This window comes from Streptomyces sp. NPDC002057, assembly GCF_040296665.1.
In the GTDB taxonomy this organism is placed as follows: Bacteria; Actinomycetota; Actinomycetes; order Streptomycetales; family Streptomycetaceae; genus Streptomyces.
This window is the reverse complement of the sequence record NZ_JBEOXR010000035.1, coordinates 1-81,602: the sequence shown is the minus strand read 5'-3', so window position 1 is coordinate 81,602 and position 81,602 is coordinate 1. Positions and strand designations below refer to the sequence as shown.

The 81,602-nt window shown below is 72.2% G+C and carries 75 protein-coding genes and 2 riboswitches; of the genes, 49 read left to right on the top strand and 26 right to left on the bottom strand.

The window, feature by feature from the left end; genetic code table 11:
* Positions 1-128: 128 nt before the first annotated feature.
* Positions 129-530: a response regulator transcription factor gene (locus tag ABT129_RS25045; protein ID WP_351905640.1), complete on the bottom strand. Its 402-nt coding sequence runs from the start codon at positions 528-530 to the stop codon at positions 129-131.
* A 202-nt stretch (positions 531-732) separates the two neighbouring features.
* On the opposite strand from ABT129_RS25045, the gene ctaE reads away from it, so the two are divergent.
* The 6 genes from ctaE (at position 733) to ABT129_RS25015 (ending at position 7,965) form a co-directional block, all read left to right on the top strand.
* Positions 733-1,353 (top strand): aa3-type cytochrome oxidase subunit III, encoded by a 621-nt coding sequence (gene ctaE, locus ABT129_RS25040; RefSeq protein WP_351905637.1) that lies wholly within the window; start codon positions 733-735, stop codon positions 1,351-1,353.
* A 74-nt stretch (positions 1,354-1,427) separates the two neighbouring features.
* Entirely contained in the window at positions 1,428-2,237 is an 810-nt protein-coding gene (gene qcrC, locus ABT129_RS25035) for a cytochrome bc1 complex diheme cytochrome c subunit (protein WP_351905634.1), read from the top strand.
* Entirely contained in the window at positions 2,234-3,286 is a 1,053-nt protein-coding gene (gene qcrA, locus ABT129_RS25030) for a cytochrome bc1 complex Rieske iron-sulfur subunit (protein ID WP_351905631.1), read from the top strand. The genes qcrC and qcrA overlap by 4 nt, the downstream gene beginning before the upstream one ends.
* A complete protein-coding gene (qcrB, locus tag ABT129_RS25025) occupies positions 3,283-4,905 on the top strand; it encodes a cytochrome bc1 complex cytochrome b subunit (RefSeq protein ID WP_351905628.1) in 1,623 nt (540 codons plus the stop codon). Before qcrA ends, qcrB begins: the two co-directional genes overlap by 4 nt.
* A gap of 130 nt (positions 4,906-5,035) precedes the next feature.
* Positions 5,036-6,100 (top strand): anthranilate phosphoribosyltransferase, encoded by a 1,065-nt coding sequence (gene trpD, locus ABT129_RS25020; protein WP_351905625.1) that lies wholly within the window; start codon positions 5,036-5,038, stop codon positions 6,098-6,100.
* An 89-nt stretch (positions 6,101-6,189) separates the two neighbouring features.
* A riboswitch (SAM riboswitch) is annotated at positions 6,190-6,306 on the top strand.
* A 219-nt stretch (positions 6,307-6,525) separates the two neighbouring features.
* A complete protein-coding gene (locus ABT129_RS25015; protein ID WP_351905622.1) occupies positions 6,526-7,965 on the top strand; it encodes an aminotransferase class V-fold PLP-dependent enzyme in 1,440 nt (479 codons plus the stop codon).
* Between the two features lie 71 nt (positions 7,966-8,036).
* On the opposite strand, the gene ABT129_RS25010 is transcribed toward ABT129_RS25015, so the two are convergent.
* On the bottom strand, positions 8,037-8,318 hold the full coding sequence (locus ABT129_RS25010) for an Lrp/AsnC family transcriptional regulator (RefSeq protein WP_189830680.1): 282 nt from the start codon (positions 8,316-8,318) through the stop codon (positions 8,037-8,039).
* Positions 8,315-9,049 carry a rhomboid family intramembrane serine protease gene (locus ABT129_RS25005; RefSeq protein WP_351905619.1) on the bottom strand — a complete coding sequence of 245 codons (735 nt, stop codon included), beginning with the start codon at positions 9,047-9,049 and terminating at the stop codon, positions 8,315-8,317. Before ABT129_RS25005 ends, ABT129_RS25010 begins: the two co-directional genes overlap by 4 nt.
* Before the next feature lie 158 nt (positions 9,050-9,207).
* Here ABT129_RS25005 and ABT129_RS25000 point away from each other — a divergent pair, with 158 nt between their 5' ends.
* From ABT129_RS25000 to ABT129_RS24980, 5 genes are all read left to right on the top strand, one after another.
* On the top strand, positions 9,208-9,450 hold the full coding sequence (locus ABT129_RS25000; RefSeq protein ID WP_055644001.1) for a hypothetical protein: 243 nt from the start codon (positions 9,208-9,210) through the stop codon (positions 9,448-9,450).
* 33 nt (positions 9,451-9,483) lie between these two features.
* Positions 9,484-10,848 (top strand): NYN domain-containing protein, encoded by a 1,365-nt coding sequence (locus ABT129_RS24995; protein WP_351905616.1) that lies wholly within the window; start codon positions 9,484-9,486, stop codon positions 10,846-10,848.
* Between the two features lie 257 nt (positions 10,849-11,105).
* Complete coding sequence (locus ABT129_RS24990; RefSeq protein ID WP_351905613.1) at positions 11,106-12,155, top strand: C40 family peptidase; 1,050 nt, start codon at positions 11,106-11,108, stop codon at positions 12,153-12,155.
* A 191-nt stretch (positions 12,156-12,346) separates the two neighbouring features.
* Entirely contained in the window at positions 12,347-13,360 is a 1,014-nt protein-coding gene (locus tag ABT129_RS24985) for a C40 family peptidase (RefSeq protein WP_351905610.1), read from the top strand.
* Between the two features lie 48 nt (positions 13,361-13,408).
* Complete coding sequence (locus tag ABT129_RS24980; RefSeq protein ID WP_351905607.1) at positions 13,409-14,635, top strand: hypothetical protein; 1,227 nt, start codon at positions 13,409-13,411, stop codon at positions 14,633-14,635.
* Positions 14,636-14,817: 182 nt separating this feature from the next.
* Here ABT129_RS24980 and ABT129_RS24975 read toward each other — a convergent pair whose 3' ends face one another.
* Positions 14,818-16,092 (bottom strand): glycosyltransferase 87 family protein, encoded by a 1,275-nt coding sequence (locus tag ABT129_RS24975; protein WP_351905605.1) that lies wholly within the window; start codon positions 16,090-16,092, stop codon positions 14,818-14,820.
* 88 nt (positions 16,093-16,180) lie between these two features.
* Between ABT129_RS24975 and ABT129_RS24970 the strand changes: the two genes are divergently transcribed.
* Positions 16,181-17,323 carry a glycosyltransferase family 4 protein gene (locus ABT129_RS24970; protein WP_351905603.1) on the top strand — a complete coding sequence of 381 codons (1,143 nt, stop codon included), beginning with the start codon at positions 16,181-16,183 and terminating at the stop codon, positions 17,321-17,323.
* Between the two features lie 79 nt (positions 17,324-17,402).
* On the opposite strand, the gene ABT129_RS24965 is transcribed toward ABT129_RS24970, so the two are convergent.
* Positions 17,403-19,199 carry an AMP-dependent synthetase/ligase gene (locus tag ABT129_RS24965; protein ID WP_351905601.1) on the bottom strand — a complete coding sequence of 599 codons (1,797 nt, stop codon included), beginning with the start codon at positions 19,197-19,199 and terminating at the stop codon, positions 17,403-17,405.
* A gap of 256 nt (positions 19,200-19,455) precedes the next feature.
* Here ABT129_RS24965 and ABT129_RS24960 point away from each other — a divergent pair, with 256 nt between their 5' ends.
* From ABT129_RS24960 to ABT129_RS24935, 6 genes are all read left to right on the top strand, one after another.
* Complete coding sequence (locus ABT129_RS24960; protein ID WP_351905599.1) at positions 19,456-20,223, top strand: metallophosphoesterase family protein; 768 nt, start codon at positions 19,456-19,458, stop codon at positions 20,221-20,223.
* A gap of 90 nt (positions 20,224-20,313) precedes the next feature.
* A complete protein-coding gene (locus ABT129_RS24955) occupies positions 20,314-20,754 on the top strand; it encodes an SRPBCC family protein (RefSeq protein WP_351905596.1) in 441 nt (146 codons plus the stop codon).
* 297 nt (positions 20,755-21,051) lie between these two features.
* Positions 21,052-22,182 (top strand): ArsA family ATPase, encoded by a 1,131-nt coding sequence (locus ABT129_RS24950; protein ID WP_351905593.1) that lies wholly within the window; start codon positions 21,052-21,054, stop codon positions 22,180-22,182.
* Positions 22,183-22,225: 43 nt separating this feature from the next.
* The gene (locus ABT129_RS24945; protein WP_351905590.1) at positions 22,226-22,747 is read left to right on the top strand and encodes a DUF5304 domain-containing protein; all 522 of its coding nucleotides are present in this window, start codon (positions 22,226-22,228) and stop codon (positions 22,745-22,747) included.
* Between the two features lie 66 nt (positions 22,748-22,813).
* On the top strand, positions 22,814-23,755 hold the full coding sequence (locus ABT129_RS24940; protein WP_351905587.1) for an ROK family glucokinase: 942 nt from the start codon (positions 22,814-22,816) through the stop codon (positions 23,753-23,755).
* 86 nt (positions 23,756-23,841) lie between these two features.
* Positions 23,842-24,585, top strand: a complete 744-nt coding sequence (locus ABT129_RS24935; RefSeq protein WP_351905584.1) for an endonuclease/exonuclease/phosphatase family protein — start codon at positions 23,842-23,844, stop codon at positions 24,583-24,585.
* A 7-nt stretch (positions 24,586-24,592) separates the two neighbouring features.
* On the opposite strand, the gene ABT129_RS24930 is transcribed toward ABT129_RS24935, so the two are convergent.
* Positions 24,593-25,288 (bottom strand): hypothetical protein, encoded by a 696-nt coding sequence (locus tag ABT129_RS24930; RefSeq protein ID WP_351905581.1) that lies wholly within the window; start codon positions 25,286-25,288, stop codon positions 24,593-24,595.
* Entirely contained in the window at positions 25,281-26,063 is a 783-nt protein-coding gene (locus ABT129_RS24925) for an alpha/beta hydrolase (RefSeq protein WP_351905578.1), read from the bottom strand. Before ABT129_RS24925 ends, ABT129_RS24930 begins: the two co-directional genes overlap by 8 nt.
* 192 nt (positions 26,064-26,255) lie before the next feature.
* Between ABT129_RS24925 and ABT129_RS24920 the strand changes: the two genes are divergently transcribed.
* From ABT129_RS24920 to ABT129_RS24905, 4 genes are all read left to right on the top strand, one after another.
* On the top strand, positions 26,256-26,987 hold the full coding sequence (locus tag ABT129_RS24920) for a lysophospholipid acyltransferase family protein (RefSeq protein WP_502981896.1): 732 nt from the start codon (positions 26,256-26,258) through the stop codon (positions 26,985-26,987).
* A gap of 33 nt (positions 26,988-27,020) precedes the next feature.
* Positions 27,021-28,235 (top strand): MacS family sensor histidine kinase, encoded by a 1,215-nt coding sequence (macS, locus tag ABT129_RS24915; protein WP_351905572.1) that lies wholly within the window; start codon positions 27,021-27,023, stop codon positions 28,233-28,235.
* A complete protein-coding gene (locus ABT129_RS24910) occupies positions 28,232-28,918 on the top strand; it encodes a response regulator (protein ID WP_351905569.1) in 687 nt (228 codons plus the stop codon). Before macS ends, ABT129_RS24910 begins: the two co-directional genes overlap by 4 nt.
* Positions 28,919-29,054: 136 nt before the next feature.
* Complete coding sequence (locus tag ABT129_RS24905; RefSeq protein ID WP_351905566.1) at positions 29,055-30,053, top strand: 2-hydroxyacid dehydrogenase; 999 nt, start codon at positions 29,055-29,057, stop codon at positions 30,051-30,053.
* A gap of 54 nt (positions 30,054-30,107) precedes the next feature.
* Here the strand turns inward: ABT129_RS24905 and ABT129_RS24900 are convergent, their stop codons facing one another.
* The 3 genes from ABT129_RS24900 to ABT129_RS24890 all read right to left on the bottom strand — a co-directional run bounded on the left by ABT129_RS24900 (position 30,108) and on the right by ABT129_RS24890 (position 35,024).
* Positions 30,108-31,985, bottom strand: a complete 1,878-nt coding sequence (locus ABT129_RS24900; protein WP_351905564.1) for an anthranilate synthase family protein — start codon at positions 31,983-31,985, stop codon at positions 30,108-30,110.
* Positions 31,986-32,083: 98 nt separating this feature from the next.
* Positions 32,084-32,143, bottom strand: coding sequence for a trp operon leader peptide (locus ABT129_RS24895; protein ID WP_351905646.1), 60 nt, complete (start codon positions 32,141-32,143; stop codon positions 32,084-32,086).
* A 91-nt stretch (positions 32,144-32,234) separates the two neighbouring features.
* The gene (locus tag ABT129_RS24890; RefSeq protein ID WP_351905561.1) at positions 32,235-35,024 is read right to left on the bottom strand and encodes an N-acetylmuramoyl-L-alanine amidase; all 2,790 of its coding nucleotides are present in this window, start codon (positions 35,022-35,024) and stop codon (positions 32,235-32,237) included.
* Between the two features lie 155 nt (positions 35,025-35,179).
* Here ABT129_RS24890 and ABT129_RS24885 point away from each other — a divergent pair, with 155 nt between their 5' ends.
* The gene (locus ABT129_RS24885) at positions 35,180-36,532 is read left to right on the top strand and encodes a class II 3-deoxy-7-phosphoheptulonate synthase (protein WP_351905558.1); all 1,353 of its coding nucleotides are present in this window, start codon (positions 35,180-35,182) and stop codon (positions 36,530-36,532) included.
* Positions 36,533-36,664: 132 nt separating this feature from the next.
* Entirely contained in the window at positions 36,665-36,904 is a 240-nt protein-coding gene (locus ABT129_RS24880; RefSeq protein ID WP_351905555.1) for a (2Fe-2S)-binding protein, read from the top strand.
* 28 nt (positions 36,905-36,932) lie between these two features.
* Here the strand turns inward: ABT129_RS24880 and bfr are convergent, their stop codons facing one another.
* A complete protein-coding gene (bfr, locus tag ABT129_RS24875; protein WP_073806778.1) occupies positions 36,933-37,409 on the bottom strand; it encodes a bacterioferritin in 477 nt (158 codons plus the stop codon).
* Between the two features lie 178 nt (positions 37,410-37,587).
* Between bfr and ABT129_RS24870 the strand changes: the two genes are divergently transcribed.
* A complete protein-coding gene (locus tag ABT129_RS24870; RefSeq protein ID WP_351905552.1) occupies positions 37,588-38,232 on the top strand; it encodes a sulfite oxidase-like oxidoreductase in 645 nt (214 codons plus the stop codon).
* Positions 38,233-38,260: 28 nt separating this feature from the next.
* Here ABT129_RS24870 and ABT129_RS24865 read toward each other — a convergent pair whose 3' ends face one another.
* The 6 genes from ABT129_RS24865 to thiO form a co-directional block, all read right to left on the bottom strand.
* Positions 38,261-38,827 carry a DUF4396 domain-containing protein gene (locus ABT129_RS24865; protein ID WP_351905549.1) on the bottom strand — a complete coding sequence of 189 codons (567 nt, stop codon included), beginning with the start codon at positions 38,825-38,827 and terminating at the stop codon, positions 38,261-38,263.
* A gap of 101 nt (positions 38,828-38,928) precedes the next feature.
* Positions 38,929-39,780, bottom strand: a complete 852-nt coding sequence (locus ABT129_RS24860) for a deoxyribonuclease IV (protein WP_351905546.1) — start codon at positions 39,778-39,780, stop codon at positions 38,929-38,931.
* Positions 39,781-39,786: 6 nt separating this feature from the next.
* The gene (gene pknB, locus ABT129_RS24855; RefSeq protein ID WP_351905544.1) at positions 39,787-41,697 is read right to left on the bottom strand and encodes a Stk1 family PASTA domain-containing Ser/Thr kinase; all 1,911 of its coding nucleotides are present in this window, start codon (positions 41,695-41,697) and stop codon (positions 39,787-39,789) included.
* 507 nt (positions 41,698-42,204) lie between these two features.
* Positions 42,205-42,999, bottom strand: a complete 795-nt coding sequence (locus tag ABT129_RS24850) for a thiazole synthase (protein ID WP_351905541.1) — start codon at positions 42,997-42,999, stop codon at positions 42,205-42,207.
* A 5-nt stretch (positions 43,000-43,004) separates the two neighbouring features.
* On the bottom strand, positions 43,005-43,205 hold the full coding sequence (gene thiS / locus ABT129_RS24845; RefSeq protein ID WP_351905538.1) for a sulfur carrier protein ThiS: 201 nt from the start codon (positions 43,203-43,205) through the stop codon (positions 43,005-43,007).
* Entirely contained in the window at positions 43,202-44,356 is a 1,155-nt protein-coding gene (gene thiO / locus ABT129_RS24840; protein ID WP_351905535.1) for a glycine oxidase ThiO, read from the bottom strand. Before thiO ends, thiS begins: the two co-directional genes overlap by 4 nt.
* Positions 44,354-44,467, bottom strand: a riboswitch (TPP riboswitch). Its footprint overlaps the gene before it by 3 nt.
* 82 nt (positions 44,468-44,549) lie before the next feature.
* On the opposite strand from thiO, the gene ABT129_RS24835 reads away from it, so the two are divergent.
* The 5 genes from ABT129_RS24835 to ABT129_RS24815 all read left to right on the top strand — a co-directional run bounded on the left by ABT129_RS24835 (position 44,550) and on the right by ABT129_RS24815 (position 49,103).
* Positions 44,550-45,773 carry an NAD(P)/FAD-dependent oxidoreductase gene (locus ABT129_RS24835; protein ID WP_351905532.1) on the top strand — a complete coding sequence of 408 codons (1,224 nt, stop codon included), beginning with the start codon at positions 44,550-44,552 and terminating at the stop codon, positions 45,771-45,773.
* Positions 45,774-45,829: 56 nt separating this feature from the next.
* Entirely contained in the window at positions 45,830-46,195 is a 366-nt protein-coding gene (locus tag ABT129_RS24830) for an Rv2175c family DNA-binding protein (protein WP_351905529.1), read from the top strand.
* Positions 46,196-46,470: 275 nt separating this feature from the next.
* Positions 46,471-47,130 (top strand): thiamine phosphate synthase, encoded by a 660-nt coding sequence (thiE, locus tag ABT129_RS24825; protein WP_351905526.1) that lies wholly within the window; start codon positions 46,471-46,473, stop codon positions 47,128-47,130.
* Between the two features lie 137 nt (positions 47,131-47,267).
* Positions 47,268-48,185, top strand: coding sequence for a methylenetetrahydrofolate reductase [NAD(P)H] (metF, locus tag ABT129_RS24820; protein WP_351905523.1), 918 nt, complete (start codon positions 47,268-47,270; stop codon positions 48,183-48,185).
* Between the two features lie 54 nt (positions 48,186-48,239).
* Positions 48,240-49,103, top strand: coding sequence for a hypothetical protein (locus ABT129_RS24815; protein WP_351905520.1), 864 nt, complete (start codon positions 48,240-48,242; stop codon positions 49,101-49,103).
* 60 nt (positions 49,104-49,163) lie between these two features.
* Here ABT129_RS24815 and ABT129_RS24810 read toward each other — a convergent pair whose 3' ends face one another.
* From ABT129_RS24810 to ABT129_RS24790, 5 genes are all read right to left on the bottom strand, one after another.
* Complete coding sequence (locus ABT129_RS24810; protein ID WP_351905517.1) at positions 49,164-50,597, bottom strand: phytoene desaturase family protein; 1,434 nt, start codon at positions 50,595-50,597, stop codon at positions 49,164-49,166.
* A gap of 78 nt (positions 50,598-50,675) precedes the next feature.
* Positions 50,676-51,323 carry a DUF4126 domain-containing protein gene (locus ABT129_RS24805; RefSeq protein ID WP_351905514.1) on the bottom strand — a complete coding sequence of 216 codons (648 nt, stop codon included), beginning with the start codon at positions 51,321-51,323 and terminating at the stop codon, positions 50,676-50,678.
* Positions 51,324-51,644: 321 nt separating this feature from the next.
* Positions 51,645-52,253 carry a TetR/AcrR family transcriptional regulator gene (locus ABT129_RS24800; RefSeq protein WP_351905511.1) on the bottom strand — a complete coding sequence of 203 codons (609 nt, stop codon included), beginning with the start codon at positions 52,251-52,253 and terminating at the stop codon, positions 51,645-51,647.
* Between the two features lie 43 nt (positions 52,254-52,296).
* Entirely contained in the window at positions 52,297-54,384 is a 2,088-nt protein-coding gene (locus ABT129_RS24795) for a YhgE/Pip family protein (protein WP_351905508.1), read from the bottom strand.
* Positions 54,356-55,324 carry an ATP-binding cassette domain-containing protein gene (locus ABT129_RS24790; RefSeq protein WP_502981894.1) on the bottom strand — a complete coding sequence of 323 codons (969 nt, stop codon included), beginning with the start codon at positions 55,322-55,324 and terminating at the stop codon, positions 54,356-54,358. The genes ABT129_RS24795 and ABT129_RS24790 overlap by 29 nt, the downstream gene beginning before the upstream one ends.
* A gap of 164 nt (positions 55,325-55,488) precedes the next feature.
* On the opposite strand from ABT129_RS24790, the gene ABT129_RS24785 reads away from it, so the two are divergent.
* From ABT129_RS24785 to ABT129_RS24775, 3 genes are all read left to right on the top strand, one after another.
* Positions 55,489-56,007 (top strand): SAV_6107 family HEPN domain-containing protein, encoded by a 519-nt coding sequence (locus ABT129_RS24785; protein WP_351905502.1) that lies wholly within the window; start codon positions 55,489-55,491, stop codon positions 56,005-56,007.
* A 66-nt stretch (positions 56,008-56,073) separates the two neighbouring features.
* On the top strand, positions 56,074-56,862 hold the full coding sequence (locus ABT129_RS24780; RefSeq protein ID WP_351905499.1) for a class I SAM-dependent methyltransferase: 789 nt from the start codon (positions 56,074-56,076) through the stop codon (positions 56,860-56,862).
* A 271-nt stretch (positions 56,863-57,133) separates the two neighbouring features.
* On the top strand, positions 57,134-57,538 hold the full coding sequence (locus tag ABT129_RS24775) for an SCO2097 family morphological protein (protein WP_189830634.1): 405 nt from the start codon (positions 57,134-57,136) through the stop codon (positions 57,536-57,538).
* Positions 57,539-57,751: 213 nt separating this feature from the next.
* Here ABT129_RS24775 and ABT129_RS24770 read toward each other — a convergent pair whose 3' ends face one another.
* The 4 genes from ABT129_RS24770 to ABT129_RS24755 form a co-directional block, all read right to left on the bottom strand.
* Positions 57,752-60,181 (bottom strand): transglutaminase TgpA family protein, encoded by a 2,430-nt coding sequence (locus ABT129_RS24770; protein WP_351905496.1) that lies wholly within the window; start codon positions 60,179-60,181, stop codon positions 57,752-57,754.
* Positions 60,178-61,533, bottom strand: a complete 1,356-nt coding sequence (locus tag ABT129_RS24765) for a DUF58 domain-containing protein (protein WP_351905493.1) — start codon at positions 61,531-61,533, stop codon at positions 60,178-60,180. The genes ABT129_RS24770 and ABT129_RS24765 overlap by 4 nt, the downstream gene beginning before the upstream one ends.
* On the bottom strand, positions 61,533-62,549 hold the full coding sequence (locus ABT129_RS24760; RefSeq protein ID WP_351905490.1) for an AAA family ATPase: 1,017 nt from the start codon (positions 62,547-62,549) through the stop codon (positions 61,533-61,535). The genes ABT129_RS24765 and ABT129_RS24760 overlap by 1 nt, the downstream gene beginning before the upstream one ends.
* Positions 62,550-62,745: 196 nt before the next feature.
* On the bottom strand, positions 62,746-63,291 hold the full coding sequence (locus tag ABT129_RS24755) for a beta-class carbonic anhydrase (RefSeq protein WP_351905487.1): 546 nt from the start codon (positions 63,289-63,291) through the stop codon (positions 62,746-62,748).
* A 327-nt stretch (positions 63,292-63,618) separates the two neighbouring features.
* Between ABT129_RS24755 and rsmH the strand changes: the two genes are divergently transcribed.
* The 16 genes from rsmH (at position 63,619) to ABT129_RS24675 (ending at position 81,454) form a co-directional block, all read left to right on the top strand.
* Positions 63,619-64,575, top strand: a complete 957-nt coding sequence (rsmH, locus tag ABT129_RS24750) for a 16S rRNA (cytosine(1402)-N(4))-methyltransferase RsmH (protein WP_351905484.1) — start codon at positions 63,619-63,621, stop codon at positions 64,573-64,575.
* On the top strand, positions 64,572-65,279 hold the full coding sequence (gene ftsL, locus ABT129_RS24745; RefSeq protein WP_502981893.1) for a cell division protein FtsL: 708 nt from the start codon (positions 64,572-64,574) through the stop codon (positions 65,277-65,279). The genes rsmH and ftsL overlap by 4 nt, the downstream gene beginning before the upstream one ends.
* Before the next feature lie 7 nt (positions 65,280-65,286).
* A complete protein-coding gene (locus ABT129_RS24740) occupies positions 65,287-67,260 on the top strand; it encodes a peptidoglycan D,D-transpeptidase FtsI family protein (protein WP_351905481.1) in 1,974 nt (657 codons plus the stop codon).
* 16 nt (positions 67,261-67,276) lie between these two features.
* Entirely contained in the window at positions 67,277-68,965 is a 1,689-nt protein-coding gene (locus ABT129_RS24735; RefSeq protein ID WP_502981892.1) for a UDP-N-acetylmuramoyl-L-alanyl-D-glutamate--2,6-diaminopimelate ligase, read from the top strand.
* Between the two features lie 4 nt (positions 68,966-68,969).
* Positions 68,970-70,394, top strand: a complete 1,425-nt coding sequence (locus tag ABT129_RS24730) for a UDP-N-acetylmuramoyl-tripeptide--D-alanyl-D-alanine ligase (protein ID WP_351905475.1) — start codon at positions 68,970-68,972, stop codon at positions 70,392-70,394.
* The gene (mraY, locus tag ABT129_RS24725) at positions 70,391-71,461 is read left to right on the top strand and encodes a phospho-N-acetylmuramoyl-pentapeptide-transferase (RefSeq protein ID WP_351905472.1); all 1,071 of its coding nucleotides are present in this window, start codon (positions 70,391-70,393) and stop codon (positions 71,459-71,461) included. The genes ABT129_RS24730 and mraY overlap by 4 nt, the downstream gene beginning before the upstream one ends.
* Entirely contained in the window at positions 71,443-72,882 is a 1,440-nt protein-coding gene (murD, locus tag ABT129_RS24720) for a UDP-N-acetylmuramoyl-L-alanine--D-glutamate ligase (protein WP_351905469.1), read from the top strand. Before mraY ends, murD begins: the two co-directional genes overlap by 19 nt.
* A 55-nt stretch (positions 72,883-72,937) precedes the next feature.
* Positions 72,938-74,278 (top strand): putative lipid II flippase FtsW, encoded by a 1,341-nt coding sequence (ftsW, locus tag ABT129_RS24715; protein WP_351905466.1) that lies wholly within the window; start codon positions 72,938-72,940, stop codon positions 74,276-74,278.
* Between the two features lie 6 nt (positions 74,279-74,284).
* Positions 74,285-75,379 carry an undecaprenyldiphospho-muramoylpentapeptide beta-N-acetylglucosaminyltransferase gene (gene murG, locus ABT129_RS24710; protein WP_024757246.1) on the top strand — a complete coding sequence of 365 codons (1,095 nt, stop codon included), beginning with the start codon at positions 74,285-74,287 and terminating at the stop codon, positions 75,377-75,379.
* Positions 75,380-75,407: 28 nt separating this feature from the next.
* Entirely contained in the window at positions 75,408-76,211 is an 804-nt protein-coding gene (locus ABT129_RS24705; RefSeq protein WP_351905462.1) for a cell division protein FtsQ/DivIB, read from the top strand.
* Positions 76,212-76,489: 278 nt separating this feature from the next.
* Positions 76,490-77,704, top strand: a complete 1,215-nt coding sequence (gene ftsZ / locus ABT129_RS24700; RefSeq protein WP_351905459.1) for a cell division protein FtsZ — start codon at positions 76,490-76,492, stop codon at positions 77,702-77,704.
* A complete protein-coding gene (gene pgeF / locus ABT129_RS24695) occupies positions 77,701-78,429 on the top strand; it encodes a peptidoglycan editing factor PgeF (RefSeq protein ID WP_351905456.1) in 729 nt (242 codons plus the stop codon). Before ftsZ ends, pgeF begins: the two co-directional genes overlap by 4 nt.
* A gap of 8 nt (positions 78,430-78,437) precedes the next feature.
* The gene (locus ABT129_RS24690) at positions 78,438-79,157 is read left to right on the top strand and encodes a YggS family pyridoxal phosphate-dependent enzyme (RefSeq protein WP_351905453.1); all 720 of its coding nucleotides are present in this window, start codon (positions 78,438-78,440) and stop codon (positions 79,155-79,157) included.
* Positions 79,158-79,296: 139 nt separating this feature from the next.
* A complete protein-coding gene (locus tag ABT129_RS24685; RefSeq protein ID WP_351905450.1) occupies positions 79,297-79,917 on the top strand; it encodes a cell division protein SepF in 621 nt (206 codons plus the stop codon).
* Between the two features lie 81 nt (positions 79,918-79,998).
* Positions 79,999-80,289, top strand: coding sequence for a YggT family protein (locus tag ABT129_RS24680; RefSeq protein WP_017238790.1), 291 nt, complete (start codon positions 79,999-80,001; stop codon positions 80,287-80,289).
* A gap of 55 nt (positions 80,290-80,344) precedes the next feature.
* A complete protein-coding gene (locus tag ABT129_RS24675; protein ID WP_351905446.1) occupies positions 80,345-81,454 on the top strand; it encodes a DivIVA domain-containing protein in 1,110 nt (369 codons plus the stop codon).
* Positions 81,455-81,602: the final 148 nt, after the last annotated feature.

Genomic DNA, 81,602 nt, shown 5'->3' with positions numbered 1-81,602 from the left:
CCCGTGGCCCCCCCGGAGACGGCCCCCCACCGGCCGCTCGCCCTCTACGGCCCCGTCCCCCCGGGAGGCGCCGCGCCGGGCACACCGGGCCCGGCGCGCCCCTTCGGCTCACCCGCCGCGCCCGGCGGCTACGCGTCGATCGACAGGCGCGAGCGCAGCAGGGCGGCCAGGGACGCCGCGAACTCGACCGGTTCCACCGGAAGGGTGACCGCGGCGTCCGCGCGGCTCCAGGTGGCCAGCCAGGCGTCCTGCGGGCGCCCGATGAGCAGGAGGACGGGCGGGCAGTGGAAGACCTCGTCCTTGAGCTGCCGGCAGACGCCCATGCCGCCGGCGGGCACCGCCTCGCCGTCCAGGACGCACACGTCCACGCCGCCCTCCTCCAGGCGCTTCAGCACCGCGGGAAGCGTCGCGCACTCCACGAACTCCACCGGGGGGACGTCCGACGCGGGCCTGCGCCCGGCCGCCAGCCGTACCTGCTCGCGGGTGTTCGCGTCGTCGCTGTAGACCAGGACCGTGGCACTCGACTGCATCGTTCCTCCGGCTGGGAAGGCGGGTGGGTCGTCGTCGACCGATGCGCGGATGCTACTCCGGTCCACACTCCGTCAACACCCGTTCAACATCTGTTCGAAGGGTGCTCAGAGGCCCTCGCACTGGGCCGTTCGGGCTGGACACACCCCTCTGACACTCCGAACGGCACCCCCCGGAGTGAGGGCGGGATAAGCGACCGACATAATGTCGGTCGTGGCGACAGTAACGACAGTAGAAACAGGGCACGCGCACCCGTCGGTCAATCGACCGAACCTCACCAGCGTCGGAACCATCATCTGGTTGAGCTCCGAGCTGATGTTCTTCGCGGCCCTCTTCGCGATGTACTTCACCCTGCGATCGGTGACGGGTCCCGACTATTGGAAGGCTCAGGCAGAACATCTGGCCTTCCCGTTCTCGGCGACCAACACCACGATCCTGGTGCTCTCCTCCCTCACCTGCCAGCTCGGCGTATTCGCCGCAGAGCGGGGCGACGTGAAGAAGCTCCGGACGTGGTTCATCATCACGTTCGTGATGGGTTCGATCTTCATCGGCGGCCAGGTCTTCGAGTACACCGAACTGGTCAAGGACGCGGGCATGTCGCTCTCGTCCGGGCCCTACGGCTCTGTGTTCTACCTGACCACCGGCTTCCACGGCCTGCACGTGACGGGCGGACTCATCGCCTTCCTGCTGGTCCTGGGCCGGACGTACGCCGCCAAGAGGTTCACTCATGAGCAGGCAACCGCCGCCATCGTCGTGTCCTACTACTGGCACTTCGTCGATGTCGTCTGGATCGGCCTCTTCGCCACGATCTACATGATCAAGTAATCGGTCCCGCCCACGCGGCGGACCGAGACATCCAGCAAGCATCGACGCAGAAGATCCTGACACCGGGGTAATCCGTGAAAAAGCTCTCCGCACGACGACGCCATCCGCTGGCGGCGGTCGTCGTCCTACTTCTCGCGCTGGCGGCCACTGGGGGGCTGTACGCCGCGTTCGCGCCGGCGGGCACCGCGAAGGCAGATGAAACCGCCCAGTCCCTCGCCATCGAGGAGGGCAAGAAGCTCTACTCCGTCGGCTGCGCCAGCTGCCACGGAACCGGCGGTCAGGGCACCACTGACGGCCCCTCCCTCGTCGGCGTCGGCTCGGCCTCCGTCGACTTCCAGGTCGGCACGGGCCGGATGCCGGCCCAGCAGCCGGGCGCCCAGGTCCCGAAGAAGAAGGTCATCTACTCGCAGGCTGAGATCGATCAGCTCGCGGCGTACGTCGCCTCTCTCGGTGCCGGCCCGATCACGCCGACCGAGAGCCAGTACAACCCTGCAGGTGCCGACCAGGCCAAGGGTGGCGAGCTCTTCCGCACCAACTGTGCGCAGTGCCACAACTTCACCGGTGAGGGTGGCGCGCTGACCTACGGCAAGTACGCCCCGAGCCTCGAAGGCGTGAGCCCGAAGCACCTCTACGAGGCCATGCAGACCGGCCCGCAGAACATGCCCTCCTTCCCGGACACGACCATGCCGGAGAAGGAGAAGAAGGACATCATCGCGTACGTCCAGGCCGTCAACGGCGAGAAGGCCGACAACCCGGGCGGTCTCTCGCTCGGTGGCCTCGGCCCCGTCAGCGAGGGCTTGTTCGCCTGGGTCTTCGGCCTGGGCGGGCTGATCGCAGTTGCCATCTGGGTCGCGGCCCACACCGCTAAGGCCAAGAAGTCATGAGTAGCCAAGAGATTCCAGAAGAGACCCTGCCGGCAGGGCAGGACACCGCGCACGGCGCGGTGAAGGTCGCCGACGACCCGTTCGCCGACCCGGGCCTCCCGCCCCACAAGCCCCGCATCCAGGACATCGACGAGCGTGCCGCCCGTCGTTCCGAGCGCGCGGTCGCCTTCATGTTCACGCTGTCGATGCTGGCCACCGTCGGCTTCATCGCCTCGTACGTGATCTTCCCGGTCGACAAGATCGTGTACATCTGGCCCTTCGGCCGGGTGTCCGCGCTCAACTTCGCGCTCGGCTGGACCCTCGGCCTCGCCCTCTTCTTCATCGGCGCGGGCGCGGTCCACTGGGCCCGCACCCTGATGTCCGACGTCGAGATCGCGGACGAGCGTCACCCGATCCAGGCCGACGCGGAGACCAAGGCGAAGGTCATGTCGGACTTCGCGGCCGGTGCCGCCGAGTCGGGCATGGGCCGCCGCAAGCTCATCCGCAACACGATGTTCGGCGCGCTGTCGCTCGTACCGCTCTCCGGCATCGTCCTGCTGCGTGACATGGGCCCGCTGCCCGAGAAGAAGCTCCGGACCACCATGTGGGCCAAGGGTCTTCAGCTCATCAACATGAACACGCACGAGCCGCTGCGTCCCGAGGACGTCGCGGTCGGTTCGCTGACCTTCGCGATGCCCGAGGGCCTCTCGGAGCACGACCACCACTTCCAGACCGAGATCGCCAAGGCCGCCCTGATGATCGTCCGGATCCAGCCGGAGGACATCAAGGACAAGCGCGAGCTCGAGTGGTCGCACGAGGGAATCGTCGCCTTCTCGAAGATCTGCACCCACGTGGGCTGCCCGATCTCCCTGTACGAGCAGCAGACGCACCACGTCCTCTGCCCGTGCCACCAGTCCACCTTCGACCTCTCCGACGGCGCCCGCGTCATCTTCGGCCCGGCCGGTCACGCCCTCCCGCAGCTGCGGATCGGCGTGAACGACAAGGGCTTCCTGGAGGCGCTCGGCGACTTCGACGAGCCCGTCGGTCCTTCCTTCTGGGAGCGCGGATGAGCACCGTGACCGATACGAAGAAAGCGCCCGCCGGTGAGCGGGTCGCCGACTGGGCCGACGGTCGCCTGGGGATCTACACGCTGGCCAAGGCCAACATGCGGAAGATCTTCCCGGACCACTGGTCCTTCATGCTGGGCGAGATCTGCCTCTACAGCTTCCTCATCATCATCCTGACGGGCGTCTATCTGACGATGTTCTTCCACCCGTCGATGAACGAGGTGGAGTACGTCGGACCGTACGTCCCGCTCCAGGGACAGCTGATGTCCGAGGCGTTCAACTCGACGATGCACATCTCGTTCGAGGTGCGCGGTGGTCTGCTCATCCGGCAGATCCACCACTGGGCTGCGCTGATCTTCCTCGCCGGCATGTTCGTGCACATGATGCGCGTGTTCTTCACGGGCGCGTTCCGCAAGCCGCGTGAGATCAACTGGCTGTTCGGCTTCCTGCTGTTCTTCCTGGGCATGTTCACCGGTTTCACCGGCTACTCGCTCCCGGACGACCTGCTCTCCGGCACCGGTGTCCGCTTCATGCAGGGCGCGATCCTGTCCGTGCCGGTCATCGGCACGTACCTGTCGATGTTCCTGTTCGGCGGGGAGTTCCCCGGCGGCGACTTCGTGGCCCGGTTCTACTCGGCCCACGTCCTGCTGCTGCCCGGCATCATGCTCGGCCTCGTGGTGGCCCACCTCATCCTGGTGTTCTTCCACAAGCACACGCAGTTCGCCGGCCCCGGCCGCACGAACAAGAACGTCGTGGGCATGCCGCTGCTGCCGGTCTACATGGCCAAGGCCGGAGGCTTCTTCTTCCTGGTCTTCGGTGTCATCGCGATCATCGCGGCGATCGCCTCGATCAACCCGATCTGGGCCCTCGGCCCGTACCGCCCGGACCAGGTGTCCACCGGCGCCCAGCCCGACTGGTACATGGGCTTCGCCGAGGGTCTGATCCGCGTGATGCCGGGCTGGGAGATCAACCTCTGGGGCCACACGCTGGTCCTCGGTGTGATGATCCCGCTGGCGATCTTCCCGGCGGTCCTCGCGGCGATCGCGGTCTACCCGTTCATCGAGTCGTGGATCACCGGCGACAAGCGCGAGCACCACATCGCGCAGCGCCCGCGCAACGCTCCGACGCGCACCGGCTTCGGTGTCGCCTGGATCACCGCGTACATGATCATGCTCGTGGGTGGTGGAAACGACCTCTGGGCGACCCACTTCCACCTGTCGCTCAACTCGATCACCTGGTTCGTCCGGATCTTCTTCTTCGCCGGACCGGTCATCGCGTTCATCGTCACCAAGCGGATCTGCCTCGGCCTCCAGCGCCGCGACAAGGACAAGGTGCTGCACGGACGCGAGTCCGGCATCATCAAGCGCCTGCCGCACGGTGAGTTCGTCGAGATCCACGAGCCGCTGAGCCAGGGCGAGCTGCACCGCCTCACCGCGCACGAGCAGTACGAGGCGGCGGCGCTCCCGCCGGCCGTCGACGAGAACGGCGTGGAGCGGAAGATCGGGCGCATGGAGAAGCTCCGGGTCAAGCTCAACAAGGGCTACTACGGCGACGACAACCAGGTCGCCAAGCCCACGGTCGAGGAGTACAAGGAGATCCAGAGCGGCCACGGCCACCACTGATCACCTGAACTCCTGACCTGAACGAGTCGCCACGGCGAGAGCCCCGTCCATTCGATGGACGGGGCTCTTTGCCGTCCCCGGGGCTCGATAGGGTGGAGCCGTATCCGTCACGGACTGACCAGGAGCTGCCATGAGCGCTGCGACCCCCGCTGGAGGACCTACGTCGGCGGGCCGCTCCTGGCCCGTCGTCCTGGAAGGTCTGCTGACCGGCCGCGACCAGAGCGCCGAGGACACGGCCTGGGCGATGGACCGCATCCTGCGCGGCGAGGCCACCGACGCCCAGATCGCCGGCTTCGCGGTCGCCCTGCGCGCCAAGGGCGAGACCGTCGACGAGATCACCGGACTCGTCCGCACCATGTACGAGCACGCCAACACGATCGAGGTGCCCGGCGCCACCGTCGACATCGTGGGCACCGGCGGCGACGGCGCCAAGACCGTCAACATCTCCACGATGTCCGCGATCGTCGTCGCCGGCACCGGCGCCAAGGTCGTCAAGCACGGCAACCGGGCCGCGTCCTCCGCCTCCGGCGCCTCCGACGTCCTGGAGAAGCTCGGCGTCAACCTGGAGCTGACCCCCCGGCGGGTCGCCGAGGTCGCCGAGGAGGCCGGGATCACCTTCTGCTTCGCGGTGAAGTTCCACCCGGCGCTGCGGCACGTCGCCGCGGCCCGCAAGGAGCTCGGCATCCGGACCACCTTCAACTTCCTCGGTCCGCTCACCAACCCGGCCCGGGTCCGGGCCCAGGCCACCGGCGTCACCGACGCCCGGATGGCCCCGATCATGGCCGGGGTGCTCGCCGAGCGCGGCTCCTCCGCGCTCGTCTTCCGCGGCGACGACGGCCTCGACGAGCTGACCACCACCGCCACCTCGCGGGTCTGGGTGGTCCGCGACGGCTCGGTGCGGGAGGAGGCCTTCGACCCCCGGGACGTCGGCATCGACCTCGTGCCGGTGGAGGCGCTGCGCGGCGCGGACGCCTCGTACAACGCCGACGTGGCCCGGCGGCTGCTCGCGGGGGAGACCGGTCCGGTACGGGACGCGGTGCTGCTCAACTCGGCGGCGGCGCTGACCGCGCTCGCGCCGGGGGAGGGCACCCTGGTGGAGCAGATCCGCGCCGGCATCGAGAGGGCCGCGGAGGCGATCGACTCCGGCGGGGCCCGCCGGGCCCTGGACCGCTGGATCGGCGTCAGCAACGCCTGACCCTCCGGCACGAGACGCCCGTGTGACCCCGGTCCAGTATGCGGACCGGGGTCTTGCGCTTCGGCGATCATGTGGCAGGATTCTCTACAGGTCACGAGTGACAGCGTTTTGGCCCCGGCTTGCTGTCCGGCAACCCTCCGTCCGTGGCGGGGTGCCCCGGGTGATGACCAGGCCGTAGGCAGCGAGGTCTACGGCAAGCGCGGACCCCTCGAACACCAGGGGTCCTGGTCTCTCGAGGAGCTTTTTCCGTGAGCAAGCGAATGCGATAGGGCGAATCCGCCCCACCCTTCACCCTCGGATCAGGGTCGCTTCCGCGTACCTTCGCGCGCCCCCGTGTCTTCCGAGGCATCACCCGTACCCCGCCGAGCCCGGCCGCGTACGGGATCACCGAAGCCATTCCGCACCGCCCGCCGGGAGATACCGCCATGTCCGCACGCCCGAACGCCGCCACCGCCGTCGCCACCGTCGACACCGCCACCGTCGCAGGGACCGCGACCGCCGAGTGCGCGACCGCCGAGTCCGCCGATCCCTGCTGCGCCGCGCCGCTGCCCGTCCTCGGCCGGGACGTCACCGTGCCGCTCGTCACCGGCGGCGAGGTGACCTACGCGGCGCTCGACTACGCGGCCAGCGCACCGGCCCTGCAGCGGGTGTGGGACGACGTCGCCGCGTACGCCCCCTACTACGGCAGCGTCCACCGCGGCGCCGGATACCTCTCCCAGCTCTCCACCGACCTCTTCGAGAACAGCCGCGTCACCGTCGCCGAGTTCCTCGACTGCCGCCCCGGCGACCAGGTCGTCTTCACCCGCTCCACCACCGACTCGCTCAACCTGCTCGCCGCCACCCTCCCCGAGGACTGCCAGGTCTTCGTCTTCGAGACCGAGCACCACGCCTCGCTGCTGCCCTGGCGCGACGCCCGCGTCACCTACCTCAACGCGCCCCGCACCCCGGAGCAGGCCGTCGCCACCCTGGAGCGCGCCCTCGCCGACCGCGACCCCTACGGCCCCGCCCTCGTCTGCGTCACCGGCGCCTCCAACGTCACCGGTGAGCTGTGGCCGGTGAAGGAGCTCGCCGCCGCCGCGCACGCCCACGGCGCCCGGATCGTGCTCGACGCCGCCCAGCTCGCGCCCCACCACCCGGTCTCCGTCCAGGAGCTCGACGTGGACTGGATCGCCTTCTCCGGGCACAAGCTGTACGCGCCCTTCGGCTCCGGCGTCCTCGCGGGCCGCTCCGACTGGCTCCAGGACTCCGAGCCCTACCTCGCGGGCGGCGGCGCCTCCCGCAAGGTGGCGCGTCGGGCCGACGGTGGTGTGGACGTGGAGTGGCACACCACCGCGGCCCGGCACGAGGCCGGCTCCCCGAACGTCATCGGCGTGTACTCCATCGCCTCCGCCTGCAAGGCGCTCACCGAGGCCGGCTTCGACCAGCTGGTCGCCCGTGAGCGGCACCTGATCGACACGGTGCGCGCCGGCCTCGCCGAGGTGCCCGAGGTCAGGGTGCTGTCGCTGTTCGGCGACGACGCCCCCCGGGTCGGCGTCATCTCCTTCGTCGTGGAGGGCTGGAACAGCTCCCACTTCGCCGCCGCGCTCTCCGCCGAGTACGGCATCGGCGTCCGCGACGGTCTCTTCTGCGCCCACCCGCTGGTCCGCACGCTGCTCGGCAGCGACCCGCAGGACCCGGGCGAGTGCGGCGCCCCCGAGGCGGCCCCGGGGGAGCGTTCGCTCAACGCCATCCGGGTGAGCTTCGGCGCCGGTACGCCCGACGAGCACGTGGAGCGTTTCGTCGGCGCCGTGAAGGAGCTCGTCCGGGACGGCGCGCAGTGGAAGTACCGCACCGAGGACGGCCGCTGCGTCCCCGACCGCGGCTGAGCACTCACTCGTACGGGTGAAGGGGGCCTCCCGATCGGGAGGCCCCCTTCACCGTGTCCGCGTACGGGGTCTCAGGACTCCAGACCGATGGCGAAGGCCGCCTCCAGATCGTGCTGGGAGTACGTGCGGAAGGCGACGTGCGTGTCCGTGGCCTCGACGCCCGGGATCTTGCTGATGCTGCCGGGGATCACGTCCGCCAGGTCGTCGTGCCGGGGCACGCGGACCATGGCGATGAGGTCGTAGGTCCCGGTCACCGAGAAGACCTCGCTGACGCTGTCGAGCGAGGCGATCGACTCGGCGATCTCGGGGATGCGGTCCACGCTGGTCTTGATGAGCACGATCGCGGTGATCACGGCTGGCTTTCTCCCTCGGTCGCCGCGGTTTGGGCTTTCACTCTATCCCCACCGCGGTAGCGCCCCCAGGCGTAGAGGAAGCCGACGGAGAAGCCCACCACGTGGGCCAGATAGGCCACGCCCGGCCCGGCGCCCGCCGCCCGGGCGGCCAGCCACTGGAGCACGAACCAGAAGACCAGCACGATCCAGGCGGGGAAGCGCAGCGGCAGGAAGAAGAGGAAGGGGAAGAGACTGGTGACGCGGGAGCGCGGGAAGAGGAAGAGAAAGGCCCCGAGCACCCCGGAGATCGCCCCCGACGCCCCGACCAGGGTCTGCTCGCTGTTGGCGTGCGCCGCCGCGTACCCGAGCAGCGCGAGGTATCCGGTGCCCAGGTAGAAGAGGGCGAACGCGACCGGACCCATGCGCTCCTCGGCCATCGCCCCGAAGACGTACAGGAACAGCATGTTTCCCAGCAGGTGGAGCCAGCTGCCGTGGACGAAGAGCGCGCTGAGCGGGGTGAGCAGGGCGCGGGGCTCGCCGCTCATCAGCTCGGCGGGGACCACGCCCCAGCGGCGGAAGTACACGCCCTGCGCCGCGAGGAGCTCGTCCCCGGTGCCGTGTGCCGGGTTGAGGCCGGAGACCGGACTGATCGCGAAGAGCAGGCAGCAGGCGGCGATCAGTCCGTACGTCACCGTGGGTCCGCTACGGGTGCCCCGCAAGGCTCCGAGGGCCGCACCTCGCCAGTCGATCATGGACAGATCATGGCGTACCGGGGCCGAAGTGGACAGAGTGCCTCGCCGTGCCTCCGGGTACCGGCGAGGCCGTAGGGTAACGGTCAGTACAACCGCAGTTCGACGGCGCACCGCGGCTCCCGCACCTGGTACCACGCAACAGGAAGAAGGACGGCACGATGACGACGGTTCCCCTGCCGACCGACGAGACCCGCTGGCGCTGCACTCTCTGCGGCAACCTGACCCGTTTCGACGTGACGCGATCCTCCAAGGTCGTCGAGTACGTCCATCTGGACCTCGCGGGAGACCCGACGGTCGAGGAGCGGCAGGTGGTCAGTGAGACCATCGAGTCGGTCCGCTGCCGCTGGTGCAACGCGGTGGATCAGATCGAACTGGTGGACAGGCCGGGCGCCGCCTCCTGAGGGACGGCGCGGAAGACATTGGGGTGACGGATCGTGGAGCAGCCCGCGCACGGTGGAGAGCCGACCGGCGCGGCAGGTGACGCTGCCGAGGCGCTCGACCACCCACTGCCGGAAGGCGTACGGCGGCGGGTCGTCGCGCTGGTCGCCGACGCCTTCGGCGGGCTGACCGTCGCCGAGCTGCCCGGACCCCTGCGGCAGTACGCCCGGTTCACCGCGAGCCGGCGGGCCAAGTTCGCCGGCAACGCGATGGCGGCCGCCCTGGAGAGCGACCCGCTCTTCCGGCAGCGGATCGGCGAACGGTTCAAACTGAACCAGCCCGAACTCGCCGGAGCCGTCGAGACCGGCACCCCGCCCGCCGCCGCCGACCCCGTGGACGTGGCGGCTGCCGCCTACGTGCTGCGCCCGCCCGGCTGGGTCAAGCTGGTGGCCGCCGCGGGCGAGGAGGCCCAGCGCGTCGACGCCGAGCGGGCCGACGAGGCGGGCCGGCGCGAACTGGAGCGGCTGCGCGAGGAGCTCGCCGCCGCCCGGGACCGCTCCCGGAGCGAGAACGAGCAGTTGCGCCACGACCTCGAAGCGGCCCGGAAGGAAGCGGAATCGCTTCACCGCAAGCTGCGCAGCGCCCAGAGCGACGTGAAGCGCGGCGAGGCCGCGCTCCGCCGCGTCCAGGGCGAGATCGAGACCGCGCGGGCGGAGTCGGCGGCCCAGGTGTCGGCCGCGGAGAGCGAGAGCAGGCGGCTCAAGGCCCGGCTCGGCGAGGTGGAGTCGGCCCTGGAGGCGAGCCGCAGGTCCGCCCGCGAGGGGCGCTCGGTGGAGGACATGCGGCTGCGGCTGCTCCTCGACACCGTCCTCGACGCCGCCCAGGGGCTGCGCCGCGAACTCGCGCTGCCGCCCGTCTCGGTGCACCCGGCGGACACCGTGGACGCGGTGGAGCCGGGGCGGATGTCGCCGAAGGACATCGCGGCGCGGGCGCTCTCCGAGACCGACCCGGCGCTGCTCGACCAGTTGCTGGCCCTGCCGCAGGCGCATCTGGTCGTCGACGGCTACAACGTCACCAAGACCGGCTATCCGACGATGCCGTTGGAGAAGCAGCGGCTGCGCCTGCTGGGCAGCCTGTCGGCCCTCGCGGCCCGCTCGGGCGCCGAGGTCACCTGTGTCTTCGACGGGGCGGAGCTGGCGGCCCCGGTGCTGCTCGCGCCGCCGCGCGGGGTGCGGGTGCTGTTCTCCAAGCCGGGCGTGACGGCGGACGAGTTGATCCGTCAGCTGGTGCGGGCGGAGCCGCCGGGCCGGCCGGTGGTGGTGGTCTCCACCGACCGCGAGGTCGCCGACGGGGTGGCGAAGGCGGGTGCGCGTCCGGTGGCGTCCGCCTTGTTGCTGAAGCGGCTTTCGCGGCTCTCGTGACGCATCGCAACTCCTGGGCGGTATGCCCGAATTCTGGACGGCGGACCGTCAAGTGCTCATCACTGCCCGTGCGATGCATGTAAATAAAGTGGCGTGTGAGCGATATTTTTGCCGGTGGGATTTGAACTGATCACAACTTGGTCACTAGGGTCGGGCTTCGAACCTTCGCGCGGTTGATCACCCATCCGGGGTGGCGGCGGAGGAACCGCCTGCCCCTGACCGGTTGGGCGGCTCTGAGGAAGAAGGAGCTCGCCTTCGTGGCGTCCCACCGTCGACCCAAGCAGCCGAGCCGTACCCGCGTGACCGTGTTCACCGCGGCCGCGGCCGCCGCCGTCGCCCTCTCCGCCCAGAGCGGTGCCCAGGCGGCCCCCGCCAAGCCCAAGATCGACGAGGTCAAGTCGAAGGTCGACGAGCTCCACCACGAGGCCGAGGAGGCCACGGAGCAGGCGAACCTCGCCGACGAGCGCAGGGGCAAGCTGCAGAAGGAGGTCGGCCAGCTCCAGGACAAGGTGGCCCGCGGCCAGCAGGAGCTCAACGCCCTGCGCGACCAGATCGGTTCGGTGGCCAGCGCCCAGTACCGCTCCGGCGGCATCGACCCCGCGCTCCAGCTCTTCCTCTCCGCCGACCCGGACACCTACCTCGACAAGGCGTCCGCGATCGACCAGCTGAGCGCCCAGCAGGCCGACGTCCTCACCTCGATCCAGGCGAAGCAGCGCACGCTCGCGCAGCAGCGCACCGAGGCCACCACGAAGCTGGCCGACCTCGAGGACGTCCGCAAGACCCTCGGCGCCAAGAAGAAGCTCTACCAGGGCAAGCTCGCCGAGGCCCAGAAGCTCCTCAACACGCTGACCGCGGCCGAGAAGGCCAAGATGGCGGCGGAGGAGCGGGCGAAGGAGCAGCGGGCCAGCCGTGACGCCGGCGAGCGCCTGGACCTGGGCAAGGAGGTCCCCGCGAACGGCTTCGGCGCCGCCGCGCTCGCGGCCGCCGACACCCGGGTCGGCATGCCGTACGCCTCCGGCCACGAGGGCCCCTCGTCGTTCGACTGCTCGGGTCTGACCCAGTGGGCCTACGGCAAGGCCGGCGTCGACCTGAGCCGCGTCACCTACACCCAGCAGAACGACGGCACGAAGATCGGCCGCAGCCAGCTCAAGCCGGGCGACCTGGTCTTCTTCAACGGCCTGTCGCACGTGGGTCTGTACGCGGGCAACAACACGATCCTGCACGCCCCCAAGCCGGGCGCCAACGTCCGCTACGAGTCCATGAACTACATGGGCACCTTCCAGTTCGGTGTCCGTATCGGCGGCTGACGCCGACCCGCCGCGGTATGCCGCCCGAACGGGTGGTTCGCCGCGACGCGAGCTGACCTGACGCCCCGCCGGTGACCTGTGATCTCCGGCGGGGCGTCACTTTGTGTGTCCGGCGGCTTCGTTGGACGCGGAGTGATCAGCGGCTACTGTCTGCCGCGCCAGTCTGCGTCGAGCTGAACGGAGCGCGATTAGTGGCGTCGCACCGCCGACCCGCCAGGGTCACCGTCCTCACCGCCGCCGCGGCCACCGCGGCGGCGTCCCTCGGGGCCGTCCCCGCGAGCGCCGACCCCGGGGCCGGACCCGCGGCCACCCGCGCCACGGTCGACCGCCTCTTCGAGGAGGCCGAGAAGGCCACGGAGGGCTTCAACCGGGCGGACGAGAAGGCGGACGCGCTGCGCCGTACGGTCTCCCGGGCCCAGGACGGCCTCGCCCGCGGCCAGGAGCGCATCAACCGCATGCGCGGCGCGCTCGGCTCGGTCGCCGGCGCCCAGTACCGCTCCGGCGGCATCGACCCCGCCCTCGCCCTGCTGCTCTCCTCCGACCCGGACAGCTACCTCGACCGGGCCACCGCCCTCGACCGGGCCACCGCCCGTCAGGGCGCCGCGCTCGGCGAGCTCCTCCGGGAGCAGCGACGGCTGAACCAGAAGCGGTCCGAGGCCCGTACGGCCCTGGTCGAGCTGGAGCGCAGCCGGGCCGAGGTCGCCCGCCACAAGCGCACCGTCGAACGCAAGCTCGCCGAGGCCCGCCGGGTGCTCGCGAGCCTCACCGTCGAGGAGCGCGCCGACTTCGACCGGGCCTCCCGCTCCGGCGGCCGCGCGGAGGAGCTGCCACCGCCCGCGGCCGACCTCGGGCCGACCTCCTCGCGGGCCGCCGCCGCGGTGATCGCCGCCCGCGGCGCGATCGGGAAGCCGTACGTGTGGGGGGCGACCGGCCCCTCCGCGTTCGACTGTTCGGGGCTGATGGTCTGGTCGTACCGGCAGGCCGGGATCAGCCTGCCGCGCACCTCCTCGGCGCAGCGGTACGCGGGCCGTCAGGTGCCGCTGGCCCAGGCGCAGCCCGGGGACCTCGTCACGTACCGCGGGGACGCCAGCCACGTCGGCATCTACGCGGGCGGCGGGCAGGTCATCCACGCCCCCTACCCGGGCGCCCGGGTCCGCTACGACCCGGTGAACATGATGTCGCACGCGACCGTGACCAGGGTCTGAGCCGCCACCGGGAGCCGGTCCCGCCGCCGCGACCGTACGATCGGAGGCGTGGCAGGTCAGGGGAGTGGAGCGCGGCGGTCGGCGACGGCCTGTCTGCTCGCCCTGCTGCTCGCGCTCACGGGGCTCGTCGGCTGCGGCGCGGGGACCGGGCCCGCCGACACCACCTCCCGGGAGATACAGACGCTCCTCGACCGGCACGCACGGGCGCTCCTCGACCGTGACCAGCCCGGCTACCTGGCCGCCGTCGACCCCGCGTACGCGCCGACGGCCCTCACCGTCTTCCGGCGGCTCGCGACGGTGCCCATCGACGGCTGGACCTACCGGCTCACCGGTGTCGACCGCACCGGTGGCGACCGGGTCACCGCCCGCGCCGACCTCGGTTACCGGCTCCGGGGGCACGACAGGCGGCCCGCCACAGGCGCCCGCGTCCTCGACCTGACCGAACGGGACGGACGCTGGTACGTGACCGGTGACCGTCCGGCGGAGGGCGCGCCGCGCCACCTGTGGGAGCAGGGCGACGTCGCGACCGTGGCCGGGGCCCGCTCGCTCGTCCTGGGCGTCGGCCAGACGCCCGAGCGGCTCCGGGAGATCGCCGCCGCCGCCGACCGGGCGGTCCCCGTCGTGTCGGCCGCCTGGCCCGCCGCCTGGGCCCGTGAGGTGGTCGTCCTCGTCCCCGGGTCGCTGCGGGGCATGGGGGAGCTGCTCGGGGCGCCGGGGAGCTCGTACCGGGGGATCGCCGCCGTCACCACCGGGGAGACCCGGGGCGGCGCCGACGCCCCCGCGGACCGGGTGATCGTCAACCCCGAGGCGTACGGGGTCCTCGGCTCGTTCGGCCGGCAGCTCGTCCTCACCCACGAGACCGTGCACGTCGCCACCCGCGCCGCCACCACCCCGTCGACCCCGGTCTGGCTCTCCGAGGGCTTCGCCGACCTGGTCGCCTACCGGGACTCCGGCCGCACCCCCGCCCAGGCCGCCCCCGAGCTGCGCCGGGCGGTCCTGGCGGGCGAGCTGCCCGCCCGGCTGCCGGAGGACTCCGACTTCGCCTTCGGGGGCGACGCGGAGGCCCTGGCCCGGGCGTACGAGGGCGGCTGGCTGGCCTGTGAGCTGATCGCGGACCGCTGGGGCGAGGCGAAGCTGACGGAGTTCTACCGGGCGGTGGGCGCACACCCGTCGCGGGAGGGTGCGGTGGAGAAGGCGCTCCAGGAGGTGCTCGGCACCACGCCGGAGGAGTTCACCGCCGCCTGGCGGACCTCGCTGCGGGAGCGGCTCGGCTAGGGGACCTGGGGGAGCGGGCACATCGCCCGGATGACCGTCGTGGGCGTCCTCGTCCGGCCGCCGCTCGCCCGCGGCCTCTCAGATCCGGGACCGCCCGGCCTCTGTCCGGCCACGGCCCTCGCCACGGCCGCCCGGTGCGCGGCCCCCGGCCCGCCGCACCGCCGTACGACCCGGGCCGCCGCTCAGCGCGAGCCGGACAGGGCCTTCTCGCGCTCCGGCTGGGTCGCCTGGGCGGGCACGACCGCGGAGCCGGCGAAGCGGGGCTCCGTCACCGTCTGGCGCCACAGGATGCGGCAGGCGATGAGCGTCGCGGCGATCAGAAGACCGTTCCGCGTGAAGAGCACCGCCATGCCCAGCGGATCGCTCCGCGTCACGTGCGAGAACCAGACCGGGAACTCGAACTGCGTCACCGCCGTCGCCCACACGATCAGGTGCACCGGGCGCTGCATCCGGCTCGACCGGAACGCGAGACACACCGCTCCCAGACCGACCAGCCACAGCATGTACTGCGGGGAGAGCACCCGGCTCGTCGCCGTGAAGAGCAGCACCGCCACGAAGGCCGCGTCCGCCACCGTCGAGGAGGTGAAGCGGCGCGCCTTGAACCGCCAGAGCAGCAGCCAGCCGAAGGCGACGAAGGTGAGCGCCATCGCGGCCGTCGACACCGTGGAGACGTACGGGCCGAGGAACTCGATCGAGCCGTAGTTCATCCGCGCCTCGCCGTCCCAGCCGAAGTGCCGGGCCACGTGGAAGACCATCGAGCCCAGCGACTCGACCTCCGTGCCGCGGTCGCGCTGGAAGGAGAGGAAGGCGAGCGCGCCCGGCATCCACAGCACGCAGAACAGCAGCACCGCGGCCGCCGCGCCCACCGCCGTCGGCCAGGAGCGGAAGGTCGCCCGGCCCTTCGGGGTGCCCGCGAGCAGCAGCACCGGCCACACCTTCAGGACCGCGCCGAACCCGGCCAGGGCGCCCAGGACGCGCGGACTCCGGCCCGCCGCGAGCAGCGCCGCCATCGCGACGGCGGTCACCATCACGTCGTAGCGGGCGTACGCCGTCGGACCCAGCAGCGGGACGCCCGCGATCCATATCCAGGCGCCGCGCATCGAACGGCCCGCCCGGCGGCCCGTGTGCAGCAGCAGCCCGAAGACCAGCGCGTCACAGAGGAAGGCGAGGACGAAGAAGGCGGCCGAGTAGCCGAGGAAGGGCAGCAGCCCGGGGGCGAGGATCGCGAACGCGGCGGCCGGCGGGTACTGCCAGGTCACGTCGTCCAGCGGATACGTGCCGGTCCGCAGGACCTCGTACCAGCCCTGGTAGATCTCCTCGATGTCGAACGTGATGTCCGGGCCGGGGATCACCACGACCTTGAAGACGCACAGCAACAGGAGGACCCGGGTCAGGGCCCAGAGGGCGACCGGAAGTCTCTGACCCGTGCGGAACCACTTCCCCACTGCGCCCGTCATCACTGGCTCGTCCTTGTCCTGTCGGCCCGCTCGCGCGGGAGAGTGGTGGTGCTGGGCGGTGGGTGCGCTCGCGGTAGATTCGGCCACGATGCACAAGACCCTGATCGTAACCAACGACTTCCCGCCGCGTCCCGGCGGAATCCAGGCCTTCCTGCACAACATGGCGCTCCGCCTCGATCCCGAACGGATCGTGGTCTACGCCTCCACCTGGAAGCGCAGCCGCGAAGGGATCGAGGCGACGGCCGCGTTCGACGCCGAACAGCCTTTCACGGTCGTCCGGGATCGCACCACCATGCTGCTGCCCACACCTCGGGTCACTTCCCGCGCCACCGCGCTCCTGCGCGAGCACGGATGCGAGTCCGTGTGGTTCGGAGCGGCCGCGCCGCTCGGCCTGATGGCCCCCGCCCTGCGGAAGGCCGGAGCCCGGCGGCTCGTCGCCACCACGCACGGTCACGAGGCGGGCTGGGCCCAGCTGCCCGCCTCCCGCCAGCTGCTGCGGCGGATCGGCGAGGGCACGGACACGATCACCTACCTCGGCGAGTACACCCGCTCCCGGATCGCCGCCGCCCTCACGCCCGCCGCCGCGGGCCGGATGGTCCAGCTCCCGCCCGGCGTCGACGAGAAGACCTTCCACCCCGGCTCGGGCGGCGCCGAGGTCCGCGCCCGCCTCGGGCTCAGCGACCGCCCCGTCGTGGTCTGCGTCTCCCGGCTCGTCCCCCGCAAGGGCCAGGACACCCTGATCCGGGCGATGCCGCAGATCCTGCGCCGGGTCCCGGACGCGGTCCTCCTGATCGTCGGCGGCGGACCGTACGAGAAGGACCTGCACCGGCTCGCCGCCGAGACCGGCGTGGCCGGATCCGTACGCTTCACCGGCGCCGTCCCCTGGTCCGAGCTGCCCGCCCACTACGGGGCCGGCGACGTCTTCGCCATGCCCTGCCGCACCCGCCGCGGCGGCCTCGACGTCGAGGGCCTCGGCATCGTCTACCTGGAGGCCTCCGCCACCGGCCTGCCCGTCGTCGCCGGCGACTCCGGCGGCGCCCCCGACGCCGTCCTGGACGGCGAGACCGGCTGGGTGGTCCGCGGCGAATCCCCCGAGGACACCGCGGACCGCGTCACCACCCTCCTCCTCGACCCCGAGCTCCGCGCCCGCATGGGCGAGCGCGGCCGCGCCTGGGTGGAGGAGAGATGGCGCTGGGACCTGCTCGCGGAGCGGCTCAGGGAGCTGCTGTAGCGCCGAGCGGCGTACGCGAGAGGCCGGAGGCCCGGGGTCTGTCACCCCGGGCCTCCGGCCTCTGTGCGCGTCCTGCCGGTCAGGCGCTGTAGATCGCCTCGATCTCGTCCGCGAAGTCCTTCGCCACCACGTTCCGCTTCAGCTTCAGGGACGGGGTGATGTGACCCGCCTCCTCCGTGAACTGGGCCGGCAGGATGCGGAACTTGCGGACCGACTCCGCCTTGGAGACCGCCGCGTTGCCGTCGTCGATGGCGCGCTGCACCTCCGCCACCAGGTCCGCGTCGTCGCGCAGGGTGACCGCCGTCGAGCCGGCCGGCTTGCCGTGCTCGGAGGCCCAGCGGCCGAGGAACTCCTCGTCGATGGTGACGAGCGCGCCCACGAACGGACGCCCGTCGCCGACCACCATGCACTCCGCGACCAGCGCGTGCGCCCGGATCCGGTCCTCGATGACCGCCGGGGCGACGTTCTTGCCGCCCGCCGTCACCAGGATCTCCTTCTTCCGTCCGGTGATCGCGAGGTAGCCGTCCTCGTCGAGGGTGCCGATGTCGCCCGTGTGGAACCAGCCGTCCGCCAGCGCCTCGGCCGTCGCCGCCTCGTTGTTCCAGTACCCGGAGAAGATGTGCTCGCCGTGCAGCAGCACCTCGCCGTCGTCGGCGATCCGCACCACCGAACCCGGCAGCGGCTGACCGACCGTGCCGATCTTCTGCCGGTCCCAGGGGTTGAACGTCGTCGCCGCGCAGGACTCCGTCAGGCCGTACCCCTCCAGGACGGTGAAGCCGATGCCCCGGAAGAAGTGGCCGAGCCGCTCGCCCAGCGGCGCGCCGCCCGAGATCGCGTACTCGCCGCGACCGCCGAGCACCGCCCGCAGCTTGCTGTAGACCAGCTTGTCGAAGATCCGGTGCTTCAGCTTGAGGCCGAAGGACGGACCCTGCGGGGTGCCGATCGCCCGGCTGTACGCGATCGCCGTGTGCGCGGCCTTGTCGAAGATCTTGCCCTTGCCGTCGGCCTGGGCCTTGGCGCGCGCCGAGTTGTAGACCTTCTCGAAGACCCGGGGCACGCCCAGGATCAGCGTCGGCCGGAACGAGGCCAGCTCGTCCGTGAGGTTCTTGATGTCCGGGACGCAGCCCAGCCGGATCGGCGCCATCACGGCCGCGACCTCGACGAGGCGCCCGAAGACGTGCGCGGCGGGCAGGAACAGCAGCACCGAACACTCACCGGTGCGGAACAGCGGCTTCAGCCGCTCCACCGCGTTGCCGCACTCGGCGAAGAACGCCCGGTGGGTCAGGACACAGCCCTTGGGGCGGCCCGTGGTGCCCGAGGTGTAGACGATCGTCGCCGGGTCGTCCGCGTTCGCCGCGGACATGCGCGCGTCCAGCAGCTCGTCGGAGACGTCCGCGCCCGTCGCGGTGAGCCGCGCGACCGCGTCGTCCTCGATCTGCCAGACGCCCTTGAGCTGCGGAAGCTGCTCCCGCACGGACTCCACCGACTCCTGGTGCGCCCCGCTCTCGACGAGCGCCAGGGCCGCGCCCGAGTCGCCGAGGATCCACTGGATCTGCTCCGGCGAGCTCGTCTCGTACACCGGGACGGTCACGCCGCCCGCGCTCCAGATCGCGAAGTCGAGGAGCACCCACTCGTACCGCGTACGGGACAGCAGCGCGACCCGGTCACCCGGCTCGACGCCCGCGGCGATCAGGCCTTTGGCCGCCCCGCGGACCTCCGCGAGGAACTCCGTGGCGGTCACGTCGGTCCACACGCCGTCGACCTTGCGGCCCATCACGGCGACGTCTGGGTGCTGGGAGGCGTTGCGGCGGATGAGATCCGTCAGATTGCCGTCCGCGGGGACCTCGTACAGGGCCGGAAGGCTGAACTCGCGCAAGACTGCTGCTCCTCATCGGGCGCCGGCGCCACGGCTCTGTGTGATGCACCGGTGTAGTCCAAGAACTGGCAGGTGCTCCGTGGGGGTGAGCACGACTGGACTGCCCGGACGTTACCCATCAGTACATGGTTCCCGATAGGGGGTCCCGGCCAGATGTTCCGTGCGTCACACATGTATGGCGGTGCACTGCGCACAGTAATCCACAGGTTTGCCGACTCGGAAGTAACCGCAGGTGACACCCCCTAAGGTGGGGCCCATGCGAGTCCATGTGGTCAGTGACGTGCACGGCAACGCCGGAGACCTCGCCAGGGCGGGGGACGGGGCCGACGCCCTCATATGCCTGGGGGACCTGGTCCTCTTCCTCGACTACGCCGACCACAGCCGCGGGATCTTCCCCGACCTCTTCGGCGTCGAGAACGCCGACCGGCTCGTGGAGCTGCGCACCGCCCGCCGCTTCGACGAGGCCCGTGAGCTGGGCCGCCGGCTCTGGGCCGGGCTCGACGTCGACCGCGAGACCGCGATCGAGGCCGCGGTCCGCCGCCAGTACGCCGAACTCTTCGCCGCCTTCCCCACCCCCACGTACGCCACCTACGGGAACGTCGACATCCCCCGGTTCTGGCCCGACTTCGCCCGGCCCGGGACGACCGTCCTCGACGGCGAGCGGATCGAGCTGGGCGGGCTCGTCTTCGGCTTCGTCGGCGGCGGCCTGCGCACCCCGATGCGCACCCCGTACGAGATCTCCGACGAGGAGTACGCGGCCAAGGTCGAGGCCCTCGGCGAGGTCGACGTCCTCTGCTCCCACATCCCGCCGGAGGTGCCGGAGCTGACCTACGACACCGTCGCCCGCCGCTTCGAGCGCGGCAGCCGGGCCCTGCTCGACGCCCTCCGGCGCACCCGCCCCCGGTACGCGCTCTTCGGCCACGTCCACCAGCCGCTGGCCCGGCGGATGCGGATCGCCTCGACCGAGTGCGTCAACGTCGGTCACTTCGCCTCGACGGGCAGGCCCTTCGCGCTGGAGTGGTGACCGGCCGCGTGCCGCGGCGCGATAGCCTTCCCGTCGGCACGTCTGTGCCCCTTGACTTCCGCCGGACCGCACAGTGGAGGAGCCACCACGATGGCCGAACACACCAGCTCGAGCATCACGATCGAGGCGGCACCGGCCGACGTCATGGGCGTGATCGCCGACTTCGCCCGCTACCCCGAGTGGACGGGCGAGGTGAAGGAGGCCGAGGTCCTGGAGACCGACGGCTCCGGCCGCGCGGAGAAGGTCCGGCTGCTCCTCGACGCCGGAGCGATCAAGGACGACCACACCCTCGCCTACACCTGGACCGGCGCCGACGAGGTCAGCTGGACCCTGGTCAAGTCGCAGATGCTCCGCTCCCTGGACGGCTCCTACCGGCTCGCCGCGCTCGGCGGCGACCGCACCGAGGTCACCTACCAGCTGACCGTGGACGTCAAGATCCCCATGCTCGGCATGATCAAGCGCAAGGCCGAGAAGGTCATCATCGACCGCGCCCTCGCGGGACTGAAGAAGCGCGTCGAATCCGGCGCCTGAGCCCCCGCGGACGCCGGTGACGTCCTCCCGCGCGAGCGCCGGGAGGGCGAGGCCGGAGAGCGCGGACGACGTCCTCCCGCCTGAGCCCCCCGCGGACGCCGGAAGACGTCCTCCCGCACGAGCCCCCCGCGGACGCCGGTGACGTCCTCCCGCGGGAGCCCCCCGAGGAGGCCGGAGACGGCCTCCCGCGGGAGCCCCCCCGAGGAGGCCGGAGACGGCCTCCCGCACGAGCCCCCCGAGGACGCCGGAGACGGCCTCCCGCACGGGTCCCGGAAGGGCGCGGGTAACGTCCTCCGCATGCGGATCATCCTTGTCACCGGCGCCGGCGGCGCCGGGCGCACCACCGTCGCCGCCGCGACCGCCCTCGCCGAGGCGCGGGCGGGGCGCCGGGTCCTCCTCGTCTCCGAGGACGCCGATCCGCTCCTCGACGGCGACGGCCTGCGCGTGCTGCGCCCCCGGCCGGCCGCCGACTTCCGCCGCGAGTTCCTCGCCCTCCAGGCCCGCTCCGGCACCGCCCTCGACCTGCTCGGCGCCGCGCCCTTCGAGGACGCCGAACTCACCGAACTCCCCGGCAGCCGCCAGTTCGCCCTGCTCCGCTCCCTGCGCGACGCCGCCACCGGCGACCACGACCTCGCCGTCGTCGACCTGCCGCCGCTCGCCGAGGCCCTCGCCGTCCTCGCCCTGCCCGAGCAGCTCCGCCGCTACCTGCGCCGCCTCCTGCCCGCCGAACGGCAGGCCGCCCGCGCCCTGCGCCCGATGCTCGCCCAGCTCGCCGGGGTCCCCATGCCCGCGCAGTGGCTGTACGAGACCACCGCGCGCTGGGAGGCCGAGCTGGCCGCCGTCCAGGCCGTCGTCGACGCCCCCACCACCGGCGTCCTCCTCGTCCTGGAACCCGGCCCCGCCGCCCTCCGGACCCTGCGCACGGCCCGCCTCGGCCTCGCCCTCCAGGGCCTCGCCCTCGACGCCGTCGTCGCCAACCGGCTCCTGCCCGCCGACTCCGAGGACCCCTGGCTCGCCGGGCTCACCGCCCAGCAGCACCGGCACCTCGCGGAGCTCCGTACCGCCGTCGGCGCCGTCGACGAGCTCCCGCACCTCGGCCGGGACCCGCGCGGGCCCGAGGACCTCGCGCTCCTCGCCCCCGGGCTCCCCGCGGCCGTCCCCGCCCCCGTACCCGCGTGGACCGTCGAGGACCGGCGCGAGGAGGACGGCGTCCTGGTCTGGCACATCGGTCTCCCCGGGGCCGTCAAGGAGGAGCTGTCCCTCGTCCGCAGGGGTGACGAACTGCTCCTCACCGTCGGCGGCTTCCGCCGCAACGTGCCCCTGCCGGGCGCCCTGCGCCGCTGCACCGTCACCGGCGCCGCCCTCGTGGACGGCGACCTCCGGGTGCGCTTCACCCCCGACCCCGGACTCTGGCCCCGCACCCCGTGAGGGGGCGTGTACCGTCGAAGTACCAGCCACTGAGGAGTACGCCATGAGCGATTCGGATGCCTGGGCCAAGGCGTGCGCCGAGGACCTGGAGGCGGAGAAGGCCCGTCGCCGGGCCCAGCGCGGGGCGGAGCCCGGCTCCGCCGCCGAGGAGTTCCGCAAGCTCTTCGAAGCCGTCGCCGACAAGGTCTCCGGCGGTCTCGGGAACCCCCTGCTCGCCGGCCAGGCCGCACAGACCGTGCAGCAGCTCGTCAACCAGGCGAAGGCCGTCGTCGAGCCCGTCGTCGAGCGCAACCCGCAGGTCTTCGACCACCTCGCCGCCGCCGGGAACGAGCTCCTCGCCGCCTACCGCTCCGCCGTCGAGGCCCACGAGAGCCGCTGGACCCGCGGCGAGAAGGTGCCGTCGGACGACCCGCGCGACCCGCGCCGCGAGGCGGACGGCCCGAGCGGCGACGACGGCGCGCCCGGCGCCGGGACCGACGGCGAGCACGGCCGCGGGGACGACCCCGGGGACGACCGCCGGGACGACGAAGGGCCGGGAACCGGCCAGCACATCGACCTCGACTGATCGGGACGCGCGTCCCCCTCGGGTACGGTGGGCGCTAGCGGGGCTCGACCGAAAACTGAGGGACACATGGGACTCACCATCGGCGTCGACATCGGCGGCACGAAGATCGCGGCCGGCGTGGTCGACGAGGAGGGCAACATCCTCGACACGCACAAGGTGCCCACCCCGCCGACCCCCGAGGGCATCGTCGACGCGATCAGCGCCGCCGTGTCCGAGGCCGGCAAGGGCCACACGATCGAGGCCGTCGGCATCGGAGCCGCGGGCTACGTCGACGACAAGCGTGCCACCGTCCTCTTCGCGCCGAACATCGACTGGCGGCACGAGCCGCTCAAGGACAAGGTCGAGCAGCGGGTCGGCCTGCCCGTCGTCGTCGAGAACGACGCCAACGCGGCGGCCTGGGGCGAGTACCGGTTCGGCGCCGGCCAGGGCCACGAGGACGTCATCTGCATCACCCTCGGCACCGGCCTCGGCGGCGGCATCATCATCGGCAACAAGCTGCGCCGCGGACGCTTCGGCGTGGCCGCCGAGTTCGGCCACATCCGGGTCGTCCCGGACGGTCTGCTGTGCGGCTGCGGAAGCCAGGGCTGCTGGGAGCAGTACGCCTCCGGGCGCGCCCTCGTCCGCTACGCCAGGCAGCGCGCCAACGCCACCCCGGAGCGCGCGGAGGTCCTGCTGGGCCTCGGCGACGGCACCCCCGAGGGCATCGAGGGCAAGCACGTCAGCCAGGCCGCCCGCGCCGGCGACCCGGTGGCCGTCGACTCCTTCCGGGAGCTGGCCCGTTGGGCCGGTGCCGGTCTCGCCGACCTGGCCTCGCTCTTCGACCCCTCGGCGTTCATCGTCGGCGGCGGCGTCTCGGACGAGGGCGACCTCGTCCTCGACCCGATCCGCAAGTCCTTCCGGCGCTGGCTGATCGGCGGCCAGTGGCGGCCGCACGCGCAGGTCCTCGCGGCCCAGCTCGGCAACAAGGCCGGCCTGGTCGGCGCCGCGGACCTCGCCCGTCAGGGCTGAGCGTTCCCACGAGGGCCCGAGCCATCCGGCGACCGCCCGTCGCGTCCCCCGCGGACGCGGCGGGCGGTTGTCGTACGTTACGTGTCATGGCGATCAGTGAGCTGCCCAACTCCCGCACCGAGGCGGACGGTTCGGCCGTCCTCCGGGTCCTCAGCTACAACGTGCGCTCGATGCGCGACGACGAGGACGCCCTCGCCCGGGTGATCCGGGCCTGCGCCCCGGACCTCGTCTTCGTCCAGGAGGCCCCGCGCTTCTTCCGCTGGCGCAAACACGCCGCCCGGCTCGCCGCCAAGAGCGAGCTCGTCGTCCTGAGCGGCGGGGCCACCGCGGCGGGACCGATGCTGCTCTGCTCCCTGCGGGCCACCGTGGAACGCACCGAGGACGTCCTGCTGCCGCTCACCCCGGGCCTGCACCGGCGCGGTCTCGCGACCGCCGTGGTCCGCTTCGGCGCCGCCCGGGTCGGTCTGATCAGCTGCCATCTGAGCCTGCGGAAGGACGAGCGGTACGCCCAGGCCGGCATGGTCCTCGACCGGGTCGCCGCCCTGGGCACCCCGTACACCCTGGTCGCGGGAGACCTCAACGAACGGCCCGACGGCCCCGCCTTCCGCCGCCTCGCGAAGGAGCTCCGGGACGGCTGGGAGGTCAGCCCCTGGGGAGGCGCGCACACCTCCACCCCCGCCGACCCGCACCAGCGGATCGACGCGATCCTCGCCACCCCGGGCGTCGAGTTCCTCGGCTGCGGGGTGCCGACGGACCTCGACCCCGCGGATCTGCGGGCCGCCACCGATCACCTTCCGGTGCTCGCGGCGGTCCGCGTCCCCGCGTCGTAGAGAGGGCTCAGACGACCGCGCCGCGGCCCGGGTCGTCGAAGCCGTCATCGTCGTCGTCGTGCTTCATGCGCCCCACCAGGGTCGCGAAGCCGCCCAGGAAGCCGCCGACGCAGAGCGTCGTCAGCCACCAGGTCATGTCCCAGCGGAGCAGGACGGCGAGGAGCATCAGCACCGGGCCGCCGATCACGGCGAGCCAGGCGAACCTGGTCGTCACGTCCGCATCGGGCAGCGGCGGCGGCTCCGGCGGGACGAAGTGGCCCTCCTCGGAGCCACCGGGGGTGTCCTCCGGCTCGGCCGGCGAGTAGTCCCGGGGGCCGGCGGGGCGGACGCCGGGCGCGAAGACGACGGAGCTGCCGAGCGCGGGCCGCTCGGGACCGTCCTCGGCCTCTCCCTCGGCCTCTCGCTCCGCCCCGGGCTCCTCGGAGGCCTCCGCCGGGGTCTCCCCGGTCGTCGGCCTCGGCTTCCAGAGCGCGCCCTTGCCGTCGGCCGGCCTCGCCCTGACCGGCCGGATCTCACCGGCGTCCCCGTCCTCGTCGCCGTCGGCCTCGGGCTCCGGCAGGGACAGGTTCTGCACGGTCCGGTACGGCTTCGCCCCCGGCGGGTCCACGGGCTCCTCGCCGTACCCGGCGACGATCGCGGCCCAGGCCGCCTCCTCGTCGATGGGCTGCGGCTCCCGTTCGCCGCCGTCCTGCTGCTCAGCCACCGCTCCTGCTCCCCTGTTCGTCGACCGGAACCGGGGCGAGACGCTCGACGAAAGCCAGGCTCTCGTCGAAGATCCGCTCCGCGTCATGGTCCAACGTCGCGACGTGGTAGCTCTGTTCCAGCAGGATCTCCTTGACGTCGGTCGAGGAGATGCGGGAGAGGATCCGGGCCGAGTCGACGGGCGGCACGACATGGTCCTGGGGGCTGTGGAGCAGCACGACCGGCTGCGTCACCTGGGGCAGCTCCGCGTCCACGGTCCGGAAGAACCGGCGCAGCGAGTGCGCGGCGTGCAGCGGCACCCGGTCGTAGCCGACCTCGGTCACGCCCTCCTTGGCGATGTCGCTGGCGATGCCCTTGGTCGAGGGGACCAGATGACGGGCGACCGGCAGCGCGTGCGCGGCGAGGCCGTGCACCTTGTTGCCCGGGTTGACCAGGACGATGCCCCTCACGGCGTCGCCGTGCTGGGCGGCGAGCCGCAGCGTCAGCGCCCCGCCCATGGAGAGACCGAAGACGAAGACGGTCCCGCACCGCTCCAGGAGCTCGCGCAGGGCCCGGTCCACCTCCGCGTACCAGTCGTGCCAGGTGGTGAGCTGCATGTCCTCCCAGCGGGTGCCGTGACCGGGCAGCAGCGGCAGCGACACCGTGAGCCCGCGCGCGGCGAGGTACTCGGCCCACGGGCGCATCGACTGGGGGGAACCGGTGAATCCGTGACAGAGAAGGACGCCGACCTCTCCGCCCTCGTGGCGGTACGGCTCGGCTCCGGGAAGGACCGGCACCGGGGTCTCCTGTTCGGTTTGCGTCCTCGGCGTCTTCGGGGTGCGCCGAGAGCGACGGAGAATGGGGAAGGACCTTCACGGTACGCGACCGGACCGACACCGACCAGGGCCGTAGCGGGGGCCGTGCGTCGGTACGGGATAAAGTCGATCGCGACGGCACACGGAAGGCATGGCGAGTTGATCTACGGCGCAATGAAGTTCTCCCTCGGAGGGTCCCTGAAGATTGCCTTCCGGCCCTGGGTGGAGGGTCTGGAGAACATTCCCGCCGACGGGCCCGCGATCCTGGCGAGCAACCACCTGTCGTTCTCCGACTCCTTCTTCCTGCCCGCTGTTCTGGACCGCAAGGTCACCTTCATCGCCAAGGCGGAGTACTTCACCTCGCCGGGCGTGAAGGGCAAGCTCACCGCCGCCTTCTTCAAGGGCGTCGGTCAGCTGCCGGTGGACCGTTCGGGTGCCCGCGGCGCGGGCGAGGCGGCGATCAAGGCCGGTATCGACGTGATCGAGAAGGGCGGGCTCTTCGGGATCTACCCCGAGGGCACCCGCTCGCCCGACGGCCGTCTCTACCGGGGCAAGCCCGGCGGTCTGGCCCGGGTGGCGCTGGCCACCGGCGCGCCGGTGATCCCGGTCGCCATGATCGACACCGAGAAGATCCAGCCGCCCGGCAAGGTCGTCCCCAAGCTGATGCGCCCGGGGATCCGGATCGGCAAGCCGCTGGACTTCACCCGCTACCAGGGCATGGAGGGGGACCGCTTCATCCTCCGCTCGGTGACCGACGAGGTCATGTACGAGATCATGAAGCTGTCCGGCCAGGAGTACGTCGACATCTACGCGACGGCCGCCAAGCGGCAGCTCGCGGACGCGGAGAAGGCGGCCAAGGAGGCCGTCAAGGCCGAGATCGCGGCCCGGGAAGAGTCCGGCGCGTAGTCGTCCCGCGAGGGACGTCGGGGGGTGGGGGAGATGGCCAAGCGCGAGCGTGTCGTGCGCATGTCGGTCGAGCAGCCGCTGTGGCGTGCGCTGACCGGCTACCGCGTCCTGACGATGATCTACGCGGTCCTGCTGTTCGCCTTCAGCAGGGACCGCTACGAGCGGCCCTGGATCGCCGTCGTCTACCTGGCGGTGATGTGCGTCTGGACCCTCGCGACCCTCCCCAAGGTCGCGAACGCCGCCAGCTGCACCAAGCGCTTCCTCGGCGCCGACCTCACCGTCGCCCTCGTCGGCATCCTCCTCACCCCGCTCGCCGACGCCCACGCCCAGACGGTCGACGGCCCCACCCTGCCGTCGATATGGACCGCCGGGTCCGTCCTCGCGTACGCGATCAAGGGCGGCTGGCGCTGGGCCGGAGTCGCCTCCTCCCTCGTCGCCGTCGCCAACCTCGTCGAACGAGGCCACCCCAGCCGGGACACCCTCCACAACGTCCTGCTCGTCTGGGTCGCCTCCATCGCCATCGGATACGTCGTCGAGGTGGCCCGCGCCTCCGAACGCACCCTCGCCCGCGCCCTGGAGATCGAGGCCGCCACCCGGGAGCGGGAGCGGCTCGCCCGCGACATCCACGACAGCGTCCTCCAGGTCCTCGCGATGGTGCAGCGGCGCGGCACCGCGCTCGGCGGCGAGGCCGCCGAACTCGGCCGGATGGCGGGGGAGCAGGAGGTCGCCCTCCGCACGCTCGTGGCCGGCGGCCTCAGCCGCCCCAGCCTGGTCTCCGAGGACGAGTCCGAGGGGGCCGTCGTCCGGGTCGTCGACGAGGACGACGAGCGCGACGACGACACGCCCGTCGACCTGCGCCTGCTGCTCGCCCCGCGCGCCGGGGCGCTGGTCACCCTCTCCGAGCCCGGCGCGCCCGTCCTGCTGGCCCCGCCGGCCGCCCGCGAGCTGGCCGCCGCCGTCGGCGCCGCCCTGGACAATGTGCGGGTGCACGCGGGCGAGGACGCCCGCGCCTGGATCCTCGTCGAGGACTGGACGGACGAGGTGATCGTCACCGTCCGGGACGACGGACCCGGCATCCCCGAGGGCCGCCTCGCGCAGGCGGAGGGCGAGGGCCGGATGGGCGTCGCCCTCTCCATCCGGGGGAGACTGCGGGACCTGGGCGGCTCGGCCGAGCTGATCTCGGTCCCGGGCCAGGGCACGGAAGTCGAGTTGAAGGTTCCACGGGGGAAGGCAGAACAGGAAAGATGAGCGAGCAGCGGACCGGGACGGACCGGATCAGAGTGATGGTCGTCGACGACCATCCGATGTGGCGGGACGCGGTCGCCCGCGACCTGGCCGAGGCGGGGCTCGACGTGGTCGCCACCGCCGGTGACGGCGAGCAGGCCGTGCGCCGCGCCCTCGCGGTCACGCCCGACGTCCTCGTCCTCGACCTCAACCTGCCGGTGAAGCCGGGTGTCCAGGTGTGCAAGGAACTCGTCGGAGGCCGCCCCGAGCTGCGGGTCCTCGTCCTCTCGGCGAGCGGCGAGCACGCCGACGTCCTGGAGGCGGTCAAGTCCGGCGCCACCGGCTACCTCCTCAAGTCGGCCAGCACGGAGGAGCTGATCGACGCCGTGCGGCGGACGGCGGTCGGCGACCCCGTCTTCACCCCCGGCCTCGCCGGCCTGGTCCTCGGCGAGTACCGCCGCCTCGCCTCCGAGCCCGCCCCCACGGCCGGCGCCGACGAGCCGAAGGCCCCGCAGCTCACCGAGCGCGAGACCGAGGTCCTGCGGCTCGTCGCCAAGGGGCTCAGCTACAAGCAGATCGCCGAACGCCTGGTGATCTCGCACCGCACGGTGCAGAACCACGTCCAGAACACCCTCGGCAAGCTCCAGCTGCACAACCGGGTCGAACTCGTCCGGTACGCCATCGAGCGGGGTCTCGACGACGCCTGAGCCGCGGTCCCGAGGCGTGCCGGTGCGGCCGGTGTGCCGGGCACGGTGACGTGATGGGCCGTATATTCGCGATGATCGCGCGTATACGGCCCATCGCCGTTCCTATCCGGACCATCGCTGTCATGAGGGGTATCTCGTGGAAATCCTGGCATTCGGCGTACAGGCGGACGAGAGGCCCATGATCGAGAAGGCCTTCGAGGGGCACCACGACGTCCGCTGTCTCGGCGTCTTCCTCAGCGAGGACACCGCCCCCATCGCCGCCGGCTACGAGATCGTCTCCACCAGCGTCAACGCCAACCTCAACCACCGGGTCCTGCAGACCCTCGCCGCCGGCGGGACCCAGATGATCGCCCAGCGCTCCACGGGCTTCAACAACATCGACCTGGAGGTCGCCGAACGGCTCGGCCTCACCGTCGCCCGGGTCTCGTACTACTCGCCGTACTCCGTCGCCGAGTTCGCCTGGACCCTCGCGACCGCCGTCAACCGCCGGATCGTCCGCGCCTCCAACCGCACCCGCGACTTCGACTTCCGCCTCGACGGACTGATGGGCCGTGACCTGCGGGGCCGTACCGTCGGCGTGCTCGGCACCGGCAAGATCGGCGAGGCCTTCACCCGGATCGCCCACGGCTTCGGGATGCGCCTGCTCGGCTGGGACGTCGCCGAGAACCCCGCCTGCGTCGAACTCGGCATGGAGTACGTCGAGAAGGAACGGCTCTTCGCCGAGGCCGACCTCATCAGCCTGCACGTGCCGCTGCTCCCGGCCACCCACCACATCATCGACGCCGCCGCCCTCAAGAGCATGAAGGACGACGTCATCCTGGTGAACTCCAGCCGCGGCGGGCTCATCGACACCGAGGCGCTGGTCGTCGAACTCCGCTCCGGGCGTTTCGCCGGCGTCGGCCTCGACGTGTACGAGGCGGAGGCCGGGCTCTTCTTCCTCGACAAGTCCTTGGAGGTCGTCGAGGACGACACGCTCGCCCGCCTGGTCACCTTCCCGAACGTGGTGGTCACCTCCCACCAGGCGTACTACACCGTGGACGCGGTCGGCCAGATCATCGACACCACCGTCCAGAACGTCCTCGACTACACCGCGGGGCGCCGCGGCGAGAACGTCCTGGTGCCCAGGACCGGTTGATCCCTCCGCCGGGGCGGGGCCCGGCGGAGGGACCGGCCGGAAGGTCCGGACCCTTCAGACCAGCACGCCGGCGAGGAGCGAGGCCGTCAGTGCGGCGCCGTCCGTCGTCAGCACCGACTCGGGGTGGAACTGCACCCCCGCGAAGCCCGGCCCGCGCAGCGCGTGCACCTCACCGGTCTCCGCGTCCCGGCTCACCTCGATCCGGTGCAGCGCCAGCTCCGTCGCCGTCCGGTCGTCGCAGCGGGCGGTGAAGCTGTTGTAGAAGCCGACCGTCCGCTCCTGCCCGAAGAGGTCGATCCGCAGCTGGGCCCCCTGGAACGGCGTCCGCTTGCGGACGATCTCCAGACCCAGCTCGGCGGCGATCAGCTCGTGCCCCAGGCAGACGCCGAGCAGGCCGTGGCGGTGGTCCCGCACCAGCTCGGCCGTCAGACCGCGCAGGAAGCGCATCTTCGGGTCGGCGGCGTCCGAGGGGTTCCCGGGGCCGGGGCCGAGGACGACCGGCCCCTCGTGGGAGAGCGCCAGCTCGCGCAGCCCCGGCTCGTCGTAGCGGAGCACCGACACGTCCAGGCCCGAGGAGCGCAGGACGTGCGCCAGCATCGCCGTGAAGGTGTCCTCGGCGTCGACCACCAGCGCGTGGCCCGACAGCTCGGCCGAACGGACCTGCATCCTCAGCCAGAACGGCGCGAGGTCCGCCCGCCGCGCGTCCAGGGCGGCCCGTACCCGGGGGTCGTCGGCGAGGCGCACGGGGCCCGGCGCCGACCCTCCGGACGGCCGGCCGTCCCGTACCCCGAGCGCGGTGAGCACCCCGGCCGCCTTGGCGTGGGTCTCGGCGACCTCGCCCGCCGGGTCCGAGTGCCGTACGAGGGTGGCGCCGACCGGGACCCGCAGGCGCCCGTCGGAGGCGATGTCGGCGGTACGGATCAGGATGGGGGAGTCCAGGGTCTGGGCGCCGTTCTCGTCGGTACCCAGGAGGGCGAGGGCCCCCGCGTAGTAGCCGCGCCCGCCCGCCTCGTGACGCTCGATCACCCGGCAGGCGTTCTGCACGGGCGAGCCGGTCACGGTCGCCGCGAACATCGTCTCCTTCAGGACCTCCCGCACGTCCAGGCTCGAACGGCCCCGCAACTCGTACTCGGTGTGCGCGAGATGGGCCATCTCCTTCAGGCGCGGCCCGACCACCACGCCGCCCATGTCGCCGACCGTGCACATCATCTTGAGCTCCTCGTCGACCACCATCGACAGCTCCTCCGTCTCCTTGCGGTCGGCGAGGAAGGCGAGCAGACCCTCGGCGGTCGGGGCGGCCCCGGCCGGGTAGCGGTACGTGCCGCTGATCGGGTTCATGACGACGGTGCCTCCCGACATCCGCACGTGCACCTCCGGGCTCGCCCCGACGAGCGTCCGGTCGCCCGTGTGCACGACGAAGGTCCAGTACGCCCCCCGCTCACCGGCCAGCAGCCGCCGGAACAGGGCGAGCGCGTCGGCGCGCCCGAAGCCGGGGATCTCCCCGGTGAACGTGCGCCGGATGACGAAGTTCGCGCCCTCGCCCGAGCCGATCTCCTCGTCGATGACCCGCCGCACGATCCCCGCGTACTCCTCGTCGGAGACGTCGAACCCGCCGCCCTCGACGGTCACGTCGTGCGCCGGGAGCCGCTCGAGGGCCTCGGCCAGCGGCAGCTCGTACGCCTCCTCGGCGGCCAGCACGGCGAGCGGGGTGCCGTCGTCGCGCACGTCGAAGCCGCGCTCCCGGATCTGCCGGAAGGGCACGAGGGCGAGCGTCGGCAGCGGGCCCACGGGCAGCTCCGCGAGGCGCTCCGCCTGGTGGACCGGGCCGATCAGCACCTCGACGGTGTCGTGATCACGGCCGGGGGTGCGGCGGCGGAGCAGGGCGAAGGGCGGGGCGGCGGGGTCGAGGAGACGGGCGAGGTCCAGGTTCATGGGATCCGTCGTTCCTTCCGTTGACGAGGGGAGAGGAACGGCCCGGGCACGAGAAAGGCCGCCCCTCGGGGCGGCCGGTGCGTGTGTCGGTGTACGCGCTATCGGTGGGCCGCCGGATGAGCGGTCCACCACCAGTTCTGGATCTGAGGCGCGAACATGCGAGCACTGTAACCCAGCGGGGACGGGAACGGGGCCCGGTCCGCACCGTGGACGGCGCGGACCGGGCCCCGAGGCCCTGGGGCGACCCGATCAGAAGATCAGGTTGTAGCCCTGCCACCCCGGACCGACCTGCACGCGTCCGGCGTACGGGGAGGTCGCGGAGCCGGTGCCCTTGTACAGCCACATCACACCGGAGCCGTCACGGGCCACGAAGTCGACCTTGCCGTCGCCGGTGAGGTCGCTGGGGCCGACGACGCTGTTGTAGATCTGCCAGCCGCTGCCCACCTTGACGCGCGCGGCGTACGGGGAGGTGGCGCTGCCGGTGCCCTTGTACAGCCAGAGCGTGCCGGTGGCGTCCCGGCCGATCAGGTCGGCCTTGCCGTCGGAGGTCAGGTCGCCGGTGCTGACGATGTTGTTGTAGATCTGCCAGCCGTTGCCGACCTTCACCCGGGCGGCGAACGGCGCGGCCGGGGTGCCCGTGCCCTTGTAGAGCCAGATGTTCCCGGACTTCTCGCGGGCGATCAGGTCCGGCCTGCCGTCCCCGGTCAGGTCGCGGACGCCGATGATCTGGTCGTAGACGTTCCAGCCGCCACCGGTCCGCAGCCGCGCCTTGAAGGGCGCCGCCGGGTTGCCGCTGGCCTGGTAGTACCAGAGGACACCGGAGGCGTCCCGGGCCACGGCGTCACCGACGGCGTCGGCGCGGAGCGCGGTCATCGGGGTGATGGCGGTGTAGGCGTTCCAGCCGCCCCCGACCCGGTACCGGGACAGGAAGGCGCCCTTGCCGTCGCCCTGGTACTGCCAGAGGACACCGGAGGTGTCACGGGCGAGGAGGTTGTAGCGGTTGTTCGTGGCGACGGGGGTGGCGGGCGCCTCCTCCACGACGTCGGCCGCCTTCACCCACGCCATGCGGTGGTTGTAGCGGATGGGGATGTACGTGTCGGTGCCCACGACGTTCGTCTGGGCGGTGCCGAAGTAGTCGTCTCCCTTGACCGCCGGACCGGCCTTCACGTAGGCGGCGCCACTGCCGAAGGCGTACTTCGACAGGTAGTTGGGGTCGTCCGTCGGAGCGGTGACCCCGCCCGTGCCGGGGTAGGCCGAAGCCTCGGGGAAGGCACGTCCGTAGATCCGCGGGGTCACTCCGGCCTTGGCCTTCAGGACCCGAGGCGAGGTTCCCTTGACGGGCGCCGTGTACTGGCCGCCGGGGTTGTGGAACCAGGCCTTCTGCCCGCCGTACCAGATCTGGGTCCAGTCGCCCTGCACGCCGGCGACCACGTAGGCGCCACCCGCGCGGACCTTGTTGCCCCAGTTCGGACCGTCGCTCCACAGGACGTTCGGGATGTACGCGTCCTTGATCGGCGTATCGGTCGAGGGCGTGGTGTACAGGTAGCCGAAGTTGGCCGGCTGCGCGGTGACGGTGCTGCCGCCGTAGGTGATCTTGGGCTGGTTCGCCGAGGTGTACGGCGGGACGACGCTGACCAGCTCGCCGACCTTGAGCAGACCGCCGGCGCCACCGGCGCCCGTCGGGGCGCCCATCAGGGACATGTAGTGGTTCCAGTCCCAGAAGGGGCCGGCGTCCCAGTGCATGCCCGAGACCTTGGCGTCGATGTGCCCCGGCACCTCGTCGTGGCCGATGATGTGCTCGCGGTCCAGCGGGATGCCGTACTCGCCCGCGAGGAACTTCACCAGGGCGGCGGAGGACTCGTACTGCGGCTCGGTGTACCACTTGCCGGCCTTGATGGCGTAGCCCTCGTGCTCCACGCCGATGGCATGCATGTTGTCGGACCAGTTGCCCGCGTGCCACGCGATGTTCTTGTTCTCGACCATCTGGGTGACCAGACCGTCGTTGGCGCGGATCAGGTAGTGGGCGCTGCCCTTGGCCGTCGGGCTCTGGAAGGCCGCGATGGTGCCTTCGTAGCTGCCCTCGGTGTCGTGGACGACGATCCGGCGGATGTCCAGGTCCGTGCCCTTGGCGCGGTTGGCGACGGTGTAGTTCCGCTGCCCGGTGCTCGGGACCTCGGCCGGGCGGAAGTCGCAGACCAGGCCGGTCGGCGGGCACTGGGGCGTCGGGACCTCCCTGGTGTCGGCGAAGGAGGCCGCCAGCGGCACGTTGGAGGGCTTGACGGGCTCCGCGGAGGGGTCCGCCGGGAGCGCGACCGACTCGCCGTCCGTGGTCAGCGCGCGCTCACCCGTCTTGATCGACTCGAAGACGCGCTTCGCGAAGAGGTCGGCGCCCTTCCTGTCCGGCGACTGGCTGTAGCGCGCCACGGCCGGGTACCAGTCGGCCGGGTCGGCGGACAGCTCGGCGCCGGCCTGCTTCTGGTAGTCGGCGAGCAGCGCGGCACCGGCGCGGATCGACGCGGCGGTGTCGTCCTTGACGGCATCCGCCGAGCTGTCGATCAGCTCGGCCGCCGCGTCCAGGGTGTGCAGCCGCGGGTCGTCGGTGTCGACGGTCTCCCTCGGAAGCGCCTTCAGCGCCTTCTCGGCGTCGAAGGTCTTCTCGATCTCGGCCTTGCCGCTCGCGTTGAGGTGCGCGAGGCGCTCCTTGACGTCGTGCTGCTCGACGTCCTCCGCGTCCACGTCCGTGAGACCCATCACGTTGTACGCGCCGGTCGTGCTCGGCAGCCCGTCGTGCGACTCCCACCGCGTCTGGCGGTACGACACCGCCATCAGCACACTCTGCGGCACATCGAACTCGCGCGCCGCGTTTGCGAACTGTGACTGGAGGGAAGGGTCCCCAGCAGCCTTGGCGTCGCCCGTCGTGCCGAGGAGGCCCGGCGAGGCGACCGCGATGGTGCCGATCGTGGCGGTGGCGACGACGGCCGCCGCCGCTCCGTACAAGATTCGTTTCTTCTTGCGGTCCCTGCGGTGCCTCTGGGTCACGCCCACCCCTGTGGTTCGACTGTGTACTTGTTGAAACGGGCCAGAGGGTAACACCACTCGATGGAGTGAAGATCACCAGTAGACATTTCGGGCGCGCGTCTCAGCCACTGGGCAGGGGGACAGGAGCGGACGAAGAACCCCGTAATGTTGTGGGTGTGACCGTGAACGCTGATACCCACGCCGTCGCCAAGGCGACCTGGCGAGACCTGCCCGCGGCGCAGCAGCCCGAGTACCCCGATGCCGAGGCTCTGCGCGATGTGATCGCGGACCTCGAGTCGTATCCTCCGCTCGTCTTCGCCGGCGAGTGCGACCAGCTGCGTGCCCGGATGGGAGCCGTCGCCCGTGGCGAGGCGTTCCTCCTCCAGGGCGGCGACTGCGCCGAGGCCTTCGACGCCGTGTCCGCCGACCACATCAGGGCCAAGCTCAAGACGCTGCTCCAGATGAGCGCCGTCCTCACCTACGCGGCCTCCGTGCCCGTGGTGAAGGTCGGCCGCATCGCCGGCCAGTACTCGAAGCCCCGCTCCAAGGGGACCGAGACCCGGGACGGAGTGACCCTGCCCACGTACCGGGGCGACTCGGTCAACGGCTTCGGCTTCGACGAGAAGTCCCGCATCCCGGACCCCGAGCGCCTGAAGCGGATGTACAACGCCTCCGCCTCCACGCTCAACCTGGTGCGCGCCTTCACCACCGGTGGCTACGCCGACCTGCGCCAGGTGCACGCCTGGAACCAGGACTTCGTGAAGTCGTCCCCCTCGGGCCAGCGCTACGAGGCGCTCGCCCGCGAGATCGACAACGCGCTGAACTTCATGAAGGCCTGCGGCACCGACCCCGCCGAGTTCAAGGCCGTCGAGTTCTACGCCTCCCACGAGGCCCTGCTGCTCGACTACGAGGGCGCCCTCACCCGTACGGACTCGCGCACCGGCAAGCTGTACGACACCTCCGGCCACATGGTCTGGATCGGTGAGCGCACCCGCCAGCTCGACCACGCCCACATCGAGTTCGCGGCGCGCATCGCGAACCCGATCGGCATCAAGCTGGGCCCGACCACCTCGGTGGACGAGGCGCTCACCTACATCGACCGTCTCGACCCGGACCGCGAGCCGGGCCGGCTGACCTTCATCGTCCGCATGGGCGCCGACAAGGTCCGCGACAAGCTCCCCGAGCTGGTCGAGAAGGTCACCGCCTCCGGTGCGGTCGTCGCCTGGGTCACCGACCCGATGCACGGCAACACCTTCGAGGCCGCCTCCGGCCACAAGACGCGCCGCTTCGACGACGTGCTCGACGAGGTCAAGGGCTTCTTCGAGGTCCACAAGGCGCTGGGCACCCACCCGGGCGGCATCCACGTCGAGCTCACCGGTGACGACGTCACCGAGTGCGTGGGCGGCGGCGACGAGATCTTCGTCGACGACCTGCACCAGCGCTACGAGACGGCCTGCGACCCGCGTCTCAACCGCAGCCAGTCCCTGGACCTGGCGTTCCTGGTCGCGGAGATGTACCGCGATCAGTAAGTAGGTACCTACGACGATGGGGCGCGGATCCATGTGATCCGCGCCCCATCGTCGTATCCAGGGCTTTTACGGTCCCTCGCCGCCGGGTAAGGTTAGGTTAGCCTTATCGATCACGGCGGGAGGTGAACCGCGTTGTACGTCTGCTCATGCTTCGGTGTCACGGAGAAGCAGGTCAAGCAGCATGCCGACGCGGGCGCGTGCACGCCCCGCCAGATCGCCTCGGCCTGCAAGGCCGGCACGGACTGCGGTTCCTGCGTCCGTCGCATTCAGGCCATCCTCGGTCGCGGCAACTGCCCGCGACGCGACCTCCTCGACCAGGGCGTGCCCGCCCTGACCTCCGAGCCCGTCGCGGAGCTCGGGGAAGCCGCCTAGCCGGGTCCGCCCGGCCCGGGGAGGTCGTTCAGCTCGGCTGCTCGATGAGCGTCGAGATGTAGAGCGCCTCACCCAGGGACTCGATCAGCTCCAGCTGCGTGTCCAGGTAGTCGATGTGGTGCTCCTCGTCGGCCAGGATCTCCTCGAAGAGATTGGCGGACGTGACGTCCCCCTTGGCCCGCATGACCTCGATCCCGCGCTTCAGGCGGTCGATGGCCTCCACCTCGACCTGGCGGTCCGCCTGGAACATCTCGGTGAGGGTCTGACCGACCCGCACGTGGAAGAGACGCTGGTAGTTGGGCAGGCCGTCGAGCATCAGGATGCGCTCGGTCAGCTTGTCCGCGTGCTTCATCTCATCGATGGACTCTTCGCGGGTGTATTTGGCGAGCTTCGTCCACCCCTTGTTGTCCTGGATGCGGTAGTGCAGCCAGTACTGGTTGATGGCCGTCAGCTCGCCGGTCAGCTGCTCGTTGAGGAACTCGAGGACCTCGGGGTCGCCCTGCATCGCAGAGGCTCCTTCCACGTTACGTGTCTACGCCGTCACTGGGCAGGATGGCCGCATCCTCGCACCCCGAATGGGGGTCGTCCAGTAAGTGCAGGCTTAGTGGGAGTTGCCCCGATCCCCTGATGGGGGGACGTCTTCTGGTCATGACCACCCCTTGCCGTCTGTCACCATGGATGGCATGGGTCAGCCGGAGAGCGGAGTACACCGGGAAGCGGGGCAGCCGGATCGTTCGCCGGACCTTCCGCCGGGCCAGCGGCTCCAGCGCGGCTGGCCGGTCACCCACTACGGGCCCGTCCCCAAGTTCAAGCCGGACCGCTGGGAGTTCCGTGTCTTCGGGGCGACGGCCGACGGTGACAAGCGCTGCTGGAACCACGAGGACTTCTCCGCCCTCCCCTTCTCCACGGTCGTGGCCGATCTGCACTGCGTCACGAAGTTCAGCATGCTCGGGGCCGAATGGGGTGGCGTTCCCGCCCGTACGGTCCTCGACCTCGCCCCGCCCGCGCCGACGGTGACCCATGTGATGGTCTGGGCCGAGTACGGCTACAGCGCCAACATGCGGCTCGCCGACTTCGCCGACGACCGCACGATCTTCGCCACGCACAAGGACGGGGAACTGCTCACCGCCGAGCACGGCTTCCCGCTGCGCCTGGTCGTCCCGCACCTGTACGCCTGGAAGGGGCCCAAGTGGGTCCGGGGCGTGGAGTACATGGCCGCCGACCGCCGGGGTTTCTGGGAGGAGCGCGGCTACCACAACCTCGGCGACCCCTGGACGGAGCAGCGCTACTCGTACCAGGAGGAGCCGGGCGACGGCCCGGAGCTGTAGCGCCGCGCCGGACCGGTGTCCGCGCCGGTCAGTGGTGGTACTGGTGGACCACCGCGTGTCCCTTGCCGCGGCCGATCATCCACTTGTTGACCGGTGTGGTGATGACGAAGGCGGCGGCCAGCGCGATGGCGAGCACGATCCAGAAGAACGGCTCGTCGAGGTGTGCGTCCATGGCGCCCGGCCAGAGGGCGATGATGCCGTTGTCGATGATCTCCATGACCGCGATGGAGAGGGTGTCGGCGGCGAGCGCCACCTTGAAAGCTGTCTTGAAATCGACGCCGGCGGACAGGATGCCGCGCAACGTGAGCGCGTAACCGAAGAAGAACGCCAGGACGATCGCGAGGATCATCGTCTGCGTGTTGCCCCAGCCGAGGGCGGTGCCGATGACCATGCCGAGGACCTCGCCGATGGCGCAGCCGGTGAGGCAGTGCAGCGTGGCCCTGGCCGCCATGGACCAGGAGACCTTGCCGGGGGTGTGGTGCCCGTCGCCGTGGCCCTCGTGGCCCGTAGGGGCGGCGTGCTCGACGTGAGCGGTGGGGTCCGGGTGATTCCTGTGGTCCGTGTGGTCGTGGTGGGAGTGCGCTTCGTGCTGCATGAGGTGCCCCCAACGTCGGGTAGCGGTTCCTGCCGATACAGGAACCGTATACCCCCCTGGGGTATTCCTCAACGGGAATCCCGAGGGCCGCGCCGGACGCGTCAGGGGCGCAGCTTCTTCAGCAGCTCCACGTCCGCCACGTGCCCCTCCTTGCCGCCCGGGGTCTCGATGACCAGCGGCACCCCGTCCGTCTCGGGGTGGCGCAGCAGCGCCCGGAAGGCGTCCTCGCCGATGTGACCGGCGCCGATGTTCGCGTGCCGGTCCTTGTGGGCGCCCACGACGTCCTTCGAGTCGTTGGCGTGGATCAGCTTCAGCCGGCCCTCCCCGACCGTCGCGACCAGCTCGTCGAGGGTCCGCACCGCCCCGCCCGGCTCCGCGAGGTCATGGCCCGCCGCGAAGATGTGGCAGGTGTCGAGGCAGATCCCGAGCTTCGGATGGTGGTCCAGCGCGTCGAAGTACGGCCCGAAGTCCTCCGCGCGCGAACAGAGCGAGAAGCCCTGGCCGGCCGTCGACTCCAGGAGCAGGTACGGATCGTCCTCGTGCGTCAGCTCGTCGAGGAGCGGCAGCACCCGCTCCCGCACCTGGGCGAGCGCCACCTCGCGCGGACGGCCGCCGGTCGCCGAGCCGGTGTGCACCACCACGCCCTTCGCGCCGATCTCCCGGCCCCGCCGCAGCGAGTGCCGCATCGACTCCACCGACCTCTCCGCGGTGGCCTCGGTGTGCGAGCCGAAGTTGATCAGGTACGGGGCGTGGACCCAGGCCGAGATCGACTCCTCCGCGCACTCGGCGCGGAACCGTTCGTCCTGGGCGGGGTTGCCGACCGGGGTGGCCCAGCCGCGCGGGTTGGCGACGAAGACCTGCACGGTCTCGGCGCCGAGCTCACGGGCGTAGCCGAGGCCGGTCGTTGCGAGGCCACCGGCCACGGGGACATGGCCGCCGACGGGGTTGCGCATCAGTCTCTACAGTCCCTTGATCGTGATCGTGACGGTGGAGCCCTCGGGGGCGGTGGAGCCGCCCTCCGCGGACTGGCCCGCGACCGTGTCGCCGAGGTAGGGGAAGGACTTCTTCACCTCGACCTCGAAGCCCGCGTCCTCCAGGGCCGTCCGGGCGTCGTCGGTCGTCTCGCCCGTGACGTCCGGGACCTCGACGAGCCGGGGGCCCTTGGAGACGGTGAGGGTGATCGTGTCGCCCTCGGCGGCCCGGCTGCCCTCGGCGAGGGACTGGGCGGCGACGGACCCGGCGTCCTCGGCGGAGTGGATCCGCTCCGGGGCGACCACCACCTTGAGCCCGGCGTCCTGGAGCGTCGCCGTGGCTCCGGCCACGGTCTCGCCGGTCACGTCGGGCACGTCGACGGGCGAGCCCTTGCTCACCACCAGCGCGACGGCCGAGTCGGGGGCGCGCTCCGTGCCGGGCTCGGGGTCGGAGCTGATCACCGAGCCCTGCGGGATCGCCTCGCTGAACGCGGTGGTGATCACCCCGGCCGCGAGCCCCTGCTGCTCCAGGGTGCGCCTGGCCTCGGCGAGCGGCTTGTTCTTGAGGTTCGGGACCTTCACGATCTCCGGACCCCGGGAGAGGGTCAGGGTCACCGTGCCGTTACCCCGGAGGCGCTCGCCGGGGGCCGGGTCGGCGGCCATGACGGTGCCGCGCTCGTACACGTCGCTGAACGCGCGCTCCGTCGTGCCGACGTCGAGCCCGGCGTCCCTGATCCGCTGCGTGGCCGCCGCCTCGGACTGGCCGAGCACGGCGGGGACCCGGGTGAACTGGCCGGAATTGATGTACCAGACACCGGCGCCGAGACCGAGGGCGAGCAGGACGCCGAGGACGAGGAGGAGGGGGCCGCGCGGGGGCAGACGGCGGCCGGCCGGGGGAGGCTCCGGGGCCGGCAGCCGGTTCGTGTGCAGCACCTGCTGGTCGTCATGGGCCACCGCCGCCGGTACGGCGCGGGCGATCACGCTGGTCCGGTCGTCGGCGGTGTCCCGCGCCCCGGTGCCGCTCGCCCGCGGGGGCATCGCGTCCAGCTGCTCGTCACCGAGCGCGGCGCGGGCCTCCCGGAGGACGGCGAGCAGGGCGACGGCGTCGTACGGGCGGACCTCGGGGTTGCGGGCGGTGGCGGCCGCGACCAGCTCGTCCAGCTCCAGGGCGAGCCCGGGGACGGCGGCCGACGGGGCGGGCACGTCCGTGTTCAGGTGCTGGTAGAGGACCTGGGCGGGGGTGTCGCCGGCGTGCGGCTTGCCGCCGGTGAGCATCTCGTACAGGACGACACCGCAGGCGTACACGTCGGCGCGGGTGTCGGCGGTGCCGAGTTCGATCTGTTCCGGCGCCAGGTACGAGACGGTCCCCAGGACCGAGCCGGTCGTCGCGGTCGCCGAACCCACGGCCCGCACGAGGCCGAAATCGGCCACCTTCACCCGGCCGTCGTCCCCTATCAGGACGTTCTCCGGCTTCATGTCCCGGTGCACGAACCCGGCCCGGTGCGCGGCGCCGAGGGCGGCGAGCACGGGCTCCAGGATGTCCAGCGCGGCCCGGGGCGCGAGGGCGCCGCGCTCGCGCAGGACGTCACGGAGGGTGCAGCCGGCGACGTACTCCATCGCCAGGTAGACGTACGCGCCCTCGGCGCCCTGGTCGAAGACGCCGACGACGTTGGGGTGCGAGAGGCGGGCGACGGACTTCGCCTCGCGGATGAACCGCTCGACGAACGCGGCGTCCGTCGCGAGGGCCGGGTGCATCACCTTGAGCGCGAGGATCCGGTCCAGGCGGGTGTCGACGGCCCGGTAGACCGTGGCCATCCCGCCGACGGCGATGCGCGCGTCGACGCGGTAGCGGCCGTCGAGCAGCCGCCCGACGAGGGGGTCCTGAAGGGTCGTGTCCACGGCGACGAGTCTACGAGCCGTGGGGGTGGGTGCCGCGCGGGCGGCGGGGTCTGCAGCGCACCTGTGACGAGCACCGCACGATGCCGCCGGACCCTGCGGCGGCGCGCCGCCCGCGGCGTCCCGGCGGGCCGGGCCCCGCTGCCCCACCGGCTCGGGCCGGGCCCCGCTGCCCCACCGGCTCGGGCCGCGTCCGCGCCTGGCCGCTGGTGTGGGCTGCGCCCGCGCGCTCTCCCCCCCCGTGTGGGCAATCGTCCCGCTGGGGCGGGACGGGTGGGCACACGGGACGGCGCGCTCGGCGGCGCCTCCGCCCCTTGTGCCTCGACCCGCACCAGACGTGCACCGAACCACGGGGTGCGGGTCGGGGCGCGGAAGCCTGGGCCCGGCAAGGGGCGCCGTTCCGTTGTGCCCACCCGTTCCGCCCCAGCGGAACGAATGCCCACAACGGGGGGCCCAACCCCGCCGGCCCACCGGGGCGCGGCCCGGTGGGGTGGGCGTCGCCGCGTGGGGTCAGAAGGCTGGGCGTTCCGGGTCCAGGTGGGGGCGGCCTTCGTGGGGGGACGACGCTTCCGCGAAGTGGCGGCGGGGGATGCGCCCCGCCCGGAAGGCGAGGCGCCCCGCCTCCACCGCGTGCCGCATCGCCGACGCCATCAGCACCGGCTCCTGCGCCCGCGTGACCGCCGACGCCAGCATCACCGCCGCGCACCCCAGCTCCATCGCGAGCGCCGCGTCCGACGCGGTGCCCGCGCCCGCGTCGAGGATCACCGGGACCCCCGCCCGTTCGGTGATGAGCTGGAAGTTGTGCGGGTTGCGGATGCCGAGGCCGGAGCCGATGGGGGAGCCGAGCGGCATGATCGCCGCGCAGCCCACGTCCTCCAGCTTCCGGGCGAGGACCGGGTCGTCGTTGGTGTAGGGGAGGACGGTGAAGCCGTCGTCGACCAGGGTCTCGGCCGCGGCGAGGAGTTCCTCCCCGTCGGGCAGGAGGGTCCGCTCGTCGGCGACGACCTCCAGCTTGATCCAGTCGGTGCCGAGCGCCTCGCGGGCGAGCCGGGCGGTGAGGACCGCCTCGCCGGCCGTGAAGCAGCCCGCCGTGTTGGGCAGGACCCGGATGCCGAGCCGTTCGAGGACGGAGAGCACCGAGCCCTGGACGGTCGGGTCCAGGCGCCGCATGGCGACCGTCGTCAGCTCCGTACCGCTGGCGATCAGGGAGCGTTCCAGGACGTCGAGGCTGGGTGCCCCTCCGGTGCCCATGACGAGGCGCGAGGAGAACTCCGTACCGCCGAGGGTGAACACGTCGTCGGACATCGCGCTCAACCCCCCTGCACCGCGGTGAGGACCTCCACCCGGTCCCCTTCGCCGAGCAGCGTGGAGGTCCACTCGCCGCGCGGGACGACGGTCTCGTTGAGGGCGGCGGCGACCCCGGAGCGGGCCGAGGTCAGGGTCGCCACGAGGGCGTCGAGGGAGACGGGGCCGGAGAGCACGCGGGCCTCTCCGTTCACGGACACGTTCATGCGGGCTGCTCCTGACGTGCGGGGGAGAAACGGCGGGGGGTGAAGGGGCGTGCCTCGTCGGGGAGGACGCCGGTGGTGAGCACCTCGGCCATGACGTCGCCGGTGACGGGGGTGAGCAGGACCCCGTTGCGGTAGTGGCCGGTGGCCAGGTGCAGGCCGGGCAGGGCGGTGGGGCCGAGCAGCGGCGCGTTGTCGGGGGAGGCGGGGCGCAGGCCGGCCAGGGTCTCGGTGAGGGGCAGCTCGGTGATGCCGGGGACGAGTTCGTGGGCGTCGCGGAGCAGCTCGTACACCCCGCCCGCCGTGACCGTGGTGTCCCAGCCCAGCTCCTCGCTGGTGGCGCCGACGACGAGTTCGCCGTTCGCGCGGGGCACCAGGTAGACGTGGCTGCCGCGGACGACGGCCCGGACCGTCCGGGAGAGGAAGGGGGCGTACGGGGCCGGTACCCGCAGGCGCAGCACCTGGCCCTTGACCGGGCGCACCGGCGGAAGCACCTCGTCCGGCACGCCCGCGAGGCGGCCGCTGAGGCTGCCCGCGGCGAGGACGACCTGGTCGGCCGTCAGCTCCTCGCCCCCGGCGAGCACGGCGCCGCGCGCCCGGTCCCGTACCACCGTCAGGCTCTGCGCGAGGGTGCGGTGGAAGACCACCCCGGCCCGTTCGCAGGCGGTGAGGAGCGCGGCGGCGAGCCGGCGGGGGTCGACCTGGTGGTCGCCGTCGACCCGCAGCCCCCCGCGGACGCCCGGCGCGAGCATCGGTTCGAGGCGGCGGCACTCGCGGCCGCTGAGCCACTCCGAGGTGAGCCCGCTGCGGGTCTGCAGGGCGTGCAGTTCGCGCAGGTGGGCTCGGTCGTCGGCGTCGAGGGCCACGGCGAGGGTGCCGCAGGCGCGGTAGCCGACGTCGTGACCGGTGGACTCCTCCAGTTCGGCGACGAAGGCGGGATAGCGCGCGGCGGAGGCGAGGTTGAGCCCGAGCAGGGTCTCCTCGCCGTAGTGGAGTTCGGTGACGGCGGCGAGCATGCCGGCCGCGACCCGTGCGGCGCCGCCGCCCGGGTCCGGGTCGACGACGGCGGTGCGCAGGCCGCGTCGCGCGGCCCGCCAGGCCGTGACCAGGCCGATGATGCCGCCCCCGACCACGAGGACATCGGAAGAACGCATGGGCGTCCAGCCCCTCCCTTCGCCGGCATGACCCGGATCAGGTTCGTACGGTCGGAGGCCGTCCCAGCCTCCCTCTCAGCCCGGTGCGTCCGGGCTCCCGCGAGTGCTTTACGCCCGCCAGACTAGCTTCCGCCTCCGGGGGGCCACAGACCCCTCCCTTCCTGACGGTTCGTCAGATGCGTAAGGTGGTCGGGTGAGCGAGCAGAAGCAGGCACAGCAGCATGTCGTGATCGTCGGCGCCGGGATGGCGGGCGTGCAGACCGCCGTCGCCCTGCGCGAACAGGGCTTCACCGGCCCCGTGACCCTCATCGGGGCCGAGCCCCACCAGCCCTACGACCGGCCCCCGCTCTCCAAGGCCGTCCTCCTCGGCAAGGCCGAGGGCTCCGCCTTCGACATCGACTTCGAGGGCCTCGACATCGAGCTCCGCCTCGGCCTCGACGTCACCGGCCTGCGCGCCGCCGACCACGAGATCGACACCGAGAGCGGCCCCGTCCGGTACGACGTCCTGGTCGTCGCCACCGGCGCCCACCCGGTCCTGCTGCCCGGCACCGAAGGGGTCCCCGGGGTCCACCTCCTGCGGACCCTCGACGACGCCGTCCGCCTCGGCCCCGTCCTGGAGAACCGCCACGACGTCGTGGTCGTCGGCGCCGGCTGGATCGGCGCCGAGTTCGCCACCGCGGCCCGCTCGGCCGGCTGCGCCGTCACCGTCGTCGAGGCCGCCGACCGCCCCCTCGCCGGAGCGCTGCCCGCCGAGGTCACCACCCCCATGGCCGAGTGGTACGGGGAGAACGGCGCCGAACTCCTCACCCACGCGCGCGTGGACACCGTCGAGCCCGGAGCGCCCGGCCGGGTGGTCCTCGCCGACGGCCGCGAACTGCCCGCCGACGCCGTCGTCGTCGGCATCGGCGCCCACCCCGCCACCGGCTGGCTCGCCGGCTCCGGCATCGCCCTCGACCCCAGCGGCGCCGTCACCGCCGACGAGCGGCTGCGCACCTCCCTGCCCGATGTGTACGCGGTCGGCGACTGCGCCTCCTTCCCCTCCGCCCGCTACGGGCACCGCCTCCTCGTCCACCACTGGGACAACGCCCTCCAGGGCCCCCGCACCGTCGCCGCGACGATCACCGGGGCCGAGTCGGGTCCGTACGACCCCGTGCCGTACTTCTGGTCCGAGCAGTTCGGCCGCTTCGTCCAGTACGCCGGTCACCACGCGGACGCCGATCGGCTGCTGTGGCGCGGCGACCCGGCGGAGCCGACCTGGTCCGTGCTCTGGCTGCGCGCCGGGGTGCCGGTCGCCCTGCTCGCCGTCGGCCGCCCCCGCGACCTGGCCCAGGGCCGCAGGCTCATCGAGAACGCCACCGCCGTCGACCCCGTGCGCGCGGCGGACCCCTCCGTCCCCCTGAAGGCGGCGGCCGTCTAGCGGGTGTCCCGGGGGCCCGACTACCGACTGTCGGTCCGGGATGGCAGGCTTGTCCCGTGACCGAGATTGACGTGAAGATCGATGCGCTCGTCCCCGCCTGGCTCTACGTGCCCGACATCGCGGAGATGCTCGACATCGAGGTGACGCGCGTGCGACAGCTGATCAGGGATGGTCAGCTCATCGCCGTGCGCCGTGGAGAGAACAACGCCCTGCAGATCCCCGCCGCCTTCATCCAGGGCGACAAGATCGTCAAGGGCCTCGTCGGGCTCCTGACCGTGCTGCGGGACGACGGCTTCAACGACGAGGAGATCCTGGAGTGGCTCTTCACTCCGGACGAGAGCCTGCCGGGCACGCCCGCGCAGGCGCTCAACGAGAACCGCGGCACGGAGGTGAAGCGCCGCGCCCAGGCGCTCGCCCTCTGACGCGCCGCTCTCCGACGCGGCGCCCTCCGGCGCGGCCCGCCCCGGAGCGGCCCGTCCGAGGCGGCCCGCCCGGCGGGCCCTGACCGACGCGGCCCCATCCGGCGCGCCACCGAAGACACCACCGGCGGGAGACGCGGCGACCGGCCCCCGAGGGCCCGGCCGCCGCGGCCCCGCGCCACCGGCGGGGGACTCTCCCCGCGCCACCGACCGGGGGACTCTCCCCCGTGCCACCGACGGGGGACACCCCCCGCGCGACCGACCGGGGGGACCCACCCATGCCCACGCCTCGTGAGCTGCTCGCCGACGCCCGGCTCTACCTGTGCACCGACGCCCGGAAGCGCCAGGGCGACCTGCCCGACTTCCTCGACGCCGTGCTCTCCTCCGGCGTCGACATCGTGCAGCTCCGCGACAAGGGCATGGAGGCCGGCGAGGAGCTGGAGCACCTCGCGGTCTTCGCCGAGGCCGCCCGCCGGCACGGCAGGCTCCTCGCGGTGAACGACCGGGCCGACGTCGCCCACGCCATCGGCTCCGACGTGCTGCACCTGGGTCAGGGCGACCTGCCCGTGCCCGCCGCCCGCGCGATCCTCGGCGGCCGTGACGACGTGCTGATCGGCCGGTCCTGCCACGCCGAGACCGAGGCGGCCGCGGCCGCCGTCGAACCGGGCGTCGACTACTTCTGCACCGGGCCCTGCTGGCCCACCCCCACCAAGCCCGGCCGGTACGCCCCCGGGCTCGACCTCGTGCGGTACGCGGCCGGCCTGGCCCAGGACCGGCCCTGGTTCGCCATCGGCGGCATCGACGAGACGAATCTGGACGAGGTCCTGGACGCCGGAGCGCGCCGGATCGTCGTCGTCCGGGCCATCACCGAGGCCGCCGACCCGGCCGCCGCGACGGCCGCCCTCGCCAAGCGGGTCAGGGAGCGCGCGGGGGCGTAGGGGGTGTCGTGCCGCCCGGCGGGCCCGGGAGACGTCCGGAGGATCCTCCGGCGAACCGCCCGGCCGCCTGTCCGAAAAGGTGTCCATCACTCGGACAGCGTGTACGCCGCCCGCCGTACCCCGTCTAACCTGCCCGTATGGCCCTTGGTACCGCTTCCGTCCGTTCGGACCGCGCCCGCACGGTCCGCGAGATCCTCGCCTCCGGCGGCACGTCGTACTCGTTCGAGTTCTACGCGCCCCGGACCGAGAAGGGCGAGCAGGTCCTCTGGAACGCCATGCGCCGGGTCGAGGCGGTCGGCCCCAGCTTCGTCTCCGTGACCTACGGCGCCGGCGGGACCACCCGCGGCGGCACCGTCAAGGCCACCCAGAAGATCGCGGCCGACAGCACGCTCACCCCGGTCGCCCACCTGACGGCCGTCGACCACTCCGTCGCCGAACTGCGCAACATCCTCGGCCAGTACGCCGACGCCGGAATCCGCAACATGCTCGCCGTCCGCGGCGACCCGCCGGGCGACCCGCTGGGGGAGTGGGTCGAGCACCCGGAGGGCGTGAAGTACGCCGCCGACCTCGTCCGGCTGATCAAGGAGTCCGGCGACTTCTGCGTCGGCGTCGCCGCCTTCCCGGAGATGCACCCCCGCTCCACCGACTGGGACACGGACATCCGGCACTTCGTGGACAAGTGCCGCGCGGGCGCCGACTACGCCATCACCCAGATGTTCTTCGACCCGGAGAACTATCTGCGGCTGCGCGACAGCGTCGCGAAGACCGGCTGCGAGACCCCGATCATCCCCGAGGTCATGCCCGTCGTGAACGTGCGGACCCTCGACCGGCTGCCCCAGCTGAGCAACGCCGCCTTCCCCGCGGATGTGAAAGAGCGCATCCTCGCCGTCAAGGACGATCCCGCCGCTGTACGCTCCATCGGTATCGAGTTCGCGACGGAGTTCTGCGCGCGGCTGCTCTCCGAGGGTGTCCCCGGACTGCACTTCATCACGCTGAACAGCTCCACCGCGACGCTCGAGATCTACGAGAATCTCGGACTGCACCAGCAGTCGTGACCGGTCGTACCCGCCCCGACCCGCGGCGGTGACCGTGGAGAGGGGCGGCGGGGCATGGGGTGGACGGTCCTCTACATCGCGTTCGGCGTGGTCGCACTGTGGCTGCTGGGGGAGGTGCTCCTCCAGTACAAGGCGCGACTGCGCTGGCGGGTGCTCGCCTTCTGCGGCTTCCTCGGCGTGGTCGTCGGCGTCCTGCTGCCCTCGGTGGCGGTGATCATCGCCGGGGCGGTCGCCTTCGCCGTCGGCCAGACCTATGTGACGCTCTCGTTCCGCCGCGGCTTCTCCACCGGCTGGGCGATCGGCGGCAGTCCGGGCGCGAGCCGTCGCCGCCGGTCCGGTGGCGCGGCGCAGGCCGGACCCACGCTGGAGGTCACCGAGCTCTCCTACGACGGCGGGGACACCTCGTACGCCGCCGCGGAGGGCTCCGGTGAGCCGTCCGCCGCGGAGACCACCGATGTCTACGAGCCGCTGCCGATGCCCGACGAGACCGGCCAGTACGGCGTCTACAACCTGGGCCAGAACGCCGGCCACGACCCCGGCCACGGCGCGGCCCAGACCCCCGGCACCGGCTACGAGACGGGCTACGGGACGGGATACGAGCCGCAGTACGACCCGCAGTACGACCCCTACGCGCCCGCGTACGACCAGCAGCAGCCGGCCTACGAATACGGCCAGGCCGCCGGGCAGCAGCAGTACGCCGCCTACTCCGACCCGTACATCGGCCCGGGCACGGACGGTCAGCAGTACGGCTCGTACTACGGCGATTCCTCCGCGCCCTCGTACACCTACGACACGCCGCCCGGCGGGGTCTGGGTCCCGCAGCAGCGCGACACCGACGAGCCCCCGCAGCAGCCGCAGGCCCCGAGCCCGTACGGCTACGAGCCGCACCCGGACGACCAGCAGCAGTACCGGTACTGAGTGACCGCGGGGGCCCCGGCGAGTCCGGTGCCCCCCACCCCCCTCGGGGCGAGGCCCCGCCTACTGGGAGCCGCGGAACTCCGCGCCCTCCACGATGAATCCCGCCACCAGCGCGCCCGACATCCCCGCGTGGGCGAGCCCGCCGCCCGGGTGCGACCAGCCGCCCGCGAACCAGAGACCCGGCAGCGGCGAGCGGTTGTCGGCCGGAAGCAGCGCGCCGGCCGCCCCGGCCAGCGCGGGCCCCGGCACCTCGGCGACGCCGGTGTCCCGCCGGACGTCCTCCGGCGTGCGGACGTGCTGCCACAGCAGCCGCTCCCGCAGCTCCGGGACCACCCGCCCGGCCGCCTCGACCATCCTCTCCGCGAACGACCGCCAGTCCTGCTCCGGAGCCGTACGGACGGTCGACGTCACCGTCACCGCCTCGTGGTCCGGGTCCGGGCGCAGCGCCGGGTCGTCCGGACGCAGCACGGTCACCGTCGGCCGCTCGCCCTCCGCGTGCACGACCGCACGGTGGACCGCGTCCGCCTCCCGGGCCCCGCGCAGGGCCAGACAGACCGTCACCCGGCTGGTGCCGAGGGGCTGGAAGCGCGGCAGGTCGTCACCGCGCTCCCACGCGACGACATGGTCGCGGTAGAGCGCGGGCACCGGGGCCCCGGCGACGACGTGGTCGGCCTCGACCGTCCCGCCGTCGGCCAGCCGGACCCCCACCGCTCGGCCGTCCTTCTCCAGGACGTCCTCCACGGGCGTGTCGAAGACGAACGCGACACGCCGCTTCAGGCACCGCTCGTACACCGCGTCGGCGAGCGCCCGAAGGCCCCCTCCCACGTACCAGCTGCCGAAGGTCTGCTCCATGTACGGCAGGACGGCGGCCGAGGCCGGGGCGGTGGCCGGGTCGAAGCCGTAGGACCACGCGTACGCGTCGAGCAGCGCGGCGAGCCGGGGGTCGCGCAGTTCCCGGGCCCCGACCTGCGCGAGCGTCGTGGTGGGCCGCCGCAGCAGGCCCGGCTTCAGGGCCGGGTACGGCTCACGGGCCACCGGCGCCGGGTCGGCCGGCAGCGGCTCCTCCAGAAGCGGGCGGCGCGTGCGGTCCCAGGCCTCGCGGGCCCGCACCAGGAAGTCGCCCCAGCGCGCCCCCGCGCCCGCGCCGAGCGCCGCGTCCAGGGCGGCGACCGTGCCGGCCCGGGAGGCGTTGGGCAGGTCCACGCGGGTGCCGTCGGCGAAGACATGACGGCTCGCCGGGTCGACCTGCGTCAGCGCGACGCACTCCTCCAGGGGTTCCCTGCCGGTCTTGACGAACAGGTCCCGGTAGACGGCGGGCAGGTGCAGCAGCCCCGGGCCCGTGTCGAAGGCGAAGCCGTCCCGCTCGAAGCGGCCGACCGCGCCGCCGTACGTCGGCCCCCGCTCGTACACCGTCACCTGGTGGCCCGCCACGGCCAGTCGGGCCGCCGCCGCCATGGCGCCGAGTCCCGCGCCGATCACCACAATCCGTGCCATGCCGGCGACTTTATCCGGCGCGCCGGACACCGCCGGAGGCCCGGTGGGGTCTCCCGGCGGGGCGGGCGGCGGGCGGGGTCAGAAGTGCTCCGACCCGTCGTCGGACGGCGGTCGTGCCCGGGTGCGGGCCTCCACGTCGGCGAGGCGTCTCTCCTCGCGGTGCTGGGCCCTGCGGCGCAGGAAGCGCCGGATCCTCTTGGCGAGGAAGACCAGTATCGCCAGGCCGAGGGCGAGCAGGACGGCCGCGATGACCGCCGCCGCCACCGGATGGAAGAGCGCGAAGGTGACGATCGCCGCCACCCCGAGGTCCTCGGCCAGGCTCAGGGCGACGTTGGAGAACGGCTCCGGCGAGGTGTTGACCGCCATCCTCGTCCCCGCCTTGACGAAGTGGCTCAGCAGGGCCGTCGAGCCGCCGACCGCACCCGCCGCGAGCTCGGGGATCGAACCGTTCTGCCCTGCCAGCAGGGCGCCGACCACGGCCCCCGCGATCGGCCGGATCACGGTGTGGACGGAGTCCCACATCGAGTCGACGTACGGGATCTTGTCCGCCACCGCCTCGCACAGGAAGAGCACGCCCGCGACGACGAGGACATCGGTGCGCTGCAAGGACTCGGGCACCTCGTCGGTGAGCCCGGTCGCGCCGAAGACGCCGAACAGCAGGACCACCGCGTACGCGTTGATCCCGCTCGCCCAGCCGCTGGTGAACACCAGGGGGAGTACGGACACGCCCGCGATCGTAACCACGTCTGAGTATCCGTACCTAGGGGGCGAGATGAGTAGGTACGCGGATGGGCGCGGGACCGCCGGGACGGAAGAGTGGGGTCCACGGAAGGGGCGCGGCCCCGGGTACCGCCGGCACGGGGCTGCGGAACCGGGGTCGCGCGTCTGACGTGACGGGGCACGGGGGTGTCACGGGGGAGTACGAGGAAGGCCGGTACGACGGGGCTCGGGGGGAACGAGCCGCGCCGGACCGGCCTTCTCGCCGTTCCGCCGTCCTGATCCTGGTCGGTCAGGCCGGTTCCGTGCCTGTCCGCCTGCTTCCGGGCCCTAGCAGCCGCCCACCCGGCCGTGCAGCAGCCGCGAGAGCGCCGCGTGCACGTCGTCGAGCGACCGCTCGCTCTGGAAGGCCTGCCAGTCGAGGGCCGCCACGAGCACCATCCCGACCAGCGCCGCCGCCGTCAGCTGGACGTCGATCTCCTCGCTCAGCTCACCGGCCGCGACCCCTTCGCGCAGCACCCCCTCGACCACCGCGACGGCCTCCTGGCGGACCACCAGGAGCGTCGAGTTCCAGGCCCGGTTGGTGCGCCAGAGCTCGGCCACGTACAGCTGGGTGAAGGCCGGGTAGCGGTCGATGAAGACGAGGCCCGCCCGGATCATCGCGTCGAGCGCGTCGATCCGGCTGCCGCCGCGCTCGGCGGTCTCCTGCTCCGCCGCCCGCAGCGAGGCCGTCAGGAGCGACACCCCGTGGCGCAGCAGCTCCTCGAAGAGCTCGGTCTTGCTCTTGAAGTTGTAGTAGACCGTGCCCTTGGCCACGCCGGCCCGCTCGGCGATCTCGTCCACCGTCGTCGCGGAGAAGCCCTGCTCCGCGATGAGGGTGACGGCCGCCTCGTAGAGCTTCGCGCGGGTGGCCTGGCGTCGGGTGCTGCTGCTGTCCATGGGATCGATTCTCACAGGTGTCGCGGGTGTCACCGGCCCCGTCTCACAGGGTCAGTTCGGGGTGGAGCCGGTCGAGCGTCCAGACCTGCCGCTTGCGGGCGGAGACGGCGGTCAGGGCCAGGGCGCCCAGGGTGAACGCGGTCAGCACCGCGCAGGCCTGCCAGACGGGCCCGATCCCGCCGCCCGTGATCAGCCGGCGCAGCGCCTCGACCACGTAGCTCATCGGCAGGAAGGGGTGCACGGCGTTGAAGAAGCCCGGACTGGTCTGTACGGGGTACGTGCCGCCCGCCGAGGTCAGCTGGAGCATCAGGACCGCGAGGACCAGGATCCGGCCGGCCGCGCCGAAGCGGGCGTTGAGCCACTGGATGATCGCGGAGAAGCAGCAGGTGACCAGGGCGAGGAAGCCGACCGTGCCGGCGGCCCGGTCCATCTGGAGGCCGAGGCCCCAGTGCAGGACCGACATGAGGGCGGCGACCTGGAGGACGCCGATCGCCGCCACCGGGAGCCAGCCCGCGAGGGCGATCCGCCAGGCGGAGCCGCCGGCGGCGAGGGCGCGCCGGTTGAGCGGCTGGATGATCATGTAGGCGACCATCGCGCCGACCCAGAGGGAGAGCGGGATGAAGTACGGGGCGAAGCCGGTGCCGTAGTTCGGCGCCTTGTGCAGCGACTGGGAGGCCAGCTGCACCGGGTCGGCCATGACCTCCGTACGCCGGTCGCGGTCCTGCCGGTCGTAGTCGGGGATCTGCTCGACCCCGTCGTGCAGACCGCCGGCCAGCTGCCCGGAGCCGTCGGCCAGCTTGAACAGACCGCCGTCGAGGTCGCCCGCGCCCTTCTTGAGCTTGCCGACGCCCGTGTCCAGGTTCACCGAACCGGTCTTCGCGTCGGTGAGGCCCGTGTGCAGCCGGTCCGCGCCCGCCGCGACCTTCTTCGCGCCCGCGTTGAGCTCGTTGATCTTCCGGATGGCGTCCTCGACGTCCTCGTCGAGGTGCGGGGCCCGGGTGGCCAGCTCGTCGGCCTGCTTGGTGAGCTTGACGAGCCGCGCGTCCAGGGTCTTGAGGTCGGCGGTGCTGCCGCTGGTCAGCTCGTGCACGTCGTCCGCGATGGTGGCCACGTCGTCGGCCGTGACCGAGGCCTCCTTGAGCTTGGCGCAGATCGCTGCGTCGGCGTCCGGCTTCAGCTCGCACTGCTCGCGGTGGATCGTCGCCAGGCCGTCGTCGGCCTTGTGCGCGGCGCTGCGGACCAGCGGGGCGCGCCGCACCAGGTCGTCGAGGTTGTGGCGGACGGCGGTGGCGGAGTCCGAGACGAGACGGGCGGTGTCGCGGATCGACTTGCCGTTGTTCGCCAGATAGGGGCGGACCTTGTCGGCGGTGCCGTTCACCTTGTCGGCGAGGGTCTGCGTGCCGTTCGCGACCTTGCGGGAGCCGCTCTCCAGGTCCTTGGCGCCCTTGTCGAGCTTCTTCAGGCCGGTGGCCAGGTCGCCGCTGCCGGTCTTGGCGTCCTTGAGGCCGTCGGCCAGGTTCTTGGAGCCCTTCTTCGCCTTGTCCACGCCCTGCTTGAGGTCGTCCGCGCCCTTGGCCGCCTTCGCGGTGGCGTCGTGGATGTCGGAGAAGGAGATGAAGATCTTGTCGAGGAAGCTCCGCGAGGACTTGGTGGAGGCCGCGGTGCGGACCTCGGAGAAGACCGTCCGGGATATCTGGCCGACGATGTAGTTGTTGGCGTCGTTCGTCCGCACCCGCAGGGCGCCGGTCTCGGGGGAGTCGCCGGAGCTGGAGGCGATGCGCGAGCTGAAGTCGCCGGGCATGGTCAGGGACAGGTAGTACGTGCCGTCCTCGACGCCCTTGCGCGCCTCGGCGTCGCTCACCCGGTGCCAGGCGAAGGTGTTGCTCTCCAGGAGCCCCTTCGTGAGGTCGTCACCGGCGTTGATCTTCTTGCCGTCGGCGGTGGCACCCCGGTCCTCGTTGACGAGGGCGACGGGGATCTTGTCGAGCCTGCTGTACGGGTCCCAGAAGGAGTACAGGTACAGGGCGCCGTACAGCAGGGGCAGCAGCAGGATCGCGACGAGCGCGGCGCGCGGCAGCTTTCCCCTGCCGAAGCGCTTCAGCTCAAGCGCGGCCAGTTTCGGCGAGCGCATCGGCCGCCCCCTCCTCGGTCGTGTCTTCGGTTGACCGCGGCGCGGGCTCGGGCGCCGGGCCGGGCTTCGGGTCGGGCTTCGAGTCGGACCCCGACTTCGGTCCGGACTTCGGCTTCGGGTCGGACCCGGACCCGGACCCGGACCCGGACGTGGGTTCCGGCGCGGGCTTCGGGTCGGGCTCGGGTTCCGGCTCGGGTGTGGCGTCGGCTTCCGGCGTCGGCTCCGCCGTGCCGTCGACCGTGGTGATCCGCAGGGCGTCACCGGGGGCCTCGGCGCAGACGGCGAGGACGGTCGTCCCGGAGTCCGCCACCGAGCGCAGCAGCGCCCAGGCCTCGGCCCGGTCGGCGTCCGAGAGCTTGAGGTCCGTGTCGTCCACGGCCAGCAGCCGGGGACGGCCGATCAGGGCCAGGGCGATCGAGAGCCGGAGCGCCTCGAGGCGTTCCAGATCCCGTACGGAGGTCCGCCCGGCCTTCGGCAGCGTGTCGAGGTCCAGTCCCGCGGCCGCCAGGGCCTCGTCGATCCGGGCCCTCTTCGCCGCGGCGCGCTCGGACGGGCGCCGCAGGAGGGCCCGTACGGCACCGTCGTAACGGCGCTGGAGCAGGGCCCGCTCGTTCAGGTGCTCGGCGACCGTGAAGGCGGGGTCCAGTTCGCTGACGCCGGGAACCTGCCCGAGGGCGCTGATCCGGCGCACCCCGGCCATCTTCCGGGGCAGGGGGAGGCCACCGACCTCGGCGGTGCCCTCCTTGGCCTTCATCCGGCCGGTGAGCGCGAGCAGCAGACAGGTGCGGCCCGAGCCCGACGGCCCCTCGATCGCCACCAGCGAGCCCGGCCCGGCCCGGAAGGACACCTCCCGGAAGGCCCAGCCGCGCGGCCCCTTCAGTCCGAAGCCGTCCGCGACCACGGCGGCGCCGTGCGGCCCGTCCTCGGCTTCCGCTCCCACGGACCCCACCCCCATTCCCCTTTTTAAACTGACTGGTCAGTCCAAAAGTTACCCCTGAGAAGGGTTCCCAGGCAAAACCCCAGGTCAACCGGATTGTCAGTGGGGTCCGTCACGATGGACACATACGGCCACTACGCCGTCACGCGACGACAGGAGGACTCGTCATGGCAAGCCCTTCCGCAGCAGCCGCGCCCCGCCGCCGTCCCGCACCCACGCAGACCGGACCCGCGTCCGACATCCACCCCGTCCCGCGCCGCGCCACCGCCCCGCCCGCCGCCCTCGACCTCCTCGCCAAGGCCCGCGCCGGTCTCGTCGAGGCCGCCGCGCTCGACCTCCCCCACGAGCGGTACGCCGCCGCCCACCTCGCCGCCCTGCGGGCCGCGGCCGCCGTGCTCGCCGCCCGGGCCAGGCCCGAGACCGGCCCCCGGCGCCGGCAGCGGATACGGAGCGCCTGGGAGCTCCTCGCCGAGCTGGCCCCCGAGCTGACCGAGTGGAGCGCCCTCTTCGCCTCCGGCGCCGAGCGCAGGGCCCGCGCCGAGGCCGGTATCGCCGGCGCGGCGACCCGGCGCGAGGCCGACGACCTGCTCAGGGACTCCGCCTACTTCCTCCGCCTGGTCGAGCGGCTGCTCGTCCTCCAGCCGGTCCTGCCCCGCCAGCCCGGGGCGGACGAGGCCGGAGGATGATCCGAAAGGCGGGTCCCAGGCCATAGGGTGGGGGCGTCCGTACCCGTCACCGAGGAGTCAACAGCCGTGCCGGACCCTTCCCCTGTCTTCGGTCGAGAGGCGACCTCGCGCCCGTCGCGCGCCTCCCTGCGTACCGCCGTCGTCTGGGACGTCCTCAAGGACGCCCTCGACCGCCGGGTCGAGGCCTCCGGGAAGGACGGCCTCGACGTCCTCGACACGGGCGGCGGCTCCGGGAACTTCGCGGTCCCCGTCGCCCGCCTCGGCCACCGGGTCACCGTCGTCGACCCCAGCCCCAACGCGCTCTTCGCGCTGGAGCGCCGGGCCGCCGAGGCCGGCGTCGCCGACCTCGTCACCGGTGTCCAGGGCGACATCAGCGGTCTCTTCGACGTCGTCGGGCGCGAGGGGTACGACGCCGTGCTCTGCCACGGCGTCCTGGAGTACGTCGACGACCCCGCCGAGGGCGTACGGAACGCGGTCGCCGCGCTCCGGCCCGCCGGCAGCCTCAGCCTGCTCGCCGCCGGAGTCGGCGGCGCCGTCCTCGCCCGCGCCCTCGCCGGACACTTCACCGAGGCCCGGACCGCGCTCTCCGACCCGGCCGGCCGCTGGGGCGCGGGCGACCCCGTACCCCGGCGCTTCACCGCCGAACAGCTCACCGAGCTGGCCGACGGGGCCGGACTCGACGTCGGCGCCGTGCACGGAGTCCGGGTCTTCGCCGACCTCGTCCCCGGCGTCCTCGTCGACACCGAGCCCGGCGCGGCGGAGGCCCTTCTCAAGCTGGAGGCGGCCGCCGCCGAGCTGCCCTCCTTCCACGCCATCGCCACCCAGCTGCACGTTCTGGGCGAGAAGCGAGCCTGAGCAGGACCGCCACCCGTTCGGCGGTGCGGGCGGCGCGCTCCACGGAGTACGTCACAGCCCGCCCGGTAACCGGCTCCGCCCCGTATGATCGGGGGACAGCATCCGGCATGACGGAGGAGGGGCTGGGGAATCAACGCCTCAGCAACCGATCCGCATGGCGGCCCGGCTTGGCTATTCGGCATTGAGGGCGGGTTTCACGGGGGCGATTCCCTGCCTATCCTGAAAGGGCCGCAAACCGGTCGCCCCCGCGACCGACGACTAGGAGGACTCCGTGCCGCTCTCGGAGCACGAGCAGCGAATGCTCGAGCAGATGGAGCGAGCGCTGTACGCCGAAGATCCCAAGTTCGCGACAGCGCTCGAGGGAAGCGGACTGCGTACGTACACCCGGCGACGGGTCTACCAGGCAGTCGCCGGCTTCCTGGTGGGTATCGCGCTCCTCATGGCCGGAATGGTCGCACAGCAGATCTGGATCAGCGTGGTGGGATTCCTCGTCATGCTGGGCTGCGCGGTCCTGGCGGTCACCGGATGGCGCAAGGCGCCGAAGCCGGGTGAGCAGCAGGCCAGTGGTGGAACGGCGGCCGGTGGCCGTCAGACCCGGCAGCGACGCTCCATGATGAACCGCATCGAAGAGCGGTGGCAGCGCCGCCGCGACGAACAGCAGGGCGGCGGCCACTGACGGCCCCCTGAGCGGAGGCCCCGCACCCTCTTACCCGACCGAGCCCCGTGGCCGCGCGTCCGCGCGATGCCCCACGGGGCTCGGTCGTCCGCGTGCGGCGCCCCCTTGGGTCGCGGGACGCCGCCCCGCCGGGCCGGCGCACCCCGCTCCGTGGTGGCCACGACAGCGAGTGGCCCCGCACCCCACCACGGGGTGCGGGGCCGCTCGCCGCTGTCAGGTTGTTTCGCGCGGTGTGCGGCGGAACGGCGCCGTCGCACGGGTGAGCAGGGCCTGGCGGCGGGTCGACCACTCCGTCGTCGTCTCCGCGAGGCGCGCCGCCGCCGCCCAGCGCAGACGGGCCGCCGAGCGGGGCGCCAGGGCCGCCCGGAGACGGGTCCGGCGGTCGGCCGCCGTGTGGAAGCCGGCCCGCACCCGGGCGGCCTCCTCCGCGAGGCCCGCGACAGGACGGGGCGAAGGCGCGTACAGCACCTCCTCCACCGCCCGTGCCACCCGGTGGACCGCGTCCGCCGCGTCGCCGCCCAGCTCACCCAGGCGCACGATCCGCGCCGCCGTCCTCCTCGGCGTACTCGACTCGTCCGGTTCGACCCCGTAGTCCCAGGCCGTGTCGTTGATCTCCTGCCAGACGGCGAGCGTCCGCGCCGCCGTCTCCTCGGGGCCGCGCGTCCCGCCCGGGCCCAGCCGCCGTGCCCGGACCCGGGTCCGCCAGAGCAGGGGGAGGAAGGGGAGGGCGAGGACGACCAGCGCCCCGAGCGTCACCAGGACCGCCGTCAGGGGGTCCGGACCCGAACCGTCCGACTCCGCGCCGGCGACCGCCTCGTCCGGACCGCAGTCACCGAGCCTCCGCATCTGGGGCGTGCAGCTCTCCGAGGCGCTCGGCGCGGCGGACGGCTGCGCCGACGCGCTCTGCTGGGGCCGGGCGGGGTCGCTGGCCGTACCCGAGGGCGTGGTGTCCCGGGTGTACGCGGGGGTGGAACCCCGCGAGGGCGTCGGCTCGAACCGGGTCCACCCCGCACCCTCGAAGTACAGCTCGGGCCAGGCGTGCGCGTCCCGGATGCCGACCGAGACGGAGCCGTCGGTCTGCGTCGTGCCGGGCATGAAGCCGACGGCCACCCGGGCCGGGATGCCGAGCGAGCGGGCCATCGCCGCCATCGTGAAGGAGAAGTGGACGCAGAAGCCCCTCTTGTCCTTCAGGAAGCGGGAGATCGCCTGCACCCCGGTGCCGGACTCCACCTTGACGTCGTAGCTGAAGCCGCCGTCCCGGGCGAACCAGTCCTGGAGCTTCACCGCCTGCTCGTAGGAGCCGCGCGCGTCCTTGGTGATCTCGCGCGCGGTCTCCTTCACCTCGGCGGGCAGCGACACCGGGTACCGGGTGTACTCGCGGCGCAGCTTGGCCGGCGGCGGTCCGGCCGCGGCGAGCTGGTCGGCCGTCGGCTGTACGTCCAGGCTGGAGACCTGGTAGCGGGCGCCACCGGTGGTCTGCTTGTCGTCGCCGACGAGCATCCGGCCGGCCGGCTCGTACCGCCAGCGTCCGCCGATGTCGACCCGGCCGGCCGGGTACGGCATCGGCAGCCACTTCTGCTCGTACGACTCGGAGGCGACGAAGTTGCTGGTCACCTCGGTGACCTTGACGTCCTGGGAGAGCCCCTCCGGCCAGGGCAGCCGCTTGGGCACGTCCTCGATCGGGCGGACCGAGGACTTCCACGAGGTGCCGTCGAACTGGTCGAGCGCGACGAGCCGCAGGTACAGGCCGGAGGTGTCGCGGGCGTTGGTCCGGTAGCGCAGGACCTCCCGGTCCTCCGGCTGGCGCAGGTTGTCCTGGAGGGAGACCAGCGGGTTCACGGCCGAGATGGTGCCGCCCCTGCCGGCGCCCCCGGTTCCCTCGCCGTCGCCGCCACCGCCGAGGAGTCCGCCGGTGAAGCCGGGCAGCGCCAGCGGCACCACCATCGCGACGCCCATGGCCACGGCGCCGATCCGGCGGCCGGTGCGGGCCGGGGCGAAGGCGTTGCCCCCGGCGCCGGCGGCCGAGCTGGGCCGGCCGGGGCGCGGGGCGCCGCCGAAGACCCGGCCCCAGGCGGAGAGCCGGTCGCGGCTCTCGGCGAGGAGCAGCAGCAGATAGCCGGTGGCGGCGAGGAGGAACCAGAGCCAGCCCGCGCCGCCGCCGGAGAGACCGGCCGCCACCGAGTACAGGGCGAGCAGCGGAAGACCCGCCGGGGCCGCCTTGCGGAAGGTGACCGCCAGGGTGTCCACCAGCAGGCCGATCGCGACCACGCCGCCGACCAGCATGAGCCGGATGCCCTCGGTGTCGGGGGCGGGGACCGCGTACCGTCCGACGTCCTCGGCGCCGGCCCGGAACAGGTCGGCGGCGTGCGTCAGGGCCTGCGGTCCCGGCAGGAACCAGAGGATCGCCTGTTCCCTGGCGAAGATCGCGGTCAGCGCGACCAGGGCGACCACGACCTGCGCGAGCAGGGTCAGCGGCCTGGCCAGCGGTGCCCGGCGGGCCAGCGTGCCCACCCCGCTCACCAGGGCGAGGACGAAGGCAGCTGTGAGGATCCACGTCGCCGGCTTCACCAGGGGGAGCAGCGCTCCGGCCGCCGTCAGGGTGGCGCCCCAGGCGGCCAGCGTCAGCCGTGCGCGCCCGCTCATGACCATCCTCCGTAGGTTTCGGCCGCGGACTCCGCGCGCACGCCGGCCGCCTGTTGCCACAGGTCGGCGAGCCGCGCCCCGGGAGGTACGGCCAGTGCCGTCCAGCCCGCCTCGCGCAGCTGCTGTATCCGGTCCTCGACGGCCCCGGTGGCGGTGCCGCCGGTCAGCCAGCTCTCGGAGTCCAGGACGAAGGCGACGGCCGCTCCGGCGCGGCCGCGCATCCGGGCGGCGAGGGCCGCCTGCTCCTCGTCGAGGTCCCCGAGGAAGGCGATGAGGAGCCCTTCGTCGCCGCCGCGCAGAATGTCGGAGGCGCGGGAGAGGCTGCCGCCCTCGGAGTGGTCGACGACCGCGAGGGTGTCCATCATCAGCCCGGCCGATTCGGCCGAGTCCTGGGCCGAGGCCGCGAAGCCCTCGGAGCCCTCGCCGGGCACCGAGCTGCCGGTGTCGGTGACGAGCCGGACGGCGTAGCCGCGCTCCAGCATGTGGACCAGGGAGGAGGCGGCCCCCGAGACCGCCCACTCGAAGGCGGCGTCCGGGCCGACGCCCTGGTAGGCGATGCCGCGGGTGTCCAGGAGGACGGTGCAGCGGGCGCGTTGCGGCTGCTCCTCGCGGCGGACCATCAGTTCGCCGTAGCGCGCGGTGGAGCGCCAGTGCACCCGGCGCAGGTCGTCGCCGTGGCGGTAGGCGCGCGGAATGATGTCGTCGTCGCCGGCGAGGGCGAGCGAGCGCTGCCGCCCCTCGCCGTGCCCCGAGGCCTCGCCGGAGAGCTTCACCGGCGGCAGGGCCTCGGTCCTGGGCACCACGGTCAGGGTGTCGTAGGCGCTGAAGGAGCGGGTCAGCTCGCACATTCCGAAGGGGTCGTTGAGCCGCAGCTGGAGCGGGCCGAGCGGGAAGCGGCCGCGCAGGTCGGAGCGGACCCGGTAGGACACCTCGCGCCGCCCGCCCGCCTCGACCCGGTCGAGGACGAAGCGGGGGCGGGGGCCCAGCATGTACGGCACGTGGTCCTGGAGCATGAGCAGCCCGGTGGGGAGCTTGGAGACGTTCTCCATCCGCAGCTGGACCCGGGCCTCGGAGCCCGCCTCCACCCGCTGGGGGGTGAGCAGGCGGGAGGTCGCGACCCGGTAGCGGGTGCGGTGCAGCACGAGGACGCAGATCAGCGGCAGGGTGGCGAGCAGCAGGCCGACCCGGAGCAGGTCGGCCTGGCCGAGGACGTACGCGCACGCGGCGGCGGCCACCCCGGCGGCGAGGAAGGAGCGGCCACGGGTGGTGAGACCGCCGAGGGCGGCCCGCAGACCGCCCCGGTCGTCCTCGTCGTCACCCCGCTGTCCGTCGGGCACGGCAGCGGCTCCCATCACAGCCGCCGGGCGCCGGGCTGCTGGCCGTAGAGCGGTCCGGCGGGCGGGGCCGCGGCCGGGACGGGGGTGCGCTGCAGGATGTCCTGGACGACCTGCTCGGCGGTGCGCCGGTTCAGCTGGGCCTGCGCCGTCGGCAGCAGCCGGTGCGCGAGGACCGGCGCGGCGAGGGCCTGGAGGTCGTCGGGCAGCACGTACTCGCGGCCGCTGAGCGCGGCGGAGGCCTTGGCGGCCCGCAGCAGGTGGAGCGTGGCCCGCGGGGAGGCGCCGAGCCGCAGATCGGCGTGGGTGCGGGTGGCGGCGACGATGTCGACCGCGTACCGGCGCACGGCCTCGGCGACGTGGACCGCGCGCACCGCCTCGATCAGCTTCAGGATGTCGTGGGCGTGGGCGACCGGCTGGAGGTCGTCCAGCGGGGAGACCGAGCCGTGCACGTCGAGCATCTGCAGCTCGGCCTCGGCGCTCGGGTAGCCGATGGAGACGCGGGCCATGAAGCGGTCGCGCTGGGCCTCGGGCAGCGGGTAGGTGCCCTCCATCTCGACCGGGTTCTGCGTGGCGACCACCATGAACGGGCTGGGCAGCTCGTAGGTCTGGCCGTCGACGGTGACCTGGTGCTCCTCCATGGACTCCAGGAGCGCGGACTGGGTCTTCGGCGAGGCGCGGTTGATCTCGTCGCCGATCACGATCTGCGCGAAGATCGCGCCCGGCTTGAACTCGAAGTCCCGGCGCTGCTGGTCGAAGATGGACACGCCCGTGACGTCCGAGGGCAGCAGGTCGGGCGTGAACTGGATGCGGCGCACCGAGCAGTCGATGGACCGGGCCAGGGTCTTGGCCAGCATCGTCTTGCCGACGCCGGGGACATCCTCGATGAGGAGATGTCCCTCGGCGAGCAGCACGGTCAGCGAAAGCCGTACGACCTCGGGCTTGCCCTCGATCACGCTCTCCACCGATCTGCGGACCCGCTCCACAGTGGTGGTCAGATCAGTGAGGCTCGCTCGATCGTCATAGGTCGTCACCCGGCCCTCCTCGGCCTTCAGGAACACACGGACACCTGCCCCCGGTGGAAACGTCGGGGGGTGTCACGAGCATTCTTGTTCGCATGGCCGGGTCGTGTCACTTGCCCGCGGACATGCGCGAAGGAAATGCCGGACTTCGGGCGGTACGCCCGGCGGATCGCGGGGGCGATCGCCGGGCGTCCACGGTCGACCGGGGCTATTCGGCCGCCGGGTCGATCTCGCGCAGCAGACCCGTCTTCACGTCGAAGACGAAGCCCCGGACGTCGTCGGAGTGCAGCAGGAAGGGGGACGTCCGCACCCGCTGCATCGACTGCCGCACGTCCTGGTCCACGTCACGGAAGGCCTCGACCGCCCAGGCCGGACGCTGGCCGACCTCGTCCTCCAGCTCGTGCCGGAAGTCCTCGGTCAGCGACTCGAGACCGCAGGTCGTGTGGTGCACCAGCATCACGCTGCGGGTGCCGAGGGCGCGCTGGCTGATGGTCAGCGAGCGGATGACGTCGTCGGTGACCACACCGCCCGCGTTGCGGATGGTGTGACAGTCGCCGAGTTCGAGGCCGAGGGCGGCGTGGAGGTCCAGGCGGGCGTCCATGCAGGCGACGACGGCGACGCGCAGCACGGGGCGCGCGTCCATGCCCGGGTCGGTGAAGCGGGAGGCGTAGCGCTCGTTCGCCTCGACGAGACGGTCGGTGACCGTGCCGCCGGTGCGTATGGCGTCGGCAGGGGAGTGCGCGGAGGTCGACATGGTTCTGACGTTAATGGCCACAGCCCCTCCGGGCCCGCTGTGAGAGGGGACAAAGAACGCCATTGAGCCTTGTTGTGAGGTAACCCACAGGTCCCGGCGGCGCCGCTCCGAACGGGTGAGCCGTCCGGAATGTCCGGCCGGGTCGCCGGCGCCGTGCGACGCGCCAGCCGGTTGATTGACCGGCGGGTCCCGTGGACTAAAGTGACGCGAAGTTCACGGAGACAACGAGCGATTTCCGCGGTTTCTCCCCCGTGTGTGTGCGGCGGTACCTACGGCTCGGCCTCCTTCCGCTCGCCGGTACCTCCGCGCCGGATCTGAGAGGGCGCATTGAGCAACGACCGACACGTCCCGGTCATGCTCCAGCGGTGCCTGGACATGTTGGCCCCCGCCCTGGAGCGCCCCGGCGCGGTCGTCGTCGACTGCACCCTGGGCCTCGGCGGCCACAGCGAGGCACTCCTGAAGCGGTTCCCCGAGGCGCGGCTCGTCGCCCTCGACCGCGACAAGGAGGCCCTGCGGCTCTCCGGTGAGCGGCTCGCCCCGTACGGGGAGCGCGCCACCCTCGTCCACGCCGTGTACGACGAGCTTCCCGAGGTCCTCGACCGGCTCGGCCTGCCCACCGTGGACGGCGTCCTCTTCGACCTGGGCGTCTCCTCCATGCAGCTGGACGAGGCCGACCGCGGCTTCGCCTACGCCCAGGACGCCCCGCTCGACATGCGCATGGACCAGACGACCGGCATCAGCGCGGCCGAGGTCCTCAACACCTACCCGCCCGGCGAGCTGGTCCGCATCCTCCGCGCGTACGGCGAGGAGAAGCAGGCCAAGCGGATCGTCTCCGCGGTCGTGCGCGAGCGCGAGAAGGAGCCGTTCAGCAACAGCGCCCGGCTCGTCGAACTCATCCGCGACTCCCTGCCGCAGGCCGCCAAGCGGACCGGCGGCAACCCGGCCAAGCGCACCTTCCAGGCCCTGCGCATCGAGGTCAACGGCGAGCTGACCGTCCTGGAGCGGGCGATCCCGGCGGCCGTGAAGGCCCTCGGCGTCGGCGCCCGGATCGCGGTCCTCTCGTACCACTCGCTGGAGGACCGGCTGGTCAAGCAGGTCTTCGCGGCCGGCGCGGCGACCACCGCCCCGCCCGGCCTGCCGGTCGTCCCCGAGAAGTACCAGCCCCGCCTGAAGCTCCTCACCCGGGGCGCCGAGCTGCCCACCGAGGAGGAGGTCGCCGAGAACCGGCGCGCCGCCCCGGCCCGGCTCCGGGGCGCCGAGCGGATCCGGGAAGACGTCCTGTGAGCACGGCGAAGGGGCCGCTCAAAGGGCGGGCCGCGCGGCTCGGACGGCTCATGCCGTCGGGGCCCAGCTCGGCCGCCCGCACCCCCTTCGTCCTGCTGGTCGTCGTCCTGCTCGGCGGCGGCCTGATCAGCCTGCTCCTGCTGAACTCGGCCCTCAACCAGGGGTCCTTCAAGCTCAACGAGCTCAAGGACAGGACCACCGAGCTCACCGACGAGGAGCAGGCGCTCCAGCGGGACGTGGACGACTACGCGGCCCCCGACGCCCTCGAGCGGCGGGCCCGTGAACTCGGCATGGTCCCGGGCGGCAGCCCGGCGTTCCTCGGCCGGGACGGCAAGGTGCTCGGCGAGCCCTCGGAGGCGGTCGCGCCGCCGAAGCCGAGCCCGACCCCCAAGCCGGCGAAGCCGACGCCGAAGCCCCCGCCGAACGCCGATGCCTCCGGCGGAGCGGGTGCCGCGCGGACGAGCGCCGGCACGGACCCCGGTACCTCCGGCGCCCCCGGCACCGCCACGTTCGACAGCCCCACGACCAACGGCGCGAGCCCCGCGAGCACCACCTCGGTCCCGGCGGACACGGGAACACGCGGGGCGGACACCGGCGCGGCTCAGGCGGACACCGGCCCGCCCGGCGCGAGTCCCACCGGCCTCGGCCCCGCACGGACCGCGCCCGCGGCCGCCTCCGCTACCGACCCCCTCCCCGGCAGGTGACCGAGCAGTGCCCCCCCAGGAGCCCCCGCGCCGCCGCGTCCCCGGCCCCGCGCGTCCCCGGCCGGCCTCCGCCGGAGCCCGCCCGTCCCGGCCCGCCCCGCGCCCGGCGGCGAAGCGGCCCGCGCCCCGGCCCCCGGCCCGCCGGCCGCGCACCATCCGGCTCGGCAGCCCCCGGCCCCGGCTGCGCCTGGTCTCCCTGGGGCTGACCCTGGTCATGCTGGCCTTCGTGGTGCGACTGCTCCAGGTCCAGGCCGTCGACGCCAGCGCGTACGCGGCCAAGGCCGACAAGTACCGCTTCCAGGAGTACACGCTCTCCGCCGAGCGGGGTGAGATCACCGACCGCAACGGCATCGCGCTCGCCGCCAGCGTCGACGCGTACGACATCACCGCCGACCCCAAGCTCTTCACCCCCGAGGAGTCCAAGGTCCCCGACGCGCCCGAGCAGGCCGCGGCCCTCCTCGCCCCCCTCCTCGGCAAGCAGCCCGCGGAGCTCGCGAAGAAGCTCCGTACCCCCAAGTCCCGCTACACCCTCCTGGCCCGCAAGCAGACCCCGCAGGTCTGGAACCAGATCAAGGACCTCAGGAAGGTCTACGGGCAGAAGGCGCAGACCTCCGAGGGCGGCAACGGCGTCAACCTGCTCGGCGGCATCCTCAGCGAGCCCAGCACCAAGCGCGTGTACCCGAACGGCGAACTCGCCGCCGGGATACTGGGGTACGTCAACGCCGAGGGCAAGGGCGCCGGCGGCGTGGAGTCCATGCTCGACCCGGAGCTCGCCGGCAAGGACGGCAAGATCCGCTTCACCCAGTCCGGCGGCCGCCAGGTGCCCACCGCGGGCTCCCAGGGCACCCCCGCCGTCCCCGGCTCCGACATCGAGCTGACCATCGACCGGGACATCCAGTGGGCCGCCCAGCAGGCCATCACCGAGCAGGTGCGGAAGTCCAAGGCCGACCGGGGCTACGTGATCGTGCAGAACACGAAGACCGGCGAGGTCCTCGCCATGGCCAACGCCCCCGGCTTCGACCCCAACGACCTCTCCGCCGCCAACGCCGCCGCCATGGGCAACGCGGCCCTCCAGGACGCCTACGAGCCCGGCTCCACCAGCAAGGTCATGTCCATGGCCGCCGTCCTGGAGGAGGGCAAGGCGGCCCCCGACACCCACGTCACCGTCCCCAACCGGCTCCACCGCGGCGACCGGCTCTTCAAGGACGACATCGACCACCCGACCTGGTACCTGACCCTCAACGGCGTCCTCGCCAAGTCCAGCAACATCGGCACCATCCTCGCCACCGGCCAGCTCGGCGCCACCCAGGCCGAGTCCAACCGGATCCTCCACACCTACCTGCGCAAGTTCGGCATCGGCGCCCCCACCGGCCTGGACTACCCGGGCGAGACCGCCGGCATCCTCGCCAAGCCCCAGGACTGGTCGACCTCGCAGCAGTACACGATCCCCTTCGGCCAGGGCCTCTCCGTCAACGCCATGCAGGCCGCCTCCGTGTACTCGACCATCGCCAACGGAGGCGTACGCGTCGAGCCGACCCTGGTCCGCGGCACCAAGGGACCCGACGGCCGCTTCAACCCGGCCGCCGAGCCCAAGGAGTCCCGGGTCGTCAGCGAGAAGACCGCCAAGACCCTCGCCCGGATGCTGGAGTCCGTCGTCGACGACAGGGAGGGCACCGGCAACAAGGCCGCCATCCCCGGCTACCGCGTCGCCGGCAAGACCGGCACCGCCAACCGCGTCGACCCCGAACTCGGCCGCTACAAGGGCTACACCGCCTCCTTCGCCGGATTCGCCCCGGCGGACGACCCGCAGGTCACCGTCTACTGCGCCATCCAGAACCCCACCAAGGGCAGCTACTTCGGCGGCCAGATCTGCGGACCCATCTACAAGAAGGTCATGGAGTTCGCCCTCAAGACCCTCCACGTCGCCCCCACGGGCAGCGAGCCGGCCCGACTGCCGGTCATCTTCGACCCCACCCCGTGACCCTCCGGGAGCACCAGTGACAACGATCACCCCCCACTCCGGGAACCGGAAATCGAACTCCGGCGAGGCCCCGGGCTCTTTTGGCCCCCCACAGGGTGCGCCCGGTACGCTCACCGCCGTGCCACACGCTGATCAGTACCGAACCGCCCCGCCCCGGCCGCAGCAGGCCCGCCCGACACCCCTGGGCGACCTGGCCGCACAGCTGGGGGTCGACACCCCGCAGGCCGCCGAGATCTCGGGCATCACCCACGACTCGCGGGCCGTGCGCCCCGGCGACGTCTACGCGGCCCTGCCCGGCGCGCGCGCCCACGGAGCCGACTTCGTCGCCCAGGCCGCCGGACTCGGCGCCGCCGCGATCCTCACCGACCCGGCGGGCGCCGAGCGCGCCGCCGCGACCGGCCTGCCGGTCCTGGTCGTCGAGAACCCGCGCGGCCGGATGGGCGAACTCGCCGCCGAGATCTACGGCCGACCCGGCGCCGACCTCCTCCAGATCGGCATCACCGGTACCTCCGGCAAGACCACCACCGCCTACCTCGTCGAAGGCGGACTGCGCGGCTCCGGGCACCACACCGGACTCGTCGGCACCGTCGAGATGCGGATCGGCGACGAACGCATCAAGTCGGAGCGGACCACCCCCGAGGCCACCGACCTCCAGGCGCTCTTCGCCGTCATGCGCGAACGCGGCGTCGACGCGGTCGCCATGGAGGTCTCCAGCCACGCCCTCGTGCTCGGCCGGGTCGACGGCTGCGTCTTCGACGTCGCCGTCTTCAACAACCTCAGCCCGGAGCACATGGAGTTCCACTCCGACATGGACGACTACTACCGGGCGAAGGCCGGGCTCTTCACGCCCGAGCGCAGCCGCCTGGGCGTGGTCAACCTCGACGACGCGTACGGCCGCAGGCTCGCCGGGGAGGCGACCGTCCCGGTCGTCACCTTCTCCGCCGAGGGCCGCGCCGACGCCGACTGGCGCGCCGAGGACCTCGTCCTCGGCTCCCACGACTCGACGTTCACCGCCGTCGGCCCCGGGGGCGAGCGGATCGCCGCCACCGCCCCGCTGCCCGGCCCGTTCAACGTCGCCAACACCCTCGCCGCGATCGCCACCCTCGCCACCGCGGGCATCGACCCGAAGAGCGCCGCCGAGGGCATCGCCGCCGTCCCCGGCGTACCGGGCCGACTGGAGCGGGTCGAGGCCGGCCAGCCGTACCTCGCCGTCGTCGACTACGCGCACAAGACCGACGCCGTCGAATCCGTCCTGCGCTCCCTGCGCGAGGTCACCGAGGGCAGGCTCCACGTGGTCATCGGCTGCGGCGGCGACCGGGACACCACCAAGCGCGGCCCGATGGGCGCCGCCGCGGCCCGGCTCGCCGACACCGCCGTCCTGACCTCCGACAACCCCCGCTCCGAGGACCCGCTCGCGATCCTCACCGCCATGCTCACGGGCGCCGCCGAGGTGCCCGCGGAGGAACGCGGCGAGGTACTCGTCCTCGCCGACCGCGCCGCGGCCGTCGCCGCCGCCGTGGCCCGCGCCAGGCCGGGCGACACCGTCCTCGTCGCGGGCAAGGGCCACGAGCAGGGCCAGGAGATCGCCGGAGTGGTACGCCCCTTCGACGACCGCCAGGTCCTGCGCGAGGCCATCGCCGACCGCTTGCACACCCAGGCCTCCGCGCCGAGCGGAACCGACAGCCACCAGAACAGTCAGGGATGAAGCAGTGATCGCCCTCTCCCTCGCCGAGATCGCCGAAATCGTCGGCGGGCAGGCGCACGACATACCGGATCCGGCCGCCCGGATCACCGGGCCCGTCGTCATCGACTCCCGCGAGGTGCGGGCCGGCAGCCTCTTCGCGGCCTTCGCCGGTGAGCACGTCGACGGCCACGACTACGCGGAGCGCGCCGTCGCCGCGGGTGCGGTGGCGGTCCTCGCCGCCCGCCCCGTCGGCGTCCCCGCCCTCGTGGTCGACGACGTCCAGACCGCGCTCGGTGCCCTCGCCCGCGCGGTCGTCGAACGGCTCGGCACCGATGTCGTCGCCCTCACCGGCTCCGCCGGCAAGACGTCCACGAAGGACCTGATCGCCCAGGTCCTCGACCGGCACGCCCCCACGGTGTGGACCCCGGGCTCCCTCAACAACGAGATCGGCCTGCCGCTCACGGCGCTCCGCGCGAGCGACGAGACCCGGCACCTGGTCCTGGAGATGGGCGCCCGCGGCATCGGCCACATCCGCTACCTGGCCGGCCTCACCCCGCCCCGTATCGGACTCGTCCTCAACGTGGGCACCGCCCACATCGGCGAGTTCGGCGGCCGGGAGCAGATCGCCCAGGCCAAGGGCGAGCTCGTCGAGGCGCTGCCGTCGGCCGAGGAGGGCGGGGTGGCGGTCCTCAACGCCGACGACCCGCTCGTCCGCGCGATGGCGAGCCGCACCAAGGCCCGCGTGATCCTCTTCGGCGAAGCGGACGAAGCGGCCGTACGGGCCGAGAACGTCCACCTCACCGAGGGTGGACGGCCCTCTTTCCGCCTTCACACACCCACCGGGTGCAGCGACGTGACCTTGCGCCTGTACGGTGAGCACCACGTGTCGAACGCGCTCGCAGCGGCCGCCGTCGCGCACGAGCTGGGCATGCCTGTCGAAGAGATCGCCACCGCGCTCTCCGAGGCCGGCACCCTGTCGCGCTGGCGCATGGAGGTCACCGAGCGTCCGGACGGCGTGACGATCGTCAACGACGCCTACAACGCGAACCCCGAGTCCATGCGAGCCGCCCTGCGCGCGCTCGCGGCCATGGGCAGGGCCGCACAGGCCCGAGGGGCTCGTACGTGGGCGGTGCTCGGCAAGATGGCCGAGCTCGGTGACGCATCGCTCGTCGAGCACGACGCGGTCGGGCGGCTCGCCGTCCGGCTCAACGTCAGCAAGCTCGTCGCGGTCGGGGACAGGGAAGCGTCCTGGCTGCAACTGGGCGCATATAACGAGGGTTCGTGGGGTGAGGAGTCGGTGCACGTGTCCGACGCGCAGGCGGCTGTCGACCTGTTGCGCAGTGAGCTGCGCCCGGGGGACGTCGTCCTTGTGAAGGCTTCTAGGTCGGTCGGTCTCGAAAAGGTCGCCCTGGCACTCCTCGACACCGAGGGCGAGGGTGCCGTCCGATGAGGCAGATCCTCTTCGCCGGGGCCATCGGGCTCTTCCTGACCCTGATCGGCACGCCGCTGCTGATCAAGCTCCTCGCCCGCAAGGGATACGGGCAGTTCATCCGTGACGACGGCCCGCGCGGCCACGCCGGGAAGAAGGGCACGCCCACCATGGGCGGCATCTCCTTCATCCTGGCCACGCTCATCGCGTACGCGCTGGCCAAGGTCATCACGGGTGAACCCGTCTCGTACTCCGGCCTGCTCGTCCTCTTCCTGATGGCGGGCATGGGACTGGTCGGCTTCCTGGACGACTACATCAAGATCGTCAAGCAGCGGTCGCTCGGTCTGCGGGCCAAGGCGAAGATGGCCGGACAGCTGATCGTGGGCATCGCCTTCGCGGTGCTCGCGCTCCAGTTCTCCGACTCGCGCGGGCTCACCCCGGCCTCCGAGAGGCTCTCCTTCATCACGGACTTCGGCTGGACCATCGGCCCGGTGCTCTTCGTGGTCTGGGCCCTCTTCATGATCCTGGCCATGTCCAACGGCGTGAACCTGACGGACGGTCTGGACGGCCTGGCCACCGGCGCCTCGGTGATGGTCTTCGGCGCGTACACCTTCATCGGGCTCTGGCAGTTCCAGGAGTCCTGTGCGAACGCCATGACCCTGACCAACCCCAACGCCTGCTTCGAGGTCCGCGACCCGCTCGACCTCGCGGTCGTGGCCTCCGCCCTCATGGGAGCCTGCTTCGGCTTCCTGTGGTGGAACACCTCGCCCGCCAAGATCTTCATGGGCGACACCGGCTCGCTCGCCCTCGGCGGCGCCCTCGCCGGTCTCGCCATCTGCTCCCGTACGGAGCTCCTGCTGGCCCTGCTCGGCGGCCTGTTCGTGCTGATCACGATGTCCGTGGTCATCCAGGTCGGCTCGTTCAAGATGACCGGCAAGCGGGTCTTCCGGATGGCACCCCTCCAGCACCACTTCGAACTCAAGGGGTGGTCCGAGGTCCTGGTCGTCGTCCGGTTCTGGATCATCCAGGGCATGTGCGTGATCGTGGGCCTGGGTCTCTTCTACGCGGGATGGGCAGCGGACAAGTGACGGAACAGCTCGACTGGAACGGCAAGAAGGTCACCGTCGCGGGACTCGGCGTCTCCGGCATCCCGGCCGCCCGCGTCCTGCACGGCCTCGGCGCCCTCGTGACCGTCGTCAACGACGGCGACGACGAGCGCTCACGGGCGCAGGCCGCCGAGCTGGAGGCCGAGGGGATCACCGTCCGCCTCGGCGACGGGGCCACCCTGCCGTCCGGCACCGAGCTGATCGTCACCACCCCCGGCTGGCGGCCCGACAAGCCGCTCTTCACGGCCGCCGCGGAGGCGGGCGTGGAGATCTGGGGCGACGTCGAACTGGCCTGGCGGCTCAGGGGGCCCGGCGCGGCCCCCTGGCTCGCGGTCACCGGCACCAACGGCAAGACCACGACCGTCCGGATGCTCGCCTCGATCCTGGAGGCGGCCGGACTGCGGACCGCCGCCGTCGGCAACATCGGGGTCTCGCTCCTCGACGCCGTCCTCGGCGAGGAGCGGTACGACGTGCTCGCCGTCGAGCTCTCCAGCTACCAGCTCCACTGGGCGCCGTCCGTCCGCGTCCACTCGGGCGCCGTGCTCAACCTGGCGCCCGACCACCTCGACTGGCACGGCTCCATGGAGGCGTACGCCGCCGACAAGGGCCGGATCTACGAGGGCAACCAGGTCGCCTGTGTCTACAACGTCGCCGACAAGGCGACCGAGGACCTGGTCCGCGAGGCCGACGTCGAGGAGGGCTGCCGGGCCATCGGCTTCACCCTCGGCACCCCGGGCCCGTCCGAACTGGGCGTCGTCGAGGGCATCCTCGTCGACCGGGCCTTCGCCCCGAACCGGCAGAAGAACGCCCAGGAGCTCGCCGAGGTCGCCGACGTGCAGCCCCCGGCCCCGCACAACATCGCCAACGCCCTCGCGGCGGCCGCCCTCGCCCGCGCCTTCGGCGTCGACGCGAAGGCCGTACGGGACGGCCTGAAGGCCTTCCGGCCCGACCCGCACCGCATCGAACTGGTCGAGGAGGTCGGGGGAGTCACGTACGTCGACGACTCCAAGGCCACCAACACCCACGCCGCGGAAGCCTCGTTGGCGGCCTACGACCCGATCGTCTGGATCGCCGGCGGTCTCGCCAAGGGCGCGACCTTCGACGAGCTCGTCCAGAAGTCTGCGAAGCGCCTGCGCGGCGCCGTCCTGATCGGCGCCGACCGTGCCCTGATCCGCGAAGCCCTGGCGCGACACGCCCCGGAGGTACCGGTGGTGGACCTCGACCGGACCGACACTGGGGCGATGTCCGAGGCGGTCCGCGAGGCGGCCCGGCTCGCCCGCCCGGGGGACACGGTCCTCCTCGCCCCGGCCTGCGCCTCGATGGACATGTTCACCAACTACAACAAGCGGGGCGAGGCCTTCGCGGACGCGGTCCGCGCCCTCGCCGCCACCGGGGACGCCTGACCCGACCAGTGGGAGGGTCCGGCCGGACCGGGCACGACCGGAGGGGGCAGCGACCATGCCGAGCAAGATCGCAGGGACACGCAGGCCCTCCGCCGCACGCGGCGGAGGGCGGGCCCCCGCGACTCCACGGCGGCCGCGCGGCGGAGGCGTACGACGGCTGTACGAGCGGGCACGGAAGGCCTGGGACCGGCCTCTCACGGCCTATTACGTGATCATCGGCGCGGGGATGCTCATCACCGCCCTGGGGCTCGTGATGGTCTACTCCGCCTCGATGATCACCGCGCTCCGCTACGAGCTGGTGCCCTCCTACTTCTTCCGCAAGCAGTTCTTCGCCGCGCTGCTCGGCACCGGACTGCTGCTCGTCGCCTCACGGATGCCGGTGAAGCTCCACCGGGCCCTCGCCTACCCGATCCTGGTCGGCGCGGTCTTCCTCATGGTGCTCGTGCAGATCCCCGGAATAGGGCATTCCGTCGGCGGCAACCAGAACTGGATCTCGCTGGGCGGCCCGTTCATGCTCCAGCCCAGCGAGTTCGGCAAGCTGGCGCTGATCCTGTGGGGGGCCGACCTGCTCGCCCGCAAGCAGGACATGAAGCTGCTCACCCAGTGGAAACACATGCTGGTCCCGCTGGTCCCGGGCACGTTCATGCTGCTCGGGCTCATCATGCTCGGCGGCGACATGGGCACCGCGATCATCCTCACCGCGATCCTCTTCGGCCTGCTGTGGACCGCCGGAGCGCCCACCCGGCTCTTCGTCGGGGTGCTCGCGGTGGCCGGCGCCCTCGGGGCGCTGCTCATCAAGACGAGCCCGCACCGGATGGACCGCTTCCAGTGCATCGGAGCCTCCGACCCGGGCGGCGAGGGAGCCCCCTGTCTCCAGGCCGCGCACGGAATCTACGCGCTGGCCTCGGGCGGATGGTTCGGATCCGGGCTCGGTGCGAGCGTGGAGAAATGGGGCCAACTCCCCGAAGCCCACACCGACTTCATCTTCGCGGTGACCGGTGAGGAACTGGGTCTCGCGGGGACGCTGTCGGTACTCGCCCTGTTCGCGGCTCTAGGCTATGCGGGTATCCGCGTGGCCGGAGGCACGGAGGACCCCTTCGTGAGGTTCGCCGCGGGAGGTGTGACCACCTGGATCACGGCCCAGGCCGTGGTCAACATCGGTGCGGTGCTCGGTCTGCTGCCGATCGCCGGTGTCCCGCTCCCGTTGTTCTCCTACGGTGGGTCGGCCCTGCTGCCGACCATGTTCGCCGTCGGGCTCCTCATCGCCTTCGCGCGACAGGAACCCGCCGCGAAAGCGGCCCTGGCCATGCGCCGCCCCGGCTGGGGTAAGCGGGCCGGGGTGAGATGGAAGTCGATGCGACGGCGCGTCAAGAAGCGCCCGTCCGGAGAGCGGTGAATTTCGGTGCATGTCGTACTCGCCGGCGGGGGGACCGCCGGCCACATCGAGCCCGCGCTGGCCCTCGCGGACGCCCTGCGCAGGCAGGACCCCAGCGTGGGAATCACGGCGCTCGGCACGGAGAAGGGTCTGGAGACCCGGCTCGTGCCCGAGCGGGGCTACGAGTTGGCCCTCATCCCCGCCGTACCGCTGCCCCGCAAGCCCACCCCCGAGCTGATCACCGTCCCCGGGCGGCTGCGCGGCACCATCAAGGCCGCCGAGCAGATCCTGGAGCGCACCAAGGCGGACTGCGTGGTGGGCTTCGGCGGCTATGTGGCGCTGCCCGGCTATCTCGCGGCCAAGCGCCTCGGGGTGCCGATCGTGGTCCACGAGGCCAACGCCCGGCCCGGTCTGGCCAACAAGATCGGTTCGCGGTACGCCGCCGGGGTCGCCGTCGCCACCCCCGACAGCAAGCTCCGCAACGCCCGCTACATCGGCATCCCGCTGCGGCACACCATCGCCACCCTCGACCGGGCCCGGGTCCGCCCCGAGGCGCGCGCCGCGTTCGGTCTCGACCCGAACCTGCCGACCCTCCTGGTCTCCGGCGGCTCGCAGGGCGCCCGGCGGCTCAACGAGGTGGTCCAGCAGATCGCCCCGGTGCTCCAGCGCTCCGGCATCCAGATCCTGCACGCGGTCGGCCCGAAGAACGAAATGCCGCGCGTCGACAACATGCCCGGAATGCCGCCCTACGTGCCGGTACCGTACGTGGACCGGATGGATCTCGCGTACGCCGCGGCCGACATGATGCTCTGCCGCGCGGGCGCGATGACCGTCGCCGAGCTCTCCGCCGTCGGGCTGCCCGCCGCCTACGTCCCGCTGCCCATCGGCAACGGTGAACAGCGGCTCAACGCCCAGCCGGTGGTCAAGGCCGGCGGCGGACTCCTCGTCGACGACGCGGAGCTGACGCCGCAGTGGGTGCAGGGCAACGTCCTGCCCGTACTGGCCGATCCGCACCGGTTGTACGAGATGTCCCGGGCCGCCGCCGAGTTCGGCCGCCGGGACGCCGACGACCTGCTCGTCGGCATGGTGTACGAGGCGATCGCCGCCCGCCGACAGGCGTAGCGCGGCGGCTGAGGGCAGGAGGCGCCAGGTGGCAGCGGGACCGACGACCGCCGAGAAGAACGGCGCGAACACGTCGAAGGGGTCGTCGGAGGGTCCGTCCCGCGAAGGCCCCCGGAACCAGGGGTTCCGGGGGCCCCGCGCCCGGCTCCTCCTCCTCGCCCTCGGCGTCCTCCTGCTCGTGGCCGGCGGATTCTGGGCGCTCTACGGCTCCGCCTGGTTCCGTGTGGAACGTGTGAAGACTTCCGGCACCGCGGTCCTGACCCCGCGTGAGGTGGAGGCGGTCGCCGCCGTCCCCGTCGGGGCCCCGCTCGTCACCGTCGACACCGACGGCATCGAGGCCCGGCTCCGGCAGCGGCTGCCGCGCATCGAGTCGGTGGACGTCGTGCGGTCCTGGCCGCACGGAATCGGGCTGAAAGTGACGGAACGGAAGCCCGTTCTCCTGCTGGAAAAGGGCGGAAAGTTCATCGAAGTGGACGCGACCGGTGTGCGGTTCGCCACCGTCGACACCGCCCCCCGGGGCATCCCCCGGCTCGTCCTCGACAGCGCCTCCTCCCCGAGCCTGCGCCGCTTCGACGCGGACCGGCTGCTCCGGGAGGCTGTCCGCGTCCGGAGTGAACTCCCGGCGGAAATCGCCCGGGACACTCGTGTCGTACGCGTCACCTCGTACGACTCCGTCACTCTGGAGCTGACCAGGGGGCGCACCGTCTTCTGGGGCAGCGGCGAACACGGTCCGGTCAAGGCCCGCGTCCTCGCCGCGCTCCTGAAGGCCACTCCCAAAGCGGGGCACTTCGATGTAAGTGCACCCACCGCGCCCGCCTCGTCCGGGAGTTGACGGGTATCACCCCTGGCCAGCACCCTGGTTGGCCAGCGCTACGGGTGATCACATAGGGTGAAAAGAAAAACGGGAGGTTCGGCGTGTTCGTTGAACGTGCGCCACTTGTCGACTTAGTGTCCTGTTCGGAAGAGTCCAGCGAACAGAGACACTGGTAACCCTAAACTTCAACGTTAGGGTTTGGGTCGGCGTTTCGGACCGTCCCAATCGGCATCCGTCGGAGCGGCGCGACCAACCGCGCAGCGACGACACGTAACTCGAGGCGAGAGGCCTTCGACGTGGCAGCACCGCAGAACTACCTCGCAGTCATCAAGGTCATCGGTGTCGGCGGCGGTGGTGTCAATGCCATCAACCGAATGATCGAGGTCGGTCTCAAGGGCGTCGAGTTCATCGCGATCAACACCGACGCGCAAGCGCTGTTGATGAGCGACGCCGACGTCAAGCTCGACGTCGGCCGTGAACTCACCCGCGGCCTCGGGGCCGGGGCCAACCCGGCCGTCGGTCGCAAGGCGGCAGAGGACCACCGTGAGGAGATCGAGGAGGTCCTCAAGGGGGCCGACATGGTCTTCGTCACCGCCGGCGAAGGCGGCGGCACCGGCACCGGCGGCGCACCCGTCGTCGCCAACATCGCACGCTCGCTCGGCGCCCTCACGATCGGTGTGGTCACCCGGCCGTTCACCTTCGAGGGACGCCGTCGCGCCAACCAGGCGGAGGACGGCATCGCCGAACTCCGCGAAGAGGTCGACACCCTCATCGTCATCCCCAACGACCGACTGCTGTCGATCTCGGACCGCCAGGTCTCCGTGCTCGACGCCTTCAAGTCGGCCGACCAGGTGCTGCTGAGCGGTGTCCAGGGCATCACCGACCTCATCACCACCCCGGGCCTGATCAACCTCGACTTCGCCGACGTCAAGTCGGTCATGTCCGAGGCCGGTTCGGCGCTCATGGGCATCGGCTCCGCCCGCGGCGACGACCGCGCGGTGGCGGCGGCGGAGATGGCGATCTCCTCGCCGCTCCTGGAGGCCTCCATCGACGGCGCCCGCGGCGTGCTGCTCTCCATCTCCGGCGGCAGCGACCTCGGTCTCTTCGAGATCAACGAGGCCGCGCAGCTGGTCAGCGAGGCGGCCCACCCCGAGGCCAACATCATCTTCGGCGCCGTCATCGACGACGCCCTGGGCGACGAGGTCCGGGTCACCGTCATCGCGGCCGGCTTCGACGGCGGCCAGCCGCCGGCCCGCCGGGACAACATCATCGGCTCGGTCTCGGCCAAGCGCGAGGAGCCGGCCCCGGCACCCCGCCACGTCGAGAACTCCCGCCCGCTGGGCGGCCTCGGCACGGTCGCCCCGCGCGAGGAGCCGGTCCAGGCCCCGGCCGAGCCCGCCCCGGCGGTCAACGAGGCGCCGCTGTCGCCCGCCCCTCCGGTGGTCCCGCCGGCCCGTCCGTACGCGGACAGCCAGGCCGAAGAGCTGGACGTCCCGGACTTCCTGAAGTGATAGGACAGCGCTTCGACGCGAACGGCGCGCACTTCGCCTTCACCGACCGGTGGGGCGGGGTGAGCGCCGTTCCGTACGAGGAGCTCAACCTCGGCGGCGCGGTCGGCGACGACCCCGAAGCCGTACGGACCAACCGGGCCCGCGCCGCCGGAGCCCTCGGGCTCGACCCGGTGCGGGTGGTCTGGATGAACCAGGTGCACGGCGCGGACGTCGCGGAGGTCGACGGGCCCTGGTCCGCCCGCGAGATCCCCTCGGTGGACGCGCTCGTCACCTCCCGCCCGGGACTCGGCCTCGCGGTCCTCACCGCGGACTGCGTCCCGGTCCTCCTCGCGGACCCCGTCGCGGGAGTCGCGGCCGCCGCCCACGCCGGGCGTCCCGGGATGGTGGCGGGAGTCGTTCCCGCCGCGGTCGCGGCCATGATCGAACTCGGCGCCGACCCCGCCCGTATCGTCGCCCGCACCGGCCCCGCCGTCTGCGGGCGCTGCTACGAGGTGCCGGAGGCCATGCGGGCCGAGGTCGCCGAGACCGAACCCGCCGCCTGGGCCGAGACGAGCTGGGGCACCCCGGCCGTCGACGTCACCGCCGGAGTGCACGCCCAGCTCGAACGGCTCGGCGTCACCGACCGGTGGGCCGACCCGGTCTGCACCCGGGAATCCGGTGACCACTACTCGTACCGCCGCGATCGCACCACGGGGCGACTCGCGGGATATGTCTGGTTGGACTGAGAAGAGACATGACGGACCGCACGTCGGAACTCGCCGAGAATCTGGCCCGGGTGGAGGAGCGCATCGCCGCCGCCTGTGCCGCAGCCGGGCGCGCGCGGGAAGAGGTGACGCTCATCGTGGTCACCAAGACCTACCCCGCGAGCGACGTGAGAATCCTGCACGGACTCGGGGTGCGGCACGTCGCCGAGAACCGGGACCAGGACGCCGCGCCGAAGGCGACGGCCTGCGCCGACCTTGATCTGACCTGGCACTTCGTGGGTCAGTTGCAGACCAACAAGGTCAGGTCCGTGGTGGGTTATGCCGATCTGGTGCAGTCTGTCGACCGCTTGAAGCTCGTTTCCTCCCTCTCCGCGGCCGCGGAGAGGGAGGGACGCGAGATCGGCTGCCTCCTGCAGGTCGCACTCGACGCCGAGTCCGGCGAGCGGGGCGAGCGCGGCGGTGTCGCGCCCGACGGGATCGAGGAGTTGGCGGCCGGTGTGGACGCCGCCCCCGGAGTGCGGCTCGACGGACTGATGACCGTCGCCCCGCTCGCCGGTCCGTACGCGGGACGGCAACGCGCCGCCTTCGACCGGCTGATGGATTTGTCGACTGCCCTGCGCGCGACCCGTCCGGCTGCGAACATGGTGTCAGCAGGGATGAGTGCGGACCTCGAGGAGGCCGTCGCTGCCGGGGCGACACACGTACGCGTCGGTACGGCGGTACTCGGAGTCCGCCCGAAGCTCGGGTAACGTCGCGAAGCAAGTCGGACCACAGCAGAAAATATGGTCATTCCGCAGAACGGCGGGACGACCCGTGGATCGCGGGCACTTGGTGACGCTGCGACATCGGCCGGTACGGCGATCCACCACAGAGCGGAGGACTCAGAGAATGGCCGGCGCGATGCGCAAGATGGCGGTCTACCTCGGCCTCGTGGAGGACGATGGGTACGACGGCCGGGGCTTCGACCCCGACGACGACTTCGAACCCGAGCTGGAGCCGGAGCCCGAGCGGGAGCGGCGCCACACCCCTCCGCGCCAGATGGAGCGTGAGGAACCGGTACGAGTGGTGCAGCCCCCCGCTCCCCGGGAACCGATCGCCCATTCTGTCCCGGTACTCGCCGAAAGCGGACGTCCGGCCCGAATCGCCCCCGTGGCATCCATCACACCCGAACGTCCGAGCATGGAGAAGAACGCACCGGTGATCATGCCCAAGGTCGTGTCCGAGCGGGAGCCCTACCGCATCACCACGCTGCACCCCCGGACCTACAACGAGGCCCGTACCATCGGGGAACACTTCCGTGAGGGCACCCCGGTGATCATGAATCTCACGGAGATGGACGACACGGACGCGAAGCGACTTGTCGACTTTGCCGCCGGACTCGTCTTCGGGCTCCATGGCAGCATTGAGCGCGTGACGCAGAAGGTGTTCCTGTTGTCGCCTGCTAACGTCGATGTCACGGCGGAGGACAAGGCCCGGATCGCAGAGGGCGGATTCTTCAACCAGAGCTGAGAACACGAGAACCGGACGGACCGGTCGCGAAGCGGCCGGAACAAGTGAGAGCACGTAAGTCAGGGGAGAGGGAAACGCGGGATGGGCGTCGCACTACAGGTGGTCTACATCGTGCTGATGTGCTTCCTCGTCCTCCTGATCGTCCGACTTGTCATGGACTACGTCTTCCAGTTCGCCCGTTCATGGCAACCCGGTAAGGCGATGGTGGTCGTTCTCGAGGCCACCTACACTGTCACCGATCCACCGCTCAAGCTTCTGCGGCGACTCATCCCGCCGCTGCGTCTCGGGGGCGTGGCACTCGACCTGTCCTTCTTCGTTCTGATGATCATCGTCTACATCCTGATCTCCATCGTGAGCAGCTTCGCGAGGTGAATGTGGACGATACGGTCTTGCCGACTGCCGACGACTACGTAGAGGTGAAGAAGAGATGCCGCTGACCCCCGAGGACGTGCGGAACAAGCAGTTCACGACGGTCCGCCTCCGAGAAGGCTATGACGAGGACGAGGTCGATGCCTTCCTCGACGAGGTCGAGGCCGAGCTGACCCGCCTGCTCCGCGAGAACGAGGACCTGCGCGCCAAGCTGGCCGCCGCGACGCGTGCCGCCGCGCAGAACCAGCAGCAGCAGGGGATGCGCAAGCCCCCGGAGCAGCAGGATCGTCCCGTCGGTCCCGGCGCGCCCGTGCCCGCCGCCATATCCGGACCGCCGGTCCAGCAGCAGCCGCCGCAGATGGGCCCGCCGCAGCTTCCGTCCGGTGCCCCGCAGCTTCCCGCCGGCCCGATGCAGGGCGGCCCCATGCAGGGTGGGCCCATGCAGGGCGGCCCGATGGGTCCCGGCCCGATGCAGGGCGGCCCCATGGGTCACCCGCAGCAGCAGATGCAGCAGCAGCAGATGCAGCAGCAGATGCCGCCGCAGATGCAGCAGCAGCCTGCCCAGGGTCCCGGTGGCGACAGTGCCGCGCGTGTCCTCTCGCTGGCCCAGCAGACCGCCGACCAGGCGATCGCCGAGGCCCGCTCCGAGGCCAACAAGATCGTCGGCGAGGCGCGTTCGCGCGCCGAGGGCCTGGAGCGCGACGCCCGCGCCAAGGCGGACGCTCTCGAGCGGGACGCGCAGGAGAAGCACCGCGTCGCCATGGGCTCCCTGGAGTCCGCCCGCGCGACGCTGGAGCGCAAGGTCGAGGACTTGCGCGGCTTCGAGCGCGAGTACCGCACGCGTCTGAAGTCGTACCTGGAGTCGCAGCTGCGTCAGCTGGAGACCCAGGCCGACGACTCGCTGGCCCCGCCGCGCACCCCGGCCGCGGCCTCCCTGCCGCCGGCCCCGTCGATGGCCTCGGCGGGCGCGAGCGCGCCGTCCTACGGCGGCAACGGCGCGATGGGCGGTGCGCCGTCCATGGGTGGCGCCCCCTCCTACGGCGGTCAGCAGCAGATGTCCCCGGCGATGACCCAGCCGATGGCTCCGGTCCGGCCGCAGGCTCCGCAGCCGATGCAGCAGGCGCCGGCGCCGATGCGCGGCTTCCTGATCGACGAGGACGACAACTGACGGCGCGTGGTCGCGCGATGAGCGCGTAGCCGTCGGCAGGCTAGAGGGCCGGGCCGGGCCGGCGGCCGGGCCTCCCGCGGGCTCGGCCACGCCACGGCCTCGGGGATCGCCTCGGGCGTCGCCTCCGCGCTCACCCAGACCCTGACGG

Bases quoted from the DNA above. Each gene is read 5' to 3' on its own strand.
- ABT129_RS25045 (WP_351905640.1), bottom strand. From the start codon at position 530: ATGCAGTCGAGTGCCACGGTCCTGGTCTACAGCGACGACGCGAACACC.
- ctaE (WP_351905637.1), top strand. From the start codon at position 733: ATGTCGGTCGTGGCGACAGTAACGACAGTAGAAACAGGGCACGCGCAC.
- qcrA (WP_351905631.1), top strand. From the start codon at position 2,234: ATGAGTAGCCAAGAGATTCCAGAAGAGACCCTGCCGGCAGGGCAGGAC.
- qcrB (WP_351905628.1), top strand. From the start codon at position 3,283: ATGAGCACCGTGACCGATACGAAGAAAGCGCCCGCCGGTGAGCGGGTC.
- trpD (WP_351905625.1), top strand. From the start codon at position 5,036: ATGAGCGCTGCGACCCCCGCTGGAGGACCTACGTCGGCGGGCCGCTCC.
- ABT129_RS25015 (WP_351905622.1), top strand. From the start codon at position 6,526: ATGTCCGCACGCCCGAACGCCGCCACCGCCGTCGCCACCGTCGACACC.
- ABT129_RS25005 (WP_351905619.1), bottom strand. From the start codon at position 9,049: ATGATCGACTGGCGAGGTGCGGCCCTCGGAGCCTTGCGGGGCACCCGT.
- ABT129_RS25000 (WP_055644001.1), top strand. From the start codon at position 9,208: ATGACGACGGTTCCCCTGCCGACCGACGAGACCCGCTGGCGCTGCACT.
- ABT129_RS24975 (WP_351905605.1), bottom strand. From the start codon at position 16,092: ATGACGGGCGCAGTGGGGAAGTGGTTCCGCACGGGTCAGAGACTTCCG.
- ABT129_RS24970 (WP_351905603.1), top strand. From the start codon at position 16,181: ATGCACAAGACCCTGATCGTAACCAACGACTTCCCGCCGCGTCCCGGC.
- ABT129_RS24960 (WP_351905599.1), top strand. From the start codon at position 19,456: ATGCGAGTCCATGTGGTCAGTGACGTGCACGGCAACGCCGGAGACCTC.
- ABT129_RS24955 (WP_351905596.1), top strand. From the start codon at position 20,314: ATGGCCGAACACACCAGCTCGAGCATCACGATCGAGGCGGCACCGGCC.
- ABT129_RS24950 (WP_351905593.1), top strand. From the start codon at position 21,052: ATGCGGATCATCCTTGTCACCGGCGCCGGCGGCGCCGGGCGCACCACC.
- ABT129_RS24945 (WP_351905590.1), top strand. From the start codon at position 22,226: ATGAGCGATTCGGATGCCTGGGCCAAGGCGTGCGCCGAGGACCTGGAG.
- ABT129_RS24940 (WP_351905587.1), top strand. From the start codon at position 22,814: ATGGGACTCACCATCGGCGTCGACATCGGCGGCACGAAGATCGCGGCC.
- ABT129_RS24935 (WP_351905584.1), top strand. From the start codon at position 23,842: ATGGCGATCAGTGAGCTGCCCAACTCCCGCACCGAGGCGGACGGTTCG.
- ABT129_RS24920 (WP_502981896.1), top strand. From the start codon at position 26,256: ATGAAGTTCTCCCTCGGAGGGTCCCTGAAGATTGCCTTCCGGCCCTGG.
- macS (WP_351905572.1), top strand. From the start codon at position 27,021: ATGGCCAAGCGCGAGCGTGTCGTGCGCATGTCGGTCGAGCAGCCGCTG.
- ABT129_RS24910 (WP_351905569.1), top strand. From the start codon at position 28,232: ATGAGCGAGCAGCGGACCGGGACGGACCGGATCAGAGTGATGGTCGTC.
- ABT129_RS24900 (WP_351905564.1), bottom strand. From the start codon at position 31,985: ATGAACCTGGACCTCGCCCGTCTCCTCGACCCCGCCGCCCCGCCCTTC.
- bfr (WP_073806778.1), bottom strand. From the start codon at position 37,409: ATGCAGGGCGACCCCGAGGTCCTCGAGTTCCTCAACGAGCAGCTGACC.
- ABT129_RS24870 (WP_351905552.1), top strand. From the start codon at position 37,588: ATGGGTCAGCCGGAGAGCGGAGTACACCGGGAAGCGGGGCAGCCGGAT.
- ABT129_RS24865 (WP_351905549.1), bottom strand. From the start codon at position 38,827: ATGCAGCACGAAGCGCACTCCCACCACGACCACACGGACCACAGGAAT.
- ABT129_RS24860 (WP_351905546.1), bottom strand. From the start codon at position 39,780: ATGCGCAACCCCGTCGGCGGCCATGTCCCCGTGGCCGGTGGCCTCGCA.
- ABT129_RS24850 (WP_351905541.1), bottom strand. From the start codon at position 42,999: ATGTCCGACGACGTGTTCACCCTCGGCGGTACGGAGTTCTCCTCGCGC.
- thiS (WP_351905538.1), bottom strand. From the start codon at position 43,205: ATGAACGTGTCCGTGAACGGAGAGGCCCGCGTGCTCTCCGGCCCCGTC.
- thiO (WP_351905535.1), bottom strand. From the start codon at position 44,356: ATGCGTTCTTCCGATGTCCTCGTGGTCGGGGGCGGCATCATCGGCCTG.
- thiE (WP_351905526.1), top strand. From the start codon at position 46,471: ATGCCCACGCCTCGTGAGCTGCTCGCCGACGCCCGGCTCTACCTGTGC.
- metF (WP_351905523.1), top strand. From the start codon at position 47,268: ATGGCCCTTGGTACCGCTTCCGTCCGTTCGGACCGCGCCCGCACGGTC.
- ABT129_RS24815 (WP_351905520.1), top strand. From the start codon at position 48,240: ATGGGGTGGACGGTCCTCTACATCGCGTTCGGCGTGGTCGCACTGTGG.
- ABT129_RS24810 (WP_351905517.1), bottom strand. From the start codon at position 50,597: ATGGCACGGATTGTGGTGATCGGCGCGGGACTCGGCGCCATGGCGGCG.
- ABT129_RS24800 (WP_351905511.1), bottom strand. From the start codon at position 52,253: ATGGACAGCAGCAGCACCCGACGCCAGGCCACCCGCGCGAAGCTCTAC.
- ABT129_RS24795 (WP_351905508.1), bottom strand. From the start codon at position 54,384: ATGCGCTCGCCGAAACTGGCCGCGCTTGAGCTGAAGCGCTTCGGCAGG.
- ABT129_RS24785 (WP_351905502.1), top strand. From the start codon at position 55,489: ATGGCAAGCCCTTCCGCAGCAGCCGCGCCCCGCCGCCGTCCCGCACCC.
- ABT129_RS24770 (WP_351905496.1), bottom strand. From the start codon at position 60,181: ATGAGCGGGCGCGCACGGCTGACGCTGGCCGCCTGGGGCGCCACCCTG.
- ABT129_RS24765 (WP_351905493.1), bottom strand. From the start codon at position 61,533: ATGGGAGCCGCTGCCGTGCCCGACGGACAGCGGGGTGACGACGAGGAC.
- ABT129_RS24755 (WP_351905487.1), bottom strand. From the start codon at position 63,291: ATGTCGACCTCCGCGCACTCCCCTGCCGACGCCATACGCACCGGCGGC.
- mraY (WP_351905472.1), top strand. From the start codon at position 70,391: ATGAGGCAGATCCTCTTCGCCGGGGCCATCGGGCTCTTCCTGACCCTG.
- murD (WP_351905469.1), top strand. From the start codon at position 71,443: ATGGGCAGCGGACAAGTGACGGAACAGCTCGACTGGAACGGCAAGAAG.
- ftsW (WP_351905466.1), top strand. From the start codon at position 72,938: ATGCCGAGCAAGATCGCAGGGACACGCAGGCCCTCCGCCGCACGCGGC.
- ABT129_RS24690 (WP_351905453.1), top strand. From the start codon at position 78,438: ATGACGGACCGCACGTCGGAACTCGCCGAGAATCTGGCCCGGGTGGAG.
- ABT129_RS24685 (WP_351905450.1), top strand. From the start codon at position 79,297: ATGGCCGGCGCGATGCGCAAGATGGCGGTCTACCTCGGCCTCGTGGAG.
- ABT129_RS24680 (WP_017238790.1), top strand. From the start codon at position 79,999: ATGGGCGTCGCACTACAGGTGGTCTACATCGTGCTGATGTGCTTCCTC.
- ABT129_RS24675 (WP_351905446.1), top strand. From the start codon at position 80,345: ATGCCGCTGACCCCCGAGGACGTGCGGAACAAGCAGTTCACGACGGTC.